112 protein-coding genes and 2 pseudogenes (1 of these 114 only partly in view) are annotated in these 115,343 nt (G+C 46.1%); 18 read left to right on the top strand and 96 right to left on the bottom strand.

Going from position 1 to position 115,343, the window contains the following annotated elements; all coding sequences use genetic code 11:
• The 3 genes from AN963_RS08065 to AN963_RS08055 form a co-directional block, all read right to left on the bottom strand.
• Positions 1–774 carry the 5' portion of an ABC transporter permease subunit gene (locus tag AN963_RS08065; protein ID WP_055744501.1) on the bottom strand. 756 nt of this gene lie to the left of the window's left edge, so 774 of the gene's 1,530 nt are visible here — the first part of the coding sequence; it begins with the start codon at positions 772–774; its stop codon lies off the left edge, out of view.
• Positions 775–860: 86 nt separating this feature from the next.
• On the bottom strand, positions 861–1,781 hold the full coding sequence (gene nikB, locus AN963_RS08060; RefSeq protein ID WP_055743980.1) for a nickel ABC transporter permease: 921 nt from the start codon (positions 1,779–1,781) through the stop codon (positions 861–863).
• 42 nt (positions 1,782–1,823) lie between these two features.
• Positions 1,824–3,437 (bottom strand): glutathione ABC transporter substrate-binding protein, encoded by a 1,614-nt coding sequence (locus tag AN963_RS08055; RefSeq protein ID WP_055743979.1) that lies wholly within the window; start codon positions 3,435–3,437, stop codon positions 1,824–1,826.
• Positions 3,438–3,688: 251 nt separating this feature from the next.
• Between AN963_RS08055 and AN963_RS08050 the strand changes: the two genes are divergently transcribed.
• Positions 3,689–5,731, top strand: coding sequence for a sigma-54 interaction domain-containing protein (locus AN963_RS08050; protein WP_055743978.1), 2,043 nt, complete (start codon positions 3,689–3,691; stop codon positions 5,729–5,731).
• 72 nt (positions 5,732–5,803) lie between these two features.
• Here AN963_RS08050 and AN963_RS30155 read toward each other — a convergent pair.
• The 14 genes and pseudogenes from AN963_RS30155 to AN963_RS07985 form a co-directional block, all read right to left on the bottom strand.
• Positions 5,804–5,974: pseudogene (locus tag AN963_RS30155) on the bottom strand (ATP-binding protein); the annotation flags it as partial.
• 142 nt (positions 5,975–6,116) lie between these two features.
• Entirely contained in the window at positions 6,117–7,484 is a 1,368-nt protein-coding gene (locus tag AN963_RS08045; protein WP_055743977.1) for a D-serine ammonia-lyase, read from the bottom strand.
• Positions 7,481–8,272, bottom strand: coding sequence for an HAD family hydrolase (locus tag AN963_RS08040; RefSeq protein WP_055743976.1), 792 nt, complete (start codon positions 8,270–8,272; stop codon positions 7,481–7,483). Before AN963_RS08040 ends, AN963_RS08045 begins: the two co-directional genes overlap by 4 nt.
• 27 nt (positions 8,273–8,299) lie before the next feature.
• Positions 8,300–9,106 carry a DeoR/GlpR family DNA-binding transcription regulator gene (locus AN963_RS08035; protein ID WP_055743975.1) on the bottom strand — a complete coding sequence of 269 codons (807 nt, stop codon included), beginning with the start codon at positions 9,104–9,106 and terminating at the stop codon, positions 8,300–8,302.
• Between the two features lie 14 nt (positions 9,107–9,120).
• Positions 9,121–10,143 carry an ABC transporter ATP-binding protein gene (locus AN963_RS08030; RefSeq protein ID WP_055743974.1) on the bottom strand — a complete coding sequence of 341 codons (1,023 nt, stop codon included), beginning with the start codon at positions 10,141–10,143 and terminating at the stop codon, positions 9,121–9,123.
• Complete coding sequence (locus AN963_RS08025) at positions 10,140–10,946, bottom strand: ABC transporter permease (protein WP_055743973.1); 807 nt, start codon at positions 10,944–10,946, stop codon at positions 10,140–10,142. The genes AN963_RS08030 and AN963_RS08025 overlap by 4 nt, the downstream gene beginning before the upstream one ends.
• Positions 10,943–11,791, bottom strand: a complete 849-nt coding sequence (locus AN963_RS08020; protein WP_055743972.1) for an ABC transporter permease — start codon at positions 11,789–11,791, stop codon at positions 10,943–10,945. The genes AN963_RS08025 and AN963_RS08020 overlap by 4 nt, the downstream gene beginning before the upstream one ends.
• A gap of 74 nt (positions 11,792–11,865) precedes the next feature.
• Complete coding sequence (locus AN963_RS08015; protein WP_055743971.1) at positions 11,866–12,684, bottom strand: alkaline phosphatase family protein; 819 nt, start codon at positions 12,682–12,684, stop codon at positions 11,866–11,868.
• A 14-nt stretch (positions 12,685–12,698) separates the two neighbouring features.
• The gene (locus AN963_RS08010; RefSeq protein WP_055743970.1) at positions 12,699–13,820 is read right to left on the bottom strand and encodes an ABC transporter substrate-binding protein; all 1,122 of its coding nucleotides are present in this window, start codon (positions 13,818–13,820) and stop codon (positions 12,699–12,701) included.
• Between the two features lie 376 nt (positions 13,821–14,196).
• Complete coding sequence (gene speE / locus AN963_RS08005; RefSeq protein ID WP_055743969.1) at positions 14,197–15,030, bottom strand: polyamine aminopropyltransferase; 834 nt, start codon at positions 15,028–15,030, stop codon at positions 14,197–14,199.
• Between the two features lie 19 nt (positions 15,031–15,049).
• The gene (gene speB, locus AN963_RS08000; protein WP_055743968.1) at positions 15,050–16,201 is read right to left on the bottom strand and encodes an agmatinase; all 1,152 of its coding nucleotides are present in this window, start codon (positions 16,199–16,201) and stop codon (positions 15,050–15,052) included.
• Positions 16,202–16,237: 36 nt separating this feature from the next.
• Positions 16,238–16,981: a HoxN/HupN/NixA family nickel/cobalt transporter gene (locus tag AN963_RS07995; RefSeq protein WP_055743967.1), complete on the bottom strand. Its 744-nt coding sequence runs from the start codon at positions 16,979–16,981 to the stop codon at positions 16,238–16,240.
• 29 nt (positions 16,982–17,010) lie between these two features.
• Positions 17,011–17,829 carry an ATP-binding cassette domain-containing protein gene (locus AN963_RS07990; RefSeq protein WP_055743966.1) on the bottom strand — a complete coding sequence of 273 codons (819 nt, stop codon included), beginning with the start codon at positions 17,827–17,829 and terminating at the stop codon, positions 17,011–17,013.
• A gap of 6 nt (positions 17,830–17,835) precedes the next feature.
• Positions 17,836–19,194: an APC family permease gene (locus AN963_RS07985; protein WP_055743965.1), complete on the bottom strand. Its 1,359-nt coding sequence runs from the start codon at positions 19,192–19,194 to the stop codon at positions 17,836–17,838.
• 135 nt (positions 19,195–19,329) lie between these two features.
• Between AN963_RS07985 and AN963_RS07980 the strand changes: the two genes are divergently transcribed.
• A complete protein-coding gene (locus AN963_RS07980) occupies positions 19,330–20,181 on the top strand; it encodes a MerR family transcriptional regulator (protein WP_055743964.1) in 852 nt (283 codons plus the stop codon).
• Positions 20,182–20,208: 27 nt separating this feature from the next.
• On the opposite strand, the gene AN963_RS07975 is transcribed toward AN963_RS07980, so the two are convergent.
• The 11 genes from AN963_RS07975 to AN963_RS07925 all read right to left on the bottom strand — a co-directional run bounded on the left by AN963_RS07975 (position 20,209) and on the right by AN963_RS07925 (position 30,883).
• Positions 20,209–20,688 carry an ureidoglycolate lyase gene (locus AN963_RS07975; RefSeq protein ID WP_055743963.1) on the bottom strand — a complete coding sequence of 160 codons (480 nt, stop codon included), beginning with the start codon at positions 20,686–20,688 and terminating at the stop codon, positions 20,209–20,211.
• Positions 20,689–20,717: 29 nt separating this feature from the next.
• Positions 20,718–21,674, bottom strand: a complete 957-nt coding sequence (locus tag AN963_RS07970; RefSeq protein WP_055743962.1) for a carbohydrate kinase family protein — start codon at positions 21,672–21,674, stop codon at positions 20,718–20,720.
• 32 nt (positions 21,675–21,706) lie between these two features.
• Positions 21,707–22,450: a BtpA/SgcQ family protein gene (locus AN963_RS07965; RefSeq protein ID WP_055743961.1), complete on the bottom strand. Its 744-nt coding sequence runs from the start codon at positions 22,448–22,450 to the stop codon at positions 21,707–21,709.
• A 16-nt stretch (positions 22,451–22,466) separates the two neighbouring features.
• Complete coding sequence (locus AN963_RS07960) at positions 22,467–23,279, bottom strand: energy-coupling factor ABC transporter ATP-binding protein (RefSeq protein WP_055743960.1); 813 nt, start codon at positions 23,277–23,279, stop codon at positions 22,467–22,469.
• Positions 23,266–24,129 carry an energy-coupling factor ABC transporter ATP-binding protein gene (locus AN963_RS07955; protein WP_055743959.1) on the bottom strand — a complete coding sequence of 288 codons (864 nt, stop codon included), beginning with the start codon at positions 24,127–24,129 and terminating at the stop codon, positions 23,266–23,268. Before AN963_RS07955 ends, AN963_RS07960 begins: the two co-directional genes overlap by 14 nt.
• Entirely contained in the window at positions 24,126–24,911 is a 786-nt protein-coding gene (locus AN963_RS07950; protein WP_055743958.1) for an energy-coupling factor transporter transmembrane component T, read from the bottom strand. Before AN963_RS07950 ends, AN963_RS07955 begins: the two co-directional genes overlap by 4 nt.
• A gap of 153 nt (positions 24,912–25,064) precedes the next feature.
• Positions 25,065–25,655, bottom strand: coding sequence for a hypothetical protein (locus tag AN963_RS07945; RefSeq protein WP_055743957.1), 591 nt, complete (start codon positions 25,653–25,655; stop codon positions 25,065–25,067).
• Between the two features lie 214 nt (positions 25,656–25,869).
• Positions 25,870–26,598 (bottom strand): GntR family transcriptional regulator, encoded by a 729-nt coding sequence (locus AN963_RS07940; RefSeq protein ID WP_055743956.1) that lies wholly within the window; start codon positions 26,596–26,598, stop codon positions 25,870–25,872.
• 261 nt (positions 26,599–26,859) lie between these two features.
• Positions 26,860–28,062 carry a serine hydrolase domain-containing protein gene (locus AN963_RS07935; RefSeq protein WP_055743955.1) on the bottom strand — a complete coding sequence of 401 codons (1,203 nt, stop codon included), beginning with the start codon at positions 28,060–28,062 and terminating at the stop codon, positions 26,860–26,862.
• A 458-nt stretch (positions 28,063–28,520) separates the two neighbouring features.
• Positions 28,521–29,411: an NAD(P)-dependent oxidoreductase gene (locus AN963_RS07930; protein ID WP_055743954.1), complete on the bottom strand. Its 891-nt coding sequence runs from the start codon at positions 29,409–29,411 to the stop codon at positions 28,521–28,523.
• 20 nt (positions 29,412–29,431) lie between these two features.
• Positions 29,432–30,883 carry an aldehyde dehydrogenase family protein gene (locus AN963_RS07925; protein WP_055743953.1) on the bottom strand — a complete coding sequence of 484 codons (1,452 nt, stop codon included), beginning with the start codon at positions 30,881–30,883 and terminating at the stop codon, positions 29,432–29,434.
• Positions 30,884–31,007: 124 nt separating this feature from the next.
• Here AN963_RS07925 and AN963_RS07920 point away from each other — a divergent pair, with 124 nt between their 5' ends.
• Positions 31,008–33,086, top strand: a complete 2,079-nt coding sequence (locus AN963_RS07920) for a helix-turn-helix domain-containing protein (protein ID WP_055743952.1) — start codon at positions 31,008–31,010, stop codon at positions 33,084–33,086.
• A 218-nt stretch (positions 33,087–33,304) separates the two neighbouring features.
• Here the strand turns inward: AN963_RS07920 and AN963_RS07915 are convergent, their stop codons facing one another.
• On the bottom strand, positions 33,305–33,805 hold the full coding sequence (locus tag AN963_RS07915; protein ID WP_055743951.1) for a DinB family protein: 501 nt from the start codon (positions 33,803–33,805) through the stop codon (positions 33,305–33,307).
• Positions 33,806–34,042: 237 nt separating this feature from the next.
• Positions 34,043–35,281: an MFS transporter gene (locus tag AN963_RS07910; protein ID WP_055743950.1), complete on the bottom strand. Its 1,239-nt coding sequence runs from the start codon at positions 35,279–35,281 to the stop codon at positions 34,043–34,045.
• Positions 35,282–35,439: 158 nt separating this feature from the next.
• Between AN963_RS07910 and AN963_RS07905 the strand changes: the two genes are divergently transcribed.
• Complete coding sequence (locus tag AN963_RS07905; protein ID WP_236707892.1) at positions 35,440–36,129, top strand: LysM peptidoglycan-binding domain-containing protein; 690 nt, start codon at positions 35,440–35,442, stop codon at positions 36,127–36,129.
• A gap of 84 nt (positions 36,130–36,213) precedes the next feature.
• Here the strand turns inward: AN963_RS07905 and AN963_RS07900 are convergent, their stop codons facing one another.
• The 4 genes from AN963_RS07900 to AN963_RS07885 all read right to left on the bottom strand — a co-directional run bounded on the left by AN963_RS07900 (position 36,214) and on the right by AN963_RS07885 (position 39,921).
• Positions 36,214–37,635, bottom strand: coding sequence for an aldehyde dehydrogenase family protein (locus AN963_RS07900; RefSeq protein ID WP_201783715.1), 1,422 nt, complete (start codon positions 37,633–37,635; stop codon positions 36,214–36,216).
• Between the two features lie 162 nt (positions 37,636–37,797).
• Entirely contained in the window at positions 37,798–38,244 is a 447-nt protein-coding gene (locus AN963_RS07895; protein WP_055743948.1) for a GNAT family N-acetyltransferase, read from the bottom strand.
• Positions 38,245–38,452: 208 nt separating this feature from the next.
• Entirely contained in the window at positions 38,453–39,571 is a 1,119-nt protein-coding gene (locus AN963_RS07890) for an alkene reductase (RefSeq protein ID WP_055743947.1), read from the bottom strand.
• Between the two features lie 80 nt (positions 39,572–39,651).
• Entirely contained in the window at positions 39,652–39,921 is a 270-nt protein-coding gene (locus tag AN963_RS07885) for an ArsR/SmtB family transcription factor (RefSeq protein WP_055743946.1), read from the bottom strand.
• Positions 39,922–40,146: 225 nt separating this feature from the next.
• Here AN963_RS07885 and AN963_RS07880 point away from each other — a divergent pair, with 225 nt between their 5' ends.
• A complete protein-coding gene (locus AN963_RS07880; RefSeq protein ID WP_055743945.1) occupies positions 40,147–40,419 on the top strand; it encodes an HU family DNA-binding protein in 273 nt (90 codons plus the stop codon).
• Between the two features lie 212 nt (positions 40,420–40,631).
• Positions 40,632–41,927, top strand: coding sequence for a copper amine oxidase N-terminal domain-containing protein (locus AN963_RS07875; protein ID WP_055743944.1), 1,296 nt, complete (start codon positions 40,632–40,634; stop codon positions 41,925–41,927).
• Positions 41,928–42,033: 106 nt separating this feature from the next.
• Here the strand turns inward: AN963_RS07875 and AN963_RS07870 are convergent, their stop codons facing one another.
• Together AN963_RS07870 and AN963_RS07865 are read right to left on the bottom strand one after the other, a co-directional pair.
• On the bottom strand, positions 42,034–42,717 hold the full coding sequence (locus AN963_RS07870) for a DUF554 domain-containing protein (RefSeq protein WP_055743943.1): 684 nt from the start codon (positions 42,715–42,717) through the stop codon (positions 42,034–42,036).
• A 108-nt stretch (positions 42,718–42,825) separates the two neighbouring features.
• On the bottom strand, positions 42,826–43,695 hold the full coding sequence (locus AN963_RS07865; protein WP_055743942.1) for a hypothetical protein: 870 nt from the start codon (positions 43,693–43,695) through the stop codon (positions 42,826–42,828).
• Positions 43,696–43,825: 130 nt separating this feature from the next.
• Here AN963_RS07865 and AN963_RS07860 point away from each other — a divergent pair, with 130 nt between their 5' ends.
• Positions 43,826–44,230, top strand: coding sequence for an oxidoreductase (locus tag AN963_RS07860; protein ID WP_055743941.1), 405 nt, complete (start codon positions 43,826–43,828; stop codon positions 44,228–44,230).
• Positions 44,231–44,297: 67 nt separating this feature from the next.
• Here the strand turns inward: AN963_RS07860 and AN963_RS07855 are convergent, their stop codons facing one another.
• The 9 genes from AN963_RS07855 to AN963_RS07810 form a co-directional block, all read right to left on the bottom strand.
• On the bottom strand, positions 44,298–44,513 hold the full coding sequence (locus tag AN963_RS07855; RefSeq protein ID WP_201783713.1) for a transposase: 216 nt from the start codon (positions 44,511–44,513) through the stop codon (positions 44,298–44,300).
• 183 nt (positions 44,514–44,696) lie between these two features.
• Complete coding sequence (locus AN963_RS07850) at positions 44,697–44,957, bottom strand: ATP-dependent DNA ligase (RefSeq protein WP_055743940.1); 261 nt, start codon at positions 44,955–44,957, stop codon at positions 44,697–44,699.
• A 538-nt stretch (positions 44,958–45,495) separates the two neighbouring features.
• Entirely contained in the window at positions 45,496–46,416 is a 921-nt protein-coding gene (rbsK, locus tag AN963_RS07845; RefSeq protein WP_055744499.1) for a ribokinase, read from the bottom strand.
• A gap of 362 nt (positions 46,417–46,778) precedes the next feature.
• Entirely contained in the window at positions 46,779–47,303 is a 525-nt protein-coding gene (locus AN963_RS07840; RefSeq protein WP_055743939.1) for a nucleoside 2-deoxyribosyltransferase, read from the bottom strand.
• Positions 47,304–47,661: 358 nt separating this feature from the next.
• Positions 47,662–48,918 carry a nucleoside permease gene (locus AN963_RS07835; RefSeq protein ID WP_055743938.1) on the bottom strand — a complete coding sequence of 419 codons (1,257 nt, stop codon included), beginning with the start codon at positions 48,916–48,918 and terminating at the stop codon, positions 47,662–47,664.
• A 1,198-nt stretch (positions 48,919–50,116) separates the two neighbouring features.
• Positions 50,117–51,133 (bottom strand): LacI family DNA-binding transcriptional regulator, encoded by a 1,017-nt coding sequence (locus AN963_RS07830; protein ID WP_236707891.1) that lies wholly within the window; start codon positions 51,131–51,133, stop codon positions 50,117–50,119.
• Between the two features lie 698 nt (positions 51,134–51,831).
• A complete protein-coding gene (deoC, locus tag AN963_RS07820) occupies positions 51,832–52,500 on the bottom strand; it encodes a deoxyribose-phosphate aldolase (protein WP_055743935.1) in 669 nt (222 codons plus the stop codon).
• A gap of 182 nt (positions 52,501–52,682) precedes the next feature.
• Positions 52,683–53,618: a sugar-binding transcriptional regulator gene (locus tag AN963_RS07815; RefSeq protein WP_055743934.1), complete on the bottom strand. Its 936-nt coding sequence runs from the start codon at positions 53,616–53,618 to the stop codon at positions 52,683–52,685.
• A 176-nt stretch (positions 53,619–53,794) separates the two neighbouring features.
• Positions 53,795–54,202 carry a hypothetical protein gene (locus AN963_RS07810; protein WP_055743933.1) on the bottom strand — a complete coding sequence of 136 codons (408 nt, stop codon included), beginning with the start codon at positions 54,200–54,202 and terminating at the stop codon, positions 53,795–53,797.
• 235 nt (positions 54,203–54,437) lie between these two features.
• On the opposite strand from AN963_RS07810, the pseudogene AN963_RS30145 reads away from it, so the two are divergent.
• A pseudogene (locus AN963_RS30145) lies at positions 54,438–54,644 on the top strand (IS1595 family transposase); the annotation flags it as partial.
• Between the two features lie 111 nt (positions 54,645–54,755).
• On the opposite strand, the gene AN963_RS07805 reads toward AN963_RS30145, so the two are convergent.
• From AN963_RS07805 to AN963_RS07785, 5 genes are all read right to left on the bottom strand, one after another.
• A complete protein-coding gene (locus AN963_RS07805) occupies positions 54,756–55,568 on the bottom strand; it encodes a MerR family transcriptional regulator (RefSeq protein WP_055743932.1) in 813 nt (270 codons plus the stop codon).
• Positions 55,569–55,589: 21 nt separating this feature from the next.
• Complete coding sequence (locus AN963_RS07800; protein WP_055743931.1) at positions 55,590–56,522, bottom strand: bifunctional helix-turn-helix transcriptional regulator/GNAT family N-acetyltransferase; 933 nt, start codon at positions 56,520–56,522, stop codon at positions 55,590–55,592.
• A gap of 328 nt (positions 56,523–56,850) precedes the next feature.
• The gene (locus tag AN963_RS07795) at positions 56,851–57,387 is read right to left on the bottom strand and encodes a D-lyxose/D-mannose family sugar isomerase (protein ID WP_055743930.1); all 537 of its coding nucleotides are present in this window, start codon (positions 57,385–57,387) and stop codon (positions 56,851–56,853) included.
• Positions 57,388–57,405: 18 nt separating this feature from the next.
• Positions 57,406–58,170, bottom strand: coding sequence for a DeoR/GlpR family DNA-binding transcription regulator (locus AN963_RS07790; RefSeq protein ID WP_055743929.1), 765 nt, complete (start codon positions 58,168–58,170; stop codon positions 57,406–57,408).
• Positions 58,171–58,258: 88 nt separating this feature from the next.
• Positions 58,259–59,461: a carbohydrate kinase family protein gene (locus tag AN963_RS07785; protein WP_055743928.1), complete on the bottom strand. Its 1,203-nt coding sequence runs from the start codon at positions 59,459–59,461 to the stop codon at positions 58,259–58,261.
• A 926-nt stretch (positions 59,462–60,387) separates the two neighbouring features.
• On the opposite strand from AN963_RS07785, the gene AN963_RS07775 reads away from it, so the two are divergent.
• Positions 60,388–60,918 carry an ECF transporter S component gene (locus AN963_RS07775; protein WP_055743926.1) on the top strand — a complete coding sequence of 177 codons (531 nt, stop codon included), beginning with the start codon at positions 60,388–60,390 and terminating at the stop codon, positions 60,916–60,918.
• Between the two features lie 158 nt (positions 60,919–61,076).
• Here AN963_RS07775 and AN963_RS07770 read toward each other — a convergent pair whose 3' ends face one another.
• A complete protein-coding gene (locus tag AN963_RS07770; protein WP_055743925.1) occupies positions 61,077–61,913 on the bottom strand; it encodes a nucleotidyltransferase domain-containing protein in 837 nt (278 codons plus the stop codon).
• Positions 61,914–62,106: 193 nt separating this feature from the next.
• Between AN963_RS07770 and AN963_RS07765 the strand changes: the two genes are divergently transcribed.
• Positions 62,107–63,009 (top strand): aminoglycoside phosphotransferase family protein, encoded by a 903-nt coding sequence (locus AN963_RS07765; RefSeq protein ID WP_055743924.1) that lies wholly within the window; start codon positions 62,107–62,109, stop codon positions 63,007–63,009.
• 65 nt (positions 63,010–63,074) lie between these two features.
• Here the strand turns inward: AN963_RS07765 and AN963_RS07760 are convergent, their stop codons facing one another.
• The 15 genes from AN963_RS07760 to AN963_RS07695 form a co-directional block, all read right to left on the bottom strand.
• Positions 63,075–64,343, bottom strand: coding sequence for an ATP-binding protein (locus AN963_RS07760; RefSeq protein WP_055743923.1), 1,269 nt, complete (start codon positions 64,341–64,343; stop codon positions 63,075–63,077).
• Between the two features lie 378 nt (positions 64,344–64,721).
• Positions 64,722–65,045, bottom strand: coding sequence for a hypothetical protein (locus AN963_RS07755; protein WP_083496817.1), 324 nt, complete (start codon positions 65,043–65,045; stop codon positions 64,722–64,724).
• Positions 65,032–66,006 carry a sugar-binding transcriptional regulator gene (locus tag AN963_RS07750; RefSeq protein ID WP_055743922.1) on the bottom strand — a complete coding sequence of 325 codons (975 nt, stop codon included), beginning with the start codon at positions 66,004–66,006 and terminating at the stop codon, positions 65,032–65,034. Before AN963_RS07750 ends, AN963_RS07755 begins: the two co-directional genes overlap by 14 nt.
• Before the next feature lie 115 nt (positions 66,007–66,121).
• A complete protein-coding gene (locus tag AN963_RS07745; protein ID WP_055743921.1) occupies positions 66,122–67,411 on the bottom strand; it encodes an NAD(P)H-dependent oxidoreductase in 1,290 nt (429 codons plus the stop codon).
• A gap of 39 nt (positions 67,412–67,450) precedes the next feature.
• Positions 67,451–67,816: a PTS glucitol/sorbitol transporter subunit IIA gene (locus AN963_RS07740; RefSeq protein ID WP_055743920.1), complete on the bottom strand. Its 366-nt coding sequence runs from the start codon at positions 67,814–67,816 to the stop codon at positions 67,451–67,453.
• Positions 67,817–67,837: 21 nt separating this feature from the next.
• The gene (gene srlE, locus AN963_RS07735; protein ID WP_055743919.1) at positions 67,838–68,860 is read right to left on the bottom strand and encodes a PTS glucitol/sorbitol transporter subunit IIB; all 1,023 of its coding nucleotides are present in this window, start codon (positions 68,858–68,860) and stop codon (positions 67,838–67,840) included.
• Between the two features lie 24 nt (positions 68,861–68,884).
• Complete coding sequence (srlA, locus tag AN963_RS07730; protein ID WP_055743918.1) at positions 68,885–69,418, bottom strand: PTS glucitol/sorbitol transporter subunit IIC; 534 nt, start codon at positions 69,416–69,418, stop codon at positions 68,885–68,887.
• A 76-nt stretch (positions 69,419–69,494) separates the two neighbouring features.
• Positions 69,495–69,908, bottom strand: a complete 414-nt coding sequence (locus tag AN963_RS07725) for a transcriptional regulator GutM (RefSeq protein WP_055743917.1) — start codon at positions 69,906–69,908, stop codon at positions 69,495–69,497.
• Positions 69,909–69,988: 80 nt separating this feature from the next.
• Complete coding sequence (gene lpdA / locus AN963_RS07720) at positions 69,989–71,371, bottom strand: dihydrolipoyl dehydrogenase (protein WP_055743916.1); 1,383 nt, start codon at positions 71,369–71,371, stop codon at positions 69,989–69,991.
• A gap of 18 nt (positions 71,372–71,389) precedes the next feature.
• Positions 71,390–72,610 carry a dihydrolipoamide acetyltransferase family protein gene (locus AN963_RS07715; RefSeq protein WP_055743915.1) on the bottom strand — a complete coding sequence of 407 codons (1,221 nt, stop codon included), beginning with the start codon at positions 72,608–72,610 and terminating at the stop codon, positions 71,390–71,392.
• A gap of 20 nt (positions 72,611–72,630) precedes the next feature.
• Positions 72,631–73,623 (bottom strand): alpha-ketoacid dehydrogenase subunit beta, encoded by a 993-nt coding sequence (locus AN963_RS07710; RefSeq protein WP_083496816.1) that lies wholly within the window; start codon positions 73,621–73,623, stop codon positions 72,631–72,633.
• An 18-nt stretch (positions 73,624–73,641) separates the two neighbouring features.
• Positions 73,642–74,628, bottom strand: coding sequence for a thiamine pyrophosphate-dependent dehydrogenase E1 component subunit alpha (locus tag AN963_RS07705; protein ID WP_083496815.1), 987 nt, complete (start codon positions 74,626–74,628; stop codon positions 73,642–73,644).
• A gap of 119 nt (positions 74,629–74,747) precedes the next feature.
• The gene (locus AN963_RS31445; RefSeq protein ID WP_169791910.1) at positions 74,748–74,912 is read right to left on the bottom strand and encodes a hypothetical protein; all 165 of its coding nucleotides are present in this window, start codon (positions 74,910–74,912) and stop codon (positions 74,748–74,750) included.
• Between the two features lie 94 nt (positions 74,913–75,006).
• The gene (locus AN963_RS07700; protein ID WP_055743914.1) at positions 75,007–75,270 is read right to left on the bottom strand and encodes an HPr family phosphocarrier protein; all 264 of its coding nucleotides are present in this window, start codon (positions 75,268–75,270) and stop codon (positions 75,007–75,009) included.
• A gap of 15 nt (positions 75,271–75,285) precedes the next feature.
• A complete protein-coding gene (locus AN963_RS07695; RefSeq protein ID WP_055743913.1) occupies positions 75,286–78,168 on the bottom strand; it encodes a sigma 54-interacting transcriptional regulator in 2,883 nt (960 codons plus the stop codon).
• 288 nt (positions 78,169–78,456) lie between these two features.
• Here AN963_RS07695 and ptsP point away from each other — a divergent pair, with 288 nt between their 5' ends.
• Positions 78,457–80,094, top strand: a complete 1,638-nt coding sequence (ptsP, locus tag AN963_RS07690; RefSeq protein WP_055743912.1) for a phosphoenolpyruvate--protein phosphotransferase — start codon at positions 78,457–78,459, stop codon at positions 80,092–80,094.
• 79 nt (positions 80,095–80,173) lie between these two features.
• On the opposite strand, the gene AN963_RS30140 is transcribed toward ptsP, so the two are convergent.
• Positions 80,174–80,278 carry an IS3 family transposase gene (locus tag AN963_RS30140; RefSeq protein ID WP_161827256.1) on the bottom strand — a complete coding sequence of 35 codons (105 nt, stop codon included), beginning with the start codon at positions 80,276–80,278 and terminating at the stop codon, positions 80,174–80,176.
• Between AN963_RS30140 and AN963_RS31115 the strand changes: the two genes are divergently transcribed.
• From AN963_RS31115 to AN963_RS32230, 3 genes are all read left to right on the top strand, one after another.
• On the top strand, positions 80,249–80,398 hold the full coding sequence (locus AN963_RS31115) for a hypothetical protein (protein WP_169791898.1): 150 nt from the start codon (positions 80,249–80,251) through the stop codon (positions 80,396–80,398). The genes AN963_RS30140 and AN963_RS31115 overlap by 30 nt on opposite strands.
• Positions 80,399–80,611: 213 nt before the next feature.
• Entirely contained in the window at positions 80,612–81,250 is a 639-nt protein-coding gene (locus tag AN963_RS32235; protein ID WP_055743911.1) for an MFS transporter, read from the top strand.
• A 25-nt stretch (positions 81,251–81,275) separates the two neighbouring features.
• A complete protein-coding gene (locus AN963_RS32230; protein WP_269084388.1) occupies positions 81,276–81,851 on the top strand; it encodes an MFS transporter in 576 nt (191 codons plus the stop codon).
• A 27-nt stretch (positions 81,852–81,878) separates the two neighbouring features.
• Here the strand turns inward: AN963_RS32230 and AN963_RS07675 are convergent, their stop codons facing one another.
• Complete coding sequence (locus AN963_RS07675) at positions 81,879–82,532, bottom strand: DNA-3-methyladenine glycosylase family protein (protein ID WP_055743909.1); 654 nt, start codon at positions 82,530–82,532, stop codon at positions 81,879–81,881.
• 132 nt (positions 82,533–82,664) lie between these two features.
• On the opposite strand from AN963_RS07675, the gene AN963_RS07670 reads away from it, so the two are divergent.
• From AN963_RS07670 to AN963_RS32480, 3 genes are all read left to right on the top strand, one after another.
• A complete protein-coding gene (locus AN963_RS07670; RefSeq protein WP_055743908.1) occupies positions 82,665–82,844 on the top strand; it encodes a nucleoside triphosphate pyrophosphohydrolase family protein in 180 nt (59 codons plus the stop codon).
• Between the two features lie 368 nt (positions 82,845–83,212).
• Complete coding sequence (locus tag AN963_RS07665; RefSeq protein WP_055743907.1) at positions 83,213–83,449, top strand: hypothetical protein; 237 nt, start codon at positions 83,213–83,215, stop codon at positions 83,447–83,449.
• A 128-nt stretch (positions 83,450–83,577) separates the two neighbouring features.
• The gene (locus tag AN963_RS32480; RefSeq protein WP_407922530.1) at positions 83,578–83,844 is read left to right on the top strand and encodes a DUF3951 domain-containing protein; all 267 of its coding nucleotides are present in this window, start codon (positions 83,578–83,580) and stop codon (positions 83,842–83,844) included.
• Between the two features lie 114 nt (positions 83,845–83,958).
• Here AN963_RS32480 and AN963_RS07655 read toward each other — a convergent pair whose 3' ends face one another.
• The 19 genes from AN963_RS07655 to pdhA all read right to left on the bottom strand — a co-directional run bounded on the left by AN963_RS07655 (position 83,959) and on the right by pdhA (position 104,661).
• Positions 83,959–85,305, bottom strand: a complete 1,347-nt coding sequence (locus AN963_RS07655; protein ID WP_055743906.1) for a PTS galactitol transporter subunit IIC — start codon at positions 85,303–85,305, stop codon at positions 83,959–83,961.
• Between the two features lie 33 nt (positions 85,306–85,338).
• A complete protein-coding gene (locus AN963_RS07650) occupies positions 85,339–85,623 on the bottom strand; it encodes a PTS sugar transporter subunit IIB (RefSeq protein WP_055743905.1) in 285 nt (94 codons plus the stop codon).
• Positions 85,620–86,102: a PTS sugar transporter subunit IIA gene (locus tag AN963_RS07645; RefSeq protein WP_055743904.1), complete on the bottom strand. Its 483-nt coding sequence runs from the start codon at positions 86,100–86,102 to the stop codon at positions 85,620–85,622. The genes AN963_RS07650 and AN963_RS07645 overlap by 4 nt, the downstream gene beginning before the upstream one ends.
• Positions 86,103–86,280: 178 nt before the next feature.
• Complete coding sequence (locus AN963_RS07640; protein WP_055743903.1) at positions 86,281–87,315, bottom strand: threonine aldolase family protein; 1,035 nt, start codon at positions 87,313–87,315, stop codon at positions 86,281–86,283.
• Positions 87,302–87,760: a MarR family winged helix-turn-helix transcriptional regulator gene (locus AN963_RS07635; RefSeq protein ID WP_201783712.1), complete on the bottom strand. Its 459-nt coding sequence runs from the start codon at positions 87,758–87,760 to the stop codon at positions 87,302–87,304. The genes AN963_RS07640 and AN963_RS07635 overlap by 14 nt, the downstream gene beginning before the upstream one ends.
• Positions 87,761–87,957: 197 nt before the next feature.
• Complete coding sequence (locus AN963_RS07630; protein WP_055743902.1) at positions 87,958–88,512, bottom strand: GNAT family N-acetyltransferase; 555 nt, start codon at positions 88,510–88,512, stop codon at positions 87,958–87,960.
• 211 nt (positions 88,513–88,723) lie between these two features.
• Positions 88,724–89,497 carry an HpcH/HpaI aldolase family protein gene (locus tag AN963_RS07625; RefSeq protein WP_236707890.1) on the bottom strand — a complete coding sequence of 258 codons (774 nt, stop codon included), beginning with the start codon at positions 89,495–89,497 and terminating at the stop codon, positions 88,724–88,726.
• 84 nt (positions 89,498–89,581) lie between these two features.
• Complete coding sequence (locus tag AN963_RS07620; RefSeq protein ID WP_055744493.1) at positions 89,582–90,532, bottom strand: branched-chain amino acid transaminase; 951 nt, start codon at positions 90,530–90,532, stop codon at positions 89,582–89,584.
• 86 nt (positions 90,533–90,618) lie between these two features.
• The gene (locus tag AN963_RS07615; RefSeq protein WP_055743901.1) at positions 90,619–91,341 is read right to left on the bottom strand and encodes an aspartate/glutamate racemase family protein; all 723 of its coding nucleotides are present in this window, start codon (positions 91,339–91,341) and stop codon (positions 90,619–90,621) included.
• Positions 91,342–91,428: 87 nt separating this feature from the next.
• Positions 91,429–92,994, bottom strand: coding sequence for a hydantoinase/oxoprolinase N-terminal domain-containing protein (locus tag AN963_RS07610; RefSeq protein WP_055743900.1), 1,566 nt, complete (start codon positions 92,992–92,994; stop codon positions 91,429–91,431).
• Entirely contained in the window at positions 92,991–94,088 is a 1,098-nt protein-coding gene (locus AN963_RS07605) for a DUF917 domain-containing protein (protein WP_055743899.1), read from the bottom strand. The genes AN963_RS07610 and AN963_RS07605 overlap by 4 nt, the downstream gene beginning before the upstream one ends.
• Positions 94,089–94,113: 25 nt before the next feature.
• Complete coding sequence (locus AN963_RS07600; protein WP_055743898.1) at positions 94,114–95,436, bottom strand: purine-cytosine permease family protein; 1,323 nt, start codon at positions 95,434–95,436, stop codon at positions 94,114–94,116.
• Positions 95,437–95,780: 344 nt separating this feature from the next.
• Entirely contained in the window at positions 95,781–97,205 is a 1,425-nt protein-coding gene (locus AN963_RS07595; protein ID WP_055743897.1) for a hydantoinase/oxoprolinase N-terminal domain-containing protein, read from the bottom strand.
• Complete coding sequence (locus AN963_RS07590) at positions 97,186–98,316, bottom strand: DUF917 domain-containing protein (protein ID WP_055743896.1); 1,131 nt, start codon at positions 98,314–98,316, stop codon at positions 97,186–97,188. The genes AN963_RS07595 and AN963_RS07590 overlap by 20 nt, the downstream gene beginning before the upstream one ends.
• Before the next feature lie 44 nt (positions 98,317–98,360).
• Positions 98,361–99,743 (bottom strand): sigma-54 interaction domain-containing protein, encoded by a 1,383-nt coding sequence (locus tag AN963_RS07585; protein ID WP_055743895.1) that lies wholly within the window; start codon positions 99,741–99,743, stop codon positions 98,361–98,363.
• Between the two features lie 123 nt (positions 99,744–99,866).
• Positions 99,867–101,312 (bottom strand): dihydrolipoyl dehydrogenase, encoded by a 1,446-nt coding sequence (gene lpdA, locus AN963_RS07580; protein ID WP_055743894.1) that lies wholly within the window; start codon positions 101,310–101,312, stop codon positions 99,867–99,869.
• Positions 101,313–102,596: a dihydrolipoamide acetyltransferase family protein gene (locus AN963_RS07575; RefSeq protein WP_055743893.1), complete on the bottom strand. Its 1,284-nt coding sequence runs from the start codon at positions 102,594–102,596 to the stop codon at positions 101,313–101,315. It lies immediately after the preceding gene.
• Between the two features lie 17 nt (positions 102,597–102,613).
• Positions 102,614–103,597, bottom strand: coding sequence for an alpha-ketoacid dehydrogenase subunit beta (locus AN963_RS07570; RefSeq protein ID WP_055743892.1), 984 nt, complete (start codon positions 103,595–103,597; stop codon positions 102,614–102,616).
• Positions 103,594–104,661, bottom strand: a complete 1,068-nt coding sequence (pdhA, locus tag AN963_RS07565) for a pyruvate dehydrogenase (acetyl-transferring) E1 component subunit alpha (RefSeq protein WP_055743891.1) — start codon at positions 104,659–104,661, stop codon at positions 103,594–103,596. Before pdhA ends, AN963_RS07570 begins: the two co-directional genes overlap by 4 nt.
• Before the next feature lie 182 nt (positions 104,662–104,843).
• On the opposite strand from pdhA, the gene AN963_RS07560 reads away from it, so the two are divergent.
• Complete coding sequence (locus tag AN963_RS07560) at positions 104,844–106,253, top strand: sigma-54 interaction domain-containing protein (protein WP_055743890.1); 1,410 nt, start codon at positions 104,844–104,846, stop codon at positions 106,251–106,253.
• A gap of 137 nt (positions 106,254–106,390) precedes the next feature.
• Here the strand turns inward: AN963_RS07560 and AN963_RS07555 are convergent, their stop codons facing one another.
• The 9 genes from AN963_RS07555 to AN963_RS07520 all read right to left on the bottom strand — a co-directional run bounded on the left by AN963_RS07555 (position 106,391) and on the right by AN963_RS07520 (position 115,276).
• Positions 106,391–106,588, bottom strand: a complete 198-nt coding sequence (locus AN963_RS07555; protein WP_055743889.1) for a hypothetical protein — start codon at positions 106,586–106,588, stop codon at positions 106,391–106,393.
• Between the two features lie 114 nt (positions 106,589–106,702).
• On the bottom strand, positions 106,703–106,909 hold the full coding sequence (locus AN963_RS31110) for a response regulator transcription factor (RefSeq protein ID WP_269084380.1): 207 nt from the start codon (positions 106,907–106,909) through the stop codon (positions 106,703–106,705).
• A 79-nt stretch (positions 106,910–106,988) separates the two neighbouring features.
• Positions 106,989–108,149, bottom strand: coding sequence for a GNAT family N-acetyltransferase (locus tag AN963_RS07550; protein WP_330218820.1), 1,161 nt, complete (start codon positions 108,147–108,149; stop codon positions 106,989–106,991).
• The gene (locus tag AN963_RS07545; RefSeq protein ID WP_055743888.1) at positions 108,136–109,461 is read right to left on the bottom strand and encodes a F390 synthetase-related protein; all 1,326 of its coding nucleotides are present in this window, start codon (positions 109,459–109,461) and stop codon (positions 108,136–108,138) included. The genes AN963_RS07550 and AN963_RS07545 overlap by 14 nt, the downstream gene beginning before the upstream one ends.
• Complete coding sequence (locus AN963_RS07540; protein ID WP_055743887.1) at positions 109,449–110,300, bottom strand: MBL fold metallo-hydrolase; 852 nt, start codon at positions 110,298–110,300, stop codon at positions 109,449–109,451. Before AN963_RS07540 ends, AN963_RS07545 begins: the two co-directional genes overlap by 13 nt.
• Positions 110,290–111,291, bottom strand: a complete 1,002-nt coding sequence (locus tag AN963_RS07535; protein WP_055743886.1) for an NAD-dependent epimerase/dehydratase family protein — start codon at positions 111,289–111,291, stop codon at positions 110,290–110,292. Before AN963_RS07535 ends, AN963_RS07540 begins: the two co-directional genes overlap by 11 nt.
• Complete coding sequence (locus tag AN963_RS07530; protein ID WP_055743885.1) at positions 111,288–112,460, bottom strand: ATP-grasp domain-containing protein; 1,173 nt, start codon at positions 112,458–112,460, stop codon at positions 111,288–111,290. Before AN963_RS07530 ends, AN963_RS07535 begins: the two co-directional genes overlap by 4 nt.
• Entirely contained in the window at positions 112,450–113,445 is a 996-nt protein-coding gene (locus AN963_RS07525) for a beta-ketoacyl-ACP synthase III (protein ID WP_055743884.1), read from the bottom strand. The genes AN963_RS07530 and AN963_RS07525 overlap by 11 nt, the downstream gene beginning before the upstream one ends.
• Before the next feature lie 172 nt (positions 113,446–113,617).
• On the bottom strand, positions 113,618–115,276 hold the full coding sequence (locus tag AN963_RS07520; RefSeq protein ID WP_055743883.1) for a flavin-containing monooxygenase: 1,659 nt from the start codon (positions 115,274–115,276) through the stop codon (positions 113,618–113,620).
• Between the last annotated feature and the right edge of the window lie 67 nt (positions 115,277–115,343).

The following is a 115,343-nucleotide window of genomic DNA, read 5'->3' as shown; positions in this document are numbered from 1 at the left end:
CATCGCTGTCTCAACCGCAATAGGCACGATTGTCGATATAGACCCGAGTGATACTTTTACCTTGCCAGTTCCTCTCCCGAGCGCAGTCACGATTCCGTCCTGATTGACTCGTAACACCTCTTCATTTGTGGATTCGTAATGAACCTGCAGTTGCTCCTTCTTTTTCTTTCCTAACAAAAATCCACTGTTGCCTTGAGATACGGAGTTGTTCGCGCCCTGTAATTGCTGCAGGTTGCTATGAATTTGTTCCAGGCCAACCAGCTTTTCACCATTGGAGAGCCGAGCCTCTAGTTCAAGCTGAAAGTTGTCACCCTTTTTTACAGTGCTTGTCGGACCGTGCAGCAGTAGTTGCGTGATGACCTTCGATGTGCCCTCTACGGATACGTCTACCTGGACCTGAGTAGAAACGTTGTCTTTTGCAATCAACGCCGTCGTGCTACCTTGGCCTACCGGTGTGACGATGGCCTCCCCTTCGGAATAGCGGACATCCGCGATCTGACGGTTCGTGCTTTGCAGTGCAAGATCAGATAAAGGACGCTTTGTTCCATCACTCATCTTCCCGATTACCTCTATCACCCCAGTCATTGCTTTTGTGGGGTTGATCCCTTTTTCCTCATACTGTTCATTGACAGGTCTGTTTGGATCAAAGGGTGTGATCCACGTGCCAGCCAGCCCCAGCAGGAAGATGCCAACCAATACCCAGAAGGCTGCAAGCGCCATCGTTTGTTTCTTGAACTTTACTAGAAACAGCTGAACGGGTGATTGTCGTTTCATCCCCACCTCCTGCGTTATTCGGGCTGTTGTCTGCTTCAATGATGTTTTATCTTCAATCTGACTGTTCATAAGTCTGCTCCTCTTGGTTATTCATAACGAATTTGCGGATTCACGAGGCTATAGCTGATATCAACGAATAGATTGACGATCAGAAACTGGATGGAGAACAGTAAAATGAGTGCCTGCATCGCCGGATAATCACGAGCTAACACGGAATCGATCAAGTACGAGCCCAGCCCCGGCCAGGCAAAAACCTGCTCAACGACTACTGCCCCGCCGAGCAAAAAACCAAACTGCAGACCTGTCATGGTAATAACGGGAATCAACGCGTTTCGCAACACATGAGTCCAAATAATGACTGACTCCCGCTGCCCTTTCGCCCGAGCTGTACGTACGAAATCCTCTTGTAATACTTCAAGAACGCTGGAACGGGTAAAGCGAGCAATAATCGCAGCCACACCGAATCCCAGAGTAATCGAAGGAAGCAGAAGATGGGCAAAAGTACCACTCCCACTCGTCGGAAGCCAGCCCAACTGAACCGCAAAAATTTGCATAAGCATTAGCCCAAACCAAAATTCAGGAATGCTGATGATCGTCGTGGTCGAGATAATCCCTATGCGATCCCAGAAAGACTTGCGCTTAGCCGCAGAATAAATTCCGACGACCAAGCCAATCACCAGCGCCCAGAACATACTGGCAAACGTTAATCCCAGCGTGTAAAGGAACCGTCTGCCGATTTCGTCTGCTACATTTGTCTTGGTTTTATAGGACATACCGAAGTCTCCAGAAAGTATTTGACTGAGATACCGCCCGTACTGGACATAGAGCGGATCATTAAAGCCAAGCTTTTCTTTTACACTCTCATAGGTGGCCATATCCATTTCCGCACCGTACATGATTCGGATCGGGTCACCCGGAGTAAGATGCACGAACAAAAATGAAAGGATCGAGATGATCACTAAGATCGGTATGATGCCTAACACGCGACCCAGAATATATCTTACCATACACTACACCTTCTCTTCAGGAAGTAAACCGACTCAGAGGTCCTATTGTTTATAAGCAGCATTGAGACGAACTGTATCGAGCGTAACGGAAACATCCGATACATTTTTTCGTTTTGCGATCACCACATCAGGGACGTACAGGAAAATCCACGGAGCCTCATCCATGATGGTCTTTTGTGCTTCGGCGTATTTTTGCTGCGCCACATTGTTGTCGGTCGCTTTTAGCGCATCGTCTAGCAGTTGATCCACATGTTCGTTCATATAGAAACCAGAGTTATTGTAATTTGGAGGAACTCTGTCAGAGGCGAAGTTTGGTCGCAAACCCCAATCGGCTTCCGCGGTACCCGTACCCCATCGACCGATGTACAGATCGGTTCCCTGTCCAGCGTCCAGCTTTTCAAACAGCGTGCCACTCTCATATGCTTGCACATCGACCTTGACCCCTATGTTTTGCAGCTGCATTTTGATATTTTCCGCAATAGCAACGAACTCGGTTGAGTTGCGTGTCCACAGCGTAGCTGTAAAGCCATTCGGATAGCCGGCTTGCGCCAGTAGCTCTTTAGCCTTGTCTAGGTCATATACATAGTTTTGCTGTTTAGCGTAGTCTTTGACCAATGGTGAAAGCGGTGAATCAGCTACTGTGCCGAATCCGTCTGCAACCTTGCTGATCATCTGCTCCTTGTTCACGGCGTAGTTTAAAGCCTGGCGGACCCGCTTGTCTTTGTACTTATCGAGCTTTGTATTCATTCCGATATAGAGTACGTTGAGCGAGGGGCCCGTATAAACATCCAAGCTCGAATCGGTTCCCATGCTCCGTGCATCAAGTGTCGGCAAACTTGTCACAACGTCAACCTCGCCCGCTTTGAGCATGTTGACCCGTGTACTCGCCTCTATTACTGGCTTGAACAGAATCGCCGCCAGCTTCGCTTGTTTTTCCTTCGCCCAATAATCGGTAAATGCAACGACCTTCACATACTGTCCATTTTTCCATTCTTGAAATTGATAAGGTCCCGTTCCCACTGGATGACGGTCTAAATTGTATTTCGAATCATCGATCTTCTTTTGCAATTCTTTCTGTGATTTAAAGGTGGCAGAAGGATGTGCCATGTAAGCCACCATCGCAGAATTGGGTTCGTTCGCTGTGATGGTCACGGTATACGGGTCCACAACGGTTACCTCATTGATAAAACCAAAGAAGCTAGCCCGTGCCATGCCATTGGCTTTGTTTCGGACGTAATCCAGGTTCATTTTCACCACCTGAGCATCAAATGGTGTACCGTCATGAAACAGCACGCCACTGCGCAAATGAAAAGTCAAAGAGGTTGCATCTGCTGACATCTTGTAATCGGTTGCAAGAACAGGTACAATCTCCCCATTTTCATCCAGCGATAGCAATCCTTCGAACATCGTGGACAAAATATTTAGCGAGTTACTATCCGTTGAATTCCAAGGATCAAGCGAGGTCGCCTCTGCTTCGAGCGCCACCGTTACTTCCGCGTTTGGTGTAAGCTTTGTTGTGTCTTCCTGCTTTCCATTCTCTGCTGCCGGTACATTCGCTGACGATGTTGGATCTGAATTGCCTGCACAGCCGGTTAGCATCGCGGTAGCGAATAGAAAGCTGACACAGAACAAAAACCACTTTTGTCTCGATTTCACTCGAATCTCTCCCCTTTAATTTTTCAAATAAGTGAATCATTTTTAGTATTTAGCATGATTTATGCCAATTAAAAAGAGGCAGCTGCTTCTGCTGCTCCCTTTCCGTGAATCATTGATATCACTTGGTTTTCGCTTTACGTATGATTCGTGCAATTCAAAGCAGTTTGTTTTATGATATAGAATATTCGGTTATTTTTGGCTACATATAACCCAAACATACCCAATTAACCAAAAGCGAGGTCGAAAACAGCATGAATGAATTTGTTTTACTTGCCGGTAGCATGGACACCCGCACCGCGCTTGTCAATCAGCTACAGGAGATAATGGACGGGTATGTACAATTCAGCAGTTACTCCATAGAAGAAGGCATCCCGGAATCGCTTCATGATCGATTGGTTGTGCTCTCTCACCAGCTTGTGTTAGAAGAGCCAAAAATAAAAGCATGCCTCGATACAACCTGTAAAGTCATCATCGCAAAACGAATCATCAACTACGAGAACATTGACAAGCTTCTCTATTTGCCTGCGGGAACCAACGTCCTCTATATCAATGACTCCTTCGAAACATGTTTGGAATCGATTGAGTCGTTGAAAAAACTGGGGATCGACCACATCAATTACGTCCCGTTTTATCCTGGAATTCAAAATGCACGAAAAATTGAAATTGCCGTGACACCAGGTGCTTTCGAGCTCATCCCCGAGCATGTTCAGGATATAGTCAGCATCGGCCCTCGTCTGATGGACATTTCGACGATCCATCAAATACTGGACCATTTCCACCTCAACGAACCAGGAGATGTCATCTCCCAGCGCTATCTACGTAAAATCATTCAGTTAAGCAAACGGCTGGCAGATGCCAATCAGATTGCCACTAACCTGAACAAACACCTAAATGAAGTGCTCGATGGCGTCAACGACGGTATCCTGACCATTACCCATGATGGCAAGATCACTGTGTTCAATGAGGAGCTCGGCAATTTGCTTGGCGTCTCGACCAAGCGTGTCATCGGTCAGCATATTGGCGACGCAATCGATCAGCCTGCTCTCATCGACTTTTTAATGGACCAGTCGCACGAGGAGGATCGCTGGTTTACGTTTGGGCAAGTCGAGGTCGTCGTTCACCGCTTCCCTCTGAACAACGATCAGTCGCTCGTGGCTACCTTTAAAAACGCTAGAAAGACAATCGAGCTTGAGATATCACTGCGCTCCGAATTAAAAAAGAAAGGCTTTGTGGCAAAATACACGTTTGACGATATGATCGGGAAAAGCGCAACGCTCATGCAAACAAAAACAATCGCAAAAAAGCTTGCCGAAACGGAACTTACTCTATTGATCCAAGGTGAAAGCGGAACAGGCAAAGAGCTTTTTGCGAGCGCTATTCATAACGCATCGCTGCGGGACAAGAGACCATTTCTCGCTGTCAATTTCAGTGCCATTTCCGAGGATCTGATGGAGAGCGAGCTGTTTGGCTATGATGAAGGCGCCTTCACGGGGGCTAAAAAGGGTGGGAAAGTTGGCTTGTTCGAGCAGGCGAACGGCGGCACAATCTTTTTGGATGAGATCGGAGACAGCAGCCTTAAGCTGCAAGCAAGACTCTTACGCGTACTGCAGGAAAAAGAGATCATGCGTATCGGTGGAAGCAAAATTATCCCCATCGACGTCCGGATCATCGCCGCCACCAACAAAAATTTGTTGCAGATGATTGAACAAGGAACGTTTCGCGAAGATTTGTATCATCGACTTCGGGTCCTCTTTATCGACCTTCCTTCCCTTCGAACTCGAACGGATGACATCCCACTCCTGGTTCAGCATTTTATCCAGCAAAGCCAACACCCGGAAATAACTGTCTTACCAGAGGTTATCGAAAAGCTCACTTCCCTTCCATGGTTCGGGAATGTCCGGGAGCTAAAGAACACGATTGATTACATGATGGCTGTTTGTGAGGAGAATACGATCCAGATCGAGAACATTCCCTTGGAAAGCGGCTTTCAAAAGAAGGCCTCATCACCGAGGATGCGAGAACAGATTACTGACTTGAAACCGAAAACTCTGGTGATACCTGATGAAGAAGACGAACTGTTACTCATCTTGCGCAGTATTCAAGCCATTACGGCTGGAGGTGAAATACCTAACAGGCGAAAAATAGCGGAAAGAAGCGCGGTCTGGTCAAGACCGCTGACCGAGCAGCAGGTTCGCAGTCGATTAGATGTGCTAGAATCACGAGGGTATATTGTAAAAAATCGGGGCCGGTTCGGAACGAGGTTGACCGAGGCAGGCGTGAGGATCTTGGAATAGATACAAAAACCTGGCAATCAAAATGGCCCGAAATAACTTTATCGGGCCAACGAAAATGAAACCAGTAAGGATTCAAATAAAAATAGGTAAGGTGATATCGACAATGGTACCTTTGTTGATTTCGCTGGTGATGTTGATACTGCCGTGATGATCTTTAATAATTTTGTTACTAACAAGTAAACCTAGTCCTGTTCCCTTCTCTTTGGTGGTATAAAAAGGTTCCCCAAGTCTGGGCAATAGCTCCGTCCCATTTCGGATTGTCATCAAAAGCAGGATCGAACATTCGAGTTTACTGTCCTAAAACGAAAGCCAGTATTGCCCCGGTTTAATATCGAGACAAACTGGCTGTTATTGACCGGTTTCATAACAGTGACACTTCATGTGATTATATGTTCTTCTGAGTTACTGATAATCCTCGTTGATAGTATTCATCCATAATCTCAGCAGGAACCATATTTCCTCCTGTCGCCCACACGATATGTGTGCCTTGTTTCAGTTTCGGCTCCAGTCCATAGGTTTCAAAAAATTGTTTTCCCTGTTCGCTCCCTGTCAATTTAACAGGTCCCAGCATCCCGGCCAGCGCTGAAGGTTCTAGGTTAATTTTTTCCGTATCACTTAGTGCCTGCAACAATACATACAGTTCATCATCTTCAATCGTATAAACACCACTTAATAACGACTCAACAGTCTTTCCTACGAATCGGGATGGTCTGCCTACGGCAAGCCCGTCTGCTTCTGTCTTATTATCGATTCCGAAGTCCTGTACGCACACCTGGTCATGCAGTCCGGTTAACAAACCAAGCAGCATGCAAGGGGAATGGGTTGGTTCAGCAAAGAAACAGTGGACATGATCCTGGAAAAGCAATTTTAACCCAAAAGCAACGCCTCCAGGTCCTCCTCCGACACCGCAAGGGAGATAGACAAACAAAGGATGCTCTTGATCTACTATGATCTTATTCTCATCCAGTTGCTTCTGCAGTCTTTTGGCAGCAACCGCATATCCTAAAAAGAGATGCTTTGAATTCTCGTCATCTATAAAGTAACAGTTCGGATCATTTTCCGCCTGTTTTCTTCCTTCTTCAACGGCCTTGCTGTAATCAGAGGCATACTCGATCACGTTGACGCCTCTACTTCGTAGCAAGTCCTTTTTCCATTGCTTGGCATCCGCGGACATATGCACCGTAACATTAAATCCGATTTTTGCACTCATAATGCCGATACTTAACCCAAGGTTACCGGTAGATCCTACTGCTATGGAGTATTGGGAGAAAAAATCTCTGAACGATTCCGAGTCGAACAACTCGTAATTATCATGTATCGTCAGTTTGCCATGCCTCAAGGCAAGGTCTTCAGCATGCTGAAGCACTTCATATATCCCGCCTCTGGCTTTGATTGATCCGGCAATGGGAAGATGGCTATCGCATTTCATCCATAATTCCCCTGGAATCTCACGGTTGTATCTTTTCTCCAGATAGCCTTGCATCGTACGGATTGGTACAATTGGAGATTCAATCATTCCGTTCATCGCTTTTGTTTCCGGGAACACTTTTGCGAGATATGGAGCAAATCTGTTCAGCCTTTTTTCCGCGTCGAATACGTCATGCTTACCCAAGGAATTTGAAACGCTCTTGCTAACGTCGTAGTTAGGATTGATCCAAACAACTTCCTTTGTAGAAACCATATCGTCTATCACAGGGAAATCCTCAATCCACTGGTCTATCGATTTTCCTGCTACGTATTGTTCTTTATTCATGGACACGCCCCCTCATTCTTACCGCTAGTTTCGGTGCTTTCCCAAACCAATGCTCCTCCCTTACCTATAATATCTCCGACGGATGGAAGCAAGATGTCTGCGAATGATTCCAATTTTTCTGACGTACTCACACCTGATAATACACCAATTGCCAGACCTGCTTTCCCGTTCTTCGCCAAAAGCATATCCACAACCGTATCTCCTGCAACTGCCACCTCTGACGAATGTAAGTTACATGTTTCACAAAAAGCATGAAGCATATGTGGATCTGGTTTTTTCGCATAGTAATCCGATGTTCCGATAAAGTCTACAAACTCACGAATCCCTAATTTCTCCAAACAAAACAAAGTGGATTCCAAATCATCTGCTGTTGCCACTCCTACCTTGATTCTGAGACGGCGTAGCTCTGCAAATAGTGCGGACAAGTCGGTTGTCGGTTTGATATGTGCCCCATTTGTCTTGGTTAGGACAAACAGTTTTTGGTGAATCCATGTATTCAGTTGCTCAAGACTAAATGACACCTCTATCTTTTTCTGAAGCCATTCAAAAAAAGCCACGGAAATATCTCTGGATGTCCCGCTGGACAGGATCCCTTGTGGGTCCACCTGGTTCCCCCGCAAACCGATCGCTTCCAGTAACTCTTCTTTTAACAAATGATCGTTCGGCAAATGAAAATCTTCAACAAGATTATCTACCAGATCATTTGCTACTTGTACAAAAAAAACATGAAAATCAATGAGTGTGCCATCCTTGTCAAAAAGGATCCCTTTTATCTGATTCTGATTCAATCAGGACACCTGCTCTCTCCATAAATTCTACTCTGTGGAATTTTTTTCTCTCGACTCGTCTTCAGCTAAAATCCACTCGATTTTCTCCACATGTGGTTTCCAAGATAAAGGAACATCTTGATCACAGACAATGACATCAATCCCTTGTAATGGGGAAATTTTGCAAAGCGCTTCAATTCCGATTTTCGATTGATCTACGATGACGATCACTTCTTTTGCAACTTCAATCATTTTTTTAGAAATAGCAGACTCTTCCAACTCATATTCGGTAAGACCCGTTAACGAAATCCCGCCTGGAGAGAGAAAGGCTTTATTCACGTGAAAAAGACCCAACATTTTCTCGCAGATTGTTCCTACGGTAGAATGTTGCTCCATGTTTATCTCACCACCAAGCAGAATCACTTTCCCATGGAATAATCCTTGATGATACGATTCAATCAGGGCATTGGCAGTGGGCAGGGAACTTGTTAATACAGTCAGTTTGTTTAGACCACGGAGCGCACGAGCCATTTCCAATATGGTAGTGCCGCCACCCACAACAATCGTATCCCCATTTTTCACCAATTGGGCAGCTTTTTTAGCGACTTTCTGTTTTGATTCCAATTGCAAACTTTGCCTCTGCACAAAAGGAGGTTCGCCAAATTCAAAATTGCTTTTAACAGCCCCTCCATGTACACGGGTAAGGAAACCTTCCTTTTCCAAGAGATCTAGATCACGCCGAATCGTTTCCATTGATACATCAAACAAACTGGCTAAATCTGCGGCATTCACTTTTCCGGTTGCCTGCAATTGGTCTAGTATTGTTTTTTTTCGCTCGATAGCTAGAATCGACATGAGATTCACCTTTCTTATCCTAGTAATAGGCACTCCTTTTCAGGAATCAACGCTTGAATGAACGTACCTTCGGATAAATGAGGGGTTTGAGAAACGTTCAGCTCATCTACATATAACGTAACCGTATCAGATTGAATCTCATAACGGCGAACATTTCCTCTGACCGACTTATTCATAACTGCCCCTTTGATCCAAAAACCTGTTGTCTTTAGTTCACTGGGAATATTTTCGTCGAATAGCTCGATTACCTCTGGCCGGATGGCATATACCCCTGGCATCAAAGTTTCTCCGGTTATTCGATTGATGTCTTCATGTGTCAAAACATTATAGCTGCCGATAAAGCGGGCAACGAATTCGTTTTGGGGACGATCGTAGATTTCCTCCGGTTTTCCGCTCTGTACAATGACACCTTGATCCATCACAAAGATTCGATCTGAAATGGTCATGGCTTCTTCCTGATCATGAGTGACGAAAATCATGGTGATTTTTAATTTTTTCTGGATGTTTCTTAATTCCACTTGTAGGTTCTTGCGTATTTTCGCATCGAGTGCACTAAGCGGTTCATCAAGCAACAAAATATCCGGTTCGGTTACAATCGCTCTCGCAAGTGCCACACGCTGCTGCTGTCCACCAGATAGTTGGTGGGGATAGGATGACTCTTTACCTGATAAGTGAATCAACTTTATTACGTCATTTACTTTTCTGTCAATTACCTGTTTTTCCAGCTTGTGCATTTTTAATCCGAAAGCAATATTATCGAAAACCGTCATATTGGGAAATAACGCATAGGATTGAAACACCATTCCAACACTTCGCCGCTGTGGAGGGAAGTGCGAGATTTCTTTTCCGTTTACTTTTATGGATCCGTTGTCTAACGTTTCCAAACCTGCAATACATCTAAGCAAAGTACTCTTCCCGCATCCGCTCGGACCAAGCAATGTGATGAATTCACCTTTTTCGATAGCGAGTGAAACCTGATTAAGTACCGTCGTATCCGTATACTTTTTGGATGCCTGCTCGATCTGAACATAGCTCATGACGCCTTCTCCCCTCTCTCATGTCTTTGGAGTCTGCTTCCCAGCTTCAACATCACCAAGGAGCTGATCAATACGATCATAAAATACGTAATGACGACCGCACTAGACAAATGACCGTTTTCCTTTAATCGCTTCATCAAATAGATTTGGATGGTTTCAAAGTGGCCACCTACCAGTATATTTGCCAATACAAACTCACCAAACATTATGGAGAAGGATAACAGGGAAGCTACGAGAATCCCTGGGATGATATTTGGCACCACCACATAAACAAAGGCATTCCATTTGCTAGCACCCAAGATCTCAGCGGCTTCGATCAGCCTTTTTACATCGAGTGTCCGCAGGCTGTTGCGTATGCCCTGATACATGTAAGGCAGAATCAGTACGAAATAAGCCCCGATCAGAATCCATACCGTACCGGTTAAGACAATCGGTTTGCTGGAGTACATTTTAATCAGCCCAACAGCAGCAACCACTCCAGGTATCGCATAAGGCAGCATGACAAGCGCCTGAATGAAACGCTCCAGCTTTGGCATATACAACGTGATCACAAAAATGGTCATCACCATTGAAATCATGCTAACCACCAGCGTGAGAATACAAATCCCGAGTGTCCTCCCCATCGCCTCGATAAATCGCTGATCAGAGAAAAGCTGTTGATACCATGAGAAAGTAAAGTCTGAGGGCAAGATCGTATTGGCCCAGGTATTCGAAATTGAAAACAAAAACGTTGCTACTAAAGGTACCAGAAGATAAAGCCCGACAATGACGACAACTAGATAGTGGATGGACTTTTTCCTCATCGCAAATCTCTCCTTACCCTTCGCATCATCCGTTCGTTTATCCACATGGCCCCGATCATCATCAGTCCCAAAATCATTGCCAGCGCACTTCCTAGGTGAGGTTGGCTGACCACATCTCCGCTTACTAATGCACCGATCCGTATAGGTACCAAATTGTAGCTGCCTCCAACCAAAGCATACGCTGTTGCATATGCCCCCATCGCATTGGCAAACAGGATGCTAAAAGTCCCAACCACACTCGGAAAAATGACCGGGAGTCCGATATATCTCCAAAATTGCCAAGAGGATGCTCCCAAGAGTGCTGCGGATTCTCTCCACGATTTTTGGATACCGGCGTACGTTGGATAAAGCAGCAGGATGGCCAAGGGGATTTGAAAATAAACATAGACTGCCACGAGACCACTCCAGCTATATAAATCAAATGCAGATAAGATATCCCATCCAAAGTCCTTGGATAGCAGTGTGAAAATCCCGCTGGTTCCAAGCAAAATGATATACGCGAATGCAAGAGGAACACCTGAAAAATTGGAAGTCATATTGGAAAATGTAATCATCATGGATTGAATTTTTTTCGGCATTTGCGTGATCGAATAAGATGCTACCAGCGCTATTCCGATACCAATGAGACTGGAATAAAGGGAGATGAGCAAACTATTGAGCATGCCCTTTGAATAATAGGGATTGGTCAATGCAGTAATATACTGCTGCAATCCGTATCCTCCGCCTTCATCCTTTGAAAAGCTGTCAATCAGCATTCCGATCAGTGGTACGATCTCAAATGCTATGACCAGAACTGCGAAAGGAAGCATGGCCACGAGCGAAAATAGCAAGGTCTTCTGTTTCATAGAGACAACTCCTGGGTTTGAAGTAAGGAAGACCATCCTAAGAAATTAATGGTCTTCCTGATGTTTGAAAGGTTTCAAACCATAATCCCGGAAAAGTCGTATTCAATCATGGCTTCAGACGGCGAGATTCCAAGCAATTTGCAAATGAATGGAGACATTGCTAGTTGCGGTATCACCTGTTCGTGGTATCCCGGCTTCACCCGTTCACTTATGATGAAGAACGGTACATCCCTCTCGTCATTGCCGGTCCCCCCATGCGTCCCATCCGTATTCATGCCATGGTCCGCCGTAATGACAATATGGTATCCTTCCTTGATCCATGCAGGGATTAACTCGGCTAACTGGCTGTCCATATTGATGGCAGCTTTTCGATACTGTTTCGAATCTGATCCATAGATATGTCCAGTGTTATCAACCCCCATTGTATGGATATAGAGAAAGTGAGGGTCGTGTTTTCTACGTAGCACTTCCGCATCCAAGAGAAGATGTGAGTCGGGGTAAAAATCATCGTAATAGAACGTTCCATACTGGATCGGCTTTGTTTCATCAGCCTGCTGTCGATCTTCCACCTTGTGAAAAGGAGCCCGATTATATAGCTCGCTCACCCAATAGAAAGCGGAAGCTGCATTCCGCATTCCATTTTCTTTCGTCAGGTGGAACAAGCTTTTTTGCGTAGACAGACGTTGAATATCATTGCTGGTGATCCCATTGACACTCGAAGGCGTACCTGTCAGCAGCACTTCATAAAGGGGACGGGACATGCTTGGCAGCTCGGATTTCACTTTGTAATAAGCCGCTTTATTCAACTCAACCAAATGATTCAGGTACCCCATTTGAGTAGAAGCAACCTGATACTGCAAGCCATCAATCACTACCATTATCACCTTGTTCATATCGTCGTTCCCTCCTATTTCACATGTACCAATACTTGTTCTTGCCACAGTTGTGGTAGCTGTTTCGCAGTCTTGTCCCATACCTTGTAATCAGAGATCGGTTTTACATTCTGATATTGCTCGGGAGAGATCAGTTTTTTGGTTACATCGTCCGGCAGCTTCACATTGGAGCGAATCGGTCGGGCATACCCTCTGGCAAGATTGATTTGCCCTTCATCACTTAAAATGTATTCCCGAGCCAACATGGCTGCATGAGGATGTGGAGCATACTTATTGATGATGGTCGTATAGCCGCTGACGACGCTACCCTCTTTTAGAATCGTCACTTCGAAACGATTAGGGTCAATCTTGTCCCGGTAACCCAACGCTGTGAAATCCCACAGAAGCGCAACAGGCACTTCACCTTTTTCCAGATTGGTAGGTCTTACATCCATGGAAGCCAACCTGCCTTGCTTGGCCAATTCGGCAAAATATTCAAGACCAGGCTGAACATTTCCCTCATTTCCTCCATGAGACATGGCAGCAGCCAATACAGTCATTTGTGCCTGGTTTGACTTGGCCACATCATCAACAATTACTTTATAATCGCCTTTTAACAGTTCATCCCATGTTTTGGGTGGATTCGGTACCAGTTTTTTATCGGTCAAAACAGCGATTGTCCCTTGATAGCCTACCAACCAATGTCCCTGATCATCTTTTGCCCAATCAGGTATATCATCCCAATGGGTGGTTTTATAAGGCTGTGTTAAGCCTTTTTCGACAGCGATAGGTCCGAAAGCAATGCCTACATCCCCGATATCGGCGGTTGGGTTATCTTTTTCTGCCTCAAATTTGGCAATTTCTTCGGAGCTGGACAGGTCAGTGTCTGTGTGGCTTAACCCGTATTTTGTTTTTAAATCATTCCACGTGTCCTTCCAGTTTGCCCAACCATCCGGCATTCCCACACTGACCACTTGTCCTTCTTGCTTTGCCAGATTTGTAATCTCATCTAGCGTTAGCGCTTTTTTGGGTTGTTCAGCATTTGTTGCAGGCTCTTTTGTAGCTGGGGTGCCTTCTTGAACACTTCCGCAGCCGGTAATCCCTAGCGCTAACAGTCCCGTTATCAAAGCCGTTTTCAGAGCAAGCTTGTTTCTCACATCAATCGCCTCCGTTTTGGGTTTGTGTGTGAAATGTTTGTTTTAGTTATATACAGAATATACAATCGCAACTTTAAGCACATATTAATTCATTGTAAATGTCGTGTCAATTCAATTGATTGAATTTTCTAAAACAATGATAATTATTGATTTTTTGCCCTACTTCATCACGATTATACTAACAGCATTTCAAATTAATCCTAAGAGATCCCATATATTTTAGCCAAAATAACCAATAACCATTACCTGAAACGCACAAAATGTAACTACAATTACCACATAACACCAAAAAACCATGATATTTTCCCTCACAAGGTAGATATCATGGCTTTTGATTGGCTCTTTTACACGCCTGGCACAGCTTATTTGATTCTTTTTATTTCACAAGCTCTTCTACAAACTTCGGCAATACAAAACAAGCCTTGTGAATAGCAGGAGAGTAATATTTCGTCTCCATTTTATTGAGGAAATCTATGTCTAACTCTACTGCTAGAGGATCATGCTTTTTGGAACCTATCTGGAATGCCCACAATCCACTTGGATACGTAGGAACATTGGCTGTATAGAGACGGGTGATAGGAAAAATCTCCTTGATGTCACGGTTCACCTTTCGAATGAGATCCGATTTGAACCAAGGGTTGTCTGTTTGAGCTACAAACATCCCGTCTTCTTTTAGTGCTTCGTAAATCCCTTGGAAAAAACCCCGTTCAAACAAAGGGACAGCTGGTCCTATCGGCTCCGTTGAGTCGACCATTACGACATCATATTTGTTCTTATTTTCATGGATGTGCATGAACCCGTCCCCTACTATCACTTCGACTCGAGGATCGCTCAAGCCTACAGCTATCTCAGGAAGATACTTTTTGGAATACTCAATGACCTTGCTGTCGATTTCAACATGCACTACTTTTTCTACTTTTGGGTGTTTTAACACTTCACGAACAACACCCCCATCTCCTCCCCCGACAATAAGAACGTGCCGTGGATTGGGATGAGAAGCTAATATTGGATGTGCCATCATCTCGTGATAAGTAAATTCATCTTTGATCGTTGTCATCACCATACCATCGAGGGTAAGCATTCGCCCGAATTCGTATGTGTCAACGATGGCCAAATCTTGATATTCCGTTTTTTCCGTTACTAGCGTCTCTTTAACTCTCACTGAAATTCCAAAAGCCTCAGTCTGTTTTTCGTTAAACCATAATTCCATGTTCATTGCCTCATTTCTACTATGAAGTGATTTTCTTGCCGATTTTTCCGTTTACTACCATCGTGCCCAGTACATCCAACACAGCACGAGCGGCCAAGAGAGCTGTCTTGTCACTAACATCATAAGGTGGAGAGACCTCCACGACTTCCATTGCACAAACGCCTTCTTTGGCGACTAATTGCAAAAACTTTAACGCCTCGCGTGGCAAAAATCCGCCTGGTTCCGGCGTTCCTGTACCCGGAGCGAAACCAGGATCGATACTGTCGATGTCAAAGCTTAAGTATACGGCTTTTGCTCCTTTCCAAGCGGTCTCCAAAGCTGCTTCAGCTGCCTTTTCAATTCCCATCCGTTCAACGTCAGCCATGGTGATAATGGTCGTTTTTCTTTCTCGGGCATTTGAATAGCCCTCTCTTGGACTTATCCAGCCACCTTGTCCAACCTGAACCAAGTTTTCAGCAGGTGCATTTGGGATGTTGGTTGCATGGAACCATGGTGTGCCATGCATTCGTTCATCCATATCTTTTTCCCCCATGTCAATATGGCGATCCAGATGGATGATTCCAACCTTCCCTTCCACATTTTCGGCTACGGCCCGCAGGCAAGGATAGCCAATGGCGTGATCGCCGCCAAAGATAATCGGCATCGTTCCTGAGCTGATTACGTGAGAAACTGCTTTCGTAATTTGGTCGAAGCTCTTTTCAATATTAGCGATAGTGAAGACATCACCGATATCCACCATATTTAATGATTCTTTCAAATCAACGCCCAATTCAAAAGAGAAAGAAGTATACAGGCTTGAAATGCGACGAATCGCTTGCGGACCAAAGCGGGTTCCTGAGCGGTACGTGGTTCCGATGTCAAATGGCACGCCCATAAACGCCACATCGTATTTTCCAACATCACGTACATCCTCTAGATAAGGAACTTTCAAAAACGTGTTGATTCCCGAATAAGGAGGTAACGATCCTCTGGAGAAGCATGAAATGGTCCTATCGCCAATGGATTCCGCAGCTTCAAGTCCATATTCCAAGCCGCGTCGAATTTCCTCTTCAGCCTTTATTTTCGGGACTTCCTTTTCTTTTTCAGCTGCAATCACACCTAGTAGATCTTCCTTGTTCTCTATTCCTTTTTTGGCTCTGTAGCTTAATCCATGATTATCGAAGAACCCCATGTGCATCTCCTCCTGTGATTGTTTGCAGTACTTGCTTTATAAAATAGATGGGAGTATCGAGGACTTCCCCAGGATGCATAGCGTTCCCAATCCTATGCTGTAAACGGAGGTAGCTATTGCCAACCCTCGAAATGCCAATCTATTTTTAAGAACCTGTGTAAACCCAAATAAACAAGCTAAGGCTAACACAGTGTGGGAAACCAATAAGCCGATGGCAAATGCCAGCACGGCTACCAGGCCATGCTCCGGACTTCCGACGCTAGTAACAGCTGTAAACAGCATCAATTGAGTGGGGGTTTCGGCTCCGATCCCATGCGCAATCCCAATCGCGAATGCCCCAGAACGCGTAACATCTATATTGATTTGGGAGTCAAAGCTTCGATATTTACCAAAATATCGCCCCGTGAGCTTGGTAAACAAATTGTAAAATCCAGTAAAAAGGATTCTCCATCTGCTCACCATGATCACTTCTTGGCTATTTCGAAAGAGAGAGGTAATCAAGAAGGCAGCTAATAGAATGAGTGTAATCCCCACAACCCTTTCCATCACGTTATCGACCCACTCAGGCATGGTTAAACCAAACAAAACCGCCAATCCTCCGAGTATGACAATCACCGCTTCATGCCCAATCGCGTACCAAAAGGCTAACACAAATCCTTTTTTCTTCTGGCGTTCTCCCCCGACCAGATCCGTGATAGCGGCTATGTGATCCCAATCAATTCCATGCCGAAATCCTAAAAGTAAAGCTAGCATAATCAGGCTAATAACTTCAGTGCTCATTTCAAATCCTCCCTATACCAGACGCTACATTACCGTTGAACTATTTCCCTTAGCACCTGCCTTGCCTCATCTACCGTTCGCGGAATCGTATGGAATCGGAGTTCAGGTATGCTTGAAAAAGGAATGGAAACCATTGGCAGCCGCAAACGTGCTTTCCGCATGAGCTCCTCATTGACTGTAAGAGAGGGAGAACCTGATTCCAGCAAACTGCCTCCACTCAATATGAACAAGTGATCACTCCAGGATGAAGCAAAATCAACATCAGATGTCATGACAATGAGTGTTTTCCCCATAAGATGAAGCCCTTCTAAAATCGCGTATACATTTGAATAGCCCTCTGGATCTAATCCGCTTATTGGGTCATCCAAGACAAGAATATCCGCTTGGGTGGCAATGGCTCTTGCAATGGCCATTCTCCTTTTTTGACCCGCACTCAAGTAACTGATGCTTCGGAATTTTGAATCCAGCATTCCTACGATCCCAAGTGCCGTTTCTGCCACCCGAATCCTTTCGACTTTTTCCAATGATTTCTTGAACACTCCTGCCGTTACGTATTCCCAAACCGTTCGAATGAAGAGGGTAGGTTTTACTTCTTGCTCTACGAAAGCAATGCGCTGTCGGAGCATATGCTTACACTTCGTGTTCATTTCTTCTCCAAATAAATGAACAGACCCGGCATTCGGAAATTTCAATCCACTCAATTGGTGCGCGAGTGTCGTTTTCCCTGACCCACTGCTTCCTAGTACGACTACTTTACTGTTAAAAGGAATTGCTCCAGATATGTCGGATAAAGCTTTTTCCCCGTTGGGATAAACATAAGACAGATTATTGATCTGAAATGCATACATACTTGATCACACCACCATCCCCTTTTGCTTTGGTTCTACCTCGTCAAAATGAAATTCAGGAAGCCGTCTTCGGAAGCATTTTGTCATGTAAAGAAGGTATACCAGACCGCATGCCATCCAGCCGCATCCCAGTATGAGTGCATGTAAATCTAGATAGGACCATAACCACAAAATGAATGCAGCGCCTATGAGAGGAAATAGCAGATAATGTATGCATTCTGTAATAGAACGCTTGCGATTTCTCACAAAATAATGTGCGATGACAGATAGATTCACAAATGTAAATGCGATGAGAGCTCCGAAATTAATGAACGTAATTGCCGTATCCAGACTCACTACGATGCCCAATAAAGAAATGAGACCTACCACCAAAATGCTGTATGAAGGTGTTTTAAATCGAGGATGTATGTAGCCGAATATTTTTTGTGGCAAGACGGAGTCTCGCCCCATCACATACAATACCCGAGATACGCTTGTAGCTGACGAGACTCCGGAAGTGAAGTTTGCGACAAGCATGATGGTGATAAATAAAGAGCTGAACAAATTGCCTCCGACGAGCTTCACTAATTCAAGCGCTGCAGCATCCGTGTGCGTGAATGAGAAGCCTGGATGAACCAATTGCGCCAAATAGGAAGACCCGATGTAAATGACTCCCATAATCAACATCATGATGAAGATCGCTCTCGGGATATTTTTTTCGGGATGGATCGTTTCTTCCGACAACGTCGTGAGTGAATCGAATCCAAGAAAGCTAAAACAGAGAATGGAAGATCCAGCAAGGATGACGGATAAGGGAACAGATGGGTTGTAAATGGCCTGGCTGGAGAATAAAGTCCCTGCGCCTGCTCCTCCCCATAAACTTTTGATCGTTAGTATGAAGAAAATGGAAACGAATACAATTTGGGCTATCACAAAAATTTTGCTTGTCGTTGCTGAAAAATTTATTCCTAATAGACTTATGATCGTAATGCCTACATTCAAAAGAATGATCCAAACGTAATACGGAATCTCCGGAAACTGCGCGCTTAAAATAACTGTCGACATCAAACAAGTAATCATTGGGGTCAATATGTAATCTAAAAGGATTGTCCAACCAATCATAAACCCAACTTCAGGATTCATCGATTTTTGTGTGTACGTATAAGCCGAACCGGAGATAGGAATTGCTTTTGCCATCTTGCCATAGCTGATTGCTGTAAAAACAATAGCTAAAAAGGCGATTACGTACGCGCCTGCAAGTACACCCTGTGAAGCTTCAGTCGCTATACCGTATGTCATGAAAAATACCATCGGATTATTCCAGGCAAGCCCCAAAAATACAACTTGAAACAAGGTGAGTGATCTAACAAGCGTGTTCCCCTTCATCCATATCAGTCCCCTTAGATTGATAATTCTGAATAATTAGTCTTGTATATACGTATGTTAAAGCTTTGTGTTACACAAAGGTCAATAGGTATGTTATAGTAGTTCACGCTTCTACATCCAAAGGCGGTGTCTTCATTGAAAGAAAATCTAACCATTAGCGAGATGGCAAAATTACGAGGCATGACCACGGAGACTTTACGGCACTACGATCGCATCGTCTTATTCAAACCCCAATATGTTGATCCCTACTCGGGATATCGATACTATTCCATTTTTCAGTACGAGATTTTGGGAACCATCAAAGAGCTACGACAGATCGGGATGAGCACCGACGAGATCAAACAGTATTTTGATCAACGGAATTTCAAGAAATCGTTGGACATTCTGAAAGCCAAGCATTCGGAGTTACTATCAAAGCTGAATGAGTTAGCTGAACTGGAAGAAAACATTCGAGAAAAAATAGTATATTTGAGTGAGGTCAGCAGAGAAGAGGAACTTCACGAGGTCAGGTTCCGCGAAATGAAAAGCAGGAAGTTAATTACTTTGCATGAAAAAATCAATAGCAATTTGGAGCTTTGCTACGGTGTCATCAGACTAGAGAGCATGCTTACGGAAAAGGCGCCGATTCTGGCCAGCAATCGACTCGGTATCATTATCGAGGAAGCCGACCTTCGGGCAAATCGTTGTGAAGAACCTTCCGTTATTTTTGTCGTTGCAAAAAATAAAGCAAAAATCCAAAAACAGCATCTGAAAATCATTCCGGCTGGATTATTCGCATGTATCCGTTATAACGGAGAATTACTCAGGAATCGAAGCGAAAGCTTGTACAAGCTGTTTGAGTACCTTCAGGAAACGGGCTATCGCATTACGGGCAGCGCCCTGCAAATCATGCAAGTGGATATCACGATTACAGATAACCCCAATGAAATCATGTTTGAAATTCAAGTTCCCGTTCAAAAAAATAGCAAGCCTCTACCAGTGCGGTGAGGCTTGCTATTTTATCTTACAAACAGGCTAGTACGCTAGTGCAATCGGTCCGCCACTAATCCCAACCCATTCAGTAGGTTCATCTGACTCTGTTGCCATCCAGTAATAATGAGAGGATTTGTTTATTCCGTGGCATGCATCATGCCATACCCCCTCATTAAGCACGATCACTTCCCCAGGTTGTATAAGTACAGCCTCAATATCCGAAGCATGCGGCTGCTCGTTATCACTTGAAATAGCCAGGGCTACGACAATGGGTTCAGATAAGCAGAAAAGCGCCTCCTGCGTATGAAGATGCCGTTCCATGGTAGATACCATACATGGTGCAGGAGATCCAAGTGTGAACCCCAAAGTGCCAGGAGTGTTAATCAGTGGCTTATTGGTCCGGCTGTCTTCCCAGCCCTCCCCTTGCGAATGCCATACATTGCTCGTATTTTCCTTCATATGATAATAGGTTCCGTATTTTGAGAAGTCAATGGATGAGACGGGTACCGCCTTTACGTTCATTTAAAAGTCTCCTTTCAAATGCTTCGCGTTTAAAAACATCTATATTCCTCTTCCGTTCCGATGCCTTTTTCTATCAGGAAGGAAATGATGGTTTCACTTGAAGCAACTCCCCCACGAGGCCCCATAATGGTCACCGCTCGCGCAGCGGCAGCATTGGCAAAATTGGCCACTACACGCAAATCATTTGATTGATTGAGCGCGTGAATAAAGGAGCTGCAAAATGTATCACCTGCGCCGGTAACATCCACTACCTCGACGGAGATTCCCGGAACCTCAATCAGCTGATCTTTGGTATGAACCTTGCAGCCTTCTTCTGCAAATGTCACGACTACCATTTCTGTTCCCTTGTTCAACAGTTGTGCGACTGCTTGTTCATAGGGTGCTCCGTTACGATAAACATCAAATCCATTCTTGTTAAAAAAGACAATATCCATCTCTTCGAAAAAGCGTTCGTCTCCCGGCTCTAGATGAGCAACGTCCAAATCATAGACGATTTTTGCTCCGGAGGCTCTAATTTTTTTAATGATATCCATGGCATCCATCTCGCCGCAGCGTAATGGTCTTACTTCCACGATGGAGGAGTAGACATATTTAGCCTTGCACATGTCCTCCATGATTTCAGGCGTAATTTCAAAGTGTTTAATACCGAGCGTAGGAATAAATAAGGTATGGTCATCTTCCGTGAGAATAATGATGTTTTTGGCATCTGGCAATGTATCATCTGTCAGAATGTAACGAGTGTCGATACCACGTTTGCGAAGGTCTTCACACAGCATTTGCGTAATGTTGCCGCTATTAAGCAATGACAAAAAATAAACGGACTCATTATATCCGTTGTAAACACTGGCCGCATTTGCAATCATTCCACCGACGTGTTTTTCTAATGTTTCTACGAGTACTTTTTCTCTGATGTTGGGCCAGTACGGTGCCCTGTAATATTCGTCTAGGGCGATATCCCCAACAAAAAAAGAGTAGTTTCTGTCCATGTGAACCTCCATTATCAAGGGACGCCCTTATATTACCGTATTTTTTCAACGGCTCTCATGAATTCTTGAACGTGTTTCACACAAACATTGCCATCATCTTTATAGGTATCTTTCAAATAACTTCCGACGATGGCTGCGTCCCCAATGGAGAGCTGGGTGTCGACATTTTCAGAAGTTAGACCAGCTCCAACAATCAGAGGGAAGTCATCGCCTACGATGTTTCGAAACGATTTGATTTTATCCATGTCCGTTTCCATACCCGTTCCATCGCCTGTGACGACGATCCCATCGCATCGCTCCATCCCGACTTTCAAATCTTCTTCCAGGGATCTGCCTGACAGGTAAGGCTGATATTTGAATCGGACACCACCAAGCACAAATGCACCGGTTTTTTCGCGCATCCTGATCATAAATTCATGGAACTCTGTGTCTTCTTCAACTGGCAGATGACCTGCCACCGAATCAAGCTGAATAAACTTCGCGTCATATTTATTGGCCAATTCAAATGCCTTTTCATCGTGATCAAGGACGTTTACCCCATAAATAATCTCTTTACGTTTCGTATGTACATATTTCAGTACTTCTTCCACGTGCTCCGGACTGCCGAAATAGTTTTCGATAATGACAGCGTCAATCCCATTTTCGATTAATTGGTCAATTTCACGTTTGGCAATCTCCATTTTTTCCTCCGTACTTTCCCCTTTCAGATGAATCATTGCCATGACCGGTTTTTTCTCATTAAACAGACTTAAAAAATGTCGCTTGCTTTCCTTCATTTTTTCCACCCCGAACTTATTTATTTTTGTCAAAGGCTAGTACATTGACTAGTTCATTTCTATACAGGATCGATCCATCGATTCCCAGTTCTTTTGCAAGCTCGCTGATCTGCGGCTTCTTGATTCTGGCTTCGGTGATCCACTCTTCATTCCAGAAAATTTCTCTGGCTGATTCATCCGCGACGATTCGTTTGTTAGCCATGACCACTACTCTGCTAAAATAATCAGCTACGAACTCCATATCATGGGTGATCGTAATAACGCTCTTACCTTCCTCCCGCAACACATCCATGAGTCTTGCGAGTGTGAAAATTCCATCCATATCCTGGCCTGCCGTAGGCTCGTCCAGAATGAGATAAGGTGTCTCCATGGCGAGAACGACTGCAATCGTCACAAATTTTCGCATGGAATACGGAACATCATACGGATTCATGTTCAGATATCTTTTGATCCCTGTAAGCTCAACTGCACGTTCTACCCGGCGATCGATTTCTGTTTGATCCAGTTTCATATAGTGCAGCATATATTCAATTTCCGTCTTGACTGAAGTGTTGAAAATTTGTTCATCAGGATTCTGAAACACATATCCAACAAACGCTGAGATTTGGGCAGCAGTCTTCTCTTTCGTATTGATTCCATTTACAAGCACATCGCCCTGTGTAGGTTTGTTCAAACCATTCATCAGCTTGACTGCCGTTGTTTTTCCTGCTCCATTCTGGCCCACTATCGCTACTCTTTCGCCGCTTTTGATTTCGAGGTTCAAATGTTCATTGGCGGTATGGCCGTTGGGGTAAGCGAACGAAACATTTCTTAATTCAATTGCTCCCATATGCCTTTCCCATCCTTTTCATAATCTGCTCTTTGGCCTGCGATTTGGTTATCGGGACCGACTCGAACGGTTTATTCGCCTCCTTCATTTCATGTCCCAACAAAGCCACCTGTGGTATGGAAGCACCTTTGTTCAAGAGATCCTTATTCGACAGAACTTCTCCTGTCGGACCGCTAAAAACAATCTGCCCTTTTTGCATAACCAATACGTCATCGGAATACTCCGCGATCAGATCGACCTTATGTTCTACCAGCAAGATGGTTTTCCCCTGTTGCTTCAACATATGGATAATCTCAAATACATCATGTGTGCTTTGTGGATCAAGTTGTGAAGTAGGCTCGTCAATTACGAGAAGGTCATTGTTCATCACAATGATCGAAGCGAAGGCAACCCTTTGGCGTTGACCTCCTGAGAGGTTGTTGGGATTCTTTTTGATCAATTCTTCCAGCTTCAACAACTTCACCACTTCGATGATCCTGTCGATCATCTCATCCTTTTCGATACCCAGATTCTCCAGTCCCAGTGCGATTTCTTCAAATACGGTCTCTTTCACACCGCTGATCTGAGAAAATGGATTTTGAAAAATGTAGCCGATCTTCGCGGATAGCTCACTGCTTTCCCAATCTCGCACATCTTTTCCATCGATCAAAACTTCACCAGTAAGTTCGCCTTGATAGAAATGTGGGATGAGTCCCCTAACTAGATTGCATAATGTTGTTTTTCCTGCACCGTTTGAACCGATTATTCCATAGAGCTTCCCTGGCTCAAACTGAAAATGAATATCCTTCAGTGCGAATTCTTGCGTTAGTGGATATTGGTAGGAGACATTTTTCAGCTCGATACGGTTCATGACATAACCCTCCAAACGATAAACCCTAGTAACGCTACATTCACAACCACCACGAAGATTACTTCCCATACAGGTACAGGTCGGAGGTGGCATAAATGGGTATTTTTCGTTTTTATTGAAAATGCTCTAGCATCCAAAGCAATGGCTTTTTCTTCCGTACTCGAAATGGCACCTAAAAATAGTGGCCCTAATATAGGAATGAAGGCTTTGATACGCGTCCGAATATTGCCCTCTGTCTCAATTCCTCTCGCTTTCTGCGATTCCATAATCACCTTTGACATATTGCCGAGATCAATGATCGCCTGAAAAGAAGAGAGAATGATATAGGATGTGGTGTGCGGTGCACCTACTTTTTCCAATGCATACATGAAATCCTTAGCTCGCGTCACGACGCTGTACAGCATGACTGCACCACAAATGGCTACAACCATGGTGGAAAATGCGATCCCTTTGTTAATGCTTTCTTGAGTAATTGTTATAAACCAGAACTTGAATATAGGGGTTTCACCCGGAATAAAAAGAGCCCTCATGATGAACAGTAAAAAGCCGATCATTACTCCAAATCGTATATACATTTTGGAAAATCGCTTGAAACACCCTGCTGCTCCTGCTAACAAAAAATAAAAAGCAATCATACTTACATTTACCTGCCACGATTGGGCAATCATTGGCACAATGGCCAACACGATCAAGATGTTTAACTTACTCAGAGGATTTAAGTCCAGAAACCAATTACCGGTAAGCTGTGGTTTTTTAAACGAATGGGCAAACTCAAGATCCATAAGACCTCTCCTTCCGCTAAGGACCGCGCATGTTGAGTTTTCTTTTACGCTAATTGGTGTATGGGGAAAAGAGCCACCAAGCATCTTTGCACCAAGCAAAAGCTTTCCAATGGTTGGCGGCTCAGTCATTACAACGAAAACTCGAAGATTTTTTTAGACCTCTTTTTGTTCACCATTCTTTTTGATAAACAGGCTACCCTGCGGAAGCTTAACTAAGGTTCTTGCCGGAATGCTTTTCAGAATGAAATAAACGATAATCAAGGTCGGAATCTTGTCCAAGATATCAGCAAAAAGCTCAGAAATTAGTGCACCGGTACTTGCAGAGAACCCCATTTGCATAAGGACACCTGTAATCGCACCTGTTGTTCCAGCACCGAGACCACCAAACAGCCAGACGGTAATCCTGGAGCCTAATCCACCACCGATAATCCCGAATCCAATTCCTGCAACCGCGGTCTTCCAAAGACTATGGAACACGCCTCTTTTTGCCAAGAAACCAGCAAGCAAACCAAAAATGATATTAAGAATCATATATGCCATCGTAGTCGGATTGGAAACGGATATGAGCAAGTTGGTAATCGTCCCAACAAGAGCTCCTGGGATTCCACCGCATAATGCACCTACTGTAATGGTTCCAATTGAATCCAAATAGATCGGGAGCTTTAGCAACAAAACAATTTGACCACAAATAAAATTGACAGCAATCCCGATGGGGATTAAAAAGATCGTTAGTTTATTTTTCAAAAAAACCCCTCCTTTGAATAGGATAAGAACATGAGACTACTTCACGGGCCAAGCTACGGAACTAGAAGATCGGCGATTACACCTCCTCTCCATAAAAGTCATAATATTCAGTATATTTTAGTCCTACCCATCCGATTAAAATGATAACAAGTCGGTGGGTATAACTGTGAAACCGGGATCTAATCACTGTCATTGATTGCTCGAAAGCTAGTCCTTACTCCGCAAAATTTGACTCGCCATTGATATTTGTCATGATTTTTATTTCAACATTCGGCCCGCAAATAATCTTGACCTTTTCTATCTCAACATCGTTCTGATCAAAAATGCTACCTTCTGACTTCAATAATGCCACTTCCGTTTTATCTACCTGCAGGATTTCTCGCGTTTGTGCATTGATTTTCTCAGGCGATAGATTGATTTCTGCACGTTTCGGATAAATCTGGTATTTTTCTCTGAAGACTTGATACAGAGACTCACGTTCAAAATCGTACTGATCGAGACCAGGAAACAAGTGGAGAGGGATCAAGGAAGTATCGATCATCAAGTACTTGATTCTATCTTCCTTTTTCACACCTCGCGCTCTAACCAGCTTGTAATATTCCTTTCCGTCCACAATGACCCTACAATGCTCCAATACTTTGGATACGGCTATTTCTTTTCTACTCTTCAAATAATCCGTAAACCCGCCAAAATTGGTCAAGGTGTAGCTTAACGGTCTTAAGAGGACGAAGGTTCCTTTTCCTTGTACCTGATGGACTAACCCCTCGCTCACTAATAAGGCAATCGCTTTTCGAACGGTTCCTCGTGTGGATTGAAACGTTTTCATAATTTCTGTTTCGGAAGGGATAGCTTCTCCTTCCTTGAATTCTCCGTTTAAAATCTGAGTTCTCAGCTTGCGTTGCAATTGGATATATAGAGGAACGAAGTCGTCTTTATTCAGCAACCGATAGCACCTCAATTTTTATGATTTAGTTATGTGGTTGTTCACTCGTGTGTACAAGTTGATTGTAGCAGAGCGTTTTTCATTTCGTCAATATTGTTTTCATTAAAATAGTGAATCAACTGATTTTTTTAAAAAAATAACCAATTGAAATAAACAGGTGGTTGGATGCAAAGAATGGCTTGAGGAGCTACATTCATCGGGTTCCCAACGCAGGCTTGACGGGGTGCTGCTCGAAATTGTTCCCAATATCAATGGGGACGCTTACTCTTTTATTAGTTCTTCGTACAACGTATCGATCAGCGCTTCCTCCACGTTGTTGAACGAACCACGAGTGCCCTCATCGGCGTTGGAGCCATTTGTCAAAAAGACAATGCCGAAATCTTCTTCACGGCTAAAATACAAGCCAGAGTATAGTCCATACGCGCTGCCGCCGTGGCCAAACATCTTTTTATTCGGAATGAATTGATTGGTAATATGGAATTGCAAGCCGATTTCGTTAAAGCCGGGATCTACTCCCTCAAACGTCCACTGTGAAGTGAGCATCATCTCAACGGTTTTTGGCTGCAGGATTCGTGCTCCTTCGTTGGCTCCTCCTTGTAGGAAAGCCATCATGAATTTACTCAGTTCTCGCGCATTCGTACGCAAACCACCTTGTGGTCCAAAGAGAGAGCCATTTGTCCCCGGCACATAGCCTGACCAGTCGATCGGCTCAGGCTTCACACATTTGAAATCATCGACTCCACTGACATATTGACCGTCTACCCAGCTATAGATTACACCGAGCTTATTGATGTCTTTCATCGCTTGTACATTAAAATCGGAGCCTGTCATTCCAAGTGGTCGTAATATATGTTCACGGCAGTATTGATCGAACGGTACACTAGACATCCGTTCTACTAAAGCTGCCACAATCATGGATGCTAGGTTAGAATAGGAAAAACTGCTAGGATCACCTGGTCGATTGGAGCTCCATAAGCTGTCCGTATACAACGATCCTCCAGGTACTAACAAATCCTCCATGGTAGGTGGGTCTGATTTTCGTGATGCTTGTGAGAAGACGACATACAATTCTCCACCTGTCTCATCCTCATTCAAGCTTGTAGTGTGTGTCAACAAATGACGGAAAGTAATGGGATCATCAGGATGGTGCGGATTGCGGAAGGAAAAGCCCAAGAAGTCGCTGATGTCGTCATCCAGCTGAAATTTCCCTTGCTCAAATTGCTGCATCAAGGATGTTGCGACAAAAAGCTTGGAGATCGAAGCGATCCGAAAGACACTGTCCTCCGTTGCGGCAATTTCTCTATCCAGATCCGACCAACCGTACGCATTTGACCAGATCACTTGTTTTTCTTTTACGACGGCAGCCAAAACGCCAACGATTTTAAAGGATTCCATCAATGTCATTATTTTTTTGTCCACTTCCGTAGTCGGACCCGTTACTGGCGGTTGTATCCAAAGGCTCATTTCAAAAAACTCCCTTCCGTGTGTTTTTCTTTTGCCATGAATGATTTGACGTATTTACTTTCAGCAAAACCGAGGCGTTTCCCTTTTATGAAGACCACAAAATGGAGCGCAACTCCTTACTATCCTCATCCGTCAAAGAAACCTCTTTGAGCAATCCTTTTGGATAACGGACAACAACGAAAAAACAGGCCACCGAGTTGAACCCGACGACCTGCCCTGTGTTCTTTTTCTGTCAGCTGTTATTTATTTGACTCGATAAGGTTTTGGTGAATTCATCAGCACGGAGAATTCCATGACATCTATCGTTCTGAAGTACTGCGTCAATAAGAGGCGAATCAGAACAAGCGCCATAATGTTGTATTATAAATTGCGACTTGGCTTCGCATATATCAAACCATCTTCTCCACGCTCATACCCCTTGAACGGATGATTAAGAGGTCTGGGAATGTTCGGCTTTTTTATTTGGAAATCTTCGCATTTGCCAGCTCTTCCGTAACCGAGCATACAGCTGAGGAGTCCCACGCGCCCTTCCCTTGTGCTTTTGCCGCTTCGTACATTTGGGCGACGGTCCCTCCCACTAATACCGGGACCTGCTTTTCTTGTGCCGCTTTCGTGTATAAATGCAGGTCTTTATGCATGTGATCAAGGGAAAAAATCGTCTTTTCATAGGTCCCGTACAAGATGTTCGGACCGAAGACAGAAAGGACTCGATTATGGGCAGAACCTTTGTCCATTACCGCAGCCAATTTTTGCGGATCGACACCAGCTTTGGCTCCTACCGTGAATGCTTCTCCCAATGCTGCGGTGATAACGGCAACCACGGAATTATGACATAGCTTTGCTACCTGACCTGCTCCGGATTCACCTAAGTAAAAGACTTCTTTGCCGATCCCTTGTAAATAGGGAGTAATTTCAGGTAGCTTGGATTCATCTCCACCAACCATAATGGTTAAGGTACCGGCTGCAGCACCTGCTGGACCGCCGCTAACCGGACAATCAAAATAAGAGATTCCTTTTTCCAGACCTGCCTCATGGAGCCTTTTGGCTGTTGCCGGATCAATCGTGCTTGCATCCAAAACGTAGCTGCCCGGTGCGAGCGTCGAATATAGACCATCCATTCCCAGCAATACCTGTTCCACAATCGCCGGGCCGGGCAGAGAGGTAATCACTACATGTGCCATTCTTCCCACTTCCGCTGGTGAATCGGCTACTTGGGCTCCTACTTCCTTCGCCCAGTCCTGGGCCGCAGGTATGGGATCATAAGCAAATACCCGGTATCCTTTTTGCAGCAAACTACCAATCATTCCCTTGCCCATAGCCCCGACGCCAATTACACCTACCGCATCCATCACGAATCCCCCTTCCTGAGTTAAGGTCGAATATAGACGGTCTTCGTCTCTACATAAAAGTCGAGCGCAGATTCTCCCTGCTCTCTTGGGCCCAATCCAGAAATCTTCTTGCCGCCAAACGGGTACTGCGATTCGAAGTGGGTCGATGGCATATTTACATGAGTCACACCGGATTGGATGCCTTTGACAAATTCGAATGCTCTGCGTAAATCGTTGGTGAAAATGGTAGAGGATAACCCAAATTCTACTTGATTCGCCACTTCCATTGCGTGCTCAAAGGATTCCACATCGATTACGGCGATGACAGGTGCAAAAATTTCCTCTTTTGCGATCGTCATCTCTTGTGTCACTCCAGTAAAGACGGTAGGTGCAACAAAGTATCCGTTCCCCAAGTCTCCGTCGGTGAGCCGTTGTCCTCCACAAGCAAGAACAGCACCTTCTTCGACACCTTTTTGGACGTAATGCAAATACAGGTTTAATTGATGCTCGTCCACAACAGGGCCATTATGGCTTTCTGGGTCAAAACCGTCGCCCACTTTCATGCCTTTTGCGCGCTCGATCAATTTCGCCTTCACTTGATCGGCTATTTCCGGTACCACCAGTACGCGGCTTGTTCCCGTGCAACGCTGGCCGTTGTCAAAAAATCCGCTGGTCACGATGCAATCAATCGCCAAATCAATATCGGCATCGCCTAGAATGATAGCCGGGTTTTTGCCACCCATCTCTGCCTGAATTTTACCGCCTCGCGAGCCGACTGCTTCGCCCAATGACAGTCCTACTTCGGAAGAACCGGTAAAGGATATCCCTTTGATCGTCGGGTTGCTTGCGAGCTCATTGCCAATGACTGCGCCCGGGCCAGTCACCAAGTTGACGACCCCAGCAGGCACTCCACTTTCGATGAGGAGCTCCATCAGCTTGACGCTGATCAGCGACGTGTTGCTTGCTGGTTTAAATACGACCGTGTTGCCGGCGACGATGGCGGGGACGATTTTCCAAAGCCCGATCCCCAATGGGAAGTTCCAAGGTGCGATGATGGCGAACACGCCAATCGGTTCGCGAACGGTATAACCGACCACCCGTTCATCAAAGGAAGGCACGGTCTGACCCGTCATACGTGTAGCTTCCCCCGTCAGCTGTTTCATGGAGGTGATGGTTTTGTTCACTTCCCCGCGCGCTTCCCGCAAGGTTTTCCCCACTTCACGTGTTATGGTTTCTGCCAATTCTTCTTTTCGTTGCTCCAATAAGTGGATCAGGGTAAACAAGAACTCTCCTCGAACCGGTGCAGGCGTTTTCGACCATTGAGGAAATGCCTTTGCTGCAGACTCGATCGCCTCGCGCGCATCCTCTCCATCTGATTTTTGAAAATAGCCCAATACTTCATTGACCTGAGCTGGATTCGTGCTAGGGAATAGCTTTCCGGTATGGCTTGTTACCCATTCACCATTGATATAGTTGTGATAGGTTTTCGGCATCTCGTCTGCCACCTTTCCTTTGCTTTTACAAGGATTGTATAAATTCAAAACATTTCGTACAATGTTGATGCGCACATAATCTCATATGTTTTTGTGTGTGATTCTCTATAGGAGGATGACTGGAATGGAAGCTACTCAACATCTGATCAATCGATTACGCCAGACGTTCTCTGAACAATCTTTCATCCTCTGGCTCCTCGCCTCACATGATCGGCAGTTTCGACTCCTTCACCAGGAGGATCATCATGTAGGGGCTACACCATCCGTAAGTACACCCCGAGAAGCCTTCCAGGTCGAGGGCGAGATGTATCGATGGGAAGAATCAGCTGAGATGGTCTTGCTGCGATTTTTCTTTCCTGAAGAGGGACAAGCGGTCGTCGAGCTGGCTTCCGAAGCCATTGTCGTACCTTCTTCCGAAAAAATAGAGTTGCTCTGGTTGTCTTTCCAGCTCGTACTGGCGGAAGAAACGATCCGAACCAAAACAGAAGAGTGGGCAAAGCTGTTGCAAGGCATCCGTGCTATCTCATCCATGCTGGATATCAACAGCATCGTCCGCGAAATTATCGGCAATGCCCTGGCTGTTATTCCTGCTGCGGATGCTGGTCTGCTGCATCTCTATGACCCTGCCATCGATCGGTTAGTCCCAAAGGCGACTGTCGGCTTTCACGATCGGGTGTTCCAGTATTTCAAACTACGAATTGGCGAATCGATTGCGGGGAAAGTCTATCAGGACGGTACAGCACGAATCTATCGCACTCATCCGGAGACCAAACAGGCCATGATGGACATCTCGTCAGAAAACTATCGCATTTTAAACGATGCGAAAGAGCTTGGGGACTTGAATGGTCTCTTGTGTGTTCCGATCTCTATCGCGAACAAGCGGATCGGCGTTCTCGTGCTTCACCAGTTCCATCAGGACAAGGTGTTTACCGATTATGATTTGTCCGTTCTGCAAGGCTTTGCGGATCAGACCGCTATTGCTTTGCATAACGCCAAATTATACGCCGATGCACGAACAAAACATGACGATCTCGTTAAAAGAAACAGAATCCATGAAGCACTCAAACAGTTGTCTTTGCAAAACAAAGGGACGGATTCGATCGTTCGCGCATTAGCCCGCATGAGCCTCAAGCCCGTCATCTTTGCCGACTGGCTGGAGCAACGTTATTATCCCGAAGACAGTCCAATCCCGTTTAGTTGGGAAGAACTGTCCTTATTGTTAGGGAACAGAAGGAACCCCGTCTCTGTTCGCCTTTCATCGCTAGGCATCGGCGATCAGCATGTTATGCTCTATCCCTTAGGAAATGGAAGCGTCTTATTAGGCTGCCTACTTATTCCGATGAAAGACGACAGACTTTCAGAGCTCCAACGCGTTACCATTGAGCAAGGAAGCGCGGTCTTGACATTGGATTTGGTAAAAAAGCAATCACTCAGCTCGATCATGTACAAACGAACTCACGACCTCTTTTTGGGGTTAGTGGACAGCAAAGGGGCAGATCTACAGGAACGTGCCCAAGTCCTCGGCTTACATCCTTACTATCCCTCCCTTGTTGTCTTTGCCTACTTCAGTCGATGTCATGACTTGACCATCCTCGAAGCGAACATACACCGGCTGGTAACAAGATGGAAATGGGAATTTTCCAGCTCCCAAATCCTCGTGTACGGCTTTCATAATCACGTGACGATATTGGCTCAACCTAAAGCTGCGACAGAAATCAAAGAAATGGTGGCACGATTGCAGGCAGCATCGGAAGAATGGGAACAGGGAGCAGAAGCATCCCTTTCCATCGGTGTTGGCAGTGTCTATACAGGCATCGAACGGATTGGCAAAAGCTTCGAGGAGGCAAAAAAGGCAGCGCACTATCTGATGAACCGAGGGCGTTATGGAGTGGCACGGTACGGGGATTTGGGCGTCAATCGATTGATCCTCAATCAATCTCAAGAGGAAATTGATGCATTCGTCCGTGATGTTTTCGGCCCGTTTTGGGAAGGACAAGAAAAACATCAAGAACTGGAACACACCCTGCTCACGTATATGGAATGCAGCCAGTCCCCTCAACAGACCGCACGCGAGCTGCACATTCACGTAAATACGCTTTATCAGCGGTTGCGAAAAATTGAAGAACTGTTGCTCATTGATCTGCGTCAGCCGGAGGACGTTCTCAAGGTGCAATTGGCTTGTCATCTCCGTCGGGAATCGTGAGCTTCTCGCCAAAGAAGGCCTGCCGTCCTTGAACTGCATCTTCGTAGGTCCCTTACCCGTAAATCTCCTATAGACAAAAAGCCAACTCTCCTGAGTCGGCTTTTTCGAAGTCCATCATACAATGTCAAGTGGCATTTTTCTCGAGGGTTTCTTTAACCACCGGGTGCGTAACGAGTCCATCTCTCAAGGAACCCGCCTGAGCCATGGTAACACCCAGCTTATAACCCAAGTTTGTGTTCCAATTCCCTCTGCTGACTCAAGTGGTGACGGAAATGCATATCGATAAGGTCGAACCATTCCCGCGCGTTCAGCCAGCCGAAGCCATCATGTTCGGCTTTATAGTTTGGATTCACGGTATCCACTTTCCATTCCCATTCCATCATCTTCTGCTGTACCTGATTGAGCCCGTCGATGGGGTCTTCCTTCCTTTCTGAATTGCTTGGTGTGTTTTCAGGCAAATCAGGCAACTTGATTTTTATCGGTGGAAATGCTCCGAGCTTGTACAGTCGCTCCCCAGCATTCGTCTTACCGAGCAACTGCTCTTCACTTGCTTTTGCACAGCTTTCCACATTGTCGAGGTATTCCAGAGCTACAAGGATCAAGTGGCTGTACATCTGGCCGAGCGACCAAACTCCTTGCTCGGTTATATGTCTCAACTGCTCCAGCGAATAATTTTGTAAGTTGTTTTTGTATGCCTCAATCAACTTCAAATCGCTCATTTGTAACCCTCCTTACGTTCCTTTCATATCATTATTTCCTCTAGCGGATATTCCCATAGTCCGAGTTTTCCTTTCGCTGGAATGGAGCGTCAGGAGACGGAAGCCAGTCAATAGTATCAAGCGGCTCACTATACCTGTTCCCTAATCCTAGCATGAAACTCATTCTTTCATTTCTTATCCATTGCTAAGTATAAAGTCTAATGGATGGGACTACTTCCCACTAATCTACCCGTACCTTTATGCCCCACCCTGATTAACATCCGATGTAGTGGTTTGCTCAATATGTGCTCTCTTCAAAAAGACATTCAATCTCTCGGAGAACAACAGCATAGCTGCAGCTGACACGACAATATAGAAAGGAAATATCTCGATCGTTGAGTAGGACGCCAGTAATCCGAGGAGAGGTGGCATCAACGTGCTGCCCGTATAAGCAACAGCCATTTGGAAGCCCATAATTGACTGGGCCTGCTTTCTGCCAAAACGAACGGGTGTTTCATGCAGCATACACGGATAGATCGGTGCTAGACCTAGCCCTACAATCGGTAATCCTGCAAGCGAGAAATTTGGTGGCAAAGGCAAGACCAGGAGTGTCGCACCGAAGAGAGCTGTGAGTTGACCTGCGCGTATAAGAACACGGTTACTGACTGAAAAAGTAATAAACCCCGTTAGGAATCTACCGACTGTAATGCCGGCGTAATAGAAGGAAACCCATTTTGCAGCGTCGGAAGCGGAGATTTGTTTAGCATCTACGAAAAAGCTGCTTCCCCACAAGCCTATGGTTGCTTCGACTCCGCAATACAATAAGAAAGAGATAAGGGCCAATTTAACTCCCTTTATTTGCATTGGTTTCGTAGATTCGGTCATGTTGCCATCAGAGTAGCCTTCGTTCTCTACTGGTTCAAGTTGTGCGACTCTTTTGTTGGTTTTTGCTACCCGCTCCCATAACGGGAGTGTGAAGATCAGGATCACCACTAATGCAAACTGAATGCAGGCTACAGTGAGGTAACCATGCTTCCAGGTGTTTTGCTCAGAAATAAATTGAGCCATAATGATGGGTCCAAGCGTAGCTCCGACTCCCCAAAAACAATGCAGCCAGCTCATGTGGTGAGCTTTGTAATGAGCGGCAACGTAATGGTTTAGTCCTGAGTCGACGGCTCCAGCTCCTAATCCAAGCGGAACTGCACACAATGCTAACCACACAAGTGAGGAAGAAAAAGGAATCCCTAACAGGGCACCTGCTGTCATGAGGCAACTTACCAGTGTGACTTTCCCTGTTCCGAACCGTCTCAGTATGGTTCCGCTGACCAAACTAGACACAATCGTGCCAGCCGCGATGATCATGAAAAGCCAGCCAGCCATCTCAAACGGCGCGTCATAATCCACTTGCATGACGGGCCATGCCGCACCTAGTAATGAATCCGGTAACCCCAAACTAATAAACGCTAAATAAATGATCAGTAAAAAGAGAGTTGCCATCCTTCACCTCCGTTGTTCATGCACTTTTAGCTGTTCGAAGACTTCTTGATGACCTCCGTCTTTTTCTTATACAACTAGGTATATACCCACTCCACTTCCAGGGCTATCGCATAGACTACATAGGCGCTATCACAGTGGAAAGGATGAAGTTGATTTCTATGATGCGAATGTTCCCTTATCATGTTCATGTACCTTATCCCCCTCTTATGAGCCAAAGGATGTATGCTCCTGTTTCTTTTCCTCCCTACCCCTACTCCATCCCTGTTTCCGATGCAAGAGCACTTCAAAATCATTGTATATGTATGAGCAAACAAGAAGATGAATTAAGAAAAACGTTCCGGACCCTTTGGGAGCAACATGTAGCTTGGACGAGGATGGTCATCATCAGCATCGCAGGTAGTTTACCGGATGAAGAACTGACGACCAAGCGACTACTCCGCAACCCTGGAGACATGGCAAATGTAATGAAACTCTATTACGGAAACGAAAATGCAGCACATTTTGAAAAACTGTTTACCGAGTATTTAGTGATTGCAGTTCAACTTGTGAAAGCAGCGAAAGCCGGCAATAATCGTGCCGCAACAGAAGCAGAACGTCGTTGGTATGCGAATGCAGATGAGATAGCGTCCTTTCTCCATAGCATAAACCCTTTCTGGCCAGAGGAAGTGTTGAGAGCCATGCTGCATGAGCACCTTGCGCTTACCAAAAATGAAGCAGTCTTTCGGCTGACGAAAGATTATGCATCTGATATCGCTACCTTTGACAAAATTGAGCAACAAGCTTTAGAAATGGCGGACGCGTTTTCGGATGGTATTGTTATGCAGTTTCCGACGTATTTCCAATGTTAGAAGCTGAAGAGTTTATCTAACGAAAAAACCCCACTTTGGGGAGTAGACCAAAGCGAGGCTCCTGTATTTCAACCTTTGTTCCGATTATTTCCTTTTGTTTATCATAATCGTTTTTGAATTGGTATACTCTGCAAGACCATCTAGTGAATGTTCGATACCTAATCCAGATTCTTTATGACCGCCGAATGGATAATGGGGAGAAAGCACACTCACCTCATTGATCCACACCGTACCCGTTTCCAATCGCTCAGCAATGCTCTTGGCCATCTCAATATCATTTCCCCAAATGGATCCTCCGAGTCCGTACTTCGTGTTGTTTACCCGTGCGATGACATCATCATAATCACGATATTTCAGCACAGGAAGGACGGGGCCAAATGCTTCTTCGACCACGACACGTGAGTCCTCAGGCGGATTATCCACGATGGTCACGGGAATAAAATATCCGGGTTGGTCCTCGATTTCGCCACCTAGGACGATATTCGCACCGATACGTTTGGTATCTTCAATCAGGTCGATTACTTTTTCATACTGCATTTTATTTTGAATGGGTCCGAGATCGGTGGCTGGATCACTGCCATTCCCGACTTTTACATCTTTCGCAAAGTTAACCAGCTCGGCTAGAAAGGCATCGTAAATGTCTTCATGGACGTACATGCGTTTCGTAGCAATACATACTTGCGCAGTGTTTCGAAAAGCGGCCCAGAACAACGGCTTGGCAATTTTCGCTGGATCCGCGTCTGGAAGCACGATCGCTGCATCGTTGCCCCCGAGCTCCAGTGTGACCCGCTTCAGGTGCGAGGCTGCGCTTTGCATGACCTTTTTCCCAGTTGCGGTAGAACCAGTAAAACTGATTTTATTCACGTCAGGATGCTCCGTAATCCATCTGCCTAAGTCGTCCCCTCCTGAGACAACATTCAATACGCCCGCAGGTAATATCTCACTCGCGATCTCACCAATTTTGAGTGCAGTGAGCGGTGTATAGGGGGAGGGTTTCACCACAACCGTATTCCCGGCTAACAAAGCAGGAGCGATTTTCCATATCGAGAGAGCAAAAGGGAAGTTCCATGGAACTATCGCACCAACGACTCCCAACGGGGTATAGTATCGTTCCACCAGGTGATTCTCGGTTTCCTCAATCACTTCCCGCTTCAGTCGTTGCTTTGCCACCTCTTTTAACCAGTAAGAAGCACCGTCAATTTCCCCTCTAGCGGCAGCACTAGGCCTACCCATCTCCAGTGTCAAAAGGGTAGCCAGTTCTTCTCTATTGGCCGAGATGGCATCTCCTAATTTGCAAAGGAACTCGCTGCGCTCATCGATAGAAGTAGAGGACCATCTAGAAAATGCTGCTCGTGCTGATTTGACAGCCGCATGTAAATCCTGCACCGTCGCATTTGGCACATGCGCAATCACTTCTTCCGTCGCCGGATTGATTACGGGAAGCGTCTCCTCGGTCGCTACAGGCTCGCCGTTGATCGTCATTTTCAATTCGTAGGCACTCTTCAAAACATTTCACCCCTTATTCTTTTGGGTTCAGTTGCTTGGTCGCTACTATTATTATGATCACAGTGCCTCGTGTATGAGTTATTGATTCTGCTTCTGAAAACGAAAAGGACGATCATGCGAAGAGTCAAATGACCACGGATAGTGTCCTTTGTTCGTGTTCGTTTACCCGTTTAATTCTAAATGAAGTAAAGGAAATGGACGTCCTGATCCGTCTAATTCGGATCTGTCTATTTGGACAAAACCATAATGTTTGTAGAAAGCATGCGCTCCGTCATTTTGCTCGTTGACATCGACTTTGAGATTGCGACCACGCAATTTTTCAGCATGTTTAATGAGACGACTACCTATCCCCTTTCCATGGTAAACAGGGTCAACGAACAGCATTTCTATTTTCGTTCCGTCTAGCCCGATGAATCCTGTCGGCTCATTCCTTGCGTTTACTTCTACCCAAATCTCATACGCGTTTAACGCTTCGTTTTGCACCAAGATCTTGTAAAATTGAATATCCTCTTCCGATAAAAAAGTGTGGGTAAGACATACTGCACGATACCAAATTTCTACCAGTTGGTCACGCTGATGATCTTGATAAAGTACAATCTCGCCGTTCATGATAACTCCTCCACATCTCGATTTATTTCATTATACATGTAAGAGGCCTTTTGGGAACTTAGTATAGCGAAGTGACAGAACCATTCGTATGCTGTTCACAGGTTTTCTATCCTACCATAATCCCCCGAATATTTCGTCTTTTCCCTTGTGATAGGAATAAGGAAGCCCAATTTCTGAGCTTCCTGATATGATTTTCTTGCTTCCCTATTTAAACAAGTACAGGAAGTTGCGTTTTGGCATCATATTCTTCCAATTCCTCACCATTTTTCAAACGATGAATAAAGTCCGGATTGGCAATCAGGGGGCGACCGAAAGCTGCCACATCGATCGTTCCTTCTGCGATTGCTCGTTCAGCTGTTTCCGGATCTAATGTGCCCACTCCTACAATGATGCCATCCCAGTATTTACGAACAATCTGGTGCATGGTTTTGCCATCCGCAAGCACTCGTGTAAATTGCATGATGGAAGGATGGATCATGGTAGCCCCTGCATCCTTGAATGCTTCGACAAACGTGCGGATTGCCACTTCTGGATCTTCCCACATGTAAGTCGGATTATCGGCTTTATGAGCAGAAAAGCGAATCAAGGTTCTCTCTGTACCGATCGCATCGATAACTGCCTTCAGTACCTCTTTCATCAAAGTCAATCTTTGTGCTAAGTCGCCGCCATATTGGTCGGTGCGATGATTGGATATATCCGAATTGAATTGATCAATTAAATAGCCGTGCGCGCCATGAATCTCTACGCCATCAAAGCCCGCTTCTATCGCATTTTTGGCTGCTTGGGCATACTGACCGACTAGTTCTTGAATGTCTGCAATCGTCATCGCTTCAGGGACGTCATAGGGCTGGCGATAGCGGGGAACCAACCCTTCTGCTGCAATAGCGGATGGGGCTTGTGGCGGCAAGTTCCCTGCAATTTCATGATGGGACAACCGACCGACATGCCATATTTGCGCGATAATCGTACCGCCTTCTTCGTGTACAGCCTGAGTTACCTTTTTCCATGCGTCCACTTGTTCTTGAGAGTAGAGGCCGGGAACTCCTGGATTCCCTTTTCCTCGTGGGCTAACCACGATTCCTTCTGTAATGATCAAACCAATCCCATCCGCAGCCCTTTTTCGGTAATACGCGACTACATCCTCTCCTACTACACCCGTTTGGTCATCCGCAAAACAACGAGTCATGGGAGCCATCGCGGTACGGGATTTAAGCTTCCAGGCTCCGATGGTTACCGGTTCAAACAGATTGCTCGCTGCCCCGTCCTTGAGTTTCCCCCAGGATTTCATTTCCGTTGCCTGATAGATTCCTTTGTTCGCTTGTGTCATTGATTTGCTCCTCCATCTTTATCGTTAGTTTTGTATTTATATAAATATCGAAATATATGCGTAAAAATTTCCGCTTTATTCTAGTCTTGAAGTAAAGCGGGAGCGTATTGATCGAGAATTTGACGTTGCAGGCTGTAATATCGGTAGGTTCCCTCTTTGCGAACAGCAAGCAGTCCACAATCCAGCAATGGTTTTAAATGATGGGTCAATGTTGAGTTGGCTGTGATCTCTAATTGGTTAGCCATTTCCAGACAAGCCATTTCCGAATTCTTGGCGAGCATTTTCACGATTTGGTATCTCGTCGTCTCACCAAGCGCTTTGTAGACTTTTACTGCGCAATCATCCGTCACCTTGGTAACCCTCCTTTCAAAGACGAGTATGTATTTCAGTATTTCTAGAAATACTATAGTGTAATGAGGATTTCTTTGTCAAGGAATGGAATGTTTGGTATGCTTGGGTGTATGCAGTAGTGCTGGCAAGTGAACATATGAAAACAAATGTTTCCTCTAGCTCTTCCATTTTCTGCTGAAACTTAGTATGATTCTAGTTATATTGATTGAAAGGATGTTGACCAGATGAATAAAACAGAATTGATTACCAAAGTAGCTGAATTGACAGAACTAACAAAAAAGGATTCCTCTAAAGCAGTAGATGCTATTTTAGAAGCGATTTCCAATTCCCTCCAAAATGGAGAAAAAGTATCCCTCATCGGCTTCGGTAACTTTGAGGTTCGCGAACGCGCTGCTCGCAAAGGACGTAATCCGCAAACGGGTGAAGAAATTGAAATTGCATCTAGCAAACTCCCTGCGTTTAAACCAGGAAAAGAATTGAAAGATCTCGTAAAGTAACTCTATCTCATACATACAAGGAAAACGCCCATCATAAGGGCGTTTTCTTTTTGTATGTAGGAAGCATGTAGAACAGGTCCAATGTATCCAGGAGTTTTTTCATATGCTACACTCCCTCCCTGCAACCATCTGATCAGGTAATGGAGATTACTTCTATAGTAAAATAGAAGGGTTGCTTCATAAGTACTTGGAAAGATATGGGGATTTTACCTATGAAAAGAATTCAATGCGCGGGTTCATTGGCGCTCCTGTTGAGCATGACTCCTATATTGCCGTCCCATGCTGCTACACAGGTCAATGTCGCCGTAAACGGGAACTATGTGTCCTTCCCGGATGAGTCACCCTATGTCGATATTCGATCGAATCGTACGATGGTTCCAGCAAGATTCGTAGCCGAACAACTCGGTCTCCGTGTACAGTGGAATGGACAGTTGGATCAAGTGACGTTCAGGAGCAAAGACGAAACGATCGTTTTAACGATTGGTCAAAATCGCGCGCAGGTAAATGGCAAGTATGTTACCTTTGATGCCCCGGCGTCGATTCAAAACGACCGCACGATGGTACCCCTTCGCTTTATTAGTGAAGTCTTTGACGCGCAAATCGATTGGATTGCCGAGCGAAATCTCGTAGTTGTGACAACGCCAGGGCATTCGAAAGTGGTACCTGGTTCACCGGCGCCCTCTTCCACAGATCAAACCACAACGTTGCAACGTGGTACTTGGATTTGGGATACGACAATCATCCAAACGGACCAAGATCAGATTTTAACGTTTGCGCAGGATAACCAATTGACTACCATCTATCTGCAGATTGATAGAGACATACCTGCAACCGTCTATCAACAATTTGTTCGCAAAGCAAGAGCAAAACAAGTAACAGTAGAAGCCCTAGCGGGACGCCCCCAATGGGCTTTCCCCGATAATCACAACCAAATCAAAGCTTTTATTTTATGGGTCAAATCGTACAATGCCAGGGTTGGGTCAGAAGAAAGGTTCGAAAGATTACACTTTGATATAGAGCCCTATCTTTTACCAGAATGGAAGACCGATAACAAACGAGTAGTTGGAAACTGGATGGACACGATACGACTTCTTGAGAAGGAAACAAAGGACAGCGGATTGAAAATGACGTTGGATGTTCCTTTTTGGCTCCATCTGGTAAAGGTCCCTGACTCTACTTATAGCATGAGCGCATGGGTATTGGAGAAGGTAGATTCAGTGGTCATTATGGATTATCGTAATGTTGCACTTGGGAATGATGGGATTGTGGCAAATGCAAACACGATTATGAAGGAAGCAAGCACACTCAAAAAGAAAGTGCTTATTGCGGTAGAAACAGCCCCTAATTCGGAGGGTAACTTTACTTCGTTTTATACTTCAAGCACTGGAAAAATGAACGCAGAATTACAAATTGCGAAGGAAAAGCTAGCTCATTTTCCTAGTTATGCCGGGTTTGCCATTCATGACTACAAGAGTTGGACGGAATTGGATGCAAAATCGAAGAAATGATTGCGGGTGGATTTTCATCAAAAAAGGTACTGCCGACATGACAGTACCTCTACGCAACTTATAGGAATTAGGAATGCTTGTTTCAATTGATGCGTTGATGTGTATGTTAGAATCCGATCAAGCTCTTCACCGATAGATAGACGACCGGAATGAAAAGCGCCGGGATCAGGTTCATCGTCCTGAACTTTTTCACGCCGAGAATGCTCAATCCAGAGCTAAGAATCAGTACCCCACCAATAATCGATATTTCTGTCAGGAGCTCTGGCGTAATATAGGCTGCGACCGCCCCTGCCGCTACATAGAAGAATCCTTGCCAACAAAATAACACAATCGCGGAAAGGGCAATCCCGATGCCAAAAGTAGCGGCCAACACAATCGATGTCACAAGATCCAAAATGGCATTTGTGAACAAATAGGTTTGGTTTCCGTTTAACGCACTTTCGATGGGACCTACGATAGAAAGAGTACCGATACAAAATAGCAGCACTGCCGTAGATAAGCCCTCGGCCAAATTCCCTTTTGAAAACTTGGAAACGATATTTTTGAACCGATTCTCCATATCCAGCTTTTCACCAATCACTCCTCCCAATGCAAGACTCACGATAAACAGGACAGGATAATGGCTGTTCGGCATATGCTTCGAAATCGAATATACGCCAAGCGCCGTTACAGCTAGTCCCATTCCCTGCATCAGGATGTCCTGGTAGGAGTCTTTCATTCCCCGCTTAAAAACACTGCCGATCAGGCTACCAACGATAATCAATACCACATTAACAATCGTTCCACTCACGTTTAAAATCCTCTCCCTATGTAATCATTGGAAAAAGAATAAACCCTCTAGTAGCTAGAGGGTCAACAGAGAAAATAGGGAAATCAACGGAAAGACGTCGTCGTAGACTCACTGTTGAAAGAACTGTGCAGAAGATTTCGGCCGAAGTAGCAGCAGTATGCTTGGTAATAGAGCGATCAGGAAACACACGATAGAAAGAAAGGAAAGGACGGACCACTCTAGAATGGGTGATCCAAGGAATGTCAGATACCCGACTCCAATAAGCCCGATCAAGTAGGCAATACCTGTAAGATGGATCATTCTTTTGCGCGCTACGACACGAAACGAACTGCGCTCAGACAGCCAGGCGATAAATGGCACGAATTGGAGGGCGTGAAAGCCGAGACCGTGAAACCAAATAATATTTCCATGTTGGCCAACGAAACGACCATTGTTGACAGAAATCCAGATACCAGCCGCAAACGAGAGCATGATGGCAATCATTGCATAACGAATGCCTAGTACCAGCTCAGGACGCAACTGATACGCTTTTGATCGAAAAAATTGAACGGCTGCGAACAGATAAAACAGCACTAAGAACAAAGCGACAAACGTAAATACATCGCCTACCAGTTCATCAAAGGGTGTACCACCTTTCACGAACCTCGGGTTTATCCCTCGAAAATTTTGCACGGTTTCTACTCCATAAGAATAAAGCGCGAGAAGAATATACGACCAGCGAAAAATGGCGCGACTGATTTTGCCCAGTGTGGTAAATGGCATGATCGCAGCTGTCGACAAAAGAAATATACCCAATGCGGCATTAAATGAGACGGCCTTCATGACATCCCCATCTGGAGAAACGGGACCTCCGTGCATCAACACCCAGACTCCGCATATGGCAGCCAAGAGAAATCCGAGCAAGCCAGTTCGAACCAGCCATTTCTCCCCTTCGAAAAACGTCACTGACGCTTTCTTTCCCATTCCTACATGATTCATTTCTTCTGTACCCCATTTAGAAAGATTTGTTACCCTTACGGTACACGAAATGTGGGAAAGGTTGGAAATGGCTCCGGATTGAAATCTAGTGCAACCTCTGGGAGGATTTGGATTCCGCCTAAAGTCTGAAATGTGCGTTAGTGCTCGATCCCCAAAAAATCGGCACCCTCAAGAGCCGGTTCTTGACAAGTTTGTTCAGGTTATGTCAAATAAGAAGCCGCTTATAGGTATAGGCTCAGTCGAACAGCCGGAAGATGCGGAAGCCGTTATTCATGGCGGCGCGGCTTTGGTAGCGATCGGACGGGAACTGATCCGCGAGCCGAAATGGGTGCTGAAAGTGGAAACGGGCGATCTGGACAGCATTCGCTACCGCCTTTCGGCATCAGAGATGGATGAGTTGCGTATTCCGCTGGCGATGCAAGCCTACCTCGAAGGGTCGTTTAGGAAGATTATGCACTTTACCACCGATGAACTCGAAGAGGATAACTACCGACATTCGCTCGCGCCGATGGAAGGCGTTGAGAAGAAGATGTAATGAACGTCACCGACTCAAAGCATAACAAGGATTAAGGTTCGATCTAGGATTTAGATAGCACATGTGTTCATTTAGATAAGCTGTTTGTTTTGTTGAAAAGACAGGAAAGAGTAATAATGTTGTTGTCTTTGAGAGCAGTATGTCTTTCTTTTGTGTTGTAGCTCTTCTGCACTGCGTCCAAATACTTTAGGTATTTTAATACTGCCACTTCTGGGCGACCTTCCTCATCCAGTAACATATATCTTTTCTTATTATTTTCGGAGATCACTTCTTGTACCCGCATAAAACCTCTCCTTGATTAACCGAGTCATTTATTAACCATAGGAACGAAAGTAATAATCGGCATTCACATCCCCATATTCTACATAATAGACATTCTGTACTAATAATCTCAAATTTGTTTAATATTTCGCTTATGTATTAAAAAAGAGGATGTACGCTATAAATTAGACATACTATCCTCTATTTATAATAGTCTAGTTAAAATCACTTTGATCCAATCGTTAGAGCGCATGCCAACGTACCGACTATCTTTACGTTTGGCAACGGTTCCCTCCAGGTTGTTGGCCACAATCATGTTATGCAAAGCAGTTCCCGCCGTCTCGATATACCGGATCTTGTTTATCTGACTCGTTTCTGGTAGCACGTCGTGTAGGATCGATTTTCGTTCCATCAGCGGAAGCTTACGTAAGTCTTTTCCGGCGTAGTGCAAAATATCCCATACCATAAACGCCCTTTTCTTGAATAAACCAGAATCTTTTAGCTGGTAATACTGAAGAATAGAACGGATTACTTTTTCTGTCTAAAGTTCATTTCGGAGCTAATAAGCAAACTTTGAGGCTTAGTAAAGTTTGGAGGAGTCTTTTTCCCCATGTATCATATCCGTAATGGCAATATAAATGTTAAAAACCATGTACTTCCTTTAGCTACTAATCCTAATGGGTTACAACTTTTTCAAGATATTCCCCGTCTGACCATTTATATTCAATTTGTAGTTTTCTTCATCCCAAATCGCTTCTTGCAAAACGGGAATGGGTCGTATTTGACTCCGTTATGAGTTGTCCTTTGGAATAGGATACGTTTTTTTCAATGGCTCAAATAAAATTAAAACCACTGCCAAAATTGTTCTATACAATGATTTATTGGCATTTTCACGTATTAATAAAGGATGACTTTGATTTTTTGAGCATAATCTTGATTGATTGTGTAAAATTTTGTTTTATTCGCTCAAAATAATTGAGAACATTTCGTTCAACTTTTTTAGTTTAACTTTGTGTTTTTATAAACTGTTCCAATTCCTGTACACTTGGATAGGAGGTTTGAGTTCCTTGCTTTACGACACTTAATGCGGCAAAAGCAGTCGCCATTTTGATTGCAAGAAGTACATCGCCGCTTTGCACTAAAAAATGAGCAAAACAGCCAATGAAAGCATCGCCAGCTCCAGTTGTGTCGATAGCATCAACCTTATATGAATCTACTGTAAAGATCTTCTCACTCTTTACCCACATAACCCCGCGACTACCCATCGTTACAATCACATTTTTTAATCCCTTTTCAAGTAAAGTTGATGCTGCTGTCCTAATTTGATCTTTACTCTCTACAGGCATACCTGTTAATAGCTCTAGTTCGCTTTCATTGGGGATAAAATAATCACATTTACGGACATAATCAAAATCCAATTTCTTTGCTGCTGGTGCCGGATTTAAAATAATAGGAATGCCATTCTCCTTACCGAACTCAATAGCACGATAAGTCGTCTGTATTGGAATTTCAAGCTGCAGAACAATCAATGAACTTTTCTTAAGCTTCTTAGCTGCGTGATCAATATCTTCTGGCAAGAGGTATTGATTTGCGCCCTTGATAATAAGGATCCGGTTCTTTGATTCCCGGTCTACAAAAATCGGTGCAACACCACTTGAAGTTCCAGGGATCTTACTTGTAAATTCCGTGTCAATCCCATAGCTTTCGAGATTTTCAATCGTGCGATCTGCAAAAAGATCATCGCCAACCTTGGTTACCATCATTACCTTCGAGCCCATTTTGGCAGCTGCCACTGCCTGATTTGCGCCTTTTCCGCCACAACCGATTTTGAAGTCTGCTGCCTCCAATGTCTCCCCTTCATTAGGTATTTTATCAATATATGAAACGAGATCCACCATATTAGATCCAATTACTGCGATATCCATTTTCATTTCCTCCCTATATCTTACCTGTTTACGCCTATGAATGATTTCCATCCCTCCTGACCCAAGCCTAATTACTTTTCCAGACTTATCAGCAGGAAGAAAACCTCCTAGCTGGTATATAACCGGTTAAAAACCACTCGTGCCCCGCCGATCGCTGTTATGCAAAATCCACTATGTTGCATTCTTTAATCTTCTGTTGAAAATTTGGTAAAGAAGGCATAACCTTTTTTAGGAAAAATGCAATAAAAAGGGAAAACCGAAAATAGATGGTTATCTATTTCGGCCTCCTGTAAAATCATCGTTCACTCTTCTCATACATTCTTCAAAAGAAAGGAAAAACCGAAAATAGATGGTTATCTATTTCAGCCTGCTGTAAAATCTTCGTTCACTCTTCTCATACATTCTTCAAAAGATCCGTATACCATTTGACACGGAACAGAAAGCATTAAATTCACGCTGTTGCCAAAGTTCTCAACCTTCATTCCATTCTTATCTACAATCTTTCCATCTTCCAGTTGCTCGATTTCTCCAAAATGAAGTTGTACTTTTTCTGGTATTGTTAATGAATCATCGATATAGGCATAAAGTTTTTTCCCTAAAGCCTCTGCATAGCCGACTTCAAATGCCGTTCCTGAATCGGGTTCAGCCCCTCTAAACACATTCAAATTGGCAACGACGATATCCGCTTTTTCAATAAGCTCAATATTCTTCTTGTAAATCGCTGTGGCTTGTTCAGATTTGCTCCATTCCTTATTAAATGGAAGAGAATTATCGGCGGGAAAAATCCCAAGAAAACCATATTTCTCACAAATCCTTTTCTTCTCTTCACTAACCTCTATCGAATTTTTATAAAAGACATCTGGGCCTGCTAAATAAATACTCTTCACTAGATTACCTCCCGTTTTACAAGTCTCAAGTGTCTTTGTTAGTAATGGGTCTGTTGCTCCCAAAACTGTTCATGCTCAATGTCATGAATAATCGATACTTGTTGCACAACCGTAAAATATATCTTCTATAAAGTTTGATGTTTCTTAGCACCTCCTTTCAAAATAATTGATGAATAAACTTCGCTTGATTTTAGGAGGCGAAGACCATCGCCTTCAACCTAAGTGAGTAACAAAAAAAGGTAAAATTTCGTATTTCAACTCTTCTTTCTTGCAACTTAAGAGACGGTTCCAGTAAGAATTTATCAATTATTTTTCAGCCTTACCATATTTATACCTGAACCAAAATGATAAAGAACTGCTATGAATGGCCTACAGTTTCATTCTTCATTGCATTACGTTCATGTTTATATTTAAAACTTACTGCAAAAACAATTGCGAGAATGAGAGGATACGCACCAAAAACTAACCAGATACTTTGCCAGTCCTTTACACCGTCTACAGTGAAATAATCCACGATTTTTCCACTTACAATAGCGCCTACATAGGAACCAAGTCCGGTAACTGTATAGAATAAGCCTTGTGCGCTCGCACGAATTCGATGATCTACTTCTTTTTCTACGAAAATAGCTCCCGAAATATTATAGAAATCAAAGGCACAACCGTACACAATCATTGATAATAGTAATAAGATAAACCCTTCACTAGATGGGTTTCCATAAGCGAAGAATACATAACGTAATGTCCATGCTACCATACTGATTAACATGATCTTTTTTATTCCAAATTTGCTCAAGAAAAATGGAATGGTAAAGATAAATAATACTTCTGAAATTTGTGATATTGATAATAAAATAGATGGATATTTAACAACAAAACTATCTTTATAGTCAGGATTCAACGCAAAGTCATGTAGAAACGGGTTCCCAAATGTAAGGCTAATCTGTAATGAAGCTCCTAACAGCATCGCAAAAAGGAAAAAGATAGCCATTTTCTTTTGTTTAAATAGTACGAAAGCATCAAGCCCTAAAAGACTCACTAACGACTTATCATTCTTCGCCTTTGATGTTGGACATTCAGGAAGTGTGAATGAATATAGAGCAAGCAAGATAGAAATGCCAGAAGCAACGTATAACTGGATGCTACTAATTTCAAGTTTGAAAAGGCTAATCGCCCACATTGCGGCAATAAAACCAACTGTTCCAAAAACACGAATAGGCGGGAAGTCTTTTACTGTCTCGAGTCCTGCTTTTTCTAAAGAAAAGTAAGAAATTACGTTAGATAAAGCAATCGTTGGCATGTAAAACATTGCATTAAAAAACATTGCCCAAAACATGATAGTAGGGTCTGTAGTCTGTGCGGCTGCAAAGAATGTGATAGCTCCAAGAAAATGAAAGATTCCATATAATCTATTTGCTTTTATCCAGCGATCTGCAATAATACCTGTAATACTTGTCATAAGAATCGTAGCAATTCCTTTTGAGCTATAAACGAGCCCGACTTGTGCTCCAGTAAAGTGCAAAGTGTTAAACATATAAGAACCGAGTGTAACAAGCCAGGACCCCCAAATGAAATACTGGAGAAAAACCATGATTTTAAGACGTGATTTTATTTCCATTTCTTCTTCCTCCTAAGATTTCTAAATAAATCCCTCGTAATAATGGAATCGTCCTTTCATAGCTACTATTGTCTTTCCCTTTAATTCTCCAATTACTAATTCGTTTGTATGCTCCAGACTTTGCAAAGTAGGAAACTAACTATAAGGATTTTTGAAAGGGTTTTCAATTTCATCAGCAAGGTTTCCTAAGCCTGAGCCTAAAATCATTCCAATCATAGGACGATCTGTCTTACTCATAATGAAATTTCTAGCTTCTAAAATATCTTGTAATTTGTGTATGCTCATTGGCTATAACCGAAATTGTCATTGCCCACCTTTGTTACTAAAACAACTCTCGAACTCAGTTTGACAGTGGCCGTAGCTTGGTTTCGCCTTTCCCCCTCCCCTCATACGAAAGGACCTCCGAGTACGGTTTCCCCAACATAGCTTCCTATAATCATTAAACGAATCTGCTTCACAACATCACCTCCTTCTTGGAATCGATAACCTGGTACTTCTAGCAAAATTCATGATGTAGCAAAAGATTAAAAATCAGAATAATAAATGTAAACGTTTAGATTTTTGAATAATAAAATAATAACATCTTAAGCTGCAAGATTGGCGAAAAGAGAATTTATAAAGGTACTGACTTACCTTCATTCTCGTCAATCAATCCTAAGTTCAAGCGCCACTCTACTAAAACCATTTTTTCTATTAGGAATTACAAGATTTTTATCGAACTTTCACTAGCGTTTTGCAAACACTTATGAAAATTCATGATGTAGCAAAAGATTAAAAACCAGAACTATAAATGTAAACGTTTAGATTTTTGAATAATAAAAAGAATATCATCTTAAGCTGCAGAATTGGCGAATATTCAAATCAAGCGATAAAACGCAATGTCGTTTACCCTGGACACTGCTTCTCGCCATGCGTTCATACAGCAATTCAAAGGTTGTTTCTCCCAACTTCCGCATTGGAACTTGATACAACATTTAAAAGAGGATTTATAAAGGTACTGACTTACCTTCATTCTCGTCAATCAATCCTAAGTTCAAGCGCCACTCTACTAAAACCATTTTTTCTATTAGGAATCACAAGATTTTTATCGAACTTTCACTAGCGTTATGCAAACACTTATGAAAATTCATGATGTAGCAAAAGATTAGAACTATATATGTAAACGTTTAAATTTTTGAATAATAAAATTAAAACAATATCATCTTAAGCGGCAAGATTGGCGAATATTCAAATCAGGCGATAAAACGTAATGTCGTTTACCCTGGACACTGCTTCTCGTCATGCGTTCATACAGCAAATCAAAGGCTATTTCTCCCAACTTCCGCATTGGTCTTGAAACAACAGTTAAAGGAGGATTAATAAAGGTAGCAATATCCACGTCGTCAAAGCCAATAAACGAAACCTCTTCCCCTAGTTTCCAACCAAGCTCACTTAACGCCTTCAAGCAACCCATCGTCATTAGATTGTTAGATGATAAGATGGCAGTCGGGCGATCTGGCAAATGATACAGAGCTCTCGTCAGTCGATTCCCACTTTCTTCTTTGAAATCACCTTCAAGAATGTGTTCATCTACTAGTGGGATACCGTAATCCTCCATCGCTTGTTTGTATCCTACGAACCGCTCATAACCCGGTGTAGTATTTTGGGATCCACAGATAATCGCAATCTTTTGATGCCCTTGCAAGATTAAATGTCTGGTTGCTTGATAAGCCCCGTCTATATTGCCAACCAGCACCGTATCCACCTCGAACTTCTTTATAGCTCGATCTACGGCAACTATTGGTATTTTGGCATCAATGACCGTTTGCAATTGATCTCCCCTTTCGTCAGCAGTGGTTATAATAAGACCATCTACACTTCTCTCCATGAAGATCCTTAAGAGTTCTCGCTCCGTATCGGCAGATTCATTGGTATTGCACAACAAAGTAAAGTAACCCTTTTCCCGCGCCTTCTGTTCAATTCCTGATACAACAGCAGGAAAAAACGGGTTATTTACATCTGGGATTATGATACCTATAGTTTTTGTCGATTTCTTCACCATACTCCTCGCAACTGCGTTAGGAATATAATTTAGTTCCTCAATAGCTTGTAAAATGCGACCTTCTGTGTTCTTTCTCACGCCGCCCAGTTGATTAATCACTCGTGAGACGGTTGCGATAGAAACATTTGCGTGTTTGGCAACATCTACGATAGTAGCTTTGGACAATCTGATCACCTTTCAAAATGTAAACGTTTAGATTTCTCATTCAAAAAAAAGACTCAACATAGTAATTCTCTACCAAAAAACATTCAATAAAGCGATTAAAGTTATTATAGCATTTATTGTATCCGAAATTTTAGAATAGTCAATATAAACGTTTACTTTTTTTCTCTTGAGAATCTAGATAATGAAGCTACGGCACGCAAATTGATTGCCAAAAATATCGACTATTAGGGGTCCTAAGCAAAAAACGCGGATGAAGCCGCTTTGATTTCTCAGCAAGCCCTCAAGCCGGTTTGAAGGTAAAGCTGTTTTCTCCGGCTGACGGCGTCGATTCCATGTAACTGGTCACCATTGGTGGTAAGGATGTGGGAGGGTATATTTTTGCAACCATGGTGGACTTGAACACAGAGACAAAGGAAATTACAGAGTTCAAGAAGCGCTCGCCGAGCTGGCCTGGCTCGTACAAGCCTTTTTATGGCTTCATCTACTTTCAGAGCCGTATTAGTTTTACGGCTCTGATGGATCTGTTTCGAGCGGCGCCCATGTACAGAAGAAACAAATGATTGGCGGTTTGAAGATCATTGGCCAGCGAAAACAACATTTCACCGGAAACCTATACGTCAATTGCGTATGATGCCGCCATGGTGTTGGCAAAAGTTTGTGAAAGTGCAAGATTCTGAATAAGGTGATCTTCGAAATTGCAAGCGAGCTTAATACGACGACGCCGATTCTTCGCCTTCCATGATCTTCACGCCCGAGCTCGTGCCGATTCTAGTAGCGCCGGCTTCCATCATGTTTTTCATATCTTCAAGTGAACGAACCCCTCCGGATGCTTTAACCCCCATCTGGGCTCCAACCGTTTGGCGCATCAGGGCTACAGCAGCGACCGTCGCTCCGCCACTGGAGAAACCGGTCGAGGTTTTGACGTAATCTGCTCCGGCTTTTTGCGAGATTTGGCAAGCCCGGACGATTTCTTCTTCCGTTAAGAGACTCGTTTCCAGGATGACTTTCACAAGCGCCTTGCCTTCCGCTGCCGATACGACCGCTTGAATGTCTTTTTCCACAACCTCATTCTCTTCTGCTTTCAAAGCCCCGATATTGATTACCATGTCAACCTCTGCTGCCCCATTGTCGATCGCATTTCTCGTTTCGAATGCTTTGGTTTCAGCAGTGGAGGCTCCGAGCGGAAAACCGATTACCGTGCAGACTTTGACCTTGCTGCCTGCCAACTGCTCGGCCGCATACGAAACATGGGCCGGATTGACACAAACAGTCGCGAACTCGTATGTTTTCGCTTCTTCCGTTAATGCTGCAATTTCAGCCTTTGTTGCATCTGCGCGCAATAGCGTGTGGTCAATCATGCCGTTCAAACGTTCCATGTTACCATTCACCTTCTCTTCATGAGTTTACTTTGTAGACTCATCGTAACACGCCTATGAACATATGTAAACACAGTTATGAAATTATGTTCAATCATAGTCTTCCAACAAACCACCGCACATGGCCCATAGAAAAAGGGCATCCCGCAAGTCATCGGACTCTTTGGAATACCCCTTTTGTGCTACTGCAACAGTGCCTGTGCGCTGAACTGATCGGTAATCATTATATTCGCGTACCCCCCCGCCAGCGCCGCACGGATCGCCTCGATTTTACGCTGCCCACCCGCGACTAGGATCGCTTTCTCCTTCTTGCGCAATTCGGGCAGATCGATCCCGACGGTCCGGTTATTGATTTCTTCGCTGCATATGTTTCCTTTTTCATCGAAGAACCGGGAGCATATATCCCCTGCACCTGTACGCCGCAGCTGTTCCTGCTCCTCTTGGTTAAAATAACCCAGACGGAAAAGCAGCGAGTCTTCCTTGACAGACCCCACGGTAAAAACAGCGATGTTCGCTTGCTTGCCCAGTTCGATAATGCGCCCAATGTGGCGATCTTTATCTACCATTTCCTTGACCGCCAGATTGTCAAAAATAACGGGCAACGGCAAATACCGAGCCACGGTATGAAACGCATCGGCAAACAAGTTCACGATCTCCATCGCATTCGTGTTAACTTGGGAATGGCTGACGCCTCCTTTTAACTGCACCACTTCCACGCCCCGCACCGGTTTGGGCTCTAGCTGCAGCGCGATCTCGTGCATGGTTGTTCCCCAGGTCACCCCGATGATGTCCCCGTCCTTCACGACCTCTTGTATAAACGAAGCCGCTTTCTTGCTGATGCTCTTTTTGATTTCTTCATACTCGTTGAGAGGCGAATAACAGACAAGAACCGTATCCAAACGATACTGATCTTGCAACGCCTTCGCGAGCGCGTTGACGTCTTCGCGCGGATCAATAATCTCAATCCGGACATATCCCTGTTCCTTCGCATGCTGCAGTAAGCGGGAAACCGTAGGCCGGGACACGCCTAATCGGTCCGCAATCTCCTGCTGGCTGTAATCGAATTGATAATATAGCTTTGCCGCTTCAATGCTTAAGCGTTGCTTCTCGCTGTCCACTTTTGCACAGCTCCCTTCCGGAAAGTTGCTTACGCTTCGCTTGCAAAAATGCCTACAATTCCGTCCTGTTTCGACTGCGACGCAATAGGCAACGTTACAGCGACAAGCTTGAAATTGGTCAACTGCAAGTTTTCCTGCACCTTCTCCGTCGTATGTAATCAAGTATAACAAACCTGTCATTGCATTTTAACAAATCGCCCAATGGTTAGTTTTCTATTTCGACCGCTACAGGCGCATGGCTCCAGGCTGAAAGCTGCGGATTGAATGTTGCAGTAATCGTTGTCCGCCATAATTCCCATGAAGTTGGGCCGAGGATTATACAGGCCGAAATATCGCGGGTGTGGCGTATGCACCTGGTATTGCCTTAATCCCTCCAGGATATGATAAATCGCCTCGCGCGCGCTGACGGGATGCTCAAAAGATAATCTACGTACGTGTTCTGCAACAGCATCCACGCTGAGTTCAGGTGAGACACGAACCCCGCGTATGTGCGTCATATAGTCATTGATTTGTTCCAACAGATAGGTTCCAATGTCCATGCGTTCATCCGTATCAAGATTAAGAATTGAATTATGCTTGATCATGTGGAAAATGCATCCCCCTTCATCTTGTGAAATTCCATTGCTGATTCAGAGTATACACTCGCAGAACTCGGGTGTACGCATTTTCGAATCGAACCGCAATATTTCGAAACAATCTCTTTCGGATGGCTTGGGCGGCGCACGCCAGTGACGGCAGCCCGACTAACTATAAGAAGTTGCCAAAATCAAAGGATTACTGCACTAAACTGTCAATAAACGGCAAAAACAACGTGTGAAAAAGGGTATCTACCACATTCAGCACGTTAATAACTTTCATAATCGCCTAAAAGGTTGGATGGAACGCTTTCAAGGTGTAGGAACTCGCTATTTGGTTAATTACCTTTATTGGTTCCTTTGGCTGGAATTAGGGAAAAATTTTGCATTTGATAAACGTGTAGAACAGATGCTTATTTCTGCCTGCCAAAAGTCCAATCCAAATCTGTGAAACAATGTATCGCGTACTTCTAATGAGGAGCATCATGAAACTGCTTTGAAACTATCGAAATCATTGCTCGGAGAGTGACCTTCGTATCCTAGCAAGTACACCCCTTGTCGATTATTTTGCCAGCAGTTGAATTTCCGTTACAAATTTGGTTGGATCGTGCGTCAGTCCGTAATCGATCAACGTAATTTCTGTCGCGTCCTCTACAATCTCATATCCCTTTTCATCCACGTAATCCATCAGCTTCTCATAGTAAGGGGAAGCGTCCGCATGCGTTCCTGCGAAACGAATCGTGACGTATTTGTCACTCGGAAGTATTTTTTCGTTCCCCTCACTGATGTGAAAGCTTTCATTTTCCACAATGACAAATAAGGAATCATACGACTCAAAGTTTCTTTGTCTTACATTTTCAAGCGAGATCGATAGTCCGACTTTGCCTAAAAATATTGTGGATTTCATATTCGTACGATTCTCCAATAGCCGTATGGACATCTCCAGGCTGTCCGTTTTTTGTATTTTTTGCTTCAGCCACACAATCGTCCGTTCGGGCAGCTCGACTTCACGGATCTTGCCCAGCTCTTGCTCATTGGTCGCATCCACAATTTGATGAATGCGACTCGTAATTTTTTTCTGTATCTGTGTAAATTCTTGGATTCGCTTTTCCGTTTCCTGCTGTTGCTCTTCTAAGAGCTGTAGAATACGGTCGATATCCCGATTTTCCAAAAACAGCTTCACATTTTTCAACGGAATATTCAACGCTTTGAGATAGAGGATCGTATTCAACTGCTCGAATTGCTCAATCGAGTAATACCGATAGCCCGACCGGTCATCCACTTGAGCAGGTTTGAACAATTCAATGTCATCATAGTAACGGAGCGTACGGATATCGATTTGGAATAGCTTGGATATTTCACCAATCAAAAACATGGATCCATTCCACTTCCTCTGCTAGGGTTTGGGGGTGGAAAGCTCCAAGTCCCATCGTTCTTCTAGTAGTGTACTCCCCGTCCATTCTTTATTTGATTTCTCTTCCGTTAAGGTAAAGTTGTATTTTTGATAGAGATAGCGTGCCGTCTCCAGAATACTTACCGTCCACAGAAAAACGTGGTGATACTCCTGTTCGTTGCAAAAAGCAATGGCCGTATCCATTAGCTTTTTCCCGATGCCCATCCCTTGATAACTCTCGTCGATCACAAACCATCGAAGCTGCGCTACTCTTTCGCTCGATCGAGTAATCGCGATGGATCCGACGATTTGACCATTCACTTCCGCCAGCCATAGATTGCCTCCCTCGTTATCGAGCAGAAAGTCGGTTAAGCCCTTCATTACATAATACTCAAATATACTTCCAAACTGGTACGTTTGGCTGTACAGCGTTCCATGCAGGTGAGCAACATAGCCAACATCTCCAGGTTGAAACGAACGAATCGTCACTTCTGTTCGCGAAGCAGGGTCATTCGCAAATATCGATTCGATCGTTTCCATAGAGGAAACAAGCTTGGATTGATTTTGTTTGGAGATCGGCTGAATCATTTTCCCAACTTCCCTGTCCGCGTCATCTACTAATTGATGATAGATATCCTTGCCACTCTCTGTTAGATAGAGTAAGAATTGGCGTTGGTCCTCTGAAGATCGCTCTTTTCTGATGACGTTTTCTTCTTCAAACCGTTGAAGGATCCGGCTCATATAGCCTTTGTCTATTCCGAGGACTTCTCTCACTTCAGTAGCCGTGGAGCCATTTCTGCTATTGATCTCCGTAATGACGCGTGCCTCGGTCAAAGGAAACGGCTTATGATAGATTTCTTGATCGATTTTCCCTAAGAGATTGGCATAAAAACGGTTGAATTTGCGGATTTTTTCTACATGCTGCACGGATTCCATCAACATATCCCCCTACCCATAAAAAATGGATGTTGAGGACATTATATGATTTGTAGTTGACTGAGTCAACTAATCAAAAAACTCAATATTCCCACTTCCGTCGATCTTCTTTACTTTCTGGATCCCTTCCATTATGACCAGTTGGATACACCCCAGCGCGATCTCCACAGTAGTTCAGATTCCCGCGTCTCTTGTATTGGGTGCTGTTGATGTCTCCCCCCTTAGCTGCAAATCTTTCCATTCATCAGGATTCAGACATGCAAAACAAAGTAAGCGCTTTCGAAAAACGCAGAGACATAGGAGCGGGAATATTCAGACGACAAAAACGTTACTGGTTGATTCCCTCCAGCCGTTTCACTAGCGGGTCGGTAAACACATCAAATTCATCCCGGCTCGTGCTGGAGAATTCGGATACGATCGCCCCCTCATCACTCGCTTGAAACCAATGCTTGGTATTGGGTGGAATCGTATATTGTTGTCCCGGCGTGAGAATGATTTCATGTTTGGCAGTGTAAACGGCTTCTTTGCCAGCGGGTGGAATTCCCTGGATGCTGGCGGTCTCCTCTCCCTCCACGTAAAGGTAGACGGTTCCCCATCTGCAGCGGAAGGTCTCCTGTTTCCCCGGTTCCCCGTGCACAGACGGATGCAAATGCTCTGGGCAAGTCTGGCGTGGGAAGAGAACCAATTCTTTTGCGCAGTAGCGATCTGTGTTGATGTAGGTGAACAGCTGCAGACCTTCTGTTTCCAGATGACCCAATCCCATATCAGCGATCTCGATGTTTTTTTGCTCTTCTTCAGTCAGCAAGAGACCAGCTTTATGCAAGATTTCTACCGTGCGCTGCTTTACCTCATTACGGTTTCCCATAGACAATACCTCCCTTATTTAGACGAGAATGAGTCTCGGATGCCCTTTGGCTTCGAATTCTCGTTGGTACTCTTCCTTCACCTGTATGGAGGAGATCACTGCATCGACATGATCCCAGCCAGCAAAGGTATTGAAAGCGGTTTGTTCAAATTTCGTATGGTCTGCCACCACATAAACATGCCGCGTAACGGTCATCATCGTCCGCTTTACTTCGCCCTCCACCATGTTGGAATTCATGAGGCCACGCCCCAGAGAGAGCCCGCTGCAGCCAATAAAAGCATGATCTACCTGTATTCGTCGCAAAAATTGAACGGCGGTAGGGCCAACTAATGACTGTGTGGAATGTCGTACATCGCCTCCTGTCATGATGACTTGTAGATTTACATTTTGTGAGAGCAGTGAAGCCACATTGATCGCATTTGTGATGATGGTGATGTTTGAAAGAGAAAGGAGCTTCCTAGCCACTTCCAGCGTGGTCGATCCAGCATCGAGCAATACAGATTGACCTTCCTGTACAAGGGAAGCGGCTTTCTCGGCAATCCGTTCTTTCTCCTGCTTGTGCGAATCTTCCCGAATGGATAACAGGATATCCTCCTCCATATCCTCCGTAAAGACAACGCCACCATGAACACGCTTGAATGACCCCAGCTTCTCCAGCTGTATCAAGTCACGGCGAACGGTCATATCAGACACGTGGAAATGTTCAATTAGTTGTTGAACGGTTACGTTTTTCTTTTTCTCGATATATTCTTTCATTTGTATTTGTCTGGTGCTGTTCAGCATTGTTCTCCCCCTCAAGACACGAGCACGAGCCATTTTTGCGTCGATTTGTTAGCATCATCATAACACAATCAAACAAAATAGAACATTTTTAAACAGTTCTCTTATCGTTTGGTCCTATCCACAAGTCATGCTGATCCTGCAACTGCCAACCGACCGGAATTTGTCGCAGAGGAAGCCTCTTACCCTTTTCTCGCACACGCTTTTCTACCTGCCCCCAAGGCACGACTCCACTAGTCGCATCAATGCCTTCCACGCAGTAAGCTCCTACTGCGACCGCATGCATCATCGTGGTCTCTGGTACAAGTCCTTTTAGCATCCCTGCTAGGAATCCCGCAATGGTGCAATCCCCTGCGCCCGTTGTCCCTTTCACGACCGTTTCGTAGCAAGGTACCCACAATTGCCGGTCTGCCCATTGTTCAACGTCGCTTACGAGATGATTCCCTATGTCCTGCACTCTTTGTCTCGTACCAGTCCGCAAATACAGGCCAGATTCCCCAAGCTTAAGAACAACCATCCCACAGCCCATTCCTAGCAGCTGTTCCGCCACTTCGCTAATCACAGATTCTTGGACAAAAGGCAATATTTCGCCATCGCCTGCCTGTCGTTGCAGCTCTTCATAGTACGGGCGCCGGAGCATGAAAAGCGTTTCTTCCAAGCTGGGCAGATACATGTCCACGTGCGGTAAAGTCAGCTGCAAAAGCTCTTTCCAGTCGATTTGGCCTGACTCCGTGTCAGGATCAGGCATCGCCATATCCAGGGATGTGGCTACCCCAAGGCTTTTTATAAGCGACATTAATTCCGCCAGATTTTGCCCGCCATTTCGATACATCTGACGAATGTGCGGCGGATAGCCAAAATGAAAAAGTCGTGCGCCAGCCACCCTTGCTGTATCGATGTTCGAAGCCTGATACGTTGCATTTGCTCCAGGGCAGTGAAGGAAAATCCGATCCACACCCGGAATGCTGAGTACGATCGAATAGGACGTCTGTTCGCCCTCGGAGATGATCATCTCTTCTGTCAAAGCAGTGTCCACTCGATTCAATGCGTCAAGAATGATCCTTCCGAAATCGTCATTACCGACTTTCCCCATCAAGCAGGTGGAAATCCCGAGTCGATGCAAGGCTAACCCCGTGTTGGATACAGCTCCACCTGTGGCAATAGTAGCACCGCCTACTTCAATCAGCTTTCCCGGGATGAAAAATTGATTCATTGATTTGCCTTCTCGAACAGCCGGGATTATATCCAGACAAACGAGTCCAGCGACCACCACATCTATTTTCCTGGAGGTCATATCCCTCTCACTCCTTATTCCAGTCTGATGGTTTCACCCGTTTTGTGTGATTCCAAGGCTGCGGTAAATAGCCGATGAGTATCCTCTGCCTCTTGTGGTGTCGCGCAGGTAAACGGCTGATTAATCGCTGCGCCCTGTACGATTTCCTCACTAAATGCAGCCCTCCCGCATGATACCTCATCGTCCGCAGCTCTTTTGGGTTTTTGGTGGAGAACTCTACGGAGCCTTCCATCCCCTGAACTCGAATGAACCACGTATTGTTGTGTCCGGGAGCTATCCGTTTCATGGAAAGGGGCATCGACATGTATCACCACTATATTATCTGAATATTTTCATTTCCGAGATATATGCCTATCATAAACAAGCGAATATTGGAAATCAACACAATTATCAAATATAAACACTTTCAATCATACACGTCATTTCTGTATGTGTTTCACGTGTTTCGTGTATTGTTTTTTGATAAAGTAATAAAAGCAATAGATTAACGAGCAAACAACCAATCCGAGTGGAGATTCTCAATCAAGAACAACGTTGTTCTACCTCGTTGAAAAAGCACCAAATGCCTCTGTTCACTCAAAACATAATCACGAGACTCTTCTCTTAAGTTGATCATTGATCTGCCTAATAAAAATTACGTCTTAGAGGGACCCAAAATGCAAACGGCAGCCTCTGCATAGAACAAGAAGTGAAACCCAACGACCTCCTCTACAACTTTCAATAATCCACTCCCTTCAAAAACATTGCTTACGGCTTTGCAGGGGTGTACGTTGTGTGTAGATTCCATTTTTTCAGCTCAAAACACTTCTCTCGAATATTTGTTGTCGCCAGAATTATATGCCTGCGCAAATAAATAGTAATAAGCATATTTATTAAGTAACTGATTACGAGTATGATAATAGTTAAAAAAAGAAAGAGGCTATCATATGGATTCAACATTCTCTCCGAGAAAAACAACGAAAACTAAAACCATTGTCATCAATGCACTTTTCATCGCATTTACCCTCGCAGCCACAATGTTCATCAACATAAGGCTCCCAATAATGGGGAACGGAGGACTAATCCACCTGGGTAACGTACCTCTTTTTATAGCAGCCTTTGTGTTCGGTAAAAGAACTGGAGCCATAGCAGGTGCCTTTGGAATGGGCCTCTTCGATCTTATCTCTGGTTGGACAGCATGGGCACCGTTTACATTCATCATCGTAGGTACAATGGGCTATTTAGCAGGCCTCATATCCGAAAAGATACCTGGCAAAAGAGTACTTGTATACACACTGGCAATTGCCGTTGCACTGATTATCAAAATCGTAGGCTACTACTTTGTTGAAGTTATCCTTTACAGTAACTGGATACAGCCACTCGGCTCCATCCCCGGAAACGTTCTTCAGGTCGTAGTAGCGGGTATCATTGTATTGCCACTTGCAGAACGCTTAAAGAAAATTGCTAATCAAATATAGTGCCCCCCCGAAAGACACCCATTGTCTGAGTTTTAGACTGGATTGAGTAGGAGACCGGCTCCAAAAAAGAAGCAGCGGCAGACTAAGGACTTGAAAATAAAGTCATAGACTGCCGCTGCTGTTATTAAGCTGTCGTTCTCCGTTAGTTTCGTAACGTTTTAGATTTTTACAAAGGTATTCGTTTCTTCAATTAGATCACTCAGCTCACACAAAGACTTCTCCAAATGCTCCCGATCCTCTGTGATTAGACTGATTATATTATTTACTCTCTTGGCGTATTGCCTTGGAGCCATTCGAAATGAATCTGCAATTGCAACAGCCCCTTTTTCGTTCATCAAGTAGCATTCGTTAAGTGCGAACAAAACCTGATTCAAACAAGATAACGACCGAAAACAACATCCTGCGATGTACGCTACATCTATTTTATACATTCCCTTTCTCCCTGTCTCAAGTGCAAAAGTTGCTTCCCAAAAAAACTTTAGAATCGTTGCCTTTTTCAATTCAGCTGGATACGGATTCGTTCTTGTCTTCATTTCTCTGATAATACCAGAAGGATCCCATAACACTTTGCATAACGCGATCTCCGAGAAATAAATGGAGTTGATAAATCCATGCGGATGCCCAGGCTGGTAGTCAACGGTAATTTCCCCCGAGTGACATTGCTGCATCACAGTAGATACTTTATTCAGATCGCGATATAGAAAATCAACAGGATAATGATTAACAACAAGCCAGCCACCACCATTAATCCATGGCCCCCAGCCACCGATTTCCGTTACTACGTTAAGTCTACCAGTATCATCCATATCGGTAGCAACCTTTTGAAGCCCCTGAATATCTAATCCATATCTGGAATCATAATAAATCCCAATATCAATATCTGAATTCTCATTATGACTCCCTCTGGCTCTTGAACCGCCAAGAACGATAGCTCTTACGCCGTTTATTTGCTTTAGACTGTTAACAAGTTTGGAAATAGTATTTTCAAGTTCCATAAACCCTCCGCGGTTGACTAATATATTTCCCATATTAACGGAAGCCTGTTAACTTACAAAGAGAAAGTATTCTTTAATCTATCCTGCCGACTCCCCATACAAATTAGAATATCGTATTGTTGCCTTTCTGCGTTTCGCAATTAGCCTTTCGCTCGACAAATAAAGTGGATAAATTAGGGAGGTTGCTATACAAATGAACCAATCAAACGAAATAAAGCTCGATTTGTCTCTCGTGAAACGATTGATCGCCGGGCAATTTCCACAATGGGTAGACCTTCCCATAAAGCCAGTAGAATCTGCCGGGACTGACAACGTAATTTATCGGCTTGGTGAGGATATGACTGTGCGATTACCCCGCGTCGAATGGGCTATTGGACAGGTGGAGAAGGAACAACGGTGGCTACCGAAACTCGCCTCGCTTTTACCGCTTCCCATCCCTTCCCCGCTCGCGATGGGGATGCCCGCTGATGGCTACCCCTGGCACTGGTCTGTCTATCGTTGGGTCGAGGGCAAGAACGCAACAATTGGTCGTATTGACGATCCTGGCCAAACAGCGACAGCACTGGCTCAATTCATATCAGCCCTGCAGCGGATTGATCCTACTGGCGGACCGCCCCCTGGGCCGCACAATTCTCACCGCGGCGTGCCACTAGCAATGCGTGACGCCCCTGTTCGCGCCGCGATTGCGAACCTGCACAACACGATCGATACCCAAGCGGCAACCTTAGCGTGGGAAGCAGCCCTCCAAGCACCTGAGTGGCACGGCTCAGCCGTCTGGCTCCACGGTGATCTGCATCCAGGGAACCTGCTGGTCAAACAAGGTCGGCTTTGCGCCGTCATCGATTTCGGTACTCTAGGCGTTGGCGATCCTGCATGCGATTTGATGGTGGCGTGGACACTCCTCTCCACTGATACCCGTAATGCATTTCGCTTGGCGCTGCCAGTCGACGAAGCAACCTGGGAGCGAGGCCGTGGCTGGGCACTTTCCTTCGGGCTCATCGCCTTTGCCTACTACCTATCCACCAACCCTGTACTAGCCAGAATATCCCGACACGCAATCGATGAAGTTCTCGCCGATTACAAGACCAGCACTTGACGATCAACCCCCCCTCCAATGGAGCGGGGCTTTTAGACTGTTGCATGCATTTCCATTCCAATTCCTCAGTTCACTCGCGGGAAAGTCAACGTATATTCAGTCCCTACTCCCAGCTCGCTCGTAATCTCAATTTTGCCACTCATCTTTTTAATAATTCCAAAAGAAACCATGGTACCGAGGCCAGTTCCTTTTTCCTTCGTAGAGTAATAAGGGGTGCCCAATCTTTTGATTTGCTCAGGCGTCATCCCGATTCCGTTATCTCGGATGATGATGACTGCCTGACCGTTCTTACAAGCAGCCTGCATCTCCAAAACCCCTCCATCAGGCAAGGCTTCGATGGCGTTTTTGCCGATGTTAATTAAGGCTTGCCGGAATTTATACCGATCTCCCACCACTCGCAGCTGCTGATGATCTTCCGGTAGGATTCTGTTGATTTGAATATTGTTGTAATTGGCATACGTCATGAGGACATTTGATAAGTAGTTGATCTCGTCATTAATGGTGATCGTTTCAATGATCTCTGGGTCAGGCTTTGCGAGTGAGAGATAGTCCGTAATAATGAGCTGTGCTCGGTCCAATTCTTCCAGACAAATTTTTTGATAAAACTCTCTCTTTTGTTTGTCTAGATCGTCGGTACCAAACAGTTGAATGAAGCCTCTTACGGTCGTTAGCGGATTGCGGATCTCATGGGCTACAGCAGCAGCCATCTCACTCACGATCTTTGATTTCTCGCTCTTGATCATCTCTTCTTGCATGTGGAAATAGGTATTGAGAAATTCAATCAGATACACCCATACACCAATAATCAACGCTTGTAACAAGTAAGTCTCTATCATAGTAACCGGTTGATAAAATAATATCTCAAGCTGATGTGTCAGGGAGAGATACACGCCAAATATGATCAATTTAATCGAGGTACACAAAAGAATGGCCATCAAAATCTTTTGATACAGCTTTCGTGAATGATATCCCCTCTGCAGAAAGAGAACGAAGGCAAAGCTCGGTATGACAGAAAGCAGATAAATCAGCGGATAAGGACTTTCCATTGCAAAACGATAAAGTGCAACTGTCACATACAAGAACAGCGAAACGATCGGTCCCCCGTAGAGCGAACCGAGTACCAGGGGAATCGAACGAAAGTCATAAACGAGTCCATGCAAATTGACAGGAAAGGACATCGCCAGGACAAGCGCGATTGCAAAGAGGATATACAGTAAGAATTTGTACAGTACGTCTCTGTTTTGAGCTTTGTATTTATAAATATAGGGATAAAAGAGTAACGGGGAAAAGATGATGAAGATGTTTAGTAGAAAATCTTTGAAGTAGCTAAACATAGATGCCCCCCTGAATAAATACGCACAAGAGTCAGTATCGACCTACTCAGGCATATTTTAACACTTTTAAAAAAATGAGGACAACGATAAAAAATTGTTTCAACCCCCAAAATGGTAAAGACCCGACAAGTTGATCATCGGTTCCATACCTTGTTTACCGACGCAATTGCAAACATCCAGGTCGTGCTGGGAACAACGAGTTCCTACATGATTGAAAGACGCCTGCAAAGATGCGGAAATGGCATTGACCAGGGAAGAATGGTTCCACATCTACAATGCGGCTGCCAAACTGATTCCGTAGTCCAAGGTACATACGAGCCATTGCAGCAAAAAAACGAAGGTCGCCTTTTAGGACCTTCGTTTTTGGTGTTTTTGTCTTTAGATTTTCCGTTTGTATTTAAACATGTCTTTGATTTCCTTGTAGGTACGAAAAGGCTTGCTCATCACACGATAAGGTAGTGAAAACAGGAAATGAGGTAAGTTGTCCCCTGCCTCATTTTTGAAGCGTTTGGGTTTGCTAAAAACGCGTTCCATATAATTCAAGTACAGCTCTCTTTGTATTTCTGATCCGCGCGAATGCGATTTTTCACATTCCACACAACGAATCTGATACAGGATGTTATCTACGTAAGTCACTTCATGGACAGTATCATCCATGCATGTGTCACAGAACAGGGTAGCTCTCATTCTATCCTCTTTCACTTATACTCACCTCCTTCGCCTTTTCCAACAGAACTTCAGCCAGATATTCGTCTATGATCAACTTATCGAAATAGTTGCCTTGCAAACTGGCCCAGACCGCGTCCAGCTTATTGCTCCCGGAAACGACACCCACGACCGTTGGAATGTGCCTCAGTTCGTCCAGCTCAATTCCGATTACGCGATTATTCAGATCGTTATGGATGGGTTTACCCGTTTTATCGATAAATCGAGAACTGATATCCCCAACCGCTTTGCCTTCCTCCAATTGACGCAAATCCTCTTCCTTCAGATATCCCATCTCTGTCATGGTCGATTCATATGGATTGCCGATCCCGACGATGGCGAGCTCTACGTGCCGCGCTTCCTCCAGAATCGAGCGAATGTCCGGTGAGTCTATCAACTGTCTTTTTAGTTCCATGGAATCCGCGATAGCGGGAGCATAAAGAAACTCACAACTTCCGCCGAGTTTTTTCGAAAATTCATAGGCGAGCTGGTTGGAGTGAATTTCGATCCGGTGACGGCCGATCCCGCCTACCAGTGGGTATACTTTCATCTTATGATGTCTCTCAAATGGGTATTCATTAACGAGATGGTATAGTGTTGTCCCCCATGAGATTCCGATCTTCCGTTTATTGCGAATCCACTTGGGCAGGTACTGGGCAGCTGCTTTGGCCACTTGTTGTTTGATCAGTTCTTCATTTTTGTTCCCGTATGATGGGACCACAATGACCTCATCCAGACGTAGTGCCGCTTCTAGTTGCTGCTCCAGCTCCACCATGCTCACCGTCTCATCACGGATGTAAATCTCCACGATGCCTGTATCCTTGGCGCGCTGCAGCATCTTTGAAATCACCGGTCGGGAAACCCCGAGCTTTTTGGCGATCTCTGCCTGTGTGAGTCCATTCAAGTAGTATAATTTTGCGACTCGTACCAATTCGCGTTTTTCTGTCCAGTTATCCATATGTATCCCTCATTAAAAACGTTACTATACTCTTCTACTTACATATTATAACAGATTTTCTCCTCTTTTTAGAAAGGAAAGAGGAAGACAAATTCATGCCTTCCTCCCGACCTATTTACTTCCAGTTGTCCATGTGCTCACGTAAGCGCACGATAGTGGTTTGTTCCGTAAATTCAACGTCCTCTAAGGTAATGATGGCACCTTGCTCCACATCTTTTATCAAGCGGATGTGCGGTCCAATCAAGCCGATAGGCAGTGCATTGAACTTTCGTTTTTCTGTCGCTGACACAATTTTGCCATAAGCAGAGAATCCACCGATGCCGTCCATTGCTTCTCCGGCTTTCAACTGCTTCTTCGCTACCGCTACTGTCTCGGCTACCATTCCGTAGTAAGGTGCGATCGTGGCCTCCTGTTGTAAATAAGCTCGTGCAATCGACAAGGGCGTCTCCAAACTAGTCAGATGATACGGACGATACAGGACATAATGAGGACCCTGACCCATCTTGAGATATTTCATGGTGTCGTGTACTTCTTGCATCGAGGATGAAATGATCGCGAAAACACCTGGTGCAACACCGTCCACATAATCTACAATCTGTGTGCGATTCAACATGCCGCCCTTTTCTGTAAGCGAGAATAGGCCAGGCAGCTCTGCCAATTGTGCTTTTCGCCCATGCATTCCGGGTATATCTGGGACAAATCCGGTAGCATTGGCGACTGCCGTCATTTCCACCATCGTTTTGGTGCCATCCTGAAACGATGCGAGCATTTTAGGGCTCGCTCCTTTCAGTGCAGCTTCCGCGCGTGCTGTGTCTGGATTGGCATGTACGTTCAGGGCATTGTTTTTCCCTTTTCCCAGTGCGATGATCTCAAAGCCCAATGCGTCTGCAAAGTCGTGAAGCTCCATAATGGCTCCGGGTTCATCCCCTGCCGATCCCGTATAGACGACACCTGCTTCATCTGCCTGCTGTTTCAGTAGTGGCCCGATCGTTACATCTGCTTCGACATTCAACATGACGATATGCTTTTTATGGCGAATCGCTTCCCAAGCAACCTTGGCACCGATTTCTGGCATGCCAGTCGCATCGACGATAACATCGACATTCGTTAGTTGAGGTATCAACTCGGCATCAGTCGTCACGACGGAATGACCGGACGCGATTGCTTTATCCGCTTTGTCGAGGTCTTGCGTCTCCGTGATCCGGTTGTCAGGCACCCCTGCCTTGCGATAAGCAGCTTTGACATTCTCAGGGAACAAATCAGCCGTGATCACCACGGACATCCCTTTCATTCCTTCGATTTGTGAGATCAGTCCCCGACCCATTTGGCCAGCGCCGACCAGACCCACACGAATGCAGCCTCCCTCTTTCTCTAAAGCTGCCAGTCGTCTATTGAATCCCAACATGGTGTCTCTCCCTCTCTTTTGTATAGTAGGTGTTGTGATTTACGGACGGAAGAAGGCGACTTTGACCCCAATCTCCAAGGAAGGGAGAGTAGCGTCTTCGACATGGATCATGCCAGGTAGCTGCGGGGCAGCACATCCATCCGCTTTCACAGTGCAATGACCAATGGTTTGTAGAGTTTCGTTCGCTTTTTCTCCTACAGATGTGACCCGTAATTGCAAGTCGCCTATCTGGAGGATATCGCCTGGCTCAATGCTCTGGGATTGCTCGGATTTGGTGTGCAGAACGGCAATGTCATGTAGTTCTTCCGGAGCGTCTTCATTGAATAGGATCAACGTATTTTCTTTGAGAAAGTCTGGAACCATATCTCCGATGGAAACAATCGTGCTGTTAAACAAGGTGTTCATGTGTACCCTCCTGATTTTGAATTACTCCGTGTAAAGTCCGATGCTTGCCACGTATGCGATGATGACCGCGATCGGTCCTGTGATCTGGCGAGACATGAGAACGGCAGGTACGCCCACTTCAATCGTCTCTGGTTTGGCTTCTCCGAGTGTCAGTCCCACTGGAACGAAGTCGCACCCTACCTGAGGGTTGATGGCGAATAGAGCAGGCAAAGCAAGTTGCGGCGGGATCGTACCACGGCCGATTTCCACACCTACCAGCACACCTACGACCTGGGCAATGACAGCGCCCGGACCCAGCAACGGGGACAAGAATGGAAGTGCGCAGACGATGGAGATGATCAGAAGACCGATCACATTCCCTGCCAGCGGCTTGATGACGTTTGCCAAGATATCGCCAATCCCCGTGAACAGGATGATCCCGATCAGCGTGCTGACGAAAGCCATAAATGGCAGAATATTGCGCAGTACTTGATCAACCGTGTCGCGACCTGCTTGATAGAAGGTTCCGACTACGCCTCCCATCAAACGACCGATTTTTTCAATGAAGCTGGCTTTTCTAGGGGGTTGATTTCCCTGCATGCTCGCTACTTTGGCGCGTGCTTCTGCTTTAAGCTCTTGTGCCGATTTTTTTTGTTGATCACCCGCTGTGTTTACGGCGGCCGACGCTACTTCATTCATCAGATCGACATTGTTCACTTTTACGCCAGAAACAAAATTGGTTTCTTTAATAAAGTTGATCAACGGTCCGGAAGGCGACGCTGCCATTACGTCTACTGTCAAAACTCCGAGCTTGGGATAAACGCCGCAGCGAGCCGTTCCGCCGCAGTCAATGATGACGCATGCCATTTCGTCAGGCTCCACTTTGTTGGTAAAGCCATCTACTGCGATCCCGCCTGTCAGCTCAGCAATCCGCGCTGCTACAGGGTGGATGCCTCCGCCTGTAATCGAGGCGATATATGGTTTGTCATCAGTGGGCAGGATCGTAAGTGGTCCTCCCCAGCCACTGGACGATTTTGTTACTTGCACCGCACGATAGTTGCTCATCCTATGTCTCCCCTTTTCGCTTCCTTATGCCGCAGCTTGCGCTTCGCGGCGTTTCATCATCATTTTGGTGATGTATTCCGTAACGATGCCGCGAATCAAGATGACGACGATCGCGACCAAGAAGTAACGAATAGCGAGTGGACCGAGAGACAGACCAAGCTGTGTGATTCCGGTGGCAATACCCATGTACACGAAGAGTTCAGAAGCATTCGCGTGTGGGAATAACCCGGTAATCGGATGACAAAATGATACTGCCGAATCGTAGAAGGCAGGTTTTTGGTGCTCAGGCAAGAATTTACCGAAAGTATAAGCCATTGGATTGGTCAGGAAAAACATGGATAAGATCGGGAAGATAGTATAGCGCAAAATGATATTGCCCGTGCATTTGGCTGCGAAGCGCTCGATGCGTTCTTCTCCGACGAATTTAATGAAGGCGTTTACAGCAGTGATCAAGCAAATCAACGTAGGAATAATACCCGTCACCAAACCTACAAAGGTCTTACCCCCCTCTTGAAACATGCCAATGAAGCCTTCTGCAAGATGAACAAAAAAGTCCATTTACTCTTACCTCCCCTATAAAATGATACAAAAAAAACCAGATGGTCATCCATCTGGCCCGCGGCCCAACATTGTTTTATCCAATTTGTTCTTGATCGTTCTGATGTTGTTTGGCCTGCGCGGCCCGAATCTGATCAATCGCCATCCGCAAGGCAGTCTGGACCGGATGCTTCAGATGCTGCGACGCGCTTTCATACAAGCTGTCGATCGTCTTTCCAATCGGCTCATCGTATGGACGAAAGCGAGAAAATACACTAATCCCAGACATTCGCGCACATTGCGTCACGTTCCCTTGCACATTCGTTACCAGAATGATAACGGCACCGACTCCAAAACGACGTTTGTTCACTCCGACTCCCAGGTATCCGTTTGGTTGCCGCTGCATCTCTCGCAACTTCTGGTAGTAGTGGCGGGATTGCAGTTGAGTGAAGACAACCTGTAGTACCCAAAGCCCCGCAAACAGCAGAACAACGTACCCCCAAGAAGCCAAGTGATCACCTCCTTTTACAAATGTTCTTACTACTTACAATTGTAAATTGAAAACGTTTTCATGTCAAACGGAATCTTATATTAGGAGTGGATCCCTTTCCCTAACCATTTCGCCGCAGCCTCCATCAGACTCTCAGAAACGGTTGGGTGTGGATAAATCATGTCCGCCACATCGTCAACGGTTGCCTCCAAGCTCAAAAATGCCGTGCCAGCTGCAATCATTTCCGTGACATGAGGTCCTACCATCACGATCCCCAACACTTCGCCGTAGGTCTCTTCCGCAATGAGCTTGGTAAATCCGCCACTTTCATCAGAGGTCAACGCCTTGCCATTTCCGCTGTGTTGGTAGACGCTGGTTTTCACAGCATAGCCACGTGCTTTCGCCTCTTCTTCACTCAAGCCTACACTCGATATTTCTGGATGCGTATAGATGCAGCGAGGTACCGCTCTGTCATTCACTTTTTGTCGACCCCCGGCTGCATTGATGGCTGCCGTCAGTCCTTCTGCACTTGCAGCATGAGCGAGCTGCCATCCCCCGATTACATCGCCAGCAGCAAAAATTCCTTGGACGCTAGTCTCAAGAAACTCATCTACTTTGACAAAGGGACCGTTCATCTCCAAAGGTAACTGGGTAAATGCTGATCCATTCGGCCTGCGCCCCACTGCAACGAGTAAGGCTTCACACGAAACTGTTTGGGTGCTTCCTTTCGAATCCTCTGCGTGAACCTTGATGCCCTCGCTGTTTTTGCTTACCGAAGTGACTTTTAAGCCGGTACCCAAGGAGACGCCTTTACTGCGCAGTGATTTGGTCAATGCGTTTGATGCATCCCCATCTTCCAGTGGAATGAGTCGATCAGCCATCTCGACGATACTCACCTTCGTACCCAAGCTTGCAAAAATGCAGGCGAATTCCACACCAATGAAGCCTCCGCCGAGAATCGCGATGGATTCCGGCACCTGTTCGATATCAAATATCGTATCACTTGTATAAAAAGGCACATCCGCTAAACCCGGAATGGGAGGAACTGCAGGAGTAGACCCAGTGGCCAGAATGATAGACTTGGCCTGTATGGTTTGATATTCTGCTCCGAGTCGAACGCGAATACTTTTGTCCGCGTTCACTTCACCATAGCCTTGGAGTAAATCAATCTTTCCTGCCTTCAATAAGGATGTGATGCCCGTACGTAGACGTGTGATGACTTGATTTTTACGGGCCATCATCTTCTCCAGAGAAAAAGAGACTTCGCCTGTCTCTATCCCCCAGCTGGATGCCTTCCGAATTTGATCGAGGACACCTGCACTTTGGAGTAATGCTTTGGACGGAATGCAGCCCCGGTTCAGGCAGGTTCCTCCCACATGGTCTGCTTCGATCAGGGCAACTCGCTTCCCTTCCTTGGAAGCGCGGATAGCTGCCACATACCCTGCCGGCCCCCCGCCAATAACCGCTATATCGTATGTTTGCATGGTTGTTTGCTCCTCCTTTTACGCCAGCAGATGGTAGGGTGATTCCAGCAATTCTTTGATCTCCTGTAAGAATGCTGCCGCAGGTGCCCCGTCCATGACACGATGGTCAAATGACAAGGAAAGTGACATCATTGGTCTTAGAACGATCTGTCCATTTACACCTACTGGCTTTTCATGGATTCTTCCCACTCCAAGAATGGCGCTCTCTGGCTGATTGATAATGGGCGTGAACACATCGATCGCATACATACCGAGATTGCTGATCGTAAACGTGCCACCGCGCATATCATCCGGAAGCAAACGTCCATCACGAGCCAGGCCAGCCACTCGCTTTGTCTCGGTAGTCAAATCAGCGAGCCCTTTTCGATCCGCTTGTTTTATGACTGGTACGAGCAATCCGTCCGTCACAGCAACTGCCAAGCCAACATTTATGGTTTCGTGAAGCTCAATCACATCATCTTTGAGCGACGCGTTTACTTTCGGATGGCGAGATAATGCCGTTGCAACTGCCTTCATGATAATTTCCGTGTAGGATAGACGATGTCCGGTCATTTTCTCAATGGTAGGCAGAAGAGTTGATCGCACTTCCATTACTTGACTCATATCTGCTTCTGTTGAGAGAGTCACGTGTGGAGCGGTGTTAGCACTCACTGCCATTCGCTCTGCAATAACCTTGCGCATGCCTTCTACCTTCACTTTTCGGCTACGCGGTTCTGTCGTAGTTTCAGGTTGGGTGGAAATTGGCTTGGCAGAACGTGCTGCAACTGCCTGCTCAATATCTACCTTCTGGACGCGACCGTTAGGGCCAGTACCGTTCACTAGACTTAGATCAATTTCGTTATCTTTGGCGATTCGGCGAGCGACAGGGGTGGCTCTTATTTTTTGGCCTACAGACTCCCTTTCTCGCGTCTCGTGATTCTCTTTTTGTTCGTTTTGTACCTCTGTTGCTTCCGTACTCGAATGAGGCTCTGCTGAAGGAGCGATATCGGGTACAACCTCGCTCGCTTCCCCTACGTATCCAATCACTTGATTGACTGGTACCACTTGATCCGGGCCATAGTAAATTTTCAGGAGAGTTCCCGTTGAGTACGATTCTACTTCGATGTTGATCTTATCTGTCAGCACTTCCAGCAGGACGTCACCTTCTCGGACGAGGTCCCCTTCCTGCTTGAACCATTGGATGACTGTCCCCGTTTCCATGGTCATACTAAGTTTTGGCATAAATACGGCGGTTGCCATGATGTTCGACCCCTCCTATGTCAGCGGCGGAAAACCGTATCTTTTACCGCTTGGATGATATCTTGTTCTTGTGGAATGGCAGCTTTTTCAAGGACGGGATTGTAAGGAATCGGCACCGATTTGCCACCTAAGCGCTTGATGGGGGCATCCAAATAGTCAAAGGCTTCGCTCTCTGCGATCAGGCTTGCGATTTCCCCACCGAACCCTCCACGCTTTACCGCCTCGTGAACGACGACGACTCGTCCTGTCTTTTTCACAGATTCGACGATCGTCTCAATGTCCAGAGGAACCAACGTGCGCGGATCAATAATTTCGACGCTGATCCCTTCCTTCTCCAATTCGACAGCAGCTTGTAACGCCTTGTGTACCATGATCGCTGTGGCCACGATCGTGACATCCGTACCTGCACGCTTGATATCTGCTTTCCCGATCGGCAAGCTGTACGACTCCTCAGGTACATGACCTTTTGTCCGATAAAGTAGCTTGTGTTCATAAAAGATCACGGGATTATCATCGTCTATCGCTGCTTTCAGCAATCCTTTTGCATCATAAGCGGTGGACGGCTGGATGACTTTCAGACCCGGAATGTGCGCCATCCATGCTTCCAAGCTCTGCGAATGCTGTGCGGCTGCTCCGGTACCTGACCCAGATGGTGTGCGCAGTACGAGTGGCACTTTACCTTTTCCACCAAACATATATCGGTTTTTAGCCGCCTGGTTTACGATCTGATCCGTCGCAATCGTGATGAAATCGGAAAATTGCAGTTCCACAATGGGCCGCATACCCGTCATAGCTGCCCCAACCGCAGCGCCCGCGATTGCTGCTTCCGAGATTGGCGTATTTCGTACGCGTTCTTTTCCGAATTCCTCTAGCATCCCGCGAGTAACCCCAAACGCCCCTCCGTACAAACCAATATCCTCACCCATGATGAACACGTCTTCATTGACGCGCATTTCCTGGCTCATGCATTCTCGGACCGCTTCCAAATAAGTAAGCTCTCGTGGCGTTGACACGTAACTTCCCTCCCTCTCCTATGCGTAGACGTCTTCTTCTAGAATTTCGAGCGGTGGCATCGGGCTTTCCTCAGCAAACTTGACCGCGTTTTCAATTTCTTGCCGTGCATCTGCTTCTAGCTGTGCTGCTTCCTGCTCGCTAACAATCCCTTCGCTGATCAGGACTCGTCTCATCCGCTCGATTGGGTCGCGATTGTTGCGCCATTCCATTTCTTCATCACGTGTGCGGTATTTCTTCGCATCACTCTTGGAGTGCCCTTTCCAGCGATAGGTTTTCGCTTCGATGAGCGTTGGGCCTTCTCCACGTCGTGCGCGTTCCACCGCTTCATGGGTCACGTTCATCATGGCAAAAATATCATTACCGTCTACCACGTTTCCAGGTATGCCATACGCCCCTGCGCGATCCGCGATGTTGGCTACTTTCACCATGTCTTTGACTGGGCCTGACATGCCATATTGGTTATTTTCGCAAATGAAAACGACAGGAAGATTCCAAATCGCCGCCATATTGACTGCTTCGTGAAAGCTGCCTTCATTGGAGGCTCCATCGCCGAAAAAGCACAAGGTCACGTAGCCTAGCTTTTTCATCTGAGAAGTAAGGGCTGATCCGACAGCGATCGGAATCCCCCCGCCAACAATGCCATTCGCACCCAGGTTGCCTTTTTCCACATCGGCAATATGCATCGATCCGCCTTTACCGCGGCAATATCCGGTTTCACGGCCGAATAGCTCTGCCATCATGCGGTTGGCTTCTGCACCCTTGGCGATGCAATGACCATGCCCGCGATGGGTGCTCGTGATCTTGTCACGGTCTTCCAGAACCGCAATGGCACCTGCTGCGGACGCTTCCTGTCCCACACACAGGTGGGTCGTACCGTGGATCAGTCCTTTGGCAAAAAACTCATCTACTTTCTCATCGAAAAAACGAATCAACCACATTTGATGAAACAGCTCCACCAGCTTTTTCTCTGTGATCATGGGCGGAACTTTTACGTTGGTAATCAAAGTCCTCTCCTCCTCGGATGTCAAGAATCAAAAGGCTTGTATCATGCAAAAACGGATCAGATGGAGGGATCATTCCCCCACCTGACCCGTGGTCCAAGCGTCGGTAAATCGTATCGATGTTATTGGTTAGCAGCTGTTTGCTTTTGATCCCGCTCGTATTCTTCACGCGACATCTTGGTAACCGAGATGATGAAAACCTCGTCTTTTCCTTCGCAAACCAGCTTTTCGTGTTCAAACAGTTTGTATACCTTCGCTCCGGGAGTTATCTTTTCCATGGGCTTCATGCAGGTCACCTCCGGATGATTTTACATTTGTTCTATATCGTTACATTTGTAATTCATTATAAATATTCTGATTACCGAGTCAAGGGGCAAATGTTTATTCTTCCCCAAACTTTCTTTCAATTAACGAGGATAAGGTATCGATTGCTTCGGCTTCATCCGGGCCAACTGCCTTCAGGGTGAGAACAGTCCCCATAGTTGCAGCCAACGATAAAACATTGATGATGCTCTTCGCATTCGCGACTTTTGTGCCTACCAAGATGGTGATTTCCGACTTGAAACGAGCAGCCAATTTGACAAACTCAGATGCGGGACGAGCGTGAAGTCCGGATTTATTTAGAATGGTCACTTGTTTTTCCATGGGAATCCTCCTCGATTACATTTCAAGTTCCATGAATGCCTGTAAATCAGGCGGTTCATTCGCCTCTTCATGTTCATGTAAAAAGTGGTAAAGCTCTTCGACTGCCGTCTGGCATGTCTCGGTAATGGCCAGCATGAACACATGACTAACAAAGTATCCAGCTTCCCATTCCATTGGCTGGGCTAGATTGGCAATCGCAATACCTGGTCGGATCGTTTGCGTGGTATCGGCATGAGGGATGGCAGCTCCAAACAGGCATGTGTTCCCCATTTTTTCGCGTTCCCATACTTTGTTTACGAAATCCGACTCAACAAAACCGTGTTCTCTCAGCCGCAGGGCAAGGCACTCAATGACTTCTTCCTTCGTCGATATTTCCAGGTTTTCGCAGACCAATTCCGGGTATAATAGATCGCGCAATCCATGCGAACGGGGCACCAACGATGGTTGGAGCGTCCCGTTGGCCACAAGTAACAGTCGTTTCATAAAACTAATGCCGGATTCGTCTACAATCTCTTTTATGGAAATAAAAGGGATGCCATCCAGCATGGGATTCACGGTACCGACAACTGCAAAAATATGGTACTTCTCCAACCATTCCTTGTACTGCTTCCGTATCGACAGTGAGCTTGCGGTCAAAATAGTGACTTGCTCAACGGTCGCCTCCAGCTTCTCTTGTAAAAGCTGATCCAAGCGTTTGGCTGCACCTTTACCCGTGATACAAATGGTGACGATCGCGACTGGTTTGGGTGCGAACGACTGGACGGAATGGAGTGCTTTTACAGGCAAGTGTCTCATCTGGTTCACAATCTGCTCCAATGATTCACTCGAATAGAGACATTTTCGCATGACTTCGATGACGAGAGTGGTCGTCACATTGGGCAGGACCTGCACACGTACACCGCTTCTTCTCTCCCATTCCTGTTCACTCAGCAGATTGCTCCCCATGTCGGCCAGCAAAATGACCCCTTCTCCTTGATCCACTTGCTGGATCATCGCGCAAATCCGCTCGACAGCCACATCCTGATCATCGTTCCAATACAGCTCGACAGCGAGCGCATGCTTTCGTTCAAACAAGCGGGTAGCGACGTCGACCATGCTTTTTGCTACCAGCCCGTAGGAGGTGACGACCACGCCAATCATTGGTTTTGGCTCAGTATAGATCGAGCACTGCTTTACGTACATGGCGAGAATAGACACTTCTTTTACTGGGAGCTCCACTCCATAACTGGTCTGGATCACCTTTGCCATTTCCAGTGCAACTTTGAATTCCATCGACTCGTGATCGGTCTCGATCATGCTATCCATTTCTTTCGTATCCGGCCAGCGATCCAACAATCCATGTAAATGAATGGCGAGTGCATAGGAAATTCGCTGATAATCCAACGTCATATGACGCTCCGCGATCCAGAGCATTTGTTCGACAGCTTGAACTACCTGATCCCCGACCAGCTTCACCAGCTGCTGCAATCGCAGCGAGCGCTTTTCATGCTCACCAGTAGACGGCTCCATCCGTGTATCTAGTTCTTTGTTTACGATCAGCTCTATCAATTCTTCGCTTTGGCCTTGATTTCTGAGATTTTGGTAACGTTCTACCACCCAGTCGTAGAGATGCTGTGGAGAGTCTTCTACTATTTCTGTCCCCCCCAGATCGGAGTGTTGGCCGGGGATAAACAGAAATTGGTTTTTCTTTAGCATCGGCAACTCTGGTGCCAGACCGGTTGATTGCTGATGACTGGCGATGTGAACAGGCAAATCATATCGATCGACTTGAACAGAGGTCTTCTCTTCCTGATGAATCGTTTTTAAAAAGGCTTTCGCCAACAGCACACGAATATCGCTGTGCAGCTGCCCCATGTTTGCTGGGCATTCGTACGTCAACAGGGAGGCGATCACTTCCTTTTGGACCACAACCTCTCTGCCAATTCGGTCGGTCTCTTCATTCAAAAAGTGAAAAATCAGAGATAATCTTTCCTGTTGCGTCCATTCGGAGAGGGAGGGCAGCTCAATGGTCATCGGAATCCGTCTACGCAATGTTAGCAGCAAGCTAGATTCCGGGCTTTCGGTCGTAGCACCGACGATCAGAATGGTCGCCTTCTGTTGGAATTGGACCTCTCCTAATCGCCGATACACGCCTTTGTCGATCAGATAAAAGAGATTTTCTTGTCCTTCCGGTGGCAAACGATGAATTTCGTCCAAAAACAAGATTCCCCCGTCTGCCTGATCCACTAAACCGAGCTTATCTTGCTGAGCGCCTGTAAAAGCTCCCTTTACATACCCAAACAGCTGGGAGAGCAACAGCTGTGGATTCTTGGCGTAATCGGCGCAGTTAAAAATAACAAAAGGTGCATTCTTCTTCATCACCTGCTGTTCAACTGCGAACTGGTACATCGCCTCTGCCATTCTGCTCTTGCCTACACCCGTAGCTCCAAAAAAGAGAGTATGCAGTCCATGCGGCGGATAGAGTACCGCTGCTTGCGCTTGTTGAATAGCCGCTTTCAGCGTACTCTTTGCTCCAATCAAGCTGGCGAACGTGACTGCTTGATTGACCTTGCGCGTTTTTTGGCGCGCACGATCATCCTTGTTTGGAGTAGCTGTGTCTGAGAACGCTTCCATTTTGCTTCGTAATTGATGAACCATAAAACGGGAGACGTCATAACCACGTTCATTCAAGCGACTCGTTAGCTCTCGGCTTGTCATGTTTGGTGTAGGCTGTAAAAGGCTCTCCATCTCCTTGAGCAAGAGAGGCTGCCGTCTTTTTCGTGAATCGGGAATCTGGAGTTTGTGCCGGAGCAGGGTTACCTCATCTCGTCGGATCCCCATTTGACGTGCGATCTGCTCATCGGTATACGGAACTTTTTTATCCTCTTGATCAATGATCTGCTTGATGTGTTCCTCCATAACATCCCCCCACAATCTATTACAAGCAAGTATCGTACCAATTTGGCTAGTCGACTGTTTGCCTTCTATATCAGTCTACATTTTCTACCGTATCACAAATTCGAATGCAAATCAGAATATTCTGTGGCAGATTTTGTGCAAGTCTTTCCACATTTTATTCCTTTTCATTGACGATCATTATCTGAAAATATATGATACAAGTATTCAAATCCTTTGGATCATGGGTCAGGGAGGCTTTTCCCTGGCCTTTTTTACATGCTTTTTTCCATATTTCACTGGAGGGATACGATGATAATAGGTATTGCAGCCTCACCCGGATATGCAGCAGAACGCGTTTTTGTACTCAAACAAACGGAGTTAGTCATTCCTCGCGAGAAGATTGCTGCCGACCTGGTAGAACAAGAACAACAAAAGCTGCGCGAAGCTCTTGCCCAAGTCAAAGAGGAAATCGCCGTCACCAGAGAGGATGTCAGGCAGCGATTAGGTGAACATGAGTGCGCGATCTTCGACTCCCACCTCATGATTCTGGAAGACCCTACTCTCGTACAGGAGATGGACAACGAAATCATCGAGGAGAACAAGAATGCCACATGGGCGGCACACCATGTCTTTTCAGGACATACTGCATTCTTCGAGCAACTGGACGACGAGTATCTACGGGAACGCGCCGCTGACTTCAAGGACCTGCGAGATAAAATAGCTAGACGCATGCTAGGCATCATAGATTCTTCACTCGATCAAATCAAACGACCCGTCATCATCGTTACACACGATTTGACACCTTCTCAGACGGCACGACTAAATCCAGAGTGGATCAAAGGAATTGTTACGGAGATTGGCGGTACTACCAGTCACTCCGCTATCTTGGCACGTACGCTGCAAATCCCTGCTGTCGTGGGTTGTGGCAAGATTCTGGGTGACATCACAGATGATACGACTCTTGCCTTGGATGGTAATACGGGTGAGCTGTATCTCCATCCAGATGCTGAACGAATCACTCGCTACCACCGTTTGCAACGGGAATATGTAGAAGAACTAGCAAATTTGCGAGATGCTGCGCACGCCCCTGCTCTCACGTCGGACGGTAAAAGAATTGAAGTAGCCGGCAACATCGGTACACCTGAGGATTGTAAATCCGTACTCGCAAACGGCGGAGATGGGATTGGACTATTTCGTTCGGAGTTTCTTTTCCTGGAACGGAAACAAATGCCAAGCGAGGACGAACAATTTGAAGCATACGCGGCGGTTGCGCGTGAAATGGCAGGACGTCCAGTCATTATTCGCACCATGGACATCGGGGGAGACAAACAGCTGCCTTACCTGCAGATGGAGCCGGAAGAGAATCCTTTTCTCGGGTTTCGCGCGATTCGCTTGTGTCTAGCTGAAAAAGAGATGTTTTTGACGCAGCTGCGGGCGATTCTTCGAGCCTCTACTTATGGCAATGTCAAAGTGATGTTCCCAATGATCGCAATTGTCGAAGAGCTTCTGGAGGCAAAAGCATTATGGGAGCTTGCCAAAGAGCAGCTCGCAGCCAGACAAACACCTTTCGCTGAACAAATAGAGACAGGAATTATGATTGAGGTCCCTTCTGCTGCGCTGATTGCCGATCAACTGGCTCCACATGTTGACTTTTTCAGCATCGGTTCTAATGACTTGATCCAATACACGTTTGCAGCTGACCGCATGAATCAAAAAGTAGGCTATCTTTACAACCCTGGTCATCCTGCTATCCTCCGTTTGATCGACAAAGTCGTGCAGGATGCGCATGCACATGGCAAATGGGTCGGGGTCTGCGGTGAAATGGCGGGTGATCCACTTTATGCCAAAGAGCTGGTAGCACTCGGTGTCGACGAATTAAGCATGACCCCTACTTCTATTCCAAAAATGAAGCAGGAGATTAAGGGGATGGTTGTTCACAGTAATTAAAGAGTTAAGAGCATAGATAAAGCTAGCGGCAGCATAGTGGTCTAACCCCTGTCAAGTAGACAGATATGAAAAAGGCATATTAAGCAACCTTAGTTCGGTAGTCGACCGGACTAAGGTTGTTTAATTTCTTTTGAAGACGTTTGTGGTTATAAAAATGAATGTAACGATGAATCCGTTCAAGCACTTGATGTACTTGTTCGAGCAACTCCCGCAGCTTCCCGATCCGAAAAATCCAGAAGCGCTGGACAGCTTGCTACCTTGGTCGTCGTCGCTACCACTGACTTGTCGCATGTTCAAATCCTGAGTACAGCATAGAACAGCCCTCAACTTGATGACAAGGTGGGGGCTGTTTGACTCTTATTACACAATCATAATAAGAGCAAAGCTAAGAACAAAGCTGACACTTTACCGTGTCGGCTTTTATTAATTCAAAGAATGTAACCACCAAAACATAATTGACTAGTTACTGGGATGAAATTACAATGTAACTATCCAAAAATAGATGGGTGGTTATAAGATGCGCGTTACAAATCAAAGGTTCGGCAGAGAATTTTGGGCGTTATGGATGGCCACGGCACTATCCAATCTGGGAGACGGGTTGTTCAAATTTGTTCTTCCTCTCTTGGCAGTGAGACTTACCGATTCCCCCGTTTTAGTCGCAGGCGTTTCGTCTGCGCTGACCCTACCTTGGTTACTCTTCGCTCTACCGGTTGGCGTGGTCGTCGATCGTCTGGATCGAAAGCGAATCATGGTCGTTGTTAATCTCATACGGACGGCTGCCGTTGGATCTCTGGCTTTTGCCCAACAGTTTGATTGGCTGACGGTATTTGTTTTGGGTTTTCTGGCGTTTTTGGTCGGGACATGCGAAACGGTATCCGATACTACGTCCGGGGCACTCGTGCCTTCCGTCGTTAACCATGACCGATTAGAGCAGGCAAATGCACGCATTATCAGCGCGGAAACAATCATGAACAGTTTTATTGGTGGGCCGCTGGGAGGGTATCTTCTAACGATTGGTCTTCTCCTGCCGGCGGTTGGCAGTGCCGCTTCTTTCCTCGCGGCAGCAGTTGCCCTGCTTCTAATGCGTGGACATTTTACAGTCGAACGGAAGCAACCGGCAGGATGTTTCGGAAGGCGTTCGCTTTTTATGGGCTAACCGTCTTCTCCGCACGCTTGCCGTTATGGTTGCGGTTATGGCGTCCTGCTGGAGCGCGTTTTTTTCTGTTCTGGTGCTCTATGCGGTAGCGCCGGGGCCGCTTGGTTTACAAGAGTTCCAGTACGGCTTGCTGTTAACCGCTTTGGCTGCGGGAAGTGTCGCCGGATCTTTGCTGGTGTCTCCTCTTCAGCGATTGTTTGGACGGGGGATATTGCTTGGGCTGGACATTATCGGTACCTTTGCAATGTTGTTCGTGCCAGGAGTCTGGGCAAATGTTTGGCTGGTGAGTGCCGCGATGTTTCTCGCAGGAATGGGCGGGACAACATGGGTGGTGGCTGTCAATTCGATTCGCCAACGGGTTGTACCCAATGAGTTGTTGGGGCGGGTCTATAGCGCCTACCGGCTGATTAGTTGGGGAACTTTACCTATAGGCGCGTTTATCGCAGGAATTGTAGCGGAGGTGGCAGGCCTGCAAGCTGTATTTATTGGAGGAGCAATCCTTAACTTATTTCTCGTTTTCCCCCTTATCAACGTTTTACGTGAAGAAAAACGGCAAACGGAGTCGGGAAGAAGTAATTCGTCGACGAATCTTGTACAATAAAAGCCAAATGAGAAGATAAAGTAATTTTTATTTTACATCGTCTATCGTTGGAAAATTATCTACAAATCCTTGGTCGATTGATTCCCACAGATATAAGGACACAATACTATAATATGGATGCCAATTTCCGGAAATATCCTCCATATATTTATTTTTTGGCCTATCTTCTAGTTGATATAACCATTTTGTTGCCCTTTGCAAACCGGCATCCCCTAGGGAAAGAACATTTAGTCGTCCTAACGAGAATATTAAGAACATTTCAGCTGTCCATCTTCCAATCCCTTTAACAGAAGTTAATAAATTTATTACTGCCTCGTTTTCAAGTAAATGAAAGCTTGTAAATGATATTTCGTTAGTATGGACTTTGTTACATAAATCAAAAATATACTCTATTTTTGCTCTGGACACCCCGGCATTTCTAAAATTTTCAATAGGTGTATGCAAGACTCTTTCTAGTGTTATCTCACCACAAAGCATTTTTACTCGTTGGCGGATTGTACTTGCTGCTTTTGCTGATAACTGTTGTCCAATAATAGACATGACCAGCGCTTCTAAATAATTTCCATTCGTCTTCAATGTAAGTGGGCCAATTTTGTTAATCAGTTTACAGATAGTACTATCTTGCGTACAAATTGATACTATAACTTTATGGGAGGGATGAAAGGTAATATGATTTTCCATGTGTCTAACTCCTTCTTTTTAAAAGTGATACGGATTCTCTGGAAACGGTATTCGACAACAAAAGAGCCATAACCTTCTACGACAAATGCCCGGTCCGGAGTGGGCCTCTACATCGGCGTCAATGTGGGCAATATGGTGGCCAAACGGTTATGCCACCTTCACATCCCTATCCATATTCGTGACCAGTTGCCCGAGATCATCGAAGTAACCGGCAAACGTTTTTCGACAACTGTTTTATCGGCTAAAGAGTATGCAGGTAATATCCATTCGGATAAAATGAAGATGTTTTATGACGATGAGGCGTTTGATTAAGTGTCTTTTCTGTTGTCACGTATATACTGTCACCAGAGCTAGGGCTCTCTGACAGTATTTTTTGCATAATGACGGAGACCAACAAGCTGATCGAACGTACGAACAGGTTAAACAGGTTGATTAAGCAGGAAAAACGAGCGATATAAAATGACCCCTATCCTTTCAAGGTGGGGACTATTTCACGCTTGCGGACATACAGTAGAAACAAATTTCAAACTAAAAAGCCTAATTTCTCATTTGAAGATCGATCTAATCTCATCACTGTTTAATAGCCTTTACAGCCGCGTAGTGTTAGCTTTTTTGTTCACAACAAAGGTTACAGGTATAATAATAAGAATGAACCCTACAAAATGATGGAGGTGTTTTGGATGAAAGCAAAGAGCTTTCTTGTTACCTTTTTATCCCTTGTGTTAACAACTGGAGTGCTTTATGCCATCGGTCATATGTTCACGATTCCCTTTTTCATGTTTCACCACGAGTTTACACATGACTCAAATGGATTCACCCTATCATCAGGCTCATTCGTACCTTTGCTCATCGGTTTGATTGTAAGTTTTTTTGCAGAAAAGATTTATGTGTATAAGTACCGACAAAAAATGGGTTGACGTGTTTCAGCGGTCTTCCCCAGTTTCGACCCTCCTCCGCTCCTTCCATGCAAGCACTCATATTTTCGGGACGAAACTCATTCAGACTTACGACGTACAAACTAGGAACCCCTTTGGCGAGGACTTGATTGTATGCTCATGATGACTGGACTGATATTCTCCATTTCCGCCCTGATCATAATCACGGTAGGAATGGCTGCCTACACTTTTTTGTAAAGAAAAAGACAATTGAACACTACTACACTCCGGTAGACCACATCTTCGGACAGACACCTGTCGTGCATCACGAAGAAAAAGTGGAGAAAAAAGAGAGGGAAGAGGGAGAAGGGGATGACAAAGATAAAAACTCGAAAAAAGGAAAAAACAGTAGTATGCAAATACGCAGAAACAGGTAAGCTCCTCTCCTCTTCCTCTTCTTAGCAGTGGCATGTATGTTCAAAAAGACACCCTGCACATGCTCTCGTAGCCACGTGCAGGGTGTCTGCCATATCATTTCACTATTTGCCTCTTTACACCGATTTGTCCATCAGGTTTGCCGATTGACGATGTTTACGCTGTACTAGATAAGCAACAGCCAAACCGATAATCGCGATTCCAATAATGCCGACATAGCCTAGCTTCGCACCGAATAGGAAGATCGCCGTCGTAGGAACAGCTCCGTCCACAAGCGATGAAATCGCGCTTGCACCATCCGGGAATTTGAAACCGGCGTTCTGTGCTGCTTGTGTGAACAACGGTGAAATGTAAGTCGCTAAAAGCAAACCAAATGCGAGTGAAATAGTCGCTCCAATAACCGTACGGATCACATTCCCTTTGAAAATGGGCACCATGAGGCAGACGATAAATGGAATCGTTGCTAGGTCTCCAAAAGGAAGAACCTTGTTTCCTGGCATCAAAACGGCCAAGCCAAGCACAATCGGAATCATTAGCAGCGATGCGGCGATGGTAGCTGGATGGCCAACTGCCAGTGCTGCATCCATCCCGATATTGACTTCACGCCCAGGAAAGCGCTTACGAACAAATTCGCTCGCAGCTTCTGAAATCGGAATCAGACCTTCCATCAAGATGCTCACCATCCGCGGGAGAATGAGCATAACTGCCGCTGTTTTTACACCCAAGTCCAGAACTTTCGGCAAATCCCAACCTGCCAACAGGGCGATGATAATACCTAAAATGAGTCCAAGAACGGTCGATTCCCCTAGAAGCCCGAGGCGTTTTTGAATGGTCTCAGGGTCTGCTTTCAGGTTACGGAAGCCCGGGATACGATCAAACAGTTTTTCCAGTGGCAATGCGATCAAATAGTATGGGGTAGCAGTACCATGCGGAAACGAAATGTTGGCATATCCATAATAGTTGGAGACGTGTTTGGACGTCAGATCGGCCAGGACAAGCAGAATGATTGCGTGTGCGATCGAAGTCAGGATACCAAGAGTTATGTTGTTGGACATGACCGCGACCAATGAACCGGTAAAAGCAATATGCCACAGGTTCCACAAATCAATATTGAGCGTTCGGGTCAGCCCTAGTACAAGCATCCCCAAATTGACTGCCAAGCCAATCGGAATCGCAAGCGCGCCTACGGCAGATCCGAAAGCAATCGCCGATGTAGCAGGCCAGCCTACATCAATAATCGTAAGCTGGATCCCCAGATTTTTCACCATGTCCTGTGCAGCAGGGCCAAGACTTCCCATCAGTAAGCCAATCACAAGGTTGATCCCAATGAATCCAATCCCTACCGTCAGGCCTGCACGGAAGGCTTCCCCTGGCTTCGTTTTCAGGATGATCCCAAATAAGAAGATGAGAACCGGCAAAACAACCGAAGGGCCAAGGTCAACGAGGTATTTGATAACGTCCATAGTGAACCTCCTTTGATAAGGCAGATAGTTACCTTACATCTTCAGTTTTGCTTCGATTTCGTCATACACTTGCTCTTTCCCGATTCCCGTCAGCAAAGGAACTGCATTGATCACTTTCTCTGCCAAGGAAGGGGGTACTGCTGTTGTGGAAATAATCAGATCATATTGACCTGCTTTGTTCAAAACGTCACTCACCTTTGATTGATCCAGTGATGCCTCGATCCCTTTATCCCGTAAAAACGCTTTCAACTTTTGCATCACGACGGTCGATGTAGCAACTCCTGTCCCACAAATCACAAGTACTTTTTTCTTGTTCATGATTTCTCCTCCACGTGCACAAGCTGGCCCAGAACGTTCCATACGTCCTCTATTCCTTGTGCATCCATAATTTTTCGCATATTTGCCTGATCTTGAATCAGATTCATGATCTGTTCCAGAATAACTAATTGGGTCTCTCCCCGTTCCGGTGCAAGTAAAAACACTAATTGAACCGAAATTTCAACTGTCGGGTCTGCCATGTTACGGAACGGTACCCCTTTTCGAACCACTCCGAGTGCAATCGTCGGTTTCATGACGTGGTGCTCCGGATCCGCATGCGGAATCGCGACATTGACTTCTCCAGTGTACAATCCCGTAGGAAAAGCTTGTTCCCGTTTACACACCGCTTCCATATACTCGATACGAACTGCACCCGTCCGAATCAGCATGTCTCCCAATTGATGCAACAACTCGGATTGGTCCACGGATTCTTCAAATATGCGGATATGGTCCTTACCAATATATTCTGACAAACTCACTATTTTATTGCACCTCCTTTCTTCTGTATTTAAGCAAATACTATGCCAACCCGGGAAAAACGCGGAACGCCTTGCGTAGAAGGCGTTCCGGTAATTACTTACACAATTTCTGACGGTACTTACACATTTTATCCAGCAGAGTTTGTGGGTGATTTTGTTCTCACCCGCTCATTCACGTTCACAAAGCCTGGATGTCCTCGATCAGGATTTCAACATTTTCTTTTTTCGTTGCCCAGCTGGTACAAAATCTCACCACGCTATGTGTTTCATCGACTTTTTCCCATAAAGAAAACGAATATTTTTTGCCCAATTCCTCTCGCACATCGTCCGGTAAAATCGGGAACTGCTGATTGGTGGCAGAATCGTAACGGAAGGAAAATCCTTTTTCGGCAAATGCCTTTCGAATCATCATTGCCATTTCCACGGCGTGATGCGAAATTTCAAAGTAGAGACCATCTTCAAACAAGGTTTCAAACTGAATTCCCAGCAATCTTCCCTTCGCCAGCAATCCACCCTTTTGCTTGATCATATAGCGGAAATCCTTTTTCAAGGCATCATTCATGATGACGACTGCTTCTCCGAACAGTGCCCCCACTTTCGTTCCCCCGATATAGAACGCATCGCATAGCCGAGCGATATCGGCCAAGGTCAAATCGCATTCCTCAGAAACCAGACCGTAACCTAGTCTGGCACCATCCAGAAACAATGGCAAACCACATTCGGTGCATTCTTTACTTAACGCTTCCAACTCGGATTTCGTATAAGTCGTTCCGTTTTCCGTAGGATGAGAAATGTATACCATGCCTGGCTGCACCATATGTTCATGTGTTGTGTCATTCCAATGGGCATCGTACAGTTCTTTTACTTGTTCTGCCTGAATTTTTCCATCTTCACTCGGCAATGTAAGAACTTTATGGCCAGTCGCTTCAATGGCTCCCGTCTCGTGTACGGCGATATGACCCGTGATGGCTGACACGACTCCTTGATGCGGGCGTAATAGGGAAGCGATCATGGTCGTATTTGTCTGTGTTCCTCCCACTAAAAAGTGGATATCTGCGTTTTCAACATCGCATGCTTTTCGAATGTAAGCTCTGGCTTTTTCACAATGTTCATCCGTTCCATAGCCGGATGTCTGTTCTTCGTTGGTCTCCCATAGCCGTTCCAAAATCCGCCTGTGAGCACCTTCTGTGTAATCATTTTCAAATCGAATCATCCTGCACCCTCTCCAACCTGTCCAATTTCTGTTGAATAAACAACATGGAAGCATGTATTTCCTTGATTTCTTTTCTGGTTAGCCCGCCTATTAATCTCATGATTTGTTCATCCGATCTTTCGTTCAGATGCTGAAACAGAGCTTTCCCTTTTGGTGTCAATCGAATCAGGCTTGTACGGTTATCCAACGTCGAGCTTTCCTTTACTAGCAACCCATCTTTACGAAGCTTAGCAATGATTCTGCTCATGTAGCTACGATCAATTTCCAGCTTATCGACCAATTGGTTTGCTATGCACTGCTCCATGAATCCAATCTCCAACAACACCCGAGCCTCTGTTAAAGAATATCCCGTATCCAGTACATGCTTATCTAAGACACCAAGCATGTTCGTATAGAATCGATTGAATTGTCGAATATCTGCGATGATAGGATCACTTAGATCCATGATAGGCCTCCCTTTTAGTGGACTATGTCCACAAACAACGTATCGCATATAGCGGACTTTGTCAACGACTGTACTCCTCCGTTTTTCACATCAGGTTCCATCTTATCCCCACTCTCAAAGTGACCCGCCAGAGAATTTTGCCTCGGAGCTCCACTGGCCAGAACGGAGGATAATGCTGATTGAGTGATGGATACGAACTACTTTCCTTTCGTAAAGCTTTCCTTGTGAAAACGCGTGATGTAAGAAAACAAAAGCGGTCCATTATCGCTCGCAAATGACCCTGGGATAAGTGGGAGATACATCGCTCGATAAGGCTCTGGAACCCAGATGTATTGATGGATATACGAAGTATCCTGGAACCCCGCATTGGTCCAAAAGTGTGCTCGCTTTTGATTGGTTTGGTTATCATCTGCTTCTACTTCTATGACGAGCAGCTTGTACGCTCCTTCTTTTATCGCCCAGCTCTTGATTGCTTCCAGAAAAAGGGTTCCTATTCCCTTTCCTCTCGAATCTTTCCGTACGGCAAAGTAATCAATGATCAAGGTATCGTTGGAATCGCTTTTTCCTGTAATCGACATCGCGACTGGTTGTCCATCGATTTTACCCAGATGCAAAAAACATAAGTGTTTACGAAACATGTTTTGGATAATTCCACGATTTTTTCTTCCATGTTCGGGAAATCCTGCGTAGTAAATAGGCTCCGCTTCGTTCCACAAGTTCTCCTCCCACCGATCAGTGGTAATGATTTCCATGCATTTCGCATCCTTTCAGGCACAAGCTCTGACAACTCACTATTAGGCTTTCCTTCCTCTGATAAAGGAAAACCCCCTTGTACTAGTGGCTCATGTCGAGAACAGATTCTAGTAAAAGGGGGAAAAGCTACGATACTGGAAAAACATCCTTATTCAGGCAACGGACAAAAAAAACTCCGTCCCACTGCGCAACGGAGTTTCACCTTATCATCTATGCTTGATGGGCACCCTGGCCAGCATCTACCACTTCGGAAAAGGCAGTCATGAAAACAGAAGTAAGGACGACAGCGACAAACGATGTACCTTTCTGCAGCTCCTGACGAACTCCATAGGGGCTAGCAGCTATCGTGCCGAGGGGTATGTTCTTTTGCAAAGCACGTTCACGCAGCTGCGCGATCACTTTTTGTACCTCTGGATGCTGAGCTCCCTCTTCTTTGTATCCCATGGAAATGGATAAGTCAGTCGGCCCGATAAACGCCATGTCGATGCCGGGGACGCTGATGATTTCATCAAAATTAGCCACCGCTTCTGGTGTTTCAATATGTACAATTACCAGAATGTTGTCATCCGCTGCATCCAAATATGCTTTCCCCTGATCTTTTCCATACCGTGAAGGTCGAGTGATAAAAGCAGCACCCCGTTGGCCAATGGGGGGGAACTTCGCTCTTTTTACGACCAACTCAGCATCTTCTCTCGTATTCACCATCGGGACTTGAATTCCTTTGGCCCCACGATCCAATGCTTTTTGGATGCAGGAGGGATCATAGGAGACCCGTACAATGGGGACGAGATCGACTCTTTCGGCAGCACGAATCATATTCTCCAGATCTCTGGGACTAAACGCGCCGTGTTCGTCATCGATGACGAGAAAGTCAAAGCCGGAATACCCGAGCATTTCTACGATCTCCGGGCTGTAAATGCCTATAAAAGCGCCAACTGCTTTCTCACCATTCTTCAATTTTTTCTTGACTACATTATTCATCATCTATAACCAGTCCTTTGCTATCAGCCTGTTGTCGATGCTATTCGAGAAATCTAGGACGTTTTCCTCTTCATGCTAGCTAAATCATTAATAAACGGGGGTCACCCAATCCAGATAACGCGCATCTCTGCCGCGAACGGCATGATCATATGCAGCCTGCAGTTGCTTCGTAATGAGACCCATGACTCCGTTGCCGACTGGGCGTCGATCTACGGAAGTGATCGCGGCGATTTGAGCACCTGTACCAGCTAGGAACATTTCATCGCAAATGTACAGCTCGGTTCGATCAATCTGGCGAACCTCGTACGACAGGTCCAAGTCCTCTGCTAGTTGCATAATAGCGCGTCTGGTGATGCCTTCAAGGATGTCCGATGTAATCGGGGTCGTGACTAGCACACCATTGCGCACAATGAACAAGTTTGCCGAGCTTGCCTCGGATACTTGGCCGTCACTAGAGAGCATAATCGCTTCATCGTAACCGTCTGCCGTTGCAGCGTCATTTGCCAAGGCAGGGTTAATATACGCGCCGGTTACCTTGGCACGTGAAGGAATCATGTTGTCGGAAATCCGCTGCCAACTGGAGACCGTAGCGGCAAGACCGGCCGTATCGACGTAGTTCCCCATTGGTACCGAAAAAATCGCCAACTCATCGCGAAGTCCCGTTAACGTGACTTTGATTACCTGTGAGGCTTTAAAGGCAAACGGGCGAATGTAAACGTCTTCCCGATATTCATTTTCCGCAAGCATTTTACATGTCCACTCAACCAGTTCTTCAGCCGTGTATGGCAGGGTGATTTTCAGAATGCGGCAAGAAAGTAATAATCGTTGGTAATGCTCCAACGCTTTCAACACGTACAGCTGTCCTTCTTGCTCATTCCAGTACGCACGGATGCCCTCGAAGCAGCCGGTTCCGTAATTCAATGCATGTGTTGAAATGTTGACGTTTGCCTCTGCTAAAGGCATGATTTGGCCTTTAAAAAAGCAAAAGCCTGACGTGATTTCCTTTTTGGGAGATGGACCTTTCGACGTTTCGATCATTTCCACTTTTTCTTCTCCTCCTCTTATTCAATCACAGGTAATGAAACAACCTGGAGGGCGACCGAATCCTCCAGGTTGTTTGGACATTATCTTGATGTGCGAAGCTTTTGAGTAGGCTTCATGTAAGTCAAACGACTTTGTTTCACCTTCATGGAAATTAGACTTTCCAACGTTTTCGCTGAAGCAAAAGAAGGATCGATAACAGGTACATCATAGCCGTGGTCTTTCAGCCTATTCTGGAGAGCCTCTGTGACCCCCATCATTCCTGTGCAGCCCAAGATCAACGCATGGGCTTTATCAATCTCAATCGCCCTGACCATTTCCTCAAACAAGGCATTTTCCATTTTCTCTTTATCCACGAGTTCCAGAACTGGGATGTCTACATAACGAATCGAAGCTAATTTACCGTTCACTCCTACCGATTTTGTCACATTTTCAATCATGGAAATCACGTTTGGGAGTACCGTCACGACGGAGTACGACTTTGCCAAGAGACTTGCAAAGAGCATGGAAGACTCACCTGCACCCACGACTGGAATATCGACTACTTCCCGTGCCGCCTTCACTCCTGGATCTGCAAAGCACAAGCTGATTACACCGTCGCAACCATCGTTTTGCGCTTCAATGGCTTTTTCCAGCATATTGGGTATAGCCAAAGCCTCGTCGTATTCTCCCTCCACGGAAGCTGGTCCATAGTCCAAGTGGCACACCTGTACCTCCGTCGTTTCGTCGAGGTAGTGGGCAAACTCCTGCTTTACCTCTTCGTTAAAAATATCCATGATCGTAGGCAATAAGACTCTGATTTTCATAAGAAATCCCCTCTTTATCTTCAAATTTTTAAGAGCTGCCTTTTCTTACTGACAAAATCGATATTTCGTTCCCCAAGTTCAATGAGATTAGACCTCTACCGCAGTAGCCAGCGTGCCTGCTGCCTTCACGCGAATGCGAGTGGCGTTGCCCAGATAGGACAACGGAATATCTTCAAATTCGACGATTTCAATGGTAGCTGGTTCTGCCCCTGCAGAGATTGCTTCGTCGATCGCCATTTGTTTTGCTGTTTCCAACGTCTTCTCGCGACCGACTTCATCGAGGGAGAAGACCCGATCGATCTGTCCGCTGATTTGTGCGATCGCAGCACCAATGGCATTGGCTACGCCGAAGTTTTCAGGTCGAATGATTTGGGACGCACCCTTTAATTCGTCTGGCAAAAGGATACTACCACCACCAACGAGAATGACCGGCACTGGATCTGCACTCGTCTTCATCTTGTCGATTGCTTCCTCAGCCATTTCGACAATGCGGTTGTAGACTCGATCCAAAAGGTCTTTATCTAAGTGAGCTACTTTCTCACGGTCGCCAATGTTCACTTTGCCCAATGCGATCACCACATCCGTCGTGGTCAATGTATCCCCGCCGAATGCCAGCCCTTTTTGCGGAAGCTGGTAGCCGACGCTATCCGGGCCGACTGTAATCTGGCCATCCTCTTGAATACGAACGATGGTTCCTCCACCCAATCCAATCGAAATCAGGTCGGGCATTCGGAAATTCGTACGAGCTCCACCGATTTCGACTGCCAAAGAGGACTCACGCGGGAACGAATTAACGAGGACACCGATATCGGTAGTGGTTCCCCCGACATCAACGACAAGTGCATTTGCAAGTCCGGACAAATAAGACGCTCCACGAATACTGTTCGTTGGACCGCAACCGATAGTGAGGATCGGATACTTAATGGCGTATTCAATACTCATTAACGTCCCGTCGTTTTGCCCGAAAAAGACTCTGGCATTGACGCCTTCTGCTTTCAGTGCGTCCATAAAGCCGTAAGCCGTCGTTTTTGCAACCGTGACGATCGCCGCATTCAAAATCGTTGCGTTTTCACGCTCTAGCAAGCCTACGCTACCAATTTCATAGGAGAGAGAAATCGGCGTTTCTACGCCTAATACTTCTCGCAAGATTTCGGCAGCTCTCAGCTCATGGTCTTTTGAGACAGGAGAGAACACAGAGGAAACCGCTACAGAATCCACTTTTCCTTTGATCTCTTGGGCGATGCGATACAATTCTTCCTCATCCAGCTTCACGATTTCACGACCATCAAACTCATGACCGCCTCGAATGACATACACACGTTTTCCGAGGTGCGCCCTCAGGTCCTCGGGGACACCGATTAATGGTTTGATGGCGAGTGTGGCTGGCGCGCCTATACGAATGACGGCAATTTCATTCAAACGTTTGCGTTCCACAATCGCATTGGTGCAGTGAGTCGTGCCCAACATCGCATACGTAATTTGTTCACGAGGAACCCCTGCTTGTGTGATCACTTCACGCATGGCCTCGTAAATGCCTGTACTTACATCCTGAGTCGTAGAAGACTTTGTTTGCGCCAGTACTCGATAGTCACGGTCCAATAACACTGCATCTGTATGTGTGCCGCCTACGTCAATCCCGATTCGATAGCTCATTTCGCAACGCTCCCTTTCCCAACCAATTCTTCAATAGGGATATAGTCCACATCATAACGGAAGTAGCGTGGTCCCACCGTCTCAATTCCTTTCGGTGTGCGCCATTTCGGATTGCATTGCATACCAATGACAACCACACGTGCTCCATAGCGCAGACCCTCCGTCGTAATCGGCAATCCCGTTTCTGCATCCAATACGGCAATCAAGTCAGGAGTTACGCAGAGAAGACTCTCTTTCGTTTTCGCCAGCAAATGCTCATTTTGGAATCGCAGCTCTAGAGTTTCGCCTTTATAATCCAACAGCCCTTCCATCGTTGCGGTTCCACGTGCCCATCCACCTTCTGTCTTGCGGTCAACGTCAACGACTTTTCCACGGAACAATTCGTATCCACTCGTCAATTTCAATACTTCATGGACGGGATCCAAATTCGCTTCCTTCGCCAAGCGGATTGCGCGGCCGATCTCTTCTTCCAGCTGCAAAATGCTGTGAATGCCGCTTTCCTTCAGGTTTTTACCCAGCATCGGGTAAATGGCGCATGTGGCCGCCCCTCCCTTTTGTACGGTAACACTGCGAGCAATCCGTTCGGTCCATGAATTATCGATGGTGTCCATGATTGTGACGTTCCCTTTTTCGTCTGCCAGAACCATCGGAGTAGCGGAAATTCCGTCGAGGTAGAAGGTCGTCATCTGTAGCTCTGGAAAAGCGCGGCCCATCCCATCCACGTCCACTACTGGCAGTCGGAGTTGGGCAGCAAGGGCAAGTGGGAGCATCGAGTTGATGCCGCCTGCTTCGATCGGGTACGTGGCAAAGACTTCTTTTCCCATGTACTTTTCGAGTGCTTGAAATGTCTGCGCAACTTCATGACCACTAGGGATTTTCTCGATCAGGACGGTCGGTGCTCCCATCCCCCCAGAAGCCACGACGAGTGCATCATCGGGAACTTCATCCACAGACAGTAAGGTAATCGGTCCGTATTCTTCAATAGCTTGGAGAGCCATCAATTTCCCGATGTAAGGATCCCCTCCGCCTCCCGTGCCCAATACTGCGGCACCTACTGCGATGTCTTCGATTTCTTGTTTACCTATCTGTCTCACGTGTATCTCTCCTCTGCTCTAAGATTTAACCTGCTTTGTCCATCTTTACATTGAGTTTGCTATCCAGAGTGGCTCCGAATACTTTCATACCAATAAAGTAGGCAATACCAGCGACAACGAGTGAATTAATCGATGGAATTCCCCATTGAAACAGGTAGCCGATCCCAAAACCGAGTGCCCAAGCGACGATCGAAACCGGATTCCAGGTTTCACATACTTCTGGCAGTTCTCCATGCTTTCGGCTTTCATCCAACACTTTTCTGCTTCTTTTTAAGATGAAATAATCAACTACCATGATTCCGGCAATAGGAGGGATCCATACCCCTAGAAAGACAAGAAAGTTAACAAACTGATCCAAGATTCCAATAACAGATAATACAGTTCCCGCAATTCCGACAATTAGTGTAATGAGACCGCGATTCACATTCTTGCCAAATAGAGCGTGGATGATATTGGTGAAGCCTAATGATGCGGAATACAAGTTGATATCGTTAATTTTCACGGTGGCGAAAATCACGGTCGCAGCTCCCAGCCAACCGGAAGTTTGGAGAGCAATCGTTACCACGTCACTCGTTTTCACCGCGTGTGCCATGAGTACGGCAATCAAGTTAATGATAATTTCCCCAATGACAACGGAGATCAAAGTCGACCAAAGCACGTCTTTGCTGCTGCGGCAATAGCGCGTCATATCTGGTGTTAGCACCGCTCCCACCATGAAGCTTCCGGCAACCATGGTTGCTGCAGCACCTAACGAAAGGGCTGGACCAGGTGCTGCAGAGCTGATTAACTCCGGAAGGGAATGACTTTCAAACACCTGATAGATTCCATAAGCAATGGCGAGTAAAAAACCAGGAACGGCGATCTTAGCTGTCACACCCAGCCATTTAAAGCCGAAAATGACGATAACCGTGACGAACAATCCCGTCAAGATCGCGGCTAGAGGAAATCCTAATGCTCCCCCTAAAGCGTTGTTTATCCCATTGGCGAATACGGAGTTTTGAACGCCGAACCATCCGATCGTCGAGACAGCAATGACAATTCCGATGATACTGGATCCATATTTCCCAAATCCTGTCCAGCGGCTCAGCATACTTGTGGAAAGTCCTTCACGTGCGCCTGCGATCCCGATGAGTAGAATGACCACTTCGAGAATAATGGCCCCTAGAAAACTTGCTAATGCTGCATCCCAAAAAGACATCCCATACCCAAGAAATGCACCTAAAATGAATTGGCTAAGAGATGTGAAAGCACCAATCCGAATGACGAGAATTTCCCACATGGGGACACGCGCTTCTTGCGGCACTCTGCTAAGTGAGTAATCGTCCGCCATGTTTGATTGACCAACCATGATTTCGCCCCTCCTTTACCTTCTATTTGTTTGTAAGCACGGAACTGAGAAAAATCGAAATATTCACCTCCGAAATGTTTGAATATTCTATTTTGCAAATGCCATGCCAAACGGAAGGTACCGCTTTTTCATCATAAATGGTCGGAACGGAATCCACTAATCAAACAAATCGACCAAATATTTGCAAATAAGGAACGACAAAGAAGCTCTAAATATAACGATTATCACATTGTTTTTTGTTTATTCTCTATATTTCTCGTTTTTTATCTTATTTTCTCATTTTTTAAGTATTTTCTCATATTGAGAATAAAGTGAGAAAAAGAAAGCTGGATTCTCGAGGATTTTCATCCTTTGAATCCAGCTTCATTTTTATCACGAAAGCCAAGCTTTCCTATCGCCTTCACCTTGATTCGTAATGCTTTCGTCGGCATATAAGACAAAGGAATCGTCTCCACAGTCTGTACAAAAACAGAGCGAGGAGCAGCTCCCCCATCAATTGCAGCTTGAATAGCCGCTGCTTTTGCCACCTGAATGATTTCTTCCCGTTCCCGTTCTTCTAACCAGTATATCCGATCGACTTTTCCACTAACGGGAGCAATGCAAGCTCCAATCGCGCTAACGTTCTGATAATCTTTTGGATGAAGGACATCTGCCCACGGATATGGAAAGGCGGAAGCTACCCGTTCACTACCTTCCCCCACAAAAACGATCGGAAGGGGTTCAAAACGTGGTTGAAATCGTTGGATGGCGTGATAGATCGCATCTAACGAATCATCGTCTATACAGTCAGGCATATCGAGTGATAAGTCTTTCTTTTCGAGTGACAGACTGATGATATCAGGCATCTGGAGGTTCACACGTACACCTGCAATGGCTTGGTTTCGCCGCTTTTCTCTGGGGAAGCCCCCCTCTAATGCCCCAATACTGACACGAGACTGACTTACATCTACGATTACACAATCGTTTAATTTTGTAAGAAGAGAGGCCCCACGAAAGCTATTCGAGATCCGAGAACCTAACGTTCGGATGGGGTGACGTAACACAGATTCGTATGACATGAGCGAACCATCATTTTGTGTAAAGTATATCCTTGCTTCGATATTATGCTTTTGTATTAAACCTTCGAGTCCTTGAAGGGAGAGGGTAATGAGCTTTGACAATGAAGCGTTGAGAATAGCTGAGTTTTCTCTTTCTAAAAAACCAATACTCCCGAGCTCATGGGAAGTCGTGATCGAGCAATCTTCCCCTACTATCTCCCGTATCCATCTAGCAACCTTGTTCTCATGGTCGTTGTTCACAGGAGAAAATGCACCCGTGATGGCAAACGCTTTAAAACCTTGATCCTTGATCGACCGCAAGCCTGATTCCAAGTCTTGCTTGGACGGCTCTAACCACGCCAGGCTTCCATCGATCTCGTGCCCACCCGTTATATGAATCGTTGTTTGGCCAATCGCCCTGCACAGGTAATCAGAACCCCCATATAAGGGAGGAATGGTGTTCCTTGTTTGTCCGATCCGGACGGAACAGACTTTGGAGAGGTTTTTCCCTCCGAGCAAAGCGTTTGCAAAATAGTCAGTTCCCATAATGACTTCACGAATGTTCATACATGCATCTTCGCGCTGCCTGCCAATCTTATTCAGGATTAGTGATATTCCACCTACCAAATCAGCAGAAGTATGGGTCTTGGCAAAACAAACAATCGAGCCATGACCGTCCATGAGAATGCCTGTAGTCGTTGCATTGTCTACATCAATTCCTAGCCGATACATGCGAGGTCTCCTCTTTTAACAGCTTTTCAACTGGAGTATACGAGTCCGCCATACCGAAATTCCATGGTCCCACTACATCCAGCATCTTTGGATGTCGTAGAAGAATCGGACAAGGGATTGCAATGACCCACACTTTCATATGCGTTTCCAACTCTTCGATCATCACGGGCAGCCCGCTATCTGCATCAAGCACACAAAGAATATCCGGTACCGTGGCCATGATTCGTTCCCCTTGTTTGGCCAATAGATACTCACTCAAAAACTGAACTTCCACATGCTCACTACGATGAAAACCGCTCCCCTCAACAAGCAGCTCTCCTTGCAGGAAGCCGTCCTTTAGATGTCGCTGTACATCTACAACTTTTCCCTCGATCAACTTGTGTGGTTTGCCGTATATTGAGTTTTGGAGTACATGCGAAAGGTTGGCAAAGATACGCTGAATATCGGAACCGGCAGCCAATACAGCTTCTCCGAGTCGTTTGCACACCAAAAGGGTATGAGGAATCGCTACTTCTTGCAAAATTTTTGCGCGCATAGGAAAGGACGCAGCCGCGACAGAACCACCCATTTTGGTCATCGTTACCCGTGCTATTTTTTCAATTTCAATATTGGAATCGTGGATGATTCGCTCGCATTTTCCATTGTCGGCACACATGATAAAAGGACTTGCTTGTGCGCCAAATGCATGGAAGGTCGTCATCTGAAACTCTGGAAAGGCTCGTCCCATCGCGTCACAATCCACGAGCGGCAAATTTGCTAAAGCTGATGCCAATATCGGGGTGATGGCATTGATGCCCCCTATTTCCAGGGGAGTAATGGCATTGGCTACACATTTGTGTTCATTTTCCAGTACGCGCAGCGCTGTCATTAATTCGTTACCGTTCATGATTTTCTCATAGTGAATGGCTTGTGAACCCATGAGAGACATGGTCACGGCCCAATCGTCATCTCGCAGTTCGAATGGGGAGAGCAGACGAACAGGACCATATTCATGAATAGCTTGCTTCGCCATGATATGCATGATTGCCGGATCACCACCGCCCCCTGAGCCCAAAAACATAGCCGCACAGGCAAGTGAATCTACATCTTTTTCATCCAAATAGCGAGCCATAACGAGCCTCCTTGGCATTTCTTAGCATGTTTCGAGAATTCTCATTAGGTGAAGGTATGCTTGCGATTGATCTTGCTCAGGCGTCTATATAGGGTCGCGACACTTATCCCCAAGAATTCTGCGGCTTTTCTCTTGCCTTCGGTACTCTTTCCAAATCGCTGAATCGCTTGGATGATCAGCTGCTCTTCCGTTTTTTCCAGGGAAAACTCTGAAAGTGTCGGGGGAGGAGGTACGATAGCAGGTTGCACTTCTTCATTGGTCTCGTTCGCCCGGATCGTAGTAGGCAAGCTGCTAATGGTAACCAGATCACCGATCTCCAGATTCACAATGTATTCCATTGTATTTTCTAGTTCGCGTATATTCCCAGGCCAATGATAGTCGAGCAAGCATTTCATCGCTTGTGTAGTAAAACGCTTCGGTTCTTTGCCCAGGCGGTCACCAAAAAATTTCATGTAAAACTGAATCAAGTCATACAGATCCTCCGTTCTCTCGCGCAATGGCGGGACGTATAACGGGATCACATGCAAACGATAGAACAAGTCTTCTCGGAATTGCCCACTGACAATCATGGCTTCCAAGTCTTTGTGTGTCGCAGCGATCAGTCGAGCATCGACCGGGATGCTCTCAGAGCCGCCGATTCTTTCAATGCGACGCTCTTGTAGAACCCGAAGCAGCTTGGCTTGCAAATAAGAAGGCATATCCCCTATTTCATCCAGAAACAAAGTGCCATGGAGCGCTAATTCAAAACGCCCTGGCTTCCCTCCCTTTTTCGCTCCTGTAAACGCCCCGTCTTCATAGCCGAAGAGCTCGCTCTCTAGTAATGCTTCTGGGATGGCTGCACAGTTGATGGCAACAAATGGCCCTGTGCTTCTCGTACTCGCGTGATGAATGGACTGCGCGAGCACTTCCTTTCCTGTCCCGCTTTCTCCTCGGATCAATACAGTCGAATCGCTCTTGGCAATCTTTCTAGCTTGCTCTTTTAAGGCCATGGTGCTCGGACTATGCCCGCGGATGTCCTCAAAGGAGTAGCGAGTGACATATTTTCTGTTTTTTTTGAATTCAGTCTCTACGACTTGTTCTGTAAATTGGAGAATGGCACCCTCTACTTGGCGGTTGACGAAAAGGGGGTGCAACCGACATAGATAAGGGTGTCGTCTTCCCGCTGCTTCCAGTACATCTACGGGAAAATCACGTAGTGGCTTCCCTTTCTCCACGAATTCTATGAGCTGGGGCGAATCTACTAGCTTTTGTAACGCTTGATTCAAGAGGACTACCTGCGACCGACGCCATACATGCTCGGCAGTCGGATTCACGTGTATGACCCGCCCACTACAATCGACTACCAAAATGGGAAAAGCAATGAACGACAGCAGCCCTTCTACTTCCTGTAGCAGCATTTTTCGTTCTTTGCTTGTTTGGTCCGTCATGTTCATCCCCCTCTTTACGAACGACTACCTTCTTTCAAATGATTATAGCTGATGATACCTCACTTCCCCAAAAGAAAAAGAGCCGCACGGAATATTCCCCGGCAGACTCTATTGTGGGAAGACCTAAGATTGCACGACCACTTTCGTTTTATTCACGATGTGAATGGCATGCCCGAGTGCGGCTTCAGCTGCTTCTAGCCATACTTCACTCAAGGTAGGATGTGGATGTACAGTGAGTGCCAAATCTTCGACACGCGCAGCCATTTCCAGAGCGAGAGCACCTTCCCCGATCAAATTAGAAGCATCTGCTCCGACAACATGCATTCCCAATAGCAAGTGGCTCTTTTCATCCACGATCACTTCCGCAAAGCCTTCCTTCTCATCGATAGACAAAGCTTTACCGTTGGCACGATACGGGAACGAGGCGACTGTCACTTGATAGCCCTGTTGCTCTGCCTCTTCTCTGGTCAAGCCAACACCTGCGATCTGTGGTTCGGTAAATATAACATAGGGAACATAGGGGGAGTCTACGCTGCTTGGCATTCCTGTGATTACTTCAGCAGCGACAATCCCTTGCTTCGAGGCTCGATGCGCCAAGGCTGGCCCCGGCGTCACGTCACCGATCGCATAAATATGCGGGATGCTCGTACGGCATGTAGGATCAACTGGGATGTAACCTCGTTCGTCGACCATGACTCCTGCTTGGGTCAACCCGATGTCTTTGGTATTAGGAACACGACCGATCGTGACGAGCGCTTTGTCTGTTGAGATTTGCTCACGAACATTGCTTGGGGTGAGTAACTCGAGGACAACCTGCCCATTTGCGACATTTGCCGTTTCCACTCTCGTTCCCGTCTTCACGGTTATTCCCAGTTTTTTCGCTTGCTTCCATACCTCCTGCGAAAGGTGCGAAGCCGTTTGCGGTAATATCCTATCAGCAGCCTCCAGTATTGTCACTTTGGTCCCGAGCTTGGCAAAAGCCATCCCCATTTCCATTCCGATATACCCACCCCCGATGATCGCAAGTGTGTTGGGGATTTCCTGGAGGTTCAACACATCTGTAGAATCCAGCAGATACTGATGGTCCGGAGTGAGAAATGGAGGGATATAAGGTCGAGAACCAGTAGCGACAATTGCTTGACGGAACTTGTAGGTTTCAAAGTCTCCCCCAGTCTCGACGCCAATCCGGTCATTAGACAAAAACGTAGCGGAGCCCTTCACTACCGTAACTCCATTTGCTTGGCAAAGATGAGCGACGCCACTGCTGAGCTGATTGACCACCGATGCTTTCCACGTCTGCCATTTCGGCATGTGAAACGATGCTTCTCCCTCTGGTAGCTGGATGCCCAGTTTGCCTAGACCTGCCAACTTATGATATTCTCCAGCGGCATGAATCAGCGCTTTTGATGGAATGCACCCCCGATTCAGGCAGACTCCGCCAAGCTCTTCCTTTTCAATCAGAACCACCGATTGGCCCAATTGACCCAACCGAATCGCGGCAGCGTAGCCACCAGGACCTCCTCCGATTACAACAACATCTGTTTCTACTGCGACTTCGCCGACTACCATCTAGACCATCTCCGCAAACAATAGAGTAGGATTTTCCAGTAATTCTTTGATTCGGTTCGTAAATCGTACGGCCGTGACTCCATCGATCAAGCGGTGATCAAACGAGAGCGAGAAATTCATCATCCAGCGAATCACACCTTCATCCTCGCGAACCACCCAGCGCTTCTCCATTTTGTGCAGGGCGATGATGGCGACCTCGGGGTGATTGATAATCGGAGTTGCTTGCAATCCACCGATCGGCCCTACATTGCTGATTGTAAACGTCCCACCTGTAATCTGCTCCATGGACAGTTTGCCGTCACGTGCCTGCTGAGCTAGAGTGGTGATCTCATCAGCCAGCTGAAAGATGGACTTGCGGTCCGCATCCTTGATGACAGGTACGATCAGACCATCCGGTGTATCCGCTGCGATGCCGATATGGTAAAAACGTTTGAGTAAAATCTCGTTGGTCGCTTCATCGATGGACGCGTTCATCACCGGGAATTCTTTGAGAGCAATCACGAGTGCCTTGATAAAGAACGGGAGGAACGTCAATTTGATATTTCGTTTGGTGGCAAGCGGCATCATTTGTTCACGCAATCCCCGGAGCTGATCCATCTCCAGCTCATCAACAGAAGTGACATGAGGAATGATCGTGACTGATTTCGTCATGTGCTCCGCAATCTTTTTTCGGATGCCTTTTATCGGGATGCGTTCGATCTGCGCATTTGCCGTCGTCGAGGATACTGTCAGAGTAGGAGCTTTCTCGCTGACAGAAGGGATCGTTTCCTTGATGATCGCTGGCGCAATTGTTCTCTTGGCAGCTTTGCTAGTGGTACCTGCTACATAATTCCGTACATCTTCTTCTGTCACACGTCCTGCTACCCCTGTGCCGCTTACTTTTTCAATATCTATTTTCAGTTCTCGCGCCAGTTGACGAACATATGGTGTCGCCAATGCACGAGGTGCCAGAGGAGTTACTGTTACTGGTCGAGACGTACTTGGTGCCTCGATTTTCTCTCCCGGCTTCCCTTCCGGAGCCACGACTGTCTTGGACTCGCTCGTTTCAGTTCCTGTATCTATGACTAATAGCGTGGTTCCCACTTCAACCGTGTCGCCCTCAGCTATTCGGATCTCTTTGATGACGCCGGTCACAGGCGCAGACAGCTCTGCGTTTACTTTGTCAGTTTGTACTTCAATCACTGGCTGATCTTGATGAACGGCTTCTCCCGGACTTACTAAAATCTTTAAAATTTCCCCTTCGTGCATGCCTTCTCCCACGTCGGGCAGCTTAAACTCCACCATGGCCCTCGCTCCTTCTTCTAGTACGTAAACGTTTCCATAATTCCGCTCATCACACGACCAGGTGTAGGCAAATAATCGTCCTCAATACTAAACTGTGGAACGGGTACGTCAAACCCGGTAATTCGTTTCACGGGAGCCTTCAGATAGATCAACGCTTCATCGTTAATGATGGAGATGATTTCCGCGCCCATTCCTGCGGTCTTATGCGCTTCATGGACCACGATCGCACGTCCGGTCTTTTTCACTGATTCTACAATGGCATCCCGATCCAGCGGATAGATCGTGCGCAGGTCAATGACCTCACAACTAACGCCCTGTTCCCGCTCGATCTGCTTCGCTGCTTCATCCGCCACACGGAGCATGGCCCCCCAGGCAAAGATGGATAAATCTGTTCCTTCTCGAACTACTTTTGCCTTTCCAATCGGGACGCGATACAGCTCTTCCGGAACCTCTTCTTTAAATGCACGATACAGTTTCGTTGGCTCCAGGAAAATGACAGGGTCAGGATCCTCCATCGCGGCGATCAGCAAGCCTTTCGCGTCATAAGGAGTGCTAGGAGCCACTACTTTTAAGCCGGGAACATGCGCAAAAAACGTTTCTACACTTTCTGAATGAAGCTCAGGCCCGCGAATCCCAGCACCATACGGCGTGCGAATGACCATGGGAACATGATATTGACCTCGGGTCCGATAGCGCATGCGGGCAGCGTGAGAGACGATCTGCTCAAAGCCCGGGTAAATAAAGGCGAGAAATTGAATTTCCACTACAGGGATCAAACCGTTCATCGCCAAACCAATGGCCGCACCGATAATTCCTGCCTCGGCTAACGGTGTATCCACCACACGGTCAGAGCCATATTTCTGAAGAAGATTTTCTGTCGCTCGGAACACCCCACCATTCACGCCAACATCCTCACCCAACAGCATGACGCGGGAATCTTCTGCCATCTTTTGATCCATTGCTTCTGTAATCGCTTGAATCATCGTCAGCTTGCGCTTCATGCTGGAATTCCCTCCTGTTTGGCAGGCTTCACAAGCTCGCTCTCCTGCTCGGTCGCCATCCATGTAGGCTCTGCATACACGTGCTTGAACATATCTTCTGGGCGTGATTTTGGATAGCTCTCTGCTTCCGCCAAGGCTGCATCAATTTTTGCTCCTGCAGTTGCGATGAATTCGCTTTCTTTTGTCTCGTCCCACAATCCTTGTTTTTCCAGATACATGCGGAGTCGTTGAAGCGGATCACGCTCTTGTCGCCATTCTTCTGAAAGCGTTTCCTGATCTCTGTATTTTTTCGGATCATCGGCAGTTGTATGGGCACCGTAACGGAACGTAATGGCCTCAATTAGAGTGGGACCTTCTCCGGCCAAAGCTCGCTCTACTGCTTTCTTCATCGTGAGCCAGACCGCAAAGATGTCATTTCCATCGACTCTCACGCCAGGAATGTCATACGCGGCTGCCCGCTGTGCGATCGTTTTGGAGGCAGATTGCTGCGAAAAAGGGACACTGATCGCAAAGCCATTATTTTGGCAGAAAAATACGGTGGGAGTTTTAAAGACGCCCGCAAAATTGAGCGCTTCATGGAAATCCCCTTCCGATGTCGCACCATCACCAAAATAAGCAAGGCTGACGTGCTTTTCGTTTTGAAGCTTGCTCGCCCAGGCTGTTCCTACGGCATGCACCATTTGCGTCGCGATCGGCACACACGGAGGCATGATATTCAGGTTTTTTGGACTGATGCTTCCTTCCATGTGGCCCATCCAGTACAGAAACACGCGTGCCATGGATTGTCCATGCACAATAGCTGCTGCGTGGTCACGATAGGTAGGGAATAACCAGTCACCGGGTGTAAGTGCCATTGCACTGCCGACTTGAGAGGCTTCCTGTCCTTCAAAAGGGGCGTACGTGCCCATGCGACCCTGCCGCTGCAGGTTAATGGATTTACGGTCAAATAGACGCACCAGCGCCATGTTTTCATACATTTTGATCATCGTTTCTTGATCCAGTTGTCCTTTGATGTCTTGTACCAGTTCGCCCTCTGGAGTCAATACCTGATATAATGGAGACATTCATACATCCCTCTCTTTCCGATTCATTCCAGCAATCTCATACAGCAAGTAGCATGCCAAGCGAATTTACGCTGGATTGATCTGCTTTTCGCATATCGATGATCAATTTTGCATATGCAATTTCGCGCAATCATGCTCAATTCTGATTATTTCGATTACAGAAACGGTCCAAGGGGGCTTCTATGTACCAAACCCATTTTTTTCAGGCGAGCGACAATGACGAGCTAGTCAAGCTGATTACGACCATCTTCCATACCTCACATGACGGCTTGGCGATATGCGACCGTAATGGGTTTGTCCTGCTTTATAACGAAGCGTATTTGCATATTACGGGCGTTCCCGCTGAGGTTTTGAATCAGTACAGTTTTATCGAACAGAAGGAAATGCACATGGTACCTGATTCTTCCGCCGCTCGTGCCATCCAGACGAAACAAATACACAGTGTGGTGATCGATTACGCGAATGGCAGAAAAGCAATCAATACGGCCACGCCCCTGCTCGATGAGAACCAGGAGTTGCTGTTTGTTGTCGGGAACGTCCGCGATATTACCGAGCTCAACCAGCTCCAGCAAGAGCTAGAGGAAACGCGTCAAATCAACTCTGCCTTCCAGCAGGCACTGGAACAGATTCAAAACGAGATCGATTACGAAGGACAGCTGATCTATCGGAGCAATCTCATGCATCGAATTGTCGCATTGGCCGAGCGCTTTGCCACTAATGACTCTCCCATCCTGCTTTTGGGGGAATCCGGTGTCGGCAAGGACGTCCTCGCAAACTACATCCACACGAAGAGCGGGAGGACTGGAGACTTCATCAAGATCAACTGTGGAGCCATCCCCGATCACCTGCTTGAGTCAGAGCTGTTTGGCTACGAAAAAGGGGCGTTTACCGGGGCAAGTCAATCCAAGGAAGGTCTTTTTGAGCTGGCACATAGCGGTACGATCTTCCTCGATGAAGTGGGCGATCTACCTTTCGCTTTACAAGTCAAACTGCTGAATGTTCTTCAGGATGGGAAAATTCGTAGGCTAGGTGGAAAAACATCACGTCAAGTCAATATGAGAATCATAGCTGCCACCAACAGCGACCTGGAAGCGATGGTCGAGCACAAACAGTTTCGGCAGGATCTCTTTTACCGACTGAATGTACTTTCTCTCACGATCCCACCTCTACGAGAACGGCGTGATGACATCCCTGCTCTGATCTTTTACTTTTTAAAAATGTTGGAGAAAAAGTATCAGCAGGAAATGCGCGTAGAGTCTGAGGCACTAGAAGCCTTCATGGAATATGACTGGCCGGGTAATACGCGTGAGCTGAAAAACGTCGTCGAACGATCCTTTCATATGTCTGAGCAAGGGAGAATTACAATAGACCAGCTCCCCACTTCCATTCGCACGATACAACAAGCCTCAGTCCCCCTTCGGCTGGCCAAATTGGAGCAATCCATGCCGTTGAAAGAAGCCGTCGACCGCTTTGAACGTGAGTACATTCAACGAATTCTTCATGAGACGAAAACCATGCAGGAATGTGCGGACAGGTTGGGAGTGAACATCTCGACGCTGGTGAGGAAAAAAAGGAGCTTGGGGATTAAGTAGTGTTCTAAAGAATAAGAAAGAGCCCGATAAGGACCATTATCGGGCTTTCCTCTCATAAAACTATGATTATTGCAGTGTGATTAAGCAAGCAGCTACAAATAGGAAGCTGTGGCGCAATTTACGTATTTTCACTCCACTCAGTAAATCGAAACCACCGCAAATATGGCGATACCAATCGCCAGAGCGTTGCCCAGGAATAAATACCATTTGAGCACGATTTTATTGCGGCGCTCGGATTTAAAGATACTCCAATCGGTATCCAGTAACCCCGGAATGACCAACGCTCCCATAACAATGAAATACACGATGATGCCTACCATCCATTTTTCTCCCATTCTCCCACTCCTTACACGCGTATACTTACAACAGTTGACAATACCAAATCAGACAAAACAAAATAACTAACGAAAGTTAGTTTTTGTGTGTGAATGTAGAAACTTGCCCTATTTTTATTCCAACAATTTCAATTCTTTCGCCCTTGCCACCGCTTGAACCCTGCGGTTTACCTGCAGCTTTCCATACAGATTGACGATATTTGACTTTACCGTCCCTACCGTTAAGATCATCTGTTCAGCAATTCCCTTATTGGACAAGCCACTTGCGATCCGTTGTAAAATCTCCTGTTCGCGATCGGCCCCCGAAAAGAGGATCGGCACGCATAGAATGGAGCGTGGATTGAATCCGTTCAGAAAGACATCCGGCTAATTTGGAGGTAAGGTTCTTACGTTTTCCTGCTCACAGTCTGTACTTTTTTACTAGCGGGACTCCAAACTGTTCCAGCAAGACAGACAATGCTGTCCAAATGCCTCTTCGGTACAGAGGAAGATGTCTGGCCCAGACAGCGGTATACTCCACTTCCCCTACCGCTCCTCTGTCTGCTTTGAATGCTCCGACTCCTGCACTTTGATGCAACAGCAGTCCTTGCCTTTCCGCCTCCTGTACCAGCAAGCTGGACAGCATCCGGTATAATCCGGTCTCTTTGGGCAGCGTGACATCGTATCCGAATAAAGGTGTCGTCATCACGCCGTTTCGTTGAAAGTACCCTAGGATGCCATCGAGACGTCCTTCTTTCTCCAATCCTATCAGCGTCAGTGTGCGCTTGTGCAGCCCCAGCTTGATAAAGTCGTAGGTAAACTGAGGATTTTGTTGAGAATATTTGTCCAAATACAGCGCGTTATACAAATCGATAATCCGCTCGATTTGCCCTTCCCGTATTTCCTCGTGCGATACGATCCGGTATCCCGACTTCTCCAGCATTTGCCGATCACGCTTGAGCGTATTGCGAACTCGCCATCCTCCCTGTGCCGGCCAGTCAGGATGAAACAGATAGACATACCGGCTTGGCACCATCAAGTATCCGGCGTTCTTCAGTCCCTGGTACATGACAGGATGCAATTTTGAACTCACTGATCGGAACGCAATCAGGTGACGAGGAAATCTGGTATGACAAAACCGGGTGATCCGTTGAACTTGCTCTGCAGTCAGATCATGATACAGATTGGTGGATAAGAGCCAGTTATTGACGAAGGCAATCTGATTGGTCCGGCTTGTTTTCATCATCCAACCAAGCATAGAGAGTGCTTGTGCCATCAGAGCTTCCCACATCGGCATTTGCAGCATACGCAGCTCGTCTTTCGCATACGTAATGTAGTGCGAATACGGAGAACACACGTACGAATTGCCGTATTCCGAATCATTCACCGTCACGGGCATGACGAGATCATCTACGGTTATCGCATAGAATTGGGTCCGTACATTTTTGACGTAATGGTCTGATTGTTCTTCCATGCATGCTGACAGGTACTTTCTTGCATACTCGCCGTCCCTCATGCTCTCCCAAGGCACTTCATTTACGTTGCTTTTATCATACAGCGATACATAGTTACTCTGTTTCACTTGGGGTAAACACCCTCTCCACTCGTCGCATTTTTTTGCCACCTGCTTCACGTTCATACGGTGTAAAGGTAATCTCTGGAAGCTTGCCGCCAAGCCGCATCACGATGTCCTGTAGTTGGCCGCGCACTTGCTCCTGCAAAAGTCTCTGTCTCTCATCAGCCTGTACGGATACCTCAAGCAACGCTGGATGAATCTGACGGACCTTGTATTCTTTGATCTCCCCGGATGCAGCCATAACCGCTCTGCGGATAAAATCAGGAAAAACGGATACCCAGCTATCTCCATTCACATGCTTGAACCAAAACACATCGTCAGCTCTTCCTTCAATTCTCTCTAGTGCCGTATAGACGGAGCCGCATAAACAGGGAGTCTTTTTTTCTGTCAAAATATCGTTCAGCCGATAGCGAATGATGGGTTGTGTCGTGCGGGAAAAGTCCGTGATGATCGGGTAAAAACGCTCCCGATCCTCATCCAGATACTCCTTTTCCATGACGATGATGTCTTCATTCACGTGAAGCGTTCCGTATGGGCAGGTCACCGCAAGAAACCCCTCTGTGCATTGATATATCTGGTGAACAGGCTGTCGAAATGCTTCGAGGATGTATGCTTCGTCCAACGGGTCTAACACTTCAGCGACAGAAATGATCTTGCCTGGTGACACCTGTAATATCCCTTGGCTTTTTGCTTCAGCCAGGAATCGCAGCATGGAAGGAGGAGCGACGAGAACCGTTGGGGAAAACTCGTTTAACCGAGTGAAATGCTCTGCGGCCGGGAGTAACAAATCAAAAAAAGAGAATCGGATTCGCCGTCGATTCACGGAGGTGTAGAGATTGCTATTAGCCCGCAGGAAAAAGGCGATCCGATGTTCGTTCCACAGCCGTCCGGGTAGAGCCTTTGCCAGGATCACACCCGCCCACCTCGCCCTTTCCTTTGACCCAACCAAAAATACGCCCCGATTCCCCGATGTTCCCGAAGACAAGCCTACGGTCACTTTTCCTATTTGAGGCGTAAAATCTCGCGAATCCTCTGCCCCAAAAGCTACCCGAAATGCCTCTTCCTTCTCGATTCCCAGCGTGTTGAGATCGCTGAAATGATCCATCATGAGTTTCTTGTCGATGGGCGCAAGATATCTCCAGTCATCAGGTCGAAGTGTCCCAAAGCGTTCCCGATAAAACGGTGACCGAGGTAGAACAAAGCGAAGCAGTTTTTGTACCTGGTGCTCTTGCCAGTGCTCGAGTTGGGCACGCGATGTAAACTGGCTAGCCAGCCGTCTAGTCTTTAGGTATTGCCACAATAACGTTACAGTCTCCATGCAAACGCTCCTTGGGTCATCTGCCACACCTCTGGACAGTGAGTGGGCAAAATTTTCAAGCTTGGCCAATGTGCAGACAGCTGGTGTAGCCGCGTCAGATTCTCTTTGTACGACGTGCCATCCGCCATAATCAGCTGTGCAATCGGATGCGGAAGCAAATTATTTCGATACGCTTCGCTCGACCATGCGGCGTCTGCACAAAGGAATACATCTCCTTGGTCCTGATCTCGCAAAAACAGACCCATTTGCCCGGTTGCATGTCCATTCAGTTCAACCAGCAGTATGCTCCCGTCCCCAAAGTAATCATAGGCTTCCGTAAACGGTTCATGAGCTTTTGATAAAGGGATCGGCATTGACCGGTCAATAAACGTCGTGCGTTCCGCAAAATCATGGGGCATCAAATCAGGCAGGAATCCCTCACGAAGCGCACGCAGCCCGAACTTCCCTCGAACGTGTTCATAGGCTGAGGATAAGCAGTACAGGTGGGAGTCTGGAAAATCTCGCAAGCCTCCAATATGATCAGCGTGGAAGTGGGAAAGGAAAATCCCTTTAATGTGTTCGACCTGGATGCCGCGTTCTTCCAGCTGTGCTTTTACACTTTGCTCCGGTCTTGTCACGACGGGTGTGATTTTGGCATACAGCGCATAAGGCAGCGAACGGGTCGCCTCAAAAAAGCGAGGAGAATACCCGGTATCAAACAGGAATAGCCCATGAACTGGATGCTCAATCAGCCCTGCAATGGCATGAAACGCAATGTTTCGCAGCCTCCCGCCTTTTATCGAAAACATCTCCCATTGTCGGCAGAATCCTGTGTCAAACAAAGTTAGCCTAACGTTCATCTTGCATTCGCCACCATTCTGTAAAGGCTTCTATTCCTTCGGCGATGCTCACCCTGGGATGATAGCCAAGCTCGTTTCTGGCTCTCGATATATCAAGCGTTTGGCTTTTTGCCAATACCCCGACTGAATATCTCGTCAACACAGGCTCTCTATAACCCTGCACCGTTTTGGAAGCAAGCTCTAGCATCCAAGCTGCCGCATATGCTTGCCAATACGATATATGCTTGGTTCGAAGCGGCATGTCTAAGCGACGAAATACCTCAGTCAACACGTCGATCATCGTCACAGGATCACCGTTTGTGATGTTGTATGCTTGCCCAAGTGTATACGGTGGCGACTCAATGCACAGGAGCAAGGCATCCACCACATTGTCTACATATGTCAGATCCACGATGGCTCGTCCACCGTTGACCAGTGGCACGAACTTTTCCTTATTGGCTCGGATCAAACGGGGAAGAATCGCATTATCCCCAGGTCCGAATAAGGCTCTCGGACGAATTGTGACCGTCCCCAGCCCTTCCTGGTAAGCCTTGCTCACTTCCAGCTCAGCCATATATTTTGTTTGTGCGTATATATTTGCAAAGCGTTTGGGCAATGGGTCCGTTTCCTTGATCGCCAGACGATCTTCAAAGTCAAAATAGATGCTGGGTGTTGATACGTGAATCAGCCTTTTCGCCCCATATGCCTTACAACCTTCGATAACATGAGCAGTTCCCCCTACATTTGTGGCGTACATATCCCGGTATCTGCCCCAAGGAGAGGAAAAGGCGCCCGCGTGAAAGACGATCTCCTGTCCGCGGCATGCCTCCCGAATCGCGGCTCTGTCTGTTAAATCTGCCTGTACAAATGAGATACCTCGCTCTGCTAATAGGCGACCAGAATGTCCATTGCGTCCCAATGCCGTTACCTCGTAACCGCTATCTTGCAGGCGTGCAGCAAGCTTTTTCCCCAGGAAGCCTGTCCCGCCCGTCACCAGTACACGTTTTTTCATTCTTCACCATTCCATTCGATATCACTGGTACTGCATTCCAGCATACTTTTGCCAGTCTGTAGACGCTGCTTGGCCAAATCTACCAGCATGCGAAGCTGTTGGAAATACGGCAGCGGATCTGAATTGCGCCACAACGCATCCCGCGACTCGAGATAATCCCGTAGCCAGCGCCAGCCCTCTGCCACATTTCGAACAGCAGGCAGTCCGTACGCCAACATGGCCATTCCCAACATGAATGCTTGGTTGCCACGGGGAACTAGTACCTCACCCTTTTTGCCAAAAAAAGCTTCGACTGCTTGCATCTGATCGGCAAATAAATGAATACCGCTGGTCAGACGAGGGTTGCACTCAATCACGTAAAGCTTGCCTTCCCGATCTTCAATGAAATCAAAGGCAATCTGACCAGAAAACTGTTGCACATCCACGAATCGACTGACAAACTCCCTGACTCCCGGGTGATTGGCATACGAAAAGTGGATGGACGCGCCTTGCCCGGCTGTATACGTGGTTTCATAATCCGCGTAGAGCGCAAGTTGCCCGTTATGAGCCACAGCGTAACTGCACAGCTGTCGCCCTTTGATGTATTCCTGAACGACCCACGGCTGTTGCTTTGAAATGGCTGGCAGATCGCCCGAGGATGCAGATACGGGATCGTGCACGATACGCACATTGGCGGCAAAACGAGAAAAGACTGGCTTTAACACGACCGATCCGCTCTCGCGCTTCAACGCTTCCCTCATCTGCTCTTCTGACTCTATTCGTTTTGTACTCGGTACTGTCGCACCAACCACTTTACTCGCTAACTGGCAAAAGCTCCATTTGTCATGAAGGGGCCGCAGCACGTCGATCTTCTCTGCCAATACGCGCCCGGCGGTCACTAATTGCTCAAGTCCACGCGATATGTAAAAGATTTCCTCACAGGTAGGGATAAGTAAATCCGCCTTCTCCTGTTCCATAATCTTCTTCAACGCTCGGATATACTCATCAGGCTGCTGACGGGGAGGAGGAACCTGATACGTACGCGAAACCGCCCGAGATGCTCGGCAGAGGTGGAAACGCGCACTTTCAGCCATAACGACCCGATGCCCTGCCTGATCCATCAAGCGAGCAAGCTCCAGTGTAGCCGGTGCCCTGCCCCCTGTCAGTACGACTGTTTTTCTAGTATTCAAGCAGGAGCCCTCCGAGTGAAAGACCTGCCGAGGTACCCAAGAGCAACAGGAGATCTCCTCGTCTGACTTTCTCTTGTACAATCGCTTCATGCAATGCCATCGGGATCGAAGCAGCAATCACGTTGCCGTGGTTTTCAATGATATTCATCATTTGACTATTCGCAAAGCCCAACTTATTTCCCATGATTCTCATAGCCATCCCACTCGCTTGATGGGGAACGACCAGCCCAATATCCTGTTTTTTTACGCTCGCCGTATCCAGCAACTCTTCTACAAAGCCGGTGATCAGTTGGGACGTCAGGCGAAAGATTTTTCGCCCATCCATGTCAAACTGGAAGTCTGCTTCTCTGCCATTTGCATACTCACTCGGGTGAATGAGTGTCCCGCCACCCCTGATTTCTGAGTAATGAGCCCCGTCACTGAACGTCTGCATACGTGAAGCCAGGATGCGGGATGTCTCATTTTGTGGAGTGCGGCTAATTACGACTGCGGCCGCTCCGTCACCAAACAACACACAGCTCTCTTTGTGACCCCAGTTCAGCCCAACGGAGGAAATCTCCGAAGAAACGATCAAAATACGCTGATAGCATTCCATCGCCAAGGAACAGGAAAGCACGTCAAGGGCAGTCACAAAGCTTAGGCACGTCGAATTTATATCAAAGCACGGAACGCCTGACTTAGACTGGTTCATCTCCTCTTGGATCAATGCTGCCGTGCAAGGAATTTCCTGCTGAGACGTCCCGCTGGCACAAACCAGGCAATCGATATCAGAAAAGACTAGCCCCGCTTCGTCAAGAGCACGCTGTGCTGCAATCGCTCCCATCTGGGCTGAGGTTTCGTTTGTCACGAAATGCCTCACTTGCACACCTGACTTTTTCACTACCCATCCTGCAGGAAGGCCGAGCTTACTCTCGAGCTCCTCTGCAGTCACCTGCCGATCAGGTAAGTATTTTCCTGTTCCCAGGATTTTGACTTTTCTCTCCATTTGATGTTTCTCCTCTACCTTGCTAAAAATGCTCATTCATCCCTTCATTTTACAAAATTTTTATCCGTTCTATCAGATTTTTTTAAGCTTGTTGGATTTACTAGAAGAAAATAGTAGCGCAACAAAAAAGGAACCAAGAAAAGCTTCTTGGCTCCTGCTACGATTATTGATTTTAGGAGGATTGCACCTGACCATTTTCGGTCACACCTTGCAGGGTAAAACCCTCATATCCTTTTGCTGCGATATCTGTGCAGATTTGACGATAGTTACCTACACCTCCCAGATAGATAGGAAAACCGACTGGCTTCTCTTTGATATTGGCTCCGGTGTACCACGATTCGGCCTTGGTAAAGAGCGTCGAATCGGCAACATCCCAGCAATGCTTGCTCCAGGCTTCTTCCGCATCAGACTTCGGCTCAATGCAATCCTTGCCATGATCGCGGAGATATTGGATGCAGTCTGCAATCCATTCCACATGTTGCTCGATGGATACGGGCATATTGCTCAGAACAGATGGACTCTCAGGGCCGGTAATCATAAACATATTGGGAAAACCTGCGGTAGTGATCCCCAAATACGTCTTCACCCTTGCTCCTTCCGCCCACTTTTCCTTGAGCGATAGCCCATTCTTTCCGCGTATGTCCATTTTCAGCAGCGGACCTGTCATCGCATCGTAGCCGGTAGCAAAAACGAGAATATCCAGTTCGTATTCTGCTTCCTCAGTCCGCAAGCCTTTTGGCGTGATCTCGATGATTGGCTCCTTCCGCACGTTCACCAATGTGACGTTATCCCGATTGAATGTCTCGAAGTAGTGCGTATCCAAAACCGGGCGTTTGGTAGCGAAATAATAGGAGGGCAGCAGCATTTCTGCGATCTTTTCGTCTTGAACCGTCTCCTTAATTTTCGTTCGGATGAATTCGCAAAGGGTATCATTCGCCTCGCCATTTACCATCAAATCTTGGAACGTGCTGGTAAATATCAACCCGCCCTTTTGCCAGGCAGATTCATATGCTTGCTGACGCTCTTCTTCTGTCACTTCGAGAGCGGATTGCTCAGATCGCTTTATGGGAAATCCTATGGCGGATTCGCGCATGGCTTGTTTGATCTCCTGGAAGCGTTGCTTGGCTGACTGTACATATTCCTCGTCCAAATCATGGTTTCTCGCTGGGGAGCTATATTGTGGTGTCCTTTGGAATACCATGAGATGCGCTGCTTCCTCAGCAATCACCGGAATTGATTGAATGCCGCTCGACCCTGTACCAATGACACCTACTCGCTTGCCAGTGAACTCCACTTTTTCATGCGGCCAATTCCCTGTGTGATACCATTCACCTTGGAAGCTCTCGATCCCTTTGAGTTTGGGAACGTTGGCTGCAGATAGACACCCAACAGCGGATATAAAGTACGTTGCCCACACACTTGCTCCATCGTCCGTCTGTATGCACCATTTGGTTTGAGTTTCGTCGTAATGAGCCGAAACAACGCGCGTCTCGAACTGAATATCGCGCCGCAGGTCAAATTTGTCTGCTACGAAGTTCAGATACTGGAGAATTTCCGGCTGCCCTGGATACCTAGAAGACCAGGTCCATTCCTGATACAGCTCTTCCGAAAAGGTGTAGTTATAGTAAATGCTTTCCGAATCGCAACGAGCACCTGGGTAGCGATTCCAGTACCAAACGCCACCTACTCCATCCCCCGCCTCGTAAACCAAGGTAGACAAACCTGCCTCCCGAAGACGATTGAGCATGTACAATCCTGCAAAACCAGCCCCAACAATAACAGCATCATATGTAACCAACTGATTGGCGTCCTTTTTTTGTAAAGTTGTCATGTTCCTTCCCCCTTCTTCATTCCGTATAGATGCCTGTCGTGCTCTTCGTTAAAAATCGGTCTATCTA

Origin of the sequence: Brevibacillus choshinensis (assembly GCF_001420695.1) — a bacterium.
Lineage (GTDB): Bacteria > Bacillota > Bacilli > Brevibacillales > Brevibacillaceae > Brevibacillus > Brevibacillus choshinensis.
The sequence above is the reverse complement of the archived record's forward strand: the minus strand, read 5'-3'. Positions and strand labels throughout refer to the sequence as shown.

What these genes read in the sequence shown, in the direction of transcription:
- nikB (WP_055743980.1), bottom strand. Translation starts at nt 1,781, where the DNA reads ATGGTAAGATATATTCTGGGTCGCGTGTTAGGCATCATACCGATCTTA.
- AN963_RS08050 (WP_055743978.1), top strand. Translation starts at nt 3,689, where the DNA reads ATGAATGAATTTGTTTTACTTGCCGGTAGCATGGACACCCGCACCGCG.
- AN963_RS08045 (WP_055743977.1), bottom strand. Translation starts at nt 7,484, where the DNA reads ATGAATAAAGAACAATACGTAGCAGGAAAATCGATAGACCAGTGGATT.
- AN963_RS08035 (WP_055743975.1), bottom strand. Translation starts at nt 9,106, where the DNA reads ATGTCGATTCTAGCTATCGAGCGAAAAAAAACAATACTAGACCAATTG.
- AN963_RS08030 (WP_055743974.1), bottom strand. Translation starts at nt 10,143, where the DNA reads ATGAGCTATGTTCAGATCGAGCAGGCATCCAAAAAGTATACGGATACG.
- AN963_RS08025 (WP_055743973.1), bottom strand. Translation starts at nt 10,946, where the DNA reads ATGAGGAAAAAGTCCATCCACTATCTAGTTGTCGTCATTGTCGGGCTT.
- AN963_RS08020 (WP_055743972.1), bottom strand. Translation starts at nt 11,791, where the DNA reads ATGAAACAGAAGACCTTGCTATTTTCGCTCGTGGCCATGCTTCCTTTC.
- AN963_RS08015 (WP_055743971.1), bottom strand. Translation starts at nt 12,684, where the DNA reads ATGAACAAGGTGATAATGGTAGTGATTGATGGCTTGCAGTATCAGGTT.
- speE (WP_055743969.1), bottom strand. Translation starts at nt 15,030, where the DNA reads ATGGAATTATGGTTTAACGAAAAACAGACTGAGGCTTTTGGAATTTCA.
- speB (WP_055743968.1), bottom strand. Translation starts at nt 16,201, where the DNA reads ATGGGGTTCTTCGATAATCATGGATTAAGCTACAGAGCCAAAAAAGGA.
- AN963_RS07995 (WP_055743967.1), bottom strand. Translation starts at nt 16,981, where the DNA reads ATGAGCACTGAAGTTATTAGCCTGATTATGCTAGCTTTACTTTTAGGA.
- AN963_RS07990 (WP_055743966.1), bottom strand. Translation starts at nt 17,829, where the DNA reads ATGTATGCATTTCAGATCAATAATCTGTCTTATGTTTATCCCAACGGG.
- AN963_RS07985 (WP_055743965.1), bottom strand. Translation starts at nt 19,194, where the DNA reads ATGAAGGGGAACACGCTTGTTAGATCACTCACCTTGTTTCAAGTTGTA.
- AN963_RS07975 (WP_055743963.1), bottom strand. Translation starts at nt 20,688, where the DNA reads ATGAACGTAAAGGCGGTACCCGTCTCATCCATTGACTTCTCAAAATAC.
- AN963_RS07970 (WP_055743962.1), bottom strand. Translation starts at nt 21,674, where the DNA reads ATGGACAGAAACTACTCTTTTTTTGTTGGGGATATCGCCCTAGACGAA.
- AN963_RS07965 (WP_055743961.1), bottom strand. Translation starts at nt 22,450, where the DNA reads ATGAAGGAAAGCAAGCGACATTTTTTAAGTCTGTTTAATGAGAAAAAA.
- AN963_RS07960 (WP_055743960.1), bottom strand. Translation starts at nt 23,279, where the DNA reads ATGGGAGCAATTGAATTAAGAAATGTTTCGTTCGCTTACCCCAACGGC.
- AN963_RS07955 (WP_055743959.1), bottom strand. Translation starts at nt 24,129, where the DNA reads ATGAACCGTATCGAGCTGAAAAATGTCTCCTACCAATATCCACTAACG.
- AN963_RS07950 (WP_055743958.1), bottom strand. Translation starts at nt 24,911, where the DNA reads ATGGATCTTGAGTTTGCCCATTCGTTTAAAAAACCACAGCTTACCGGT.
- AN963_RS07935 (WP_055743955.1), bottom strand. Translation starts at nt 28,062, where the DNA reads ATGAGCCTTTGGATACAACCGCCAGTAACGGGTCCGACTACGGAAGTG.
- AN963_RS07930 (WP_055743954.1), bottom strand. Translation starts at nt 29,411, where the DNA reads ATGGATGCGGTAGGTGTAATTGGCGTCGGGGCTATGGGCAAGGGAATG.
- AN963_RS07925 (WP_055743953.1), bottom strand. Translation starts at nt 30,883, where the DNA reads ATGCCGAAAACCTATCACAACTATATCAATGGTGAATGGGTAACAAGC.
- AN963_RS07920 (WP_055743952.1), top strand. Translation starts at nt 31,008, where the DNA reads ATGGAAGCTACTCAACATCTGATCAATCGATTACGCCAGACGTTCTCT.
- AN963_RS07915 (WP_055743951.1), bottom strand. Translation starts at nt 33,805, where the DNA reads ATGAGCGATTTGAAGTTGATTGAGGCATACAAAAACAACTTACAAAAT.
- AN963_RS07910 (WP_055743950.1), bottom strand. Translation starts at nt 35,281, where the DNA reads ATGGCAACTCTCTTTTTACTGATCATTTATTTAGCGTTTATTAGTTTG.
- AN963_RS07905 (WP_236707892.1), top strand. Translation starts at nt 35,440, where the DNA reads ATGATGCGAATGTTCCCTTATCATGTTCATGTACCTTATCCCCCTCTT.
- AN963_RS07895 (WP_055743948.1), bottom strand. Translation starts at nt 38,244, where the DNA reads ATGAACGGCGAGATTGTACTTTATCAAGATCATCAGCGTGACCAACTG.
- AN963_RS07890 (WP_055743947.1), bottom strand. Translation starts at nt 39,571, where the DNA reads ATGACACAAGCGAACAAAGGAATCTATCAGGCAACGGAAATGAAATCC.
- AN963_RS07880 (WP_055743945.1), top strand. Translation starts at nt 40,147, where the DNA reads ATGAATAAAACAGAATTGATTACCAAAGTAGCTGAATTGACAGAACTA.
- AN963_RS07875 (WP_055743944.1), top strand. Translation starts at nt 40,632, where the DNA reads ATGAAAAGAATTCAATGCGCGGGTTCATTGGCGCTCCTGTTGAGCATG.
- AN963_RS07865 (WP_055743942.1), bottom strand. Translation starts at nt 43,695, where the DNA reads ATGAATCATGTAGGAATGGGAAAGAAAGCGTCAGTGACGTTTTTCGAA.
- AN963_RS07860 (WP_055743941.1), top strand. Translation starts at nt 43,826, where the DNA reads ATGTGCGTTAGTGCTCGATCCCCAAAAAATCGGCACCCTCAAGAGCCG.
- AN963_RS07855 (WP_201783713.1), bottom strand. Translation starts at nt 44,513, where the DNA reads ATGCGGGTACAAGAAGTGATCTCCGAAAATAATAAGAAAAGATATATG.
- AN963_RS07850 (WP_055743940.1), bottom strand. Translation starts at nt 44,957, where the DNA reads ATGGTATGGGATATTTTGCACTACGCCGGAAAAGACTTACGTAAGCTT.
- rbsK (WP_055744499.1), bottom strand. Translation starts at nt 46,416, where the DNA reads ATGGATATCGCAGTAATTGGATCTAATATGGTGGATCTCGTTTCATAT.
- AN963_RS07835 (WP_055743938.1), bottom strand. Translation starts at nt 48,918, where the DNA reads ATGGAAATAAAATCACGTCTTAAAATCATGGTTTTTCTCCAGTATTTC.
- deoC (WP_055743935.1), bottom strand. Translation starts at nt 52,500, where the DNA reads ATGGAACGTTTGAACGGCATGATTGACCACACGCTATTGCGCGCAGAT.
- AN963_RS07810 (WP_055743933.1), bottom strand. Translation starts at nt 54,202, where the DNA reads ATGATCAAGCATAATTCAATTCTTAATCTTGATACGGATGAACGCATG.
- AN963_RS07805 (WP_055743932.1), bottom strand. Translation starts at nt 55,568, where the DNA reads ATGTTTTTGATTGGTGAAATATCCAAGCTATTCCAAATCGATATCCGT.
- AN963_RS07800 (WP_055743931.1), bottom strand. Translation starts at nt 56,522, where the DNA reads ATGGAATCCGTGCAGCATGTAGAAAAAATCCGCAAATTCAACCGTTTT.
- AN963_RS07795 (WP_055743930.1), bottom strand. Translation starts at nt 57,387, where the DNA reads ATGGGAAACCGTAATGAGGTAAAGCAGCGCACGGTAGAAATCTTGCAT.
- AN963_RS07790 (WP_055743929.1), bottom strand. Translation starts at nt 58,170, where the DNA reads ATGCTGAACAGCACCAGACAAATACAAATGAAAGAATATATCGAGAAA.
- AN963_RS07785 (WP_055743928.1), bottom strand. Translation starts at nt 59,461, where the DNA reads ATGACCTCCAGGAAAATAGATGTGGTGGTCGCTGGACTCGTTTGTCTG.
- AN963_RS07775 (WP_055743926.1), top strand. Translation starts at nt 60,388, where the DNA reads ATGGATTCAACATTCTCTCCGAGAAAAACAACGAAAACTAAAACCATT.
- AN963_RS07770 (WP_055743925.1), bottom strand. Translation starts at nt 61,913, where the DNA reads ATGGAACTTGAAAATACTATTTCCAAACTTGTTAACAGTCTAAAGCAA.
- AN963_RS07765 (WP_055743924.1), top strand. Translation starts at nt 62,107, where the DNA reads ATGAACCAATCAAACGAAATAAAGCTCGATTTGTCTCTCGTGAAACGA.
- AN963_RS07760 (WP_055743923.1), bottom strand. Translation starts at nt 64,343, where the DNA reads ATGTTTAGCTACTTCAAAGATTTTCTACTAAACATCTTCATCATCTTT.
- AN963_RS07750 (WP_055743922.1), bottom strand. Translation starts at nt 66,006, where the DNA reads ATGGATAACTGGACAGAAAAACGCGAATTGGTACGAGTCGCAAAATTA.
- AN963_RS07745 (WP_055743921.1), bottom strand. Translation starts at nt 67,411, where the DNA reads ATGTTGGGATTCAATAGACGACTGGCAGCTTTAGAGAAAGAGGGAGGC.
- AN963_RS07740 (WP_055743920.1), bottom strand. Translation starts at nt 67,816, where the DNA reads ATGAACACCTTGTTTAACAGCACGATTGTTTCCATCGGAGATATGGTT.
- srlE (WP_055743919.1), bottom strand. Translation starts at nt 68,860, where the DNA reads ATGAGCAACTATCGTGCGGTGCAAGTAACAAAATCGTCCAGTGGCTGG.
- srlA (WP_055743918.1), bottom strand. Translation starts at nt 69,418, where the DNA reads ATGGACTTTTTTGTTCATCTTGCAGAAGGCTTCATTGGCATGTTTCAA.
- lpdA (WP_055743916.1), bottom strand. Translation starts at nt 71,371, where the DNA reads ATGCAAACATACGATATAGCGGTTATTGGCGGGGGGCCGGCAGGGTAT.
- AN963_RS07715 (WP_055743915.1), bottom strand. Translation starts at nt 72,610, where the DNA reads ATGGCAACCGCCGTATTTATGCCAAAACTTAGTATGACCATGGAAACG.
- AN963_RS31445 (WP_169791910.1), bottom strand. Translation starts at nt 74,912, where the DNA reads ATGAAGCCCATGGAAAAGATAACTCCCGGAGCGAAGGTATACAAACTG.
- AN963_RS07700 (WP_055743914.1), bottom strand. Translation starts at nt 75,270, where the DNA reads ATGGAAAAACAAGTGACCATTCTAAATAAATCCGGACTTCACGCTCGT.
- AN963_RS07695 (WP_055743913.1), bottom strand. Translation starts at nt 78,168, where the DNA reads ATGGAGGAACACATCAAGCAGATCATTGATCAAGAGGATAAAAAAGTT.
- ptsP (WP_055743912.1), top strand. Translation starts at nt 78,457, where the DNA reads ATGATAATAGGTATTGCAGCCTCACCCGGATATGCAGCAGAACGCGTT.
- AN963_RS31115 (WP_169791898.1), top strand. Translation starts at nt 80,249, where the DNA reads ATGAATGTAACGATGAATCCGTTCAAGCACTTGATGTACTTGTTCGAG.
- AN963_RS32235 (WP_055743911.1), top strand. Translation starts at nt 80,612, where the DNA reads ATGCGCGTTACAAATCAAAGGTTCGGCAGAGAATTTTGGGCGTTATGG.
- AN963_RS32230 (WP_269084388.1), top strand. Translation starts at nt 81,276, where the DNA reads ATGGTTGCGGTTATGGCGTCCTGCTGGAGCGCGTTTTTTTCTGTTCTG.
- AN963_RS07675 (WP_055743909.1), bottom strand. Translation starts at nt 82,532, where the DNA reads ATGGAAAATCATATTACCTTTCATCCCTCCCATAAAGTTATAGTATCA.
- AN963_RS07670 (WP_055743908.1), top strand. Translation starts at nt 82,665, where the DNA reads ATGGTGGCCAAACGGTTATGCCACCTTCACATCCCTATCCATATTCGT.
- AN963_RS07665 (WP_055743907.1), top strand. Translation starts at nt 83,213, where the DNA reads ATGAAAGCAAAGAGCTTTCTTGTTACCTTTTTATCCCTTGTGTTAACA.
- AN963_RS07655 (WP_055743906.1), bottom strand. Translation starts at nt 85,305, where the DNA reads ATGGACGTTATCAAATACCTCGTTGACCTTGGCCCTTCGGTTGTTTTG.
- AN963_RS07650 (WP_055743905.1), bottom strand. Translation starts at nt 85,623, where the DNA reads ATGAACAAGAAAAAAGTACTTGTGATTTGTGGGACAGGAGTTGCTACA.
- AN963_RS07640 (WP_055743903.1), bottom strand. Translation starts at nt 87,315, where the DNA reads ATGATTCGATTTGAAAATGATTACACAGAAGGTGCTCACAGGCGGATT.
- AN963_RS07635 (WP_201783712.1), bottom strand. Translation starts at nt 87,760, where the DNA reads ATGGATCTAAGTGATCCTATCATCGCAGATATTCGACAATTCAATCGA.
- AN963_RS07630 (WP_055743902.1), bottom strand. Translation starts at nt 88,512, where the DNA reads ATGGAAATCATTACCACTGATCGGTGGGAGGAGAACTTGTGGAACGAA.
- AN963_RS07625 (WP_236707890.1), bottom strand. Translation starts at nt 89,497, where the DNA reads ATGATGAATAATGTAGTCAAGAAAAAATTGAAGAATGGTGAGAAAGCA.
- AN963_RS07620 (WP_055744493.1), bottom strand. Translation starts at nt 90,532, where the DNA reads ATGATCGAAACGTCGAAAGGTCCATCTCCCAAAAAGGAAATCACGTCA.
- AN963_RS07615 (WP_055743901.1), bottom strand. Translation starts at nt 91,341, where the DNA reads ATGAAAATCAGAGTCTTATTGCCTACGATCATGGATATTTTTAACGAA.
- AN963_RS07610 (WP_055743900.1), bottom strand. Translation starts at nt 92,994, where the DNA reads ATGAGCTATCGAATCGGGATTGACGTAGGCGGCACACATACAGATGCA.
- AN963_RS07600 (WP_055743898.1), bottom strand. Translation starts at nt 95,436, where the DNA reads ATGGTTGGTCAATCAAACATGGCGGACGATTACTCACTTAGCAGAGTG.
- AN963_RS07595 (WP_055743897.1), bottom strand. Translation starts at nt 97,205, where the DNA reads ATGTATCGGCTAGGAATTGATGTAGACAATGCAACGACTACAGGCATT.
- AN963_RS07590 (WP_055743896.1), bottom strand. Translation starts at nt 98,316, where the DNA reads ATGGCTCGCTATTTGGATGAAAAAGATGTAGATTCACTTGCCTGTGCG.
- AN963_RS07585 (WP_055743895.1), bottom strand. Translation starts at nt 99,743, where the DNA reads ATGACGGACCAAACAAGCAAAGAACGAAAAATGCTGCTACAGGAAGTA.
- lpdA (WP_055743894.1), bottom strand. Translation starts at nt 101,312, where the DNA reads ATGGTAGTCGGCGAAGTCGCAGTAGAAACAGATGTTGTTGTAATCGGA.
- AN963_RS07575 (WP_055743893.1), bottom strand. Translation starts at nt 102,596, where the DNA reads ATGGTGGAGTTTAAGCTGCCCGACGTGGGAGAAGGCATGCACGAAGGG.
- AN963_RS07570 (WP_055743892.1), bottom strand. Translation starts at nt 103,597, where the DNA reads ATGAAGCGCAAGCTGACGATGATTCAAGCGATTACAGAAGCAATGGAT.
- pdhA (WP_055743891.1), bottom strand. Translation starts at nt 104,661, where the DNA reads ATGTCTCCATTATATCAGGTATTGACTCCAGAGGGCGAACTGGTACAA.
- AN963_RS07560 (WP_055743890.1), top strand. Translation starts at nt 104,844, where the DNA reads ATGTACCAAACCCATTTTTTTCAGGCGAGCGACAATGACGAGCTAGTC.
- AN963_RS07555 (WP_055743889.1), bottom strand. Translation starts at nt 106,588, where the DNA reads ATGGGAGAAAAATGGATGGTAGGCATCATCGTGTATTTCATTGTTATG.
- AN963_RS07545 (WP_055743888.1), bottom strand. Translation starts at nt 109,461, where the DNA reads ATGGAGACTGTAACGTTATTGTGGCAATACCTAAAGACTAGACGGCTG.
- AN963_RS07540 (WP_055743887.1), bottom strand. Translation starts at nt 110,300, where the DNA reads ATGAACGTTAGGCTAACTTTGTTTGACACAGGATTCTGCCGACAATGG.
- AN963_RS07535 (WP_055743886.1), bottom strand. Translation starts at nt 111,291, where the DNA reads ATGAAAAAACGTGTACTGGTGACGGGCGGGACAGGCTTCCTGGGGAAA.
- AN963_RS07525 (WP_055743884.1), bottom strand. Translation starts at nt 113,445, where the DNA reads ATGGAGAGAAAAGTCAAAATCCTGGGAACAGGAAAATACTTACCTGAT.
- AN963_RS07520 (WP_055743883.1), bottom strand. Translation starts at nt 115,276, where the DNA reads ATGACAACTTTACAAAAAAAGGACGCCAATCAGTTGGTTACATATGAT.